Raw genomic sequence first — 115343 nt, forward strand, 5'->3', positions numbered from 1 at the left:
GTGTTTGTTTTGCTATGATGCGCCCTGCATAAAAAGCTGCCCCACGAGCATCAACATTCCGAAGTTCATCAAGCAGATTACGACCGACAACGTCAAGGGTTCAGCCTATACCATTCTGGATGCCAACATCATGGGGGGCGGCTGCTCGAAAGTGTGCCCGGTCGAGAAGTTGTGCGAAGGCTCGTGCGTGTATAATTTTCTGGAAGAACCGCCCATTCCTATTGCCAAACTACAACGCTATTCGACCGAAAAAGCGATTGAGCACAAATGGCCGCTGTTCCAGCGGAAACCCTCGACGGGCCGCAAAGTAGCCGTTGTGGGGGCGGGTCCGGCCGGATTAAGCTGCGCTCATGTGCTGAGTCGTGAGGGTGTCGACGTAACCATCTACGAGAAAGAAAGCAAGGGCGGTGGTCTGATGACCTACGGCATTGCGGCCTATAAAGTGACGCCCCAATTCTGCGAAGATGAAGTCAATTTTATCACGTCGCTGGGCGGTATCGACATTAAGTATGACCAGGAGTTGGGCCGGAATGTCTCGTTGGCAGAACTTCAGGCTAACTACGACGCGGTGTATATCGGCATCGGGGTTGGCGTAGCGAGGCAATTGGCCATTCCCGGCGAGCACCTCACCGGCGTTGAAGATGCCATTCGGTTCATTTACGACATTCGTGAGAAAGGGTATCCGTCTGTTCCCGTTGGTGACCGGGTGGCTGTGATTGGCCTCGGTATGACCGCTATTGACGCGGCCACGCAGGCCAAACGGCTGGGTGCCAAAGAGGTAACCATTGTTTACCGCCGAACGCAGGCCGAGATGCCAAGCACCGAAGTTGAGCTAAATCTGGCTAAATTAGATGGCTGCAACCTTATCTGGCTGGCATCTCCAAAGGAAATCCGGGGTGAAAACGGTCGGGTTACCCAACTAATTTGCAACGTCATGGCATTGGGCTTACCCGACACGAGCGGTCGTCGGTCGCCGGTCGAAACGGGCGAGACGTTTACGCTCAACGTGGACATGGTTATCAAAGCCGCCGGACAGGTGCCGTATGAAGAACTGGTTAGCCGCAACCAACTCAATCACTGGAGCGGCAAAGTGGCCATTAACGAACACTGCGCTACGAACATTCCAGGCGTGTTTGCCGGTGGCGACTGCGTAAACGGCGGCAAAGAAGTTGTCGATGCGGTGCAGGCGGGGAAGGATGGAGCAAGGGCGATCTTAACTTTTATTATAGAACGCGGATGACGCAGATGGTTATGATTTTCACTGATTTTGTTAATCATAACCATCTGCGTTATCCGCGTTCTATTAATTCTTTACTAAATGGCGGATTTACGCGCAGATTTCCTCGGTATCAAATCGCCGAACCCGTTCTGGCTGGCGAGTGCGCCCCCGACGGATAAACAGTACAACGTCCTGCGTGCTTTTGAAGCGGGCTGGGGTGGCGTCGTCTGGAAAACGCTGGGCAGCCAGGTCAAAAACGTATCGTCGCGATATTCGGCGGTCGATTTCAACGGCACCAAAATGATGGGGTTCAACAACATCGAACTCATCTCCGACCGGCCCCTCGACATCAACCTGCGCGAAATCGCCGAATGCGTGCGGCTGTTTCCCGACCGGGCGATGGTTGTTTCGCTCATGGCCGATAACTCTCGCGAGAACTGGCACGAACTCATCGCGCAGGTCGAAGATACCGGCGCACACGGGCTGGAACTCAACTTCGGCTGTCCGCACGGCATGACTGAGCGCGGCATGGGCGCGGCTGTGGGTCAGGACCCCGAAATCGCCAGAATGGTGGTCGAGTGGGTGATGGAACGGGCCACCATTCCGGTCATTACCAAGCTGACGCCCAATGTGCATTCGGTGGTGCCAACGGGCCGGGCATCGGTGGAGGGCGGCACAAACGCGCTCTCGCTCATCAACACGATTCAGTCGATAACGGGGGTAGATTTGGATACGTTTGTACCGAATCCATACGTGGCCGGTAAGTCAGTCTATGGCGGGTATTGTGGCCCGGCGGTGAAGCCCATCGCGCTGAAAATGCTGACCACCATTACGCAGGACCCGATTACGTCGCGTGTGCCGGTGTCGGGCATTGGGGGCGTAACGACCTGGAAAGATGCGGTCGAGTTTATGCTCCTCGGCGCGTCGAACGTGCAGGTTTGCACGGCTGTCATGAAGCACGGCTTCCGTATTATTGAGGATATGTGCGACGGCATGAACAACTGGATGGACGAAAAAGGCTTTAAAACCCTCGGCGACTTCATCGGCAAATCGGTGCCGACCATCACGCACTGGGAGGACTTGGACATCAACTACCACATCGTTGCCAACATCGACCAGAACAAGTGCATTCACTGTGGCCTGTGTTACATCGCCTGCGAAGACACGTCCCATCAGTCCATTAACCTGACGTATGGCAAGCCCTTCAACACCTATTCCATCAAAGAAGAGGAATGTGTTGGCTGTAACTTGTGTAAATTAGTCTGTCCGGTCGATAGCTGCATCACGATGGTGGAACAGCGCAAAGGCGACGAATACCTGAACTGGAAAGAATTTCAGCGCAGAGGGTTACCGCTGAATGACCATTGAAAAAGTTTAGATTTTTTGGGTGAGGGTTGACACTTTGACAAAGTTTAGAACTTTGTCAAAGTGTCAACCCTCACCCAAAAAAACCTAAACCAAAACCTAAATCCACGTGCTTACCTTCATCCTCAATAACAAACAAGTTCAGACCACCCTGCTTCCCGGCACGACGGTGCTCGATTTTGTGCGGTATCACCAGCATTTGACGGGCACCAAAATTGGTTGTCGCGAGGGCGATTGCGGAGCCTGCACGGTGATGGTGGGCGAGTTGAAAAACGGCGAACTCCGCTACCGCACGGCCACCTCCTGCCTGATGCCACTGGGCAATGCCCACGGCAAACACATCGTCACCATCGAAGGTGTCAATAGGGACGACCTCAACCCGATTCAGCAGGCCATGTCCGACGAATCGGCGACGCAATGCGGGTTTTGTACGCCGGGGTTTGTGGTGTCGATGGCCGGATTCTGTCTGAGTGAAAAAGAGCCAACATCTGAAAATGCTATTGCGGCCATCGACGGGAATATCTGCCGCTGCACGGGCTACAAATCCATTGAGCGGGCGGCTGGTCGGGTAGTGAATCGGTTGGCGGAACGGAGTGGCGAAGACCCGCTTCAGTTTGCCGTAAATCAGGAAATTTTACCCGCTTATTTCTCCACCATTCAGGAGCGGTTGCAAGCATTGGCGCTGCACCTGAATGGCGAGTTACAGACTGAAAATTCAACGGCGCAGCGGGTTGGTGGCGGAACAGATTTGTACGTGCAAAAGCACGACGAAATCAAGGATGCCGCTATACAATTTTTGTCCAATAACCTTGATTTAAAGGGAATTTCGCAGGCAGGCAATCAGTGTATGATTGGGCCGTCGGCAACGGTGACCGACCTGCTCGAATCGGCAGTGATGCAGTCGTATTTTGCAGATTTAAAGCAGATTACAAAGCTGGTCTCATCGACGCCCATCCGCAACATGGCAACTATCGGCGGCAACTTTATGAATGCCTCCCCCATCGGTGATTTCACGATTTTCTTTCTGGCGCTGGATGCGATTCTGACCTTGAGTAACGGCATTACTATGCGGGAAGTACCTCTCCGAAACCTCTATACAGGTTATAAAACACTCGACAAACAACCCGACGAATTTCTTGACAAAATCCGGTTTACCCTGCCTGACGCAACTACCCGGTTTAGCTTCGAGAAAGTCTGTAAACGAACCCACCTCGACATTGCGAGCGTCAATTCGGCTATGTATATAAGCGTTGACAATGAGGCAATTAAGGATATTAAAATCTCAGCCGGGGGCGTCGCGCCAATTCCCAAACGTTTACCGAAAACCGAAGCGTTTCTAAGGGGGAAGGTAATATTGGAAGCGATTGTTATTGACGCCATTGCCATCGCTCAAACCGAAATCTCGCCCATCAGCGACGTGCGCGGAACCGAAGTGTATAAACGTCTCCTGCTCAGTCAGTTGATTAAAGCACATTTTATCAAACTGTTTCCGGCGTTAGAAGTGGAACGGTTGCTGATTTAGAAGAATAGCACGCGGATGACGCAGATGTTGCGGATTTTCGCTGATTTGATTTTAATCTGTGTTAATCCGCAACATCTGCGTCATCCGCGTGCTATTCAGACATTAACCATGAAAAATATAGATTCCAGAACACACGTGCGGGGCGAATCGGTTTATCTGGACGATATTCCGACGATTCGCGGGACGTTGTTCGGCGCAGCTTTCGGTTCGCCCGTCGCACATGGCATCATCAAAAATCTGGATGTATCGGCGGCCGAAGCCATGCCCGGTGTAATCCGGATTTTGACGTACAAAGACGTTACGGGCGAAAATCAGATTGGCGGCATCATTCCCGACGAGCCGCTGCTGGCTGAACACCACGTCCATTTTTGCGGGATGCCCATTGCCTTTGTCGTCGCCGAAACCGACGACGATGCCCGCGCTGCTGTCAAAAAAATCACGGTCGAAATTGAGCCGCTGCCCATCATCACCGACCCCCGCGAGGCTCAGGCCAACGGCGAGTTGATTATTCCCCCCAAAGTCTTCCGACTCGGCAACACAACCACCGCCTGGTCGCACTGTACGCACGTTTTTGTTGGCCAGGCCGATACCGGCGGGCAGGAGCACCTGTACATCGAAACGCAGGGGGCTTATGCCATTCCGCAGGAAAACGACGGCATCAAACTGTACTCCTCCACACAGGGACCAACGGCGGTGCAGCGGGCCGTGAGCCGGTCGTCGGGTTTGCCGATGCACCAGATTGAGGTCGATGTGACGCGCTTAGGCGGGGGGTTTGGCGGCAAAGAAGACCAGGCCAATACGTGGGCTGCGTTGGTTGCTCTGGCCACGCACGTGCTGAAAAAACCGGTTAAATATGCCCTGAACCGCATGGAAGACATGGCCATGACCGGCAAGCGGCATCCCTACTCGTCGGATTTTAAAATCGGGCTGGACAACGACCTGCGGATTATTGCTTACGAAGCCACCTTCTACCAAAATGCGGGTGCCGCTGCCGATTTGTCGCCAGCCGTTTTGGAACGAACCCTATTCCATTGCACCAACAGCTATTTCGTTCCGAACGTGACCGCCACGGCCTACAGTTGCCGAACGAACTTACCGCCAAACACCGCCTTCCGGGGATTTGGTGGGCCACAGGGCATGTTTGTTATCGAAGCTGCCATTGCCAAAGCTGCTGACTCATTGGGCATTGATGCCTCAGTGATTCAGGCAAAAAACCTGCTGAAAACCGGCGATGAATTTCCCTTCGGGCAGATAGCGCAGAGTGAAGCCCCGGACTGCTGGCAGAAAGCGGAAGAGTTATATGCTGTTGAGCAAATCCGCACCGAAATAGCATCGTTCAATGACGCTAATGTGCTGTATAAGAGGGGGGTGGCACTTATGCCGGTTTGCTTCGGTATCTCGTTCACCAACACGCGCATGAATCAGGCACGGGCGCTGGTACACGTTTATACCGACGGGAGCGTGGGCGTCAGTACCGGGGCCGTGGAGATGGGGCAGGGCGTGAATACAAAAATGCTCCAGGTAGCAGCCCATGTATTTTCAATCAGTCCGGAGCGGGTCAAATTGTATACGACCAGCACCTACCGCATTGCCAGCACTTCACCCTCGGCTGCCAGCGCCACCGCCGACCTGAACGGAAAAGCCGTAAAACTGGCCTGCACCGAAATTGTGAACCGGCTGAAAACGGTAGCCGCTGACGAACTACAGACTGACATCGAGACGATTACGTTTGAGGAAGAGCAGGTCTTAATCGATGGAAAACCGACCGACTGGACCTGGGAACGGCTCGTGATGGCCGCTTTTTCCAAACGGGTCAGCCTGTCCGAACACGCCCACTACGCCACGCCGGACATTCATTTCGATTCGTCCATCGCCAAAGGGCATCCATTTGCGTACCATGTGTACGGCACGGCGATTGTGGAAGTAACGGTCGATTGTTTGCGGGGTATTTACGAAGTCGATGCGGTTAAAGTGGTGCATGATTTCGGGGCCAGCATGAACCCCGCCATCGACCGGGGCCAGATTGAAGGCGGCATCGTGCAGGGCATCGGCTGGATGACAATGGAAGAAGTTGTGTTCGATAAAGCGGGTCGGTTGCGGTCCAATGCCTTGTCTACCTACAAAGTGCCGGATATTTACTCCGTGCCAAACGAAATCCTGATTGATTTTCTGGAAACCCAAACCGACAATCTGGCCATTTTTCGCTCGAAAGCCGTTGGCGAACCGCCATTGATGTACGGCCTCGGCGCGTACTTTGCCCTGCGGAATGCGGTTCGAGCCTTCAACCCAACGGCCGCCATTCCGTTCGATGCGCCCATGACACCCGAAAAAGTGCTGATGGCCCTGTACGACGCTAACCCGGCTCCCGGCACCCGGCCCCTCGCTAATGACCAAACAGCTAACAGTCTGGCAGTTAATTTATAACAGTCTGCAACAGAACGTTCCGGTTATGTTGCTATATGTGCTGGAAAGCAACGGCAGCAGTCCCGGCAGGCAGGGTTTTCTGATGTCGGTCAATGCCGTTGGCGAGATAGAAGGGTCCATTGGCGGGGGTATTATGGAGCATAAGTTCGTTGAAATGGCAAAAGAAAGGTTACTCCATGCCCTGCCCGAACTGTCCATCCGAACACAGTATCACGACAAAAGTGCGGCCCACAACCAGAGTGGCATGATTTGTTCCGGCGACCAGACGATTCTGCTGTACCGGGTTCAGCCACAGGATATTAACACGATTCAGGCCATCATTACGTGCATGGAGCAGCACAAAAACGGGTTGCTCGAACTATCACCGGCTGGCATCTGGTTTTCTGCCGACGAGGTTCCCAACGTCGATTATCGGTTCACGAAGCAGTCAGAAAATGAGTGGGTATATCAGGAGAAAATTGGTCCCAAAAACAAGCTTTTCATTATCGGCGGGGGCCATTGCGCGCTGGCACTCTCGCAACTGATGCGCCAACTGGGTTTTTATATCCGGGTTTATGACGACCGTTCGGACCTGCACACGCTGCACCAGAACGACTACGCGCACGAAAAAATAATCGTGCAAGACTACAGTGAACTGACCGATTTGATTCCGTCGGGCCAATCCCATTATGTCGTCGTAATGACCGTCGGCTATCGCACTGACGACCTGGCTATCAGGGCCTTATTCGACAAAAGTTTCCGCTATTTTGGGGTACTGGGCAGCAAAACCAAAATTGAAAAACTGGTTGCTGAATATCGTGCAGAAGGTGTTCCGGCTGCAGTCTTAGAGCGGATTCAGGCACCCGCTGGCCTGGCCATCAACAGCCAGACACCGGAAGAAATTGCGGTAAGCATTGCCGGGGCCATTATCCGGGTGAAGAATGTGCCTGTAAATTAACGTAACTGCAGGTAGCTAAACTGTCACTAATTGCTCCCAAAAAAGGCCCCATGGACGACGATGGGGCCTTTTTTATGGGGGAATGATGCTCTCCGCTCGTGTTTTGTGAAGACTTCCCAAAAAAAGTTTGCCATCTGGTAAAGTAAAAGCATACGCCTAACCGTCATCTCTACCAAAGCCTTTAACCAGGCAGCGAGGCCACTGAAAAAAGGGTAAACATAAACCGCTTCTTCAGTCTCAACCGTCTTTTCGCCAACCGGGCTTTTAATCAATCATTTAACTGGTAAAGAACATGAACATCATTTGGAGAGTAGCCAGCGTAGCGCTGGCGGTTGCATTAGCCCTGTTTCTACTAACCCTCATTGTAAAAGTCCTGCTGGTAGGGGCGGGGCTGTTCCTGCTGGCCAGGGTAGTGGGGCCGCGTTTGGCTGGGCGGGCTTTTGGTCGGTTTGGCCGGGGTAGCTGGCAGTCCGCCGACATCATTTCCATCGACAACCCAGCCTACCGTTCGGGCGGTAACCAACGCAGTTTGGGCCGGATTATTTCCATCAGTTAAGCCAGAAATGGTCAACAAAACGTAAAACAACCACGTAAACACAAGACTAAAACACACACAAACATGTATTCAAAACAAGCATTCGAAGCGGGTAATAAAGGCGGTTGTGGCTCCATGGGCCGCGGTAAATTTGGCGGTCACTGGGCCGGTCCAGCGTTTGGGCGGGGTAAAGCCGGGGGGTTCTGGGGACGTCATGCGGGGGGCGTTCAGCAGGTGCCGGTCAATATTGAAGAGACTGACGCCGACTATATCATTTCATTATTTGCGGCTGATCTGGTCAAAGAGAACATTACCCTGGCCGTGAAAGACGATGTGCTAACGATTTCCTATCAGGGTACCGACCAGTCGGCTGACACCGAAGACGCCACGACTGGCAACTATACCTACAAAGAGCATGTCAATCGTTCGTTTGAGCGGTCGTTTCGGCTCAACGACAAGGTCCTCACGGAAAGCATCACGGCGAGTTACACTAATGGCGTTCTGAAAGTGACGTTGCCTAAGAATCCGGCGACCAATAAACCCGCCCAAACGATTACTGTGGCGTAAACGGGTTAGGTGTAAACAGCAAAAAGGCCAGTGCCGTACAAACGGACTGGCCTTTTTGCTGTTTACGTTATGCAGAATAAACAGATTACCTACTTTTTCTTGATATCCCCGCGAATCTCGCCACCTTTATAGACTGTCGTATGCAGGTTAGCGTAATAAAACCCATTTTTAAGACTATCCACCCGGTTTTGGTTCGCCAGTTGAAAGGTGCCGATAATAGGACTGGTCAGACTGGTAAAGGGTATTTCAACACCCCCTGTGCCATCGGCAGCCGTAATACGGTGTAAGTGCCCGGCTGTTACTGTGGAGGTGAAAGGGCCAGTGTACGTGACAGTATAACTTAGCACGCGCGTTGTTGCATCCACAACACCTGCAAACGTACCGGTTGCCGCTGAACTGGTCGAGGCTGGCTTTTCACTGGCCCCATTGAGCGTTGCCGTTAAGGTAGTCGATGTTGAGGTGACGGTTGGATTTTCATCGTTGCCACACGATGAAAAGGTTAACCCTAACGCCAGCAGAGCGGCAAGGTAAAGGAAACTTGTTGTCTTTTTCATAGTACTTCGTGTCAAGGGCACTGCCCGTTCGTATTGCTGAACTCCTCGCGTAATAGTATATATACGAGTTAAAGCTGCAAGATAGATTGATTCTGCGTTTTTGCCTAAAAAACAGAGCCAATGGTTTTGGAAGGGGTTCGTTCGGCCAGCAATTACCAGCCTTTTGACGTAATATTTCCAAAACGAATGAGAATCTTCTAATTTTGACCCGCAACCAGAACCCATTTTCTAAATTCGCTGGTTGTTTTACCAAGCAGGTCCTTTCAGTAACCCGTTATTCCTATTAGCTATGGCTTTTGATTTAGACATGATTCAGCGCGTGTACGCTAACCTCGGCGAGCGCGTCGAAGCCGCCCGGCAGGCCGTGGGCAAGCCGCTGACGTTGTCGGAGAAGATTTTGTACAGCCACCTCTTTGCCGGTTCTGGTGCGGCATCCCAGCCGATGCAGGCCTTCGAGCGGGGGAAAGCCTACGTGGACTTCGCGCCCGACCGCGTAGCCATGCAGGACGCCACCGCTCAAATGGCCCTGCTGCAGTTCATGCAGGCCGGTCGCCCGCAGGTGGCCGTGCCGTCGACGGTGCATTGCGACCACCTGATTCAGGCCGAAGTAGGCGCAGACAATGATTTGGCTATTGCCAAGAGTAAGAATAAAGAAGTATATGACTTCCTGGCGTCAATTTCCAACAAGTACGGCATTGGCTTCTGGAAACCGGGTGCGGGCATCATTCACCAGGTCGTACTCGAAAATTATGCGTTTCCGGGTGGTATGATGATTGGTACCGATTCGCACACGCCCAACGCGGGTGGTTTGGGCATGATTGCCATCGGTGTTGGCGGTGCCGATGCCTGCGACGTGATGGCAGGCCTGGCGTGGGAACTGAAAATGCCCAAACTCATCGGCATAAAACTGACCGGCAAACTCAGCGGCTGGGCATCGGCTAAAGATGTCATTCTGCGCGTGGCCGGTATCCTGACCGTGAAAGGCGGCACGGGCTGCATTGTCGAATACTTTGGCGAAGGTGCCGAAAGCCTCTCTGCAACGGGGAAAGGCACGATTTGCAACATGGGGGCCGAAATTGGCGCCACAACCTCCATCTTCGGCTACGATGAAAAAATGGCCGATTACCTGCGGGCAACCAGCCGCGCCGACATTGCCGACGCAGCCAACGCCGTGAGAGCTAACCTTCGCGCCGATGAGGAGGTCTACGCTGACCCTGCCGCCTATTACGACCAACTCATCGAAATCAACCTCTCCGAACTGGAGCCGCACATCAACGGCCCCTTCACACCCGACCTGGCCTGGCCCCTGTCGAATTTCGCCAAAGCGGTCAAAGAAAACAACTGGCCCCAGCGGCTTGACGTGGGCCTGATCGGTTCCTGCACCAACTCCTCCTACGAAGACCTGACCCGGTCGGCGTCGATAGCGGAGCAGGCATTGAGCAAAAATCTGAAAGTCCGTTCGGAGTTTACCGTAACGCCCGGTTCGGAGCTGGTGCGGTTCACCGCTGAGCGCGACGGGCTGCTGCAAACTTTCGAAAACATGGGTGGGGTGGTTCTGGCCAATGCCTGCGGCCCCTGCATTGGCCAGTGGGCGCGGCACATGGATGACCCAACCCGAAAAAACTCCATCATCACGTCGTTTAACCGGAACTTCGCCAAGCGCAACGACGGGAATGCCAGCACCCACGCCTTCGTGGCCTCGCCCGAAATCGTGACGGCCTTAGCCATCGCGGGTGATCTGACATTTAACCCCATGACCGACACCCTCACCAACGAAGCGGGTGAGCAGGTGAAACTCGATGAGCCGCAGGGCATCGAGCAGCCCGCCAAAGGCTATGCCGTTGACGATGCGGGCTATCAGGCTCCGGCGGCCGATGGGTCGGGTGTGCAGGTGCTCGTTTCGCCAACCTCAGACCGCCTGCAACTGCTGGCGCCGTTCCTGCCCTGGGAAGGTACTGACATTACGGGCCTCAAACTGCTCATTAAAGCCAAAGGCAAGTGTACAACCGACCACATCTCAATGGCCGGGCCGTGGCTCAAGTATCGTGGGCACTTAGATAACATCTCGAACAACATGCTGATTGGCGCGGTGAATTTCTATACCGAGAAAACCAATAGCGTGAAAAACCAGCTCACGGGCCATCCAGCCGGGGGCCATCCAGCCGGGGGCCATCCAGCCGGGGGCCATCCAGCCGGGGGCCATCCAGCCGGGGGCCATCCAGCCGGGGGCCATCCAGCCGGGGGCGAATATGGCGAAGTGCCTGCCGTTCAGCGGGCTTACAAAGCCGCTGGCATCGGCTCAATCGTGGTGGGTGACGAGAACTATGGCGAAGGCTCCTCGCGCGAACACGCGGCTATGGAACCCCGTTTCCTGGGCGTTCGGGCCATTCTGGTGCGGTCCTTCGCCCGGATTCACGAAACGAACCTGAAAAAGCAGGGAATGCTGGCCTTAACCTTTGCCAACCCGGCCGATTACGACAAGGTTCAGGAAGACGACACCATCGACATCGAGGGACTGACCGAGTTTGCGCCGGGCCGTCCGCTCGAAATCGTGCTGCACCATGCCGACGGGTCGACCGACGAGTTTTTAGTGAATCATACCTACAATGAAGGACAGATCGAGTGGTTCAAAGCGGGTGCCGCGCTGAACATCATTCGGATGAAGCAGAGCGCGTAGGCAGCCTTCAGCGTAACGCAGATTTTCAACCCGGCCAAACTGCCTGAACAGGTAGCGTTGGCCGGGTTTGACTTTACCCATAAAACCTTTCGTAAATCCGCTCCTGGATCAACTCGCTGAACCTGTCGAATTCTTCCCGCTGGCGAATGGCCGGAATCGATAGTAGTGTCATCGGAATCGCCGGATCCCCTCGCCGATAGGGCGGCTGGGCATACGGGAATGGGTTAATCGAAAACCCCTGCCGTTCATAAAACCGAATGCGTCGTTGGCTAATGGCATCCGTGGGGCATTCGGCTTCCAGCAAAATGTGAGCGAAATCGAGTGCCAACACGTGTCTGAGGGCCTGCTGTCCAAACCGTTGACCACGCAGGTCAGGGTCAACGGCGAGGTGTTCGATAAACAGCACACTGGTATCGGACCAGTGCCAGTAAATGATAAAGCCAACGGGCTGGTCCTCCGCAACAAGGGCGCAGAGGTGCGTGTCAGGGCAGGCGAGTAACTCGATTACCTGATCGAACGACCGGCGCTCGCTGGCCGGAAACGACGTTTCATACCAAACCTGAATACGCGCTAAGCAGGGGTGCGGTTGCGTAATCCTGAGCAGATGCATAGTAGCCCGTTACCCGTTACGGTAAGGCGTCCAGTGCTTTCTTCATGGCCGCAAACTGCCGCTTTTTTTGCAGGACAGTTGGCGCAGCAACCCGTTCGCGGCAGTCAAAAATGCCGCAGCGCTCGCAGGCTTCGTTCACGACCCGGAACGTCACTTCGCCGGCAGGCGTGTTGAGAAACGCCATCTTGCTCTTCAGCGTGTCGTTCACGGCAAAACACATCGACAGGCTCATGTTCTGCTGAAACTGCGGCTGAAACGGGTGTGCGACCGAAATAATAAGGTATTGCTGGCCCGAATCGGCATATTCGGAAAGTTGCGCCCGGCAAAGGGTACTGTCGAAGCCTTTGTTCTGCTGTAAAAACTGAAGCTCCTGGAGAATGGTCCAGGCAATCCACCGCCGACAGAAATGCTCATCGACAATGCCACGTGGCCCCTGTTGCCGCGACAGGTGCATCTCTTTGGTTAGCTTAAAGGTCGTTTGGCCGGGAACATGATTGAAGCGGTAGAAGAAGAGCTGGTCGATGCCAAACTGACTCGGCAACACGTTGCTCAGCCGGTAAAAAAAACGCTCGGGCGTGGCGTCAAAATCAACGATCAGTTGCAGAAAAGCCTCATTACTCCAGGTTGGCCGGGCAAATAAGTCGCTGAGCCGGGCAACCAGTTCATCCCGGCGAATAAGAATCGCGCCGGCAAAGTAGGAGGCTTTGTAATTGTTCAGGATTTGCTCGAACGACTCGGCTTCAACCCAGGAGTAGGTATAGGGGCGATTTTTGAGATGGACAAACTGAAACCCTGCTTCGCGGGCCAGAATAAACGACCGTTGCTCGGCCGACAGCCCGGCATTCAGGTACAGGGTGCGGTGTTCGGGCCGAAAAACCGACCGCAACCCAACCAGTTCGGGGTGCGTGAGCGGATCGAACGGTTCAAGCCGAACATCATAGCGGGTTTTTAACAGGTTGGTCAGCAGCGCTTCGGTAACCGGCTGGCCCGGCATGGGGGCAAATTCCGCCAGGAATCGGTCGGCATCAGCCTCGATATCCGGGAAATAATTGTCGTGCATTTCCTGATACGACCGCAGCATGGTCAGGTACAGCCGCTCCACACTCATGTTGTAACTCAGGGCAATGTCCATGAAGGTACGAATCATGGCGCTGACTTTGGCGGGGGCCTCGGCCAGCAGTTCGAGCAGGTCCGAGGGGTCGATGCCGAAGAGTTCGAGCGGAATTTCGGTCAGGAACTTCGAGCGCAGCAGGTCGGAAATGGGCTCGAGCTTCTTGCTCAGTTTCAGCGATACCAGCGTATCGTAGTCCACCTGCATGGCATTGGCTAAGGCCGAAATCTTGTCGGCTTTGGGGTATTTACGGCCCTTTTCGATTTCGGTAACATACGAAATCGACAAGCCCGACTGATGGGCCAGCTCGCTGACCGACAGGCCCCTGTCGATGCGTAGCTGGCGCAGTTTCAGGCCAAACAGCAGGCGGATATGATCGGCGGGCAGGTTCAAGAGAAACGGTTGGTTAGTGAGGAGTATCCATGGCAAGTGCGTCGAAGTTCCAGCCCTGGGCCGGGTCGTAATGGAGCCGGCCCTGCTCCACCACGAGCGGGCTATCGACATTGTTCCGGTACAACTGGCCGGTGCCCAGCCCCTGGGGCAGTAGCTGTTTAAACTGAGCCGTATACTGGGCAATGGCGTTGAGGCCGATATTCGACTCCAGGGCCGAGGTAATCCACCAGCCAATGTTGAGCCGCCCGGCCAGTTCGATCCACTCGTCGCAGTGGCGAATTCCTCCCAATAAGGTTGGCTTGAGCACAATATACTGGGGCTGAATTTTTTTCAACAGCCGGAACTTATGCACGTATTCCATTTGCCCGATGAGCTCCTCGTCCAGTGCAATGGGCAGGGGAGTATGCTGGCAAAGGTCGGCCAGCAGGTCGGGCTGCCCGGCCCGGATGGGTTGCTCAATCGAATGGAGGTTGTAGGTGGCCAGCCGTTCGAGTTTGGTCATAGCGTCGGCAGGCTGGAAAGCCCCGTTGGCATCGACGCGAACCGTGACGTCTTCGGCCGAATAGCGGTCCCGAATCATGGCCAGCAGGTCGCATTCCTGCTCAAAATCCAACGCCCCAATTTTTAGTTTCAGGGTAGTATAGCCTGCCTGGAGTTTTTCCTCAATTTGCTGGCGCATGAAGGCCGGGCTGCCCATCCAGATTAAGCCGTTGATCGGTAGTGAACGCTGCCCCGTCGTAAACTCAGACGGTTTAATCAGGCGCGTACCACCCGCCAGAAAATCGAGCATAGCGGTTTCAAAGCCAAACAAAATACTCGGAAACTGCGGACTGATAATCTGATTCAGGACAATAGGCACATTCCAGCTAAATAACTGAAGGTCTAACTCGTTGAATTCCTGACAGTAAGCGCCTAAACGCTCGGCAAAATCGGGCCGATCGTCATAACTCAATCCGGTCAATGGACCACATTCCCCGTACCCAGTCACCGCTGGCGTTTCCGCATCGAAAAGCCGGATAATGTACGACGTTTTCTCCGTGAGCGTGCCGCGCGACGTACCCGCTTCGAAGCGAAAGTGCAACGTGTATGTAAGGTAGTCGGCTTTTAAACTCATTGTACTGAACGGTGAGGACGGGCGTTCCCAGTCCTAAAAGTACTAATTTTGGCTACTCAAGCGGGCAATATTACGAAATTATTAATGAAACTGTTTACGATAAAATGGTTACTATTTCCAGCCAGTGGACTCTACGGACTACTAACGGAGATTCGTAATTGGCTCTTTGATAGCCAGTTATTAAACTCATTTGCCCCCCCGGTTTACACAATCAGTGTCGGTAATCTCACCGTCGGCGGTACGGGAAAAACGCCCATGATTGAGTTATTGATTAAACGGTATGCCCTTGGAGGACCGCATCCGGCAAACCAAACCGCAACCCTGAGCCGGGGCTACGGCCGGCAAACGACCGGTTTCCGAATCGCCACCGATGCTGACACCGCCCAAACGATTGGAGACGAACCGCAGCAGCTTCACCGTAAATTTGGGTCTCAGGTGCGGGTATGCGTGGGCGAACGACGGGCGGAAGCCATTCAAACCTTACTGCAAACGCATCCGGAAACAAACTGCATCCTGCTCGATGACGCCTTTCAGCACCGGGCGGTGCAGCCACACCTGAACATCCTGCTGATGGACTATAACCGCCCACTCTATGCCGATTATCCCTTCCCCGCCGGGCGGCTGCGCGAACGACGACACGGCGCCAAACGGGCCGATGCGATTGTGGTGACCAAGTGCCCGAACGATTTGTTTGCGACTGAGCAACAGCGGATGGTGGACAAAATTCGCCCCTATGCCCACCCCGAAACCCCCATCTTCTTTGCCGGGCTGCGCTACGGAAATCCGGTATCCTTTGCCACCCATCAGCCCAATGCCCGCCTGCGGAACGTGGCGCTGGTATCGGGCTTGGCCAACGCCAGCCCGCTGGAGCAGTACGTCCGGCAAACGTTTCAGCTACACCGGCATGAGCGGTTTGCCGACCATCATCCCTACCGCCGTTCGGAGGTCGATAACCTGCTCAAAAAGCTGCCAGCCGGAACGGCCCTGCTCACAACCGAAAAAGACTGGGTTAAAGTAGACGCCTTGCTGACAGCGGACGAACGGGCAGCGTTGCCATTGTTTTACCTGCCGGTAGCCGTGCAGTTTTTACCCGGTCATGAAATCCAATTTACGCAGTTTCTGGACCGGCACAGGCTTAAAAATCCTTAATGGAGCCGGCTCAACTTCGGCTATCGACTATTTTAACGTACTTTTGAGGGAATGAATCGGCGCCTTCTTACTTTACTTTTTTTGGTGAGTTCCTTCGCCCTGGTCCAGGCGCAGCAGTTTCCGGGGACAGGCCAGCAGCCCGGCGGCTTTCCGGGTGGGTTTGGCGGACGGCAGAGCCAGGCGGGTTCGGTTTCGGGCAGTACGGGCAGCAATGGCATCGACGATTCCACGAAAGTGATTTACGGACCGAAATCGACGCGCTACGTTCTGGAGGATGATCTGTTCGCCAATCGCCGGAAACTCTACACCGTCGATACGACGATGGACGATGTGCATCGGTTCACGTATGTGCAGCGGACGCAGAATCATTACCAGGATTTAGGCACCCTCGGCACGCCCATCCGGTCCGTGTTTTTGCCCGTGCCGCAGCAACTGGGGGCGCAATCGGGCTATTCTGTGTTCGACCCGTATGCCTACCAGACCATGCGGGTGAAGTATTTCGATACCAAGTCGCCGTTTTCGGATATGTACTTAGCCCTCGGCGGGCGTGACCAGAACATCCTGCGCTTCGACTTTACGCAAAACATCAATTCCCGCGTCAATGCCGGGTTCAATGTGCAGCGATTTACCTCTCAAAAGCAGTTTGGCACCAGTGGCACCAATGATCCCTTCAAACTGCTGGCTCAGAACTGGGGGTTTCTGCTGCACACCAACTACCGCTCGAAAGACGAGAAATACACGCTGCTGGCGCACTTTAACAACATGAACCACAGCCTCGATGAGCAGGGGGGCGTGTTGCCGGGTCAAACCGGTACCGGCGCCGAAATTATTTATAATTATACCGGCGACTCCCGGCTACGCAGCGGTAGTTCGAGCATGCAGGGGCCGCACGGCTGGGAAATCCGCAACGACTGGCACGCCTACCACCAGTATGTGCTGGCGAATGGGTTTCAACTCTACCACCGGTTCGACTACCAGGTCCGCAAGAATTTTTATCAGGACGATACCCTGCGGCTGAATCAGTCGGTTACGCCCATTACGGATACGACTCCCCTGCGGTTCTATCCGTCCATTCTGGGTGATAGCTCGCGCATTGAGCAGTTGGCGCGCTTCCGGCTGCTTGAAAATCAGGTTGGTCTGAAAGGCATTGCCCAGTACAAAGGGGCTTCGTTCAATTACCGCGCTTACCTGCGGATTCGTAACTACCGGCAGTCGACGCGGTACAACACCTCGCGAGGTACCTATAATGAATACGAAACCCCCCGCACCGAAACGTTAGTGGGCGGCTGGTTAGGCTATTATTTTCCCGATAGTCTCTCGCGGGTGACGGCCGAACTGGAGTATCAGGTGGGTGGGGGATTCCGGCTGCAGGGGCAGCTGGAGAGTAAATTCCTGACGGCGGGCTACACGTCCATGTTTGTCAATCCAACCCTGATCCAGGAGCGTTACCAGAGCCTGATTTTTTCCTGGCGCAACAACTTTAGCCTGCGCGGCTACAACCATGCCTACGGAAAACTGAACCTACGCTACAAACAACTCCGGCTCGAACCCGGCGTCGATTATTACCTGCTCAGTAATTACATCTATTTCGACGAGCAGGCCACTCCCCAGCAGGTCGACGGGTCGTTCAGCGTCTTGCGAACCGGGCTGGGGTATCAGCTGCAGGTGGGTAAATTTCTGCTGGGCGGGCAGGCGTATTATACCGTTCAGTCGCGGACGGATGTGCTGCGGACCCCGCCCTTCTTCGCCAATGCCCGGCTGCAGTACGAATTCCTGTATGCCAAAGTGCTGTACATTCAGGCTGGGGTCGATCTGCATTATAAATCGCCCTATTATGCCGACGCCTACATGCCCCTTACCCAGCAGTTTTACCGGCAAAACCGCCAGCCGGTGGAGGGCTATGTCCTGGCCGACCTCTACGCCAACTTACGCATTAACCGCACCCGGCTGTTTGTCAAACTCACCCACGCCAATCAGGGCGTATTTCAGCCCGGCTATTTTGTTGCGCCCGATTACCTGCAAATGCGCCGGGGATTTGCCTTCGGCGTAGACTGGTATTTGTTTGACTGAGCGGTTTGGTTTGTTTCAGGTTCAACGTTTCAGGGTCCAGGTTTTCTGACAAACGGGGAATCCGGCCCTGGAACGCTGAACCTGAACCGACAAACTTTACCCGCTGTCTAAGTAAACCCGTACTAGATACGCCTTTCCCAATAAAATCAATCTTAACGTTCTGCATGGACTTATTTCAGATTCCCAAACCTCAAACGACCTACGACGTAGCCATCGTTGGCTCCGGAGCCGGGGGGGGCATGGCCGCTTATACGCTGGCGAAAGCCGGGGCCAAAGTCGTACTGCTGGAAGCGGGCGGTTATTTCGACCCCGCCGACCCGAAGTACATTACCCAACTGAAATGGCCCTGGGAATCGCCCCGGCGCGGAGCCGCTACGACGCGGGCGTTCGGTGATTTCGATGCCGCCTGGGGGGGGTGGGACATTGAGGGCGAACCTTATACGAATGTACGGGGGTCTGATTTTCAGTGGTTCCGTTCGCGGATGCTGGGCGGGCGCACCAACCACTGGGGCCGCATTTCGCTCCGGTTTGCGCCCGACGATTTCCGGCGTAAAACCATGACCGGCGTGGGCGAGGACTGGCCCATCACCTACGACGACATTAAACCGTTTTACGACCGTGTTGATCGGCTCATCGGCGTGTTTGGCTCGGTCGAGGGTCTGCCCAACGAACCCGACGGCATCTTTCTGCCGCCACCCAAACCCCGTCTGCACGAACTGATGATTCGCAAAGGCGCCCGCAGCATCGGCATTCCGGTGATTCCATCGCGGCTGTCGATTCTGACAAAATCCATTAATGCCGAGCGGGGTGCCTGTTTTTATTGCAGCCAGTGCAACCGGGGGTGTCAGGCCTATGCCGATTTCTCCTCCTCGTCGGTGCTGGTGAAACCCGCCCTGAAAACGGGCAACGTCACTCTCATCAATGGGGCGATGGTCCGCGAGGTCATCACTGACCCGGCAACGGGTCTTTGCACAGGCGTCAGCTATGTCGATACGCAGACCCTGCAGGAGATTACGGTGAAGGCCAAATCAGTCGTACTGGCGGCCAGCACGGGTGAAACAGCCCGCTTACTGCTCAACTCCAAATCGAGTCGTTTTTCGGCGGGGTTGGCCAACAGCAGCGGGGTCGTTGGCAAATACATCAACGACTCGACCGGGGCCAGCCGGTCGGCGTTTATTCCGTCGCTGATGGACCGCAAACGCTACAACGAAGACGGCGTGGGCGGTTTGCACGTGTTTACCCCCTGGTGGCTCGATAACAAGAAGTTAGACTTCCCGCGTGGCTATCACATCGAATACTCTGGCGGGATGGGCATGCCCTCGTATGGGTTTGGCTGGAACATCGAAGCGATGAACGGCATGCTTCCCGCCCGCGATGGCAGCAAGAAGCCGGGCGGAGGGTATGGCGCGGGGCTGAAAGACGATTACCGCCGGTTCTACGGGGCCTATATCAGCATGGCCGGGCGGGGTGAACCCGTTCCGCTCGAAAGCAACTACTGCGAAATCGATCCGAATGTGGTGGATAAGTACGGGATTCCGGTCGTTCGGTTCAACTACAAATGGTCGGATTACGAAATCAAACAGGCCAAACACATGCAGGAGACCTTCGAGGAAATCATTCACTCGATGGGTGGTATTGCCCTGGGCGCCAAACCCGATGCGTCGACTAACTATGGCCTGGCGGCTCCGGGGCTGATTATTCACGAGGTGGGTACGGCCCGGATGGGCAACGACCCCAAAAATTCGGTCCTGAACAAATACCAGCAGGCGCACGACGTGAAAAATCTGTTCATTGTCGATGCCGCGCCGTTCCCTTCCCAGGGCGACAAAAACGTAACCTGGACGATTCTGGCCGCATCCATGCGGACCAGTGAGTATCTAATTGACCAAGTCAAACAAAAAAATATGTAAGCCCTATGAAACGCAGAGACTATCTGAAAGCCCTTTCGCTCACCGGCTTTGGCTTAGCGGTTAATCCCGTCGAAGCCGCCGTACCGGCACCCCCCGATACCAAACCCCTGAAAATACCGGGTGGCCGGCAGAAGTTTGAAGCCGAGCGCGATGCCCGGCTGAACGCCGAGAAATTCTTTACCCCCCACGAGTTGCAGACCGTCACGGTCTTGTCCGACATCATCATCCCCGCCGATGAGCGGTCGGGGAGTGCCTCGCAGGCGGGGGTGCCGGCCTTTATCGAGTTTATGATGAAAGACCAGCCCCGCAACCAGACGCCCATGCGCGGGGGCATCCGCTGGCTCGACAACACCTGCGTCAAACGCTATGGTAAACAGTTCGTGCAATGCACCAAAGCCCAGCAGATCGACATGGTCGAGCAGATTGCCTACCCCGCCAAAGCCAAATCCGATATGACGCAGGGCGCTTCGTTTTTCTCCATGATGCGAAACCTGACGGCCACCGGCTTTTTCACCAGCCAAATGGGGGTTAAAGACATCGGGTACGTGGGTAACGTGCCCAACCAGTGGGACGGCGTGCCCGAGGACGTGCTGAAACAATACGGCCTGGCCTACGAAGAGCGCGAACTGACGCAGGGGAAATAATCGTATTTACTGACCCGGAAAACGGCCTCATCTTTTCGACGAGGCCGTTTTTATATAGCCATAGCTGTACTCAGGTTGCGTTGCGACAGAGGCAGGCGCATCTGCAACGTGTTTGCTACTTGTATCCAGCCCATATACTTCAGAATTTCCGATCTTTTCCCGTACTCACCGAGGTTTATGCCTGCCTTCGGCACCAGCTAACAGGCGGTCATTCTGTAATTTAGGGAGGATTAAACGGGCTGCAACCGGCTCTTGATGCACCTCATCTCCGTGGTGGTTATAAAGGATAAACGTGCTCTGTTTGGCCCGTGGGATGATCAGGTAAAGCACAAAGACCTCCTGCCGTTCGTAGCGGGCCTGGTGTATTCCCCACCCCCCACGCGCTGGAATGATCGAACACTGGCTATCAATTGACTGAGCCAGCGCAATTGCTCGACCGGATTTTCACACCAGTGTGACGCGCTACGAACTGGCAACCTCTGGCACGTCAGCAAGTTCAGGGCCGTCAATCCAACGGTTTTTATCAACAAGCGCTTTAAGATGCCGTCAGCCATGTTTACAGAGAAGCTGTCAAAATTTGATGACCACCATCGCGGCCGTAAAAGCCGCAAACGTCGAGTAAGCCGCAGCCCGGTGGTACGGCTTTAGGGTAGGATTCGTATCTATTTTCTTCGCCAGAATATTGGTCGCGATCATTCCGGTAATGTGGAGGATGGCTAAATATTTATGAATTTTAATCGAGTTCAGCTTCCGCTCCCGTTTGCCAATTAACGGGGGCGGGGCCGTTAGCGACAGCAAGGCAGTCGTCGCATAGGAAATATTGACCAGCGTCCCCACCGTCTGGTGGGCATTGCGGAGCCGGGTATAGTCAGTGCCCTGGGCATTGTATAAATTAGCCCCCAGGATACCCTGTGCCAAAAAACCCGCCATCGTGACAAAGCCCATGATCTGATGACTCACCAGCATGGTGCGTCTGATTTTTAACTCTTTCTGACGGCTTTCGGTGTTGAGCGGTGCCAGACCCGTCAGGCGTAGTAATCCCTTCTGCCCCCAGAACGCCCGCTGGGTAAACACCATCCGCTCCGGCAGTAGCGGCTGTTCAGCCGAGCTACTGTCGAAGAGTTCAGTCAATAAACTATCAGCGGCCGACGGCTTCGGCACATTCGTAGTATCCTGCGCCTGAAGCGACAAACTCACCAGGAGCAGCGCAAACGCGAAAAACAGGTGTTTCATAAACGAAAGAGCGTACCACCCGTGCATGCACGGGTGGTACCTGAGAACATTAAAAATAGGTGGAAAAGCCGAACTGGAAACCGGCGGTTTTGGCTGGTGGGTTGCCCAGCAAATCGGTTTGCCAGTGGTAACGGTAGTTCGCCCGGATCACCGTTGCGGGTGAGGGGCGGAAACTCACGCCCGGCACGATGGCCCACAGGTCATCACGCAGCGGATCCCCGGTCTCGTCAAAATAGCCCACGTTATAGTCGACATTCTCCACCCGCAGGGCTGCGTTAACAACCGCTTTGTTCCAGCCCAGCATCCGTTTTCTAACCAGTGGGTGGACAATATCTAACCACCACCCCCGCTGTCTGCGGCCAAACTGCTGCGTGTAGGTGGCTGGGACATCGACCCGCGCCCAGACGACCTCGCCGTTGATAAAGGTGCCGACGGGTAGGGTCGTATTAACGTCTACGGCCATCACATCGACCCGCCGACGGACATCCAGTACCAGCCCGTCATCCTGGAATTTATTAAACACGCCCCCCATCCACGACAGCCCGATTTCGCCCACTTTGCGCCGTTTGATGGCCGTTTTAAGCGTTACTAAGGGTACGCCATTAAAGCTTTCCTCGAACCGATCCCGGTTGGCTTTGGTCGCGGGCAGAAACGTCCGGTTCTGGGTATTGGCGATAATCTGATCATCAAAGCCGTTACTCAAATACGCTTCGTAGGCCCACACCCAGTTGCGGGTGTATTTTTTGCCATAAATGCCAAAGCCGACGTTACTCCAGGTGGAGGGAATGATCGTCACGGCTGAAAAGGGGCGGTCGATGAATTCCCATTTGGGGCCATCATGGTTTTGATTGAACGAGCCAATGGGGTTCATAATGATGCCCCCCCGCAGGGTCAGCAACGGATGCAGTTCGATGTCCATTGCAGCGAACTCGATATTGATTTCCTTCGTACCGTCCTCAAACTCAATCTCGGAGAGGAATTTGATGCGCCGGTTGATGGTTGACGCCAGAAAAATCGTCATTCGGCGCATCTGAAACGATAAGCCTTCGGTAATACCCGCCGTTTGCATGTACTGCGTATTGGCTTCTAAGTAGCCCCCCACCGATACCGGCAGCTTATTGGCGGTCAGAAAAGGCCGGTCATACGTGGCATCCATGTTCAGTTTGAGTTGCTGGTCCCCCTTTCGCCGGGTCGTGTCGCGCCCGAAAAGCTGGTTGAACGCTGCGCTGGAATCGGTTTGGGCGTGAGCCGTTGTTTCCAGCAAGGTCCAGCCGATAAGCAGCAGGAGTAGTCTGTGTTTCATGGTCAGCCGATGTTAATAAATATGTTCTGCTCGTCGGTCGTCACGCGGTAGGTCGTCAGGTTTTTTTCGGCGGGGCCTTCGGTCACCTTCCCTTCGGCATCATACTCGCTGCCGTGTGCCGGACAGCTTAAGTAGCCATCATGGGCGTTGAGTTCGTTCCCCTGGTGGGTGCACTTCATCAGCACCGCCGTGTATTGCCCTTCGGCCCCCGACCGGCGCAGGTAGATCGGGTGGGTCTGCCCTTTCATCTCCACCAGAACGAAGGGCCGCAGGGTCACTGCCCCTTTCTTGTCGACAATCTCGAATTCTTTTTTGCTGACCTGAATGGCCTTGTCTTTCAGCACGGGCATTTGGGCGTAGTAAACACTTTTGCAACTACTCAGCAGGACGGGTAAGCTAAGGGTGCCGAGGCAAACAGCCCCACAGGTTTTCAGGAAGTTTGTGCGGGAAATGATCGTATTCTGTTCCATGGATTGCCAGAAAAAGAGGTTGGTTTAGAGTGATTCCAGAAAGGCGAGCAGTTGACCCCGCTCGTCGGTCGTGGATTTGGTGAATTTTTCGCGGCTGCGCTGGGCTTCTCCCCCGTGCAACTGGATGGCTTCTTCGATGGAGCGGGCGCGTCCGTCATGCAACAGGAGTACCTTACCCCCCTGTGAATTTTTCGACAGGCCTAAGCCCCAGAGCGGGGGCGTGCGCCACTCAGCGGTTTTGGCCGTTCCTTCGGTATACCCATCGTCCAGCCCCTTGCCCATGTCGTGTACTAATAAATCGGTATACGGCCGGAAGGTCTGGTTGGTCAGCACCGCTACGTCTGACTGGGTGGTTTTCCATTCAGGGATGTGGCACTTGCCGCAGTCCAGCTTCAGGAAGAGTTGCTGACCGGCTACCACAGACGGGTCGGTCGGTGTGCGTTGCACAGGCACTTTCAGGGTACGCAAATAAAAGACGACGGCATTGACTTTGGCCGACGACACTTCGGGGTCGTCCACCCCGTCTCCTGCCTGGGCTGACACGGCATAGTTGATGGGGTCTTCAGGGTCGAATTCGCTGGTGATGCCCATGTCCTGTTTGTAGGCGTTGACGGTCTGATGCAGCAGGTCGATGGCCGCGGCTTTCTTGCCGAATCGCCCAACATACCGCCCATTCTGCGGTTTATGGAACCACTGGGGTCTAAAAAAGCCCGGCGCATCGATCCAGTTGGCGACACCTGAAATGCCATCCCCGTCTTTATCCAATGGGTCAGCATTGGCCAGTAGCTGCTCGTCGGTCAGGGCGGCCAGCAGGCCCAGACCGGTGTTGGCCGGGGGCATAAATTTTGAGAAGGGAGCACCCGCCGGCAAGACTTCGGGCGTGCTGCCGTGAATAGCACGGTTTTGGAGTTGTGGCCCGCCCTGACCCAAAAATTGATTCCCAGTCTCGTCGTGCTGGCCAAACCGAATCAGCGTCGTAAAGGGTACGCCCTTGCCATCACCCGCATGGCAGCTCCCGCAGGAGGTAGCCACAAAAGTCGGCCCCAGGCCCGTAGCCGGGGTAAAGATGTCGTTGTTAAAGGCTACATCGCCCGCCAGAAACAGGGCATTTTGTTCGGGCGTCAAGTCGGCGATTGGCCCATCGAGCAGCGCGTCCTCTTCGACGGCATCGGGTAGCAGAGCCTCGCAGGCCACCGCTCCGAACAGGAGAGAAGCAAGAAATAGGTATAGTAAAGTTGTCTTCTTCATGAGATGAGAATGGTTTGAGAAAAAATCGTCAGGCTACACAGCGATCCAGCTATCGTTAACCGGCAGGCTAACCACAGACGGGCGTAATAGGGGCAACCGAAGGCTGTCAGATTAACAACGATGGCAGAGCAGGCGGGCCGCGTTGCAGAAACGAATAAAAGGGTAGGGGAACCGAGTGCTGGCGCGGCTGGTGAAAAGCAGTTGTTACCTGAGGTAGAGAAACGCCAAACGCAAAGTCAAATAGCGGTGCGTCGTCGTAGAGGAGGCTGGCTACAGCAGCCAGCCAATACAATTCGTTTGACGTATGGTCGTTCGGCTGACATGGCCCCTTGCAGAATGGGTTATAGGGGTGACAGTGAATGATGAGTACGCCGTTGGATAGCCGGTGCGCGTGCTGGAACACAACCGCCGAGCACTGCATGACCAGAAACAGGCCAAGCAGAAGCCGGGCTATTCGTCCCCGTCGTATCGGCAACCGGTTAATCATTTGCAGTCACTTATTGCCCAGTAAATAAACGTATCATCTTGTTTGTCAAAGGTATAAAACATTCAACAGGATCAATAGCCTTTCAATGCGATTCGGGCGATTTACCAATAGCTCGTCTACTCACACACCCGGCTGAGACTCAACTTGTTGCGCCGGATCCCAAACCGGTTACCGCCACCGGCCAACTTTTTTCCCGCCCGCTGCCCGCATTCCTCCCAAAACCTTCGTACCTTTATGCCCCGTAACGCTTCTAAACAGGCTTCTATCATGGCCGCTACGGGACCCAAATCCGCAAAGTATGTTTTTGTTACCGGCGGGGTAACCTCATCACTTGGCAAAGGCATTGTTGCCTCTTCATTGGCCAAACTGCTGCAATCGCGGGGCCTGTCGGTCACGATTCAGAAATTCGATCCCTACATCAACATCGACCCCGGTACGCTCAATCCGTATGAACACGGCGAGTGTTACGTGACCGACGACGGGGCCGAAACCGACCTCGACCTGGGCCACTACGAGCGGTTTCTGAACCGGCCCACCTCGCAGGCCAACAACATCACCACGGGCCGCATTTACAACAACGTCATCACCCGCGAACGCCGGGGCGATTTCCTGGGCAAAACGGTGCAGGTCGTACCCCACATTACCGACGAAATCAAACGAAACATCCGGCTGCTGGGCGACACCGGCGAGTACGACATCGTCATCACCGAAATTGGCGGCTGCGTGGGCGATATTGAGTCGCTGCCGTTTGTGGAGGCCGTGCGCCAGTTGAAATTTGAACTCGGCGAAAAAGACACCCTCGTCATTCACCTGACCTTAGTGCCGTATCTGCAGTCGGCGGGGGAGTTGAAAACCAAACCCACCCAGCACTCGGTCAGGATGCTGCTCGAAAACGGTGTGCAGCCCGACATCATCGTTTGCCGAACGGAATACCCGCTGCCGCAGGAGATTCGCCGAAAAATCGCCCAGTTCTGCAACGTGCAGGTTAGTTCGGTGATCGAAGCCATCGACGCCGAAACGATTTACGACGTGCCGCTTTTCATGCAGAAAGAGCGACTCGACCAGCGGGCCCTCTATGTGCTGGACATCTACAACGATAAAGACGCCGACCTGGATGCCTGGAAAGCGTTTCTGGGACGGCTCAAAAACCCCGGCGACGTGGTTCGGATTGGCTTAGTGGGCAAGTATGTGGAACTGCACGACGCCTACAAATCCATTGCCGAATCGTTCATTCATGCCGGAGCGACCAACGAATGCAAAGTGCAGTTGGAGTGGATTCAGTCCGAAACGCTGGCCGATGAACGCCACTGTGCCGACGTGCTGAGTCAGTTGGATGGCGTGCTGGTGGCGCCCGGCTTCGGCGAGCGGGGTATCGAAGGCAAAATCAACGCCGTGCGCTACGTGCGGGAGCAGAACATTCCGTTCCTGGGTATTTGCCTCGGTATGCAGATGGCCGTCATTGAATACGCCCGCAACGTGATGGGCATTGAGGATGCCCACTCGACCGAGATGGAGCCCCATACGCCCCACCCCGTCATCAGCATGATGGAGGAGCAGAAAAATGTGACCGATAAAGGCGGCACGATGCGGCTGGGCGCGTATGCCTGCAAACTCAAACGCGACTCACTGGCCCACCAGATTTACGGGAAAACCCAGATCAGTGAACGCCACCGCCACCGCTACGAGTTCAACAACGACTACCTCGACGCCTTCGACAAAGCCGGGCTGCGCCCAACGGGCATCAACCCCGAAACGGGTTTAGTCGAAATCGTCGAGCTGAACACCCATCCCTGGTTCGTGGGCGTGCAGTTTCACCCCGAACTGAAAAGTACCGTGATGAACCCTCATCCGCTGTTTGTTCAGTTCGTGCGGGCAGCGCTGACCTACAGCCAGCAAAAACGGTCGGCTCCGGCCACTACATCCGGCCTGTCAACCGTTCCTGTAGAAACCGCCGACGTGGTTGATTAACCGGGCAGATTGGCGTACTTTTGTAAAAAAGTCGAAAGTCATTCGTCAATACGGGGCCGCCCATGCGGTTGTCAGTGCTTTATTCCTGCGATTTCCTATCGACTCATGACTATCGACTGACGACTACTAACTAAATGGATCGTAATCAACTTATTGGCATTGTTCTGATTATGGCGATGCTGGTCGGCTACCAGTTACTGGTGCCCAAACCCGCGCCCGAAACGGAACCGGCTCAACAAACACAAACCACCAAACCGACAACCGCATCGGGAACTGCCGGAGCGATGAGTAAGGCCGGGTCAGGGTCGGCCGTGCAGCCCTCGCTCGATTCGGCAGCGGCTAAAGCCCGGTTCGGCGATTTCGCGGCCGTGGCAACGGGCGACAGCCGGGATCTTGTTATTGACAACAATGACATTAAAGTAACCTTCAGCACCCAGGGTGGCCGGGTCAAGGAAGTCGTACTAAAAAAGTACAAAACCCATGACCAGAAGCCCCTGGTACTCATTGACGACCAAAGCAGCCAGACAACGCTTGACCTACCCACCAACCGGGGCAAAGTCGATCTGCATAAACTCTATTACCAGACAACCGCCCAAAGCGGCCCTGTCAGCGGGCAACCCCGGCAGATCATATTCCGGGCCGAGATAGGCGCGGGGCAGTCGGTGGAGCAGGTGTACACGATACCCGCCGAGGGCTACGTGATCGACTATGACCTGAAACTGACTGGACTGGCGAATTCGATGGCTGCGGGAGACATCCGGTTTTTGTGGCAGGATAAAATGCGGCCCTATGAAAATGACCTGTCGAACAACCGCCGGGCCGCCACCATCAATTACCTTACTGCCGGCGAGAATTTTAACGGTCTGAGCGAAGGGGAAACCAGTCAGGAAGCCACCGTCGACGAACCGGTGCAGTGGTTTACCATCAAACACAAGTACTTCCTGTCGGGTTTTGTGGCCAAAAACAGTCCCCTGCAAAAAGCCAGTTTCAAAGCGTTGGTCGACCCCGCCGACAGCAGCGTCGTGAAAACGGCCCTCGCCGAGGTGATGCTGCCAATGGCCGACGTAAAAGCCGGTAAAGGGCAGTATAAACTGTATTTCGGCCCGAATGATTTTCAACTGCTGGGCAGCGTAGCCCCGGAGTTCGACCGGAACGTTTACTTAGGCTATTCGATTCTAAAGCCCATCAACAAGTACTTTTTTGTGCCGGTCTTCAACTTCTTAGAGAAGTTCATTACGAATTATGGGCTGCTGATTATTGCGCTGGTGGTGTTCGTGAAGCTAATTCTAACACCGTTAACCTATAAGTCCTACGTCAGCATGGCCAAAATGCGCGTGCTGCAGCCCGAATTGAACGAGATGAAAGAACGGGTGGGCGACGACATGACCAAGCAACAGGCCGAGCAAATGAAGCTGTATCAGGAAGTGGGCGTCAGTCCGCTGAGTGGCTGCGTGCCGGTGCTGGCGACCATGCCGATTCTGTTTGCCCTGTTTATGCTCTTCCCGAACCTGATTGAGTTGCGGCAGAAATCATTTTTGTGGGCCAATGACCTCTCGACCTACGATGCCTTCATTACCTTCCCCGCCATTCCGTTCGTGGGCAGCCACCTGAGTTTGTTCACCGTGTTGATGACGGCTTCGTCTATCGCCTACGCCTATTACAACAACCAGACGACCCCTACCCAGCCCGGTCCGGTCAACATGAAGGCGCTGAGTTACATCTTTCCGGTGATGTTCATGTTCGTGCTCAATTCCTACCCTGCCGGGCTGACCTTTTATTATTTTGTCTCCAACGTGGTCACCATTGCCCAGCAGCAACTCATTCGCCGGTTTGTCGATGAAGACAAAATCAAGGCGGTGCTGGACGAAAACCGCCGGAAAAACGCGGCTGGCTTAGGCAAGAAACCCGGTGGATTTCAGGCCCTCCTGCAAAAACAATTAGCTGCCGCCGACGAAGCCCGGAAGCAGGCCGACGAAGCTCAGCGCAAAGCAAAGGCGAAAAAGTAAGGCCATCGTCAGTCGTCGATCGTCGTAGTCAACGGTGTTTCAGTACTCACTATCGACGACTGACGATGGCCTGTTGACTACTAAAACAATGAACAGCAGGTTTGGTTGGTTTATCGGAATGCGGGTCTGTTTAGCCGGGCTGCTGAGTTGGCACACGGCCACCGCCCAGGTTTCACCCGATGTGCAGAAACGCTATGCGGCAGCGGTTAAACTGGTGCAGACCGGCGACTATGAGCGGGCCAAAGCCGACCTGAATCCACTGATTCAGCAGCGCGGCCCCTTAGCTCCGTATGCCAGCTACTACTACGCTCTGGCTGCGTTCCGGCAGAAGAATTTTAATCTGTCGCGGTTGATGCTCAGGCAGTTGATGGAAACCTTTCCCGATTGGCGGCAGATGGATGAAGCCAGTTATCTGCTGGCAGCCAACAGTCTGGAAATGGGCCAGTATGACGAAGCCCTGACGGCCCTGCAAAAAATTACCAGCCTCAAACTTCGCCCCGACGCAACCAAACTCGAACAGGCGTTCCTGCCCAAACTAACGGACCTGAATCGGCTGAAGCAACTCAACCGGGATTTTCCCGCCAATCGCAGCGTGGGGCTGGCCCTGATTGACCTGATTCAGCGCACATCCAGCGACAAAGATGACCTTGAGCTGTCGGATCGGTTGACGAACCGCTTTGGCGTGCCCGGCGTGGTAAGTCCGCAGCCTGCGGCTACATCGGCAGGCCCGGCCACCAATCGCCCGGCCACATCCACAACGGTGCCTGCCCGGAATGCCCGCCCGAAAGGGTATTACAATGTGGCGGTGATGTTTCCGTTCCGGCTCGATGAATTTGACGCCGAGAAGCGGCTCCGGTCTAACCAATACGTGTATGACCTGTATGATGGCATTAAACTGGCCAGGGCGAAACTGCAGGAAGAAGGCATTACCGTGAATCTGTTCGCCTACGACGTCGACAACGATGCCAACAAAACCCTCGAGTTGGTGAACAGCCCCGCGTTTGCCCAAACCGACCTGATTATTGGTCCGCTCTACGTGGAGCCAAACCGAATTGCGTCGGCTTATGCCAACCAGAGCAACATCCTGCTACTGAATCCGATTGCGACCAGCAGCGAACTGGTGGCCAATCAGCCAATGTCATTTCTGGCGCAGCCATCCATAGCTCAACAGGCCCTGAAAGTGGCGGAGCAGGCCCGCGGGCTGAACAGCACCCGCCGGGCTGCTATTTATTTCGGCACGGCCCGCAAGGACTCGCTGCTGGCCGTTGCGTATCAGCAGGAGCTAAAACGACAGAATTATCAGGTCGTGGACTTCCGGAAACTAAGCGGTACGGCCCAGGCAATGGCAACTGCCATGCAGTTTACCGGCGTGCCCGCCACCCCACCCACCGGAACGCCAGCCGCCAGTATCACGCTCGGCCATGTTTTCTTCGCCAGCAGCAACGATGACGATGGCCAGCGGCTGCTCGATGCCCTGAGTCGCCGGCGGGTGAGCGGCCCGTTGCTGGCCACCGCGTCGGCGTTCGATTTCTACCGAAACTCCGTGTCGACCTTCAGCCGCCGGGATTTGTATTTACTCTACCCCGATTTTATCGACGCATCGCGCGAGCCGGTCATCGAATTCCAGGAGCAGTACGTGGCCAAACGCAACACGATTCCGTCTGTTTTTGCCAGCGAAGGCTACGACATGATGCTATTTTTTGGGCGGCAGTTGGCCAAAAACGGACTGCCCCCGCGCAACCGCAGCAGCCTTCGCTCCGATACGGACGATTACCTGCTGTCGGGCTTCGATTACACCCAAACCAATGACAATCAGATCGTTCCCATCGTAAAATACGAAGACGGGCGGTTTGTGAAAATTAATTAGCGAATGAGTGACGGTCCGACGTTTCGGTGAGTGAATGAGTGAATAGCTGGCGCAAAACTGTACAGCCGGATGGTATTCACTCATTCGCTCACCGAAACGTCGGACCGTCGCTCATTCGCTCATTCACTATGACCACGAGCGAGCAACTGTTTGAGAAAGCCAAAACCCTGATTCCCGGCGGGGTGAACTCGCCGGTGCGGGCGTTTCGGGCGGTGGGTGGCACCCCCGTGTTTATTAAGTCGGCCAAAGGCCCGTTTTTGTATGATGAGGACGGGCGGCACTACATTGACCTCATCAATTCGTGGGGACCCATGATTCTGGGCCACGCGTTTGAACCCGTCGAAAAAGCCGTTCGTGAGGCCATTCAGCACTCGTTTTCCTTTGGGGCACCGACCCGGAAGGAAGTGGAGATGGCCGAATTGATTACCCACATGGTACCCTCCGTTGAACTGGTACGCATGGTCAATTCGGGTACCGAAGCCACCATGTCCGCTATTCGGGTGGCGCGGGGCTTCACCCGGCGCGACAAGCTGATTAAGTTTGAGGGGTGCTATCACGGGCATGGCGACTCGTTCCTGATTGCTGCCGGGAGTGGCGCCATGACGATGGGTGTGCCGGATAGTCCGGGCGTTACCAAAGCCACGGCCGCCGACACACTCACGGCCCCTTTTAATGACCTGGCGGCTGTTGAGCGGCTGATCGACAACAACCACAACCAGGTAGCGGCCATCATTCTGGAGCCGGTGGTGGGGAATATGGGTTGTGTACTGCCCGAACCCGGTTTTCTGGAGGGCATCCGGGCGCTGTGCGATACGCATGGCATTCTGCTGATTTTCGATGAAGTGATGACCGGTTTCCGATTGGCGAAGGGTGGCGCGCAGGAACGATTTGGCATCCGGCCCGACCTGACCACGATGGGAAAAATCATTGGGGGAGGAATGCCCGTTGGCGCTTACGGCGGCCGGGCCGAGATTATGACCTTCGTCGCGCCCGCCGGGCCGGTCTATCAGGCCGGTACCCTGTCGGGGAATCCGATTGCCATGTCGGCCGGGCTGGCCATGCTGCATTACCTCAATGAACACCCGGACGTGTACACCCGCCTGGACCAACTGGGGGATAAGCTCACGGCTGGTTTTCGGGCCGGTTTGCGGAAAGCGGGCCTGAACTACACCATCAATCACATCGGGTCGATGTTCACCCTGTTCATGACGGAGCAGCCCGTAACAAACTTTTCGTCGGCCAAATCCTGCGATGTACCCCAGTTTGGGCGGTATTTTCATGCCATGCTGAAGCGGGGGGTGTACCTGGCCCCCTCGCAGTTCGAGAGCCTGTTTCTGTCCGTAGCCCTGACCGACGAACTTATTGATCAGGTCATTCAGGCCAATGAGGAAAGTTTAGTCGAAGCCCTGGCAACGGCATGACAACGAAAGGGGTCATCTTCGATTTCGACGGGACGCTTGCCGATACGCTGCCCTTGTGCATCCGGGCGTTTCGCTCGTCTATTGAGCCACATCTGGACCGATGCGTCACCGACGCCGAAATTATAGCGACATTCGGCCCCGCTGAGGAGGGGACCATCAAGGCCCTGATACCCGACCAGTACGACGAAGGCGTAGCGGCTTACCGGCATCATTATGAGCAGTTTCACGCCGACTACCCCGATCTGTTTCCCGGAATACGAGCACTGCTCACCGAACTCCAGGCAAACGGCGTGCTGCTGGGCCTGGTAACGGGCAAAGGAAAGGTGAGTGCGACCGTGTCGTTAGCGTTTTATGGGCTGACATCCTACTTTAGCGTGTTCGGCTATGGCGACCTGGAAATGAACAGCAAAACGCGCAATATTAACCGGATCGTAGCCGACTGGAACCTGCCGCCCGCTGCCGTGTTGTACGTTGGTGATGCCCCCAGCGATATCCTGGCTTGCCGCAAAGCGGGTGTACCGATTGCTGCAGCGGCCTGGGCCAGCACCGCCGAGCCGTCGGCCCTGGCTGAACTACAGCCCGATGCGCTCTTTGCGACAGTAGACTCGTTTCGGAATTGGTTAGTTAATCGTTTGTCCTGATGTTCTTCTCCGTCATCATTCCTGTTTACAACCGCCCCGACGAACTGCGCGAGCTGCTGGCCAGCCTGACCCGGCAGACGTATCCGGATTTTGAGGTGCTGGTGATTGAGGATGGGTCGGCCAGCAAAGCCGACACGGTCGTCGCCGAGTTTGTCGGGCAGCTCGATGTACACTATTTTTTTAAAGAAAATTCAGGCCAGGGGTTCACCCGGAATTATGGGTTTGAGCGGGCTGAAGGCGACTACTTCATTATTTTCGACTCCGATGCGCTCATTCCCCCCCATTATTTCGCGGCTGTCAACGAACAGCTTACCAAAAAATGGCTCGATGCGTATGGCGGCCCCGATGCGGCCCATCCTGCGTTTACCCCCGTTCAGAAAGCCATCAGCTATTCCATGACCTCGCCCTTCACGACGGGCGGCATCCGGGGCAGTAAGAAAAATCTTGGCGGCACCTATCACCCGCGTAGTTTCAACATGGGGCTGTCGCGGCAGGTTTGGGAAACCACCCGTGGTTACAAACTCAGCCGACTGGGCGAAGATATTGAGTTCGCCATCCGAATCATCGAACAGGGGTTCACCACCGGCCTCATCCCTGCCGCTTTCATTTACCACAAACGCCGGACAAATTTTGGGCAGTTTTTTCGGCAACTCCGTTTCTTTGGCCGCGCCCGCATCAATATATCCCGCTATTATCCGGGTGAGTTAAAACTGGTTCACTGGTTTCCGGCCCTGTTCACGCTGTTTGTCGTGTCGGTGCCCGTTTTGGCCGTCATCAGTTCGTTGGTGTTCTGGATAGGTATTGATGTACTTGCCTTCTTTTCATTTCTTATTTTTCTGGATGCTACCCGCAAAGAAGATAACCTCAGCGTGGGGTTTCTAAGCGTTGTGGCCGCTTTCGTCCAACTGATTGGGTATGGCACCGGCTTCATGAGCGAAGGCTGGAAGCGGCTGCGGGAGCCAACCGGCTTTCGCGAAACCGGGTCGACCATCGAGTATCCATCGTAGCGGGTCCGGACGTGCGTCTAAGTGGGGGGTAGTTTGGTCAATGTTACCCAAATGTTACCTGAATATTAACGAAATTGACCGGAATTGCGTTTGGTAATTAAATCCCTCGCGTGATTCAACCGACATGGCAAAGCTTGCAAAACCACCCGGCCAACGCTTAGTGAAACGGATGAGTACCCGAACAAAGGGGCTAATCATTGCCCCTCTGGGCCTGTTGGTGTTTAGCGCCGGTCTGTGGCTACTGACCGAAGCCGTTCAGGCAAAGCACCTGGGCGCTCCGTTTCGGCAGTGGTTTTTGTGGGGCATCTATAGCCTGATTCTGACAAACGGCGGCCTGGTATTGTTTGGGCAGGCTGTGCGCTACCGGGCGCAGTTGGATTACCGCCGGTTTGTGCGTCGCGAATTAAAAAAGCGCGACCGGGAGTGGAGCCGCTTTCGGGCTAAACGAAAAACCCCGCCGGGTAAGGGCGAGGTTAAGGCTAAGTCCTGATGATTTTGTTACTAAGTTATTGATTCGTAAGGATCTGAAAATTAACTTACTACCAAATTAATTCATCCGTTTACGCTGCTTTCTTCTCGGCGAACGAGGCCTTGATGGCTTCTACATCCACATTCCTGATGGTTGGTTTCCGCAGCAGTTGTTTGATCGCGTTGACTTTGTTGGTGGCAATGGCCCGGTTCCGGCGTGCCTTCCGCTTTAATTCCGTTACTCCCATGATTATATCGTTTTAACGTGTCGGTTCAAAATGAAGGTGCAAAATTACGGTTTTTTTCGACAGGATTACAGGATTAAATGGATTTTTCGACAGGATTACAGGATTTTCATTTAAGCAAAAACCTGTACTCCTGTACTTCTGTCCAATAAACCTGTTAATCCTGTACTTCTGTCCCTTAATTTTGCACCATGCAAAAACCCACACTACCCAAAGGCACCCGCGATTTTGGGCCGGAGCAAATGCGGAAGCGGCTCTTTATTTTCGATACCATTCGCCAGACCTTCCAGCGCTTTGGCTTTCAGCCCCTCGAAACTCCTTCGATGGAAAACCTGTCGACGCTGACGGGCAAATACGGCGACGAAGGCGACCAACTCCTGTTTAAAATCCTGAACTCGGGCGATTTCTCGGCCACCCTGACTGACCTTGACCTGGCATCCGGGTCGAAGAAACTTACCCCAAAAATTGCCGAAAAAGGCCTCCGCTACGACCTCACCGTCCCGTTCGCCCGCTACGTGGTCATGAATCGCAACGCCCTAACCTTGCCTTTTAAGCGCTACCAGATGCAGCCCGTCTGGCGGGCCGACCGGCCGCAGAAAGGCCGTTACCGCGAGTTCTACCAGTGCGATGCGGATGTTGTCGGGACGGATTCGCTGTTCTGCGAAGCCGAAATTGTGCTGATGATTCATGAAATTTTTCGGAATCTGAACATTCATGATTTTACCCTGAAAATCAACAACCGGAAAATTCTGGCCGGTATTGCTGAAGTGATTGGCGCACCGGGGCAGGAGGGGGCGTTGAGCGTAGCGATTGATAAAATTGACAAAATTGGTAAAGACAAGGTGCTTGACGAACTGCGCGAACGAGGTTTTTCCGAGGATGCTATTACTAATTTAGAGCCATTATTCGACCTTAATACAGGACGATCTACATTAAACGAATGGCTTGATACATCGAAGACGGCTCGTCTGGGAATCGAAGAGTTGAAAGTAATGCTTAACCTTGCGACCCAATATGGACTTGCCGACCCTCGCGTACAATTTGATCCCACCCTGGCGCGGGGGCTGTCCTACTATACCGGGGCCATTTTTGAAGTGAAAGCCAATGGCGTTTCCATCGGCAGCGTCAGCGGGGGCGGACGGTACGACAACCTGACGGGCGCCTTCGGCATGCCGGGCCTGTCGGGGGTGGGCATCTCCTTTGGTGTCGACCGGATTTATGACGTCATGGACGAACTGAACCTGTTTCCGGCCGGGGCCGGGGCGGGCACGCGGGTGCTTCTCGTGCCATTCGATGAAGAGGCCCGCACGGTTGCCCTGCCGCTGCTTAGCCAACTACGGGAAGCAAACGTTGCCGCCGAAATGTACCCCGACCTCACCAAAGTGAAGAAGATGCTCGATTACGCGAATGCCAAAGCCATCCCCTTTGTGGTGCTGATTGGCTCGGAGGAAGTACAGACGGGTTTATTGTCGCTCAAAAACATGGTAACCGGCGAGCAGACAAAGGTGAGCGTGGCGGATGTTATCCGGGCGGTTAACGTAGCCCTATAAGGTTTTTGAAACCTTATAGGGCTGATCATGACTATTCGCAGGCGGCTTTGAGCTGGTCGAGGGATTTCTGCATGCCTTTGGCGAGCATTTTGTTGAACATTCCCCGAAGCAGCTTCGCCAGAAAACCGTCCAGACTTTCCTCAACCCGAACCTCCGTGGCCCCGTTTCGTTCCGTCAGTGTCCAGTTGTGAATTGCGAAGGTGCCGAGCGAGTTGCCAGTCCAGCCGAGTTGCCGAACGGGCGTAACGGTGTGCAACACCGAATGAACCTTCGCCCCGCCCGATTTCCAGTCGAAGGTAGTGTTGGGTTGCAGCGGGCCATTTAGCCGGGCCTGCTTGACGTCGGTTTGCCAGGTAGGCCAGGTATTGATGTTGCTCAGAACGGCCCAAACCGTTTCTGGGGTTGCGTGGATGAGTATGCTGTTGGTGCTTTGTACGGGTGCCTGGTTGTTGATTGGTTTCATGACGAGTTTGTTTTTTAGCTGAATTGTTGCGGTTGATAACCCAAAGGTCAGCTAAAAAACAAGGGTTGGTCTTGACAAAAATCAAGAAATCAGCCGATGGCTTTTCGTCGGAGCCGGCTGAAGGTTTCGGGCGTCATGCCCAGCATCGACGCTAAGTAGTGCAGCGGGACAAGGTTGAACAACTCCCGATTCCGGTCAAACAGGGCATTGTACCGTTCTTCGGCGGTCATCGACAGATGGGTAACAATGCGCTCTTCCAGCACGGTGAAGCATCTGGCCATGAAGAGTTTTTCGAGTTCGTGCCATTTGGGAATAAGCTGCCCCAGCCGCTCGTAGTCAGCCCGGTCGATAACGAACAGGTCGCAGTCAGTCAGGGCCTGAAGGGTCCAGCGGGCGGGCTGGTGAAACATGAAACTGGCCAGGTCTACCACAAAGTAGCCTTTGGTCGAAATCCACTTGGTCACTTCTTTATCGTTGACTTCCAGGTACTCCCGGATAATACCGGATTGCATAAAGCCCAGCCGCTCTGACTGACCGCCTGTTTTCAGGTAAAACCGCCCTTTGGGCAGGCTGACGGGCCTGAAAAACGAAACAATGGTTTGGAGGTCTTCGGTTGGCACCCCGAAATAGGAGTGGATATAGTATTCGAGTTCGTTCATCCTGTAATCCTGTCTATAAACAGCCAATAAACGAAAAAACCTGCGAAAGCCGCCAGCTATTGGGCGCTTCCCGCAGGTTTTTTTGGTAAAACCAACTACCGGTTATGGGTATCTTTCGTTACCGTTTTGCTACTTGCTGGCCCACAAGTTCGGCCATTGCCGACTGCTGCGTGGGCAGACCGGCTACGTCGCCCACTACAATAATGGCCGGGTTGTCCACCGGCGTACCGGACCGACCTGATTCCGCCACTTTTTCCACGATGTCGTGCACCCGGCCAATCACTACCTGCTCATCGGGCAGCGTGCCATTCTGAATAATGGCGACGGGCGTTTGGGCCTTGCCGGAAGCCGCAAAAACGGCCATAATGTCGGTTAATTTATGCATCCCCATCAGCACCACCACCGTGGCCGACGACTGAGCGGCCAACTGCAGGTCGGCGGAGAGTTGACCGGCTTTGGTGGTGCCCGTTACGACCCAGAAACTTTCCGACACGCCCCGCGTGGTGAGGGGAATTCCCGCCGAAGCCGGTACGGCGTAGCTGCTCGACAGACCGGGCACAACAACGGTGTCGATGCCGTGCTCGCGGGCGAATTCAATTTCTTCATAGCCCCGCCCAAACACGAACGAGTCGCCCCCCTTCAGCCGGACCACATGCCCGTATTGCCGGGCGTAATGAACGATGAGCGGGTTAATGTCTTCCTGAACGCAGGAGTAAGCCCCCCGGCGTTTGCCTACATACACCTTGAGGGCGTCGGAGCGGCAGTAATCGAGCAAGTCGGGATGCACGAGCGCGTCATACATGACCACGTCGGCCTGCTGCAGCGCCCGAATGCCTTTGACCGTGATCAGGTCCGGATCACCCGGCCCCGCCCCTACGAGCGTGAGTTTCATAGTATCAATGAGTGAATGAGTGAATTGTCAATGAGTGAATACCATCCGGTAGCATTCACTCATTGACAATTCACTCATTGAAAATTAACTATCCTGTGCCTGCGTTACTTCCTGGAGTTCCGGTGCGCCTTCGCGTTCGATCTGGATGTCGCGATAGGCCTGAATGGCCTGGAGGAAAGCCTCGGCCTGAGCGATGAACCGGCGGGCAAAGGCTTCCGAAGGTTCTTCTTTATTGATGCTGAAGACCAGGCGTTTAAAGTCGCCTTCTTCGGCGTGGAAATTCAGTTCGCCGTGCGACCGGTCCGCCGGTGCGGGACCGCCCGCGAACGTTTTATCGAAATCGCTCACGATGCCGTGCTGCGTGTTGGTGGGCACGTCCCGGCTCATCAGGGCCGCTCGTGCGCCGGTGATGAATACGTTGTAGGCGTGATAGAGCGCGTCGGCCCAGCGGCTTTCGGTGAGGCTCTCCTGGGCCCAGCCCAGCTTTTCCGTCGCTTCGGTCAGGGTGGTTGCTACTAAGTCGATCAGCACGCTGGCGCACTCGCCGATGCCCACTTCGGTCACATACTGTTCGGTGTGGTCCCAGTCGATGTAATCGCTGTCGACGAGGGTTTTCAGGTCGGCTAAGGGTTTTAGTAACTGATAAAAATAATTCTTCCCCTGTCGGGCATAATAATCGCTGTAGTACTCCCCGTCGAAGGCGTTGGCCTCAAAATCGCGGAGTAGGAACCGCAGGGAGTCGGGGCCGCGTTTGGCCGGCAGTTTAATCACTTTATCCGCAATCAGCCCTTCGCCTTTGCCGTTGAAGCCACCGCCCAGCAGCACCTGCAGGGCTGGTAAGACATACGCGCCGTTTTTCAGCGACGAGCCATGATAGCCAATGTTGGCCACTGAGTGTTGCCCGCAGCCGTTCATGCAGCCCGAAATCTTGATTTTGATGTCGTCGTTGAAGACCAGGTCCGGGAATTCATCGTGCATCATCTGCTCTAAGGCGCGTGTGATGCCGTAGCTGCTCGAAATGGCCAGGTTACAGGTATCGGTGCCGGGGCAGGTGGTGATGTCGGCGGTGGTGTCGAAACCGGGTTCGGCTAAGCCCAGCGCGTCGAGTCGCTCGAATACGGCGGGCAGGTCTTCCGGCTTGATGAACCGCAGCAAATACCCCTGATTCACCGTTACCCGAATGTCGTCGGCGGCATACTGCTTCACGAGTTGCGCCAGTGCCCGGGCCGTATCCGAGTGCATATCGCCCAGCAGCACCCGCAGTTGCACCGCATACCAACCCGCCTGTTTCTGCTCGAAAACGTTGGTGCGAAACCAGGTGTCGTAGGCGGGGGAAGCCGGGGGCACGGAGCCAGGCGCAGGGAATGTGGATTCGTCAGCAACTCCCCGCTCCCGGGGCCCCGCTCCCGACGCCTGCTCCCTGACGATAAACTCCTTAACCCGAAGGGCGGGCGTTTCCTGGGCTACCCGGCGCAGCAGTTCATCCAGCCCAATGTCGTTGAGCAGGTATTTCATACGGGCTTTGTGGCGTTTCTGGCGTTCGCCGTAGCGGTCGAATACCCGGATAACGCCCTCGATGAAAGGAATCACCCGCTCTTCGTCCAGAAACTCAAAGGCCGTCTGGGCCGAAAAAGGCTGCGCCCCCAAACCTCCGCCCAGCATCACCCTGAACCCCCGCTTACCGTCCTGAAGGCGGGCCACCAGCCCTACGTCGTGCATATACCCATAGGCCGAGTCCTTCTCGCTGGAGGACAGGGAAATTTTGAACTTACGGCCCATGTCCTGACAGATCGGATTCCGCAGGAAGTAGTCGAAAATGCTGTGGGCGTAAGGCGTAATGTCGAAGGGTTCGTCGGGGTCGATGCCCGCGCGGGCGGAACCCGTCACGTTCCGAACGGTGTTGCCACAGGCCTCCTTGAGGGTAATCCCGGCGTCTTCCAGGTCGGCCCAAAGCTGGGGTGAGTCGGCTAATTTGACAAAATGGAGCTGGATATCCTGCCGGGTGGTGGCGTGGAGGTTTCCCGTCGCGTATTTATCCGATACATCGGCGATGCGGATGAGCTGGTCAGCCGTGATGCGGCCGTGGGGCAATTTGATGCGAATCATCTGCACGCCCGGCTGCCGCTGGCCATACACCCCCCGCGTTAGCCGAAATTTGCGGAAGGCTTCATCGGCTATATCACCCTGCCGAAACGAACTGATCTTCTGCTCCAGGTCCAGAATATCGCGCCGGGCGGCTGTATGAACGGCATCTGTCAGTTGGATAGCCATAGGTAGATTGTCTATAGATTTTATCAACTATTAGTTGAAAACGAAACGCCGGGTCTGTCCGGCGTCTTATTTTTATACAATTTTAAGCAATTTCCGGCTCTATAAAGTTCACCTTATGCCCAACTTATGGTTATGGTCGATAAGAGAAGGTTATGCGCGATTCGTTCGTTTTCGGTCTTAGCTGCAAAACGGGGCTAAACTGAAAATAGCGGTATATTGACCGCTGCGTTGGCTTCGACCGACGGGTCGTTTTGGCTTGACAAGTTGATGGATAACCTGTTCCGATCGTACTTGTATACGCTCATTTGCCCAGCCACTCCCTAAAGTCAGCCACTCGTTCGCCACTCACCAGAACATCCTGTCGGGTTGTGGGCTGAAGGTCCACTTTGAGTTTACTGGCCGAATAAGTATGAAGCAGTTGAATGGCATTCAGGCTGACCAGAAACGCCCGGTTAACGCGAAAAAACTGCCGGGGGTCAAGCAGAGTTGCCAGCTTATCCAGACTGTATTCGATACTGATATGCTGCCCGTCGCGGGTCGTCAACCAGGTGGCTTTGTTTTCGTAACAAAAATAGGCAATCTCACTGATGGGCAGACTGCGGCTTTTGGTGCCGATGCTGACCATAAACCGGTCTTTGTAGAGGGACTGCATCAGCTTCAATGCCTGCATTAGCGTGGTCTGGCGGCTGGACCGATTAGGCCGCTCTCTAAAAGACCTCATTGACTGGGTCGCACACTTAGACAGCCAAGGTGTAGCTCTCAAGAGTTTGCACGAGTCGATTGATACGGCGACCTCGACGGGTAAGTTAGTGTTTCACCGCACCGGCGGCCCGGTTGTTTGGTGCGCTGGCGGAGTTTGAGCGCAATTTGATTCAGGAGCGAACAATGACAGGCTTATCGGCGGCCCGGGCGCGTGGCCGCTTGGGCGGGCGTCCCAAGTGGCTCAATACAGACAAACAGTAATTGGCTGTTCAGCTCTATGAAGCCAAGAAAACCTCCATCAAGAAAATCTGTGAACTGCTGGCCATCAGTAAACCAACTTTGTATGCCTATGTGCGGGCGAGCCAACAACCGGTAGGGGCAGTGGAAAAGACGAAGTAAGAAGCTCTATTTTCATTTTGGTTCGGCTGCATCGGCAGTCCGACTGATGGCCCGCACCGCAACGGCGGACCGTGGGCGGCCCCGCCGTTTGACAGCTAAGACCCTAATTCTGGGGAGCTGTCCAACTTCCGGGAAATATATAAGTATTCCGTAGAAATCTATAAGTCCAATTCTGTCTTTCATCCGACTTTTGTATAGAATTAATAATCATTTAAAATAAAAGATTGTGTCACTTAATTCATACATCACGCTTGGTAATTCAGGTCTTCGGGTTAGCCCTTTTTGCCTTGGCGGCATGACATTTGGAAATGATATGGGCTGGGGTTCCAGCGTTCCCGATTCCGAAGCCATCATTTCCCGCTTTCTGGAAGGTGGCGGTAACTTTATCGATACGGCTAATGCTTACAACTTAGGTCATTCTGAAAAAATCATCGGCGATTTCTTTCAGCAACGCAAAGGCAAGCGCGACCGGGTGGTTATCGCCACGAAATTTTTCAGTAACCTGTTCTCCGGCGACCCAAATGGTGGCGGTGGAAGCCGTAAAGCCATTGTAGCGCAATGCGATGAATCTCTCCGCAGGTTGCAGACGGATTACATTGACCTGTATTACCTGCATAACTGGGACAGGTTTACACCCGTGGAAGAAACCATGAGCGCATTGGATACGCTGGTACAATCCGGTAAGGTTCGCTACATCGGTTTTTCTGATGCCCCGGCATGGAAGGTGGCACAGGCACAGGTGATTGCACAGTTCAGGGGATGGGCACCATTGATCGCCCTGCAAATTGAGTATTCATTACTGGAACGTACAGTTGAAGGGGAACTGATACCAATGGCGGAGGAACTGGGGCTTGGCGTATTGCCCTGGAGCCCGTTGAAAATGGGCAAACTTTCGGGTAAGTACACCCGTGAGAACAAGGAACAGTTACAGGGCGTACGTGGTGCCATAGTCGGTCAGCTTTCCGATAAGGAGTATGCTATTGTTGATGAACTGCAAAAGGTAGCTGCTGAACATCAAACGGATGTAGCCTCCATTGCACTGGCATGGGTACAAAGCAAACCGGGTGTAAGTTCAACCATCATTGGGGCGCGTACAATAGAACACCTGGAATCGAACCTGAAAGCCTTGGATGTGAAATTAACACCAGAGCAGGTTGAGGCACTTGATGCCGTATCCAAACCGATACTGAACTTCCCGGCAGATTTCAATAGAGACCTATCGCCCAACTACGCCCATGCCGGCGCTACGGTTAACGGCGTGCCGAGCACAGATTTCTTTAATCTTCCTGCGGATGATTCAAAGCGCTGGTAAGGTGTTTTTCAAAAATCAACAAGTAAAAACAAAAAATTATGTGGACGACAAAAAATATTCCTGATCAAAAAGGAAAAACGGCGATTGTTACAGGGGCAAATACAGGACTTGGCTACGAAACCGCGTTGGCCTTATATAAGGCGGGAGCAACCGTACTAGTTGCCAGCCGGGATAAAGACAAAGCAGAGAAGGCCATTGCTAAAATGGAAACGGAGAAAGGGGCTGGTTCTTTAGAAATCGGTATTCTTGACCTGGCAAGTTTAGCTGCTGTAAAAGAGTTTGCCGAAACCTTTATTGCGCAGCATAAGCAGTTGCATGTGTTAATCAATAATGCAGGAGTTGGAATCCCGCCAGCTTCAAAAACAAGCGAAGGTTATGAATTGCAGTTTGGCGTAAACTATTTGGGACACTTTGCCCTCACCGGCCTGTTATATCCATTACTTGAGGCAACACCCGGTTCACGAGTAGTCACGGTGAGTAGCTTCGGTTATATAGGCTCAGCCATTGATTTCGATAATCTAAAATTAGAAGAAGAGTATAATGCTGTTCGTGAATACGGACAAAGCAAATTAGCGGACCTTGTCTTCTCCATTGAATTAGACAGAAGAAGTAAAGCTAAGGGACATCAGGTAGTATCTATAGCCGCCCAACCAGGAGCGAATGGCACCGATTTGTCCAGGCACATGCCTGACGAAGCCGTTGTCGCGATGCAGGAAAATTTCGGGGGGCTTATGGAACCCTGGCAGGGTGCTTTGCCAGCCTTGTACGCAGCCGTATCGAACGAAGCAACCGGCGGGAAGATGTACGAGCCGGACGAGAATGGATTCAAAGGTTATCCGACACTGGCTATTCTACAGGAAAATGCCCTGGATGAAACGGTTGCTAAAGAACTTTGGAGCGTATCCGAGAAAGCAACGGGAATAGTTTATCCATAGTACATTTCGTAGAGGCAAAAGAAAGAGCTACAGGAAAACAGTGTAGCTCTTTCTTTTGTGTTAAATAAAATAAATGGCAAAGAATAATTGGAAAGTAGATAATTTTACTTATGGGTTAAATAGAAAATTAAAAGCAAATAACTTAGATACAATTGCTACGGCAGTTCATCCGGGCTGGACGAAAACAAATCTTCAACGTATATCAGGCTTTTTCGTCAATTAAATCTAAAATAACCTGCTGGCAAAAAGTGCAGCGATGAGGACGCTGCCGATTTTAAAAGCAGCGAGAGAAGAAATTTTAACAGGTTCAGGATATTTCGATTCAACAAAAATGAACGAATTTCGTGGTTATCCCGAATTGGTGAAATCAAGTAAGAAGTCTCCTGACAAAGCGTTGGCGGAAAGGCTTTGGAACGTTTCAGAAGAACTCACGAATGTCCATTTTAACTTTAACAAAAATGACAATTGAGTTTTGTCAGTGCAGGCAATGAAAAATAAATTTGTGGAGCTACACTCAATAAGCGAAGCACATAAGGTGTTTGGGTACGATAAGCCCAGGCATCCGCTTGTTTCGTTGGTCGATTTTACTAAGGTAAAACCTAAAGTAACAGAATCAGAAGCCTTTTACCAAATGTCGTTTTATACCATTTCCTGTAAACACTTTAAAGGTGTTTTCAGGTATGGAAAATCATATTACGATTTTAATGAGGGTACATTAATATTTACTGCTCCTCATCAGGTTGTAAGTGCTAGCCACGATAGTGAACTGGAAGGAGGTTGGGGCTTATTTTTTCATCCCGATTTAATTAATGGCACATCGCTTGCTAAAAAAATAAACGGGTATTCATTTTTTGATTATGATGCTAACGAAGCTTTACATATTTCCGAAGATGAACAATTGATTTTGCAGGATTGTATTGAAAAAATAAAAAAAGAATATTCGCAAAATATAGACAAGCATACACAAGGTTTGATTGTAAATAATCTTGAATTATTGCTGAACTACTGTGATCGCTTTTACGACAGGCAATTTCTTACCAGGAGCAACGTAAACAAAGATATAGTTCAACGATTTGAACACTTATTGAACGATTATTTTGCACAGGAAACATTAATTGAGGCTGGATTACCCGACGTTAAGTTTTTTGCATCCCAATTAAATCTGTCACCTAACTATTTATCCGATTTGCTGAACAGGTTCACGGGTAAGACAACACAGGATCATATTCACCTCAAACTTGTTGACACGGCAAAATCACTTTTATGGAGCACCGAAAAATCAATCAGTGAAATTGCGTATGAACTTGGGTTTGACTATCCCTCTCATTTCACCAAGGTTTTTAAAACTAAAACGGGGTTGACACCACAACAATATAGAAATGCGAACTGAATCGATAGAGAACAGTATAGAGCAGGCGTTATGGCGGGGCGACGAATAAATCTCGTTTCCTTTACGGCTCACTTAATCAGCATATTAATAGCTAATTATTCCTATGAAATAATCTGCATAGAACATTTCGTACGAATGTTGGAGACTCCCCTATTTTCATTTTGGCCCCGTTTTGCACCGAAGACCGTTTTCTAAATGCGCATCCCCCTTTTGTGGGATTGTTTGGCCCTGCCCGACGGGCGACCTTTGGTGCGTAGCATCCACCTGATTAAACGGTTTTCTTTACTATCCACAATTAACCAATGACCATCATGACAACCAATCGCTTTTTTTCGTCCGTCAGCACCCTTCTGGTGCTGACCACCGGCCTGTTTGGCGGAGCCTCCCTGTCGGCACAGACCTACCAGGGGTCCACCAGCCTACTGGCTTCGCCCAGGAGTCTGGAAGCCTCGATTTACCCGGTAGCCAGTCGTCCGTCCATGATGCGGGTCAATTTCAATAACCCGACGGGTTCCCTGGTTCGGGTGCAGATTCGGGATGACCACGGCCTAAAGGTCTATGAGGAACTGAGCCGGCAGACGGCCTACCGGGCGCGATTCGACCTGGCCGCGATACCGGTGGGCAACTATACCGTCGACCTCAGCACAACCGACGACCGCATTACCCAATCGTTTACCATCGAAGCCCCCATACAGGGCCGACTAACGATGGGAAGCCGACCCGATCGCAAACTGCCCGATGTCAGGGATACGAAGGGGCTGATCGTTAGTTATTAACCCCGCCCGGTTCGCCTGCTCAGCCGCAGCGACCAATTTCCCGTGCACCAGGATGCTATCGGGAAGTTGGGGCTGCGGCATTTTTGTGCGTCGTGGTTCGTGACTGGTGGTCGACCGAATGACGCAATCACTACCGACTACCCACTCCGTTCAACCCACTTCATTCCGCTCACCGGTTGCCTGCCAGTCAGCATCCATCTCCCGAAACCGGCTGGCGACCCGGCTTAAAAACTCAGCATCGAGCATTGCGGGCACCGCATCGGGGGCCAATAGATCCAGTTCGCTGATTTTATAGGTCTGTTCATACGGCCCGGCTTCGATTTTGACAATATATTTGCCATTCCAGGCGTAAAGACCGATACGGAACTGCGGGTGCGGAATATCCTGTACGAAACGCATTTTTTAATGAATAATGGGTAATGTATACTGAATAATGGTTCTATGACGACCTATCATAACCAGTTTATAACAAAGGTAAGCAACACGACTCACCGGATGTTCTTCCAATCATTCTACATTCTACAGTCTACAGTCTTCATTCTCTGTTGCACCAACGACACTGACGAAGCGGCTCAGTTCTTTTTGCGGGGGAATGTTCAGCTACAAAAACGGGAATACCAGGCCGCTATCCGCTATTACTCAGAAGCCCTGGCCAAAAAGCCCGACTTTGCCGATGCCTACAACAACCGGGGCTTAGCCAAATTCAGAAACGACGATAGGGAAGGGGCTTTAGCCGATTATACCCGCGCCATCGAGGCCGACCCCGACTTTGGGGCGGCCTATGTCAACCGGGCGGAGGTGCGGCTGGAGACCGGGGATGCGGCCGGAAGTTTGGTGGATTTAACCCGTATTGGCAACCACTACCGCGATTCGACGTTTTACCAGACCCGGCTGGGCGATACGTATGTCCGGCTCAACAAACCCGCCGATGCCCAGGCAGCCTACGACCGCGCTCTGCAGCTTACGCCCGACAATGTGGAAGCCCTGACCAATCGGGGCGCGTTGTATTTCAGCCAGAAGGCCTACGAACCCGCCCAACAGGACATCCGGCGGGCGCTGGCCCTCGACCCAAACCAGGATGCGGCCCTGAATAACCAAAGCTTACTGCTGGCCCGCGCCGGAAACTACGCCGAAGCCCTGACTTATGTCGACCGGGCCTTACGGAGTCAACCCCGTCAGCCGTATTACCTTAATAATAAAGCGTACCTGCTGCTCAGGCTCAACCGCCCGGCCGACGCCCTGCCGCTGGTGCAGGAGTCGCTTCAGCGGGATAATCAGAATGCCTGGGCGCATCAAACCCTGGGACTCTACTGGCTGGGGCAACACCAGCCAGCCAGCGCGCTGGCCGAATTCCGGCGGGCCGAACAACTCGATGCCTCGGTCGATCAGCTCTATTTTTCGATTGGTACGGCCGAATGGGCATTGGGGCATAAACCGGAGGCCTGCGATGCCTGGCGACGGGGTGAATCTGCCGGGGATGAACAGGCCCGGCGCGAACGAACGGCGCGGTGCCGGTGAAAACCAGGCCGGAAGCGGTAAAAAGACGTATCTTGCCCAGGTCATCACCCGACCCCCGACCCGATGAACACCCAAACGCATTACCGCGCCTGTAACCTCTGCGAAGCCATTTGCGGACTCGAAATCACCTACCAGACCGAACCTGAGTCGGGCGGACCCAGGTTCGGCGTGGATTCGCCCAGCCCTAACCAGGTCATCAGCATCACGGGCGATAAAAACGACCCCTTTAGCCGGGGGCACATCTGCCCCAAGGCTGTCGCGCTCAAAGACATTTACGAAGACCCCAACCGGCTCAGGCGCCCGCTCAAACGAACGGCCACGGGCTGGGCCGAAATCGGCTGGGAGCAGGCGGTTGACGAAGTAGCCGCCCGCCTGCGGCAGATTCGGGCCGAACACGGGCCCCATGCCATCGGGGTCTACGCGGGCAACCCCTCGGTGCATAACTCCGGCACCCTGCTGACGCTGCCCGGTCTGGTCAAAGCCATCGGCACCCGAATGATGTTTTCGGCCTCGTCGGTCGATCAGTTCCCGCATCACTTTGCGGCCTGGCAACTCTTCGGCCATCCCATGCTGATGCCCGTTCCCGACCTTGACCGCACCGACTACTGGCTTATCATCGGCGGCAATCCCATTGCCTCCAACGGCAGCATCATGACCGCCCCCGACGTGGCCAACCGCCTGCGGGCCATTCAGCAGCGGGGCGGCAAGGTGGTTGTGATTGACCCGCGCCGAACCGAAACCGCCAAAAAAGCCGACGAGCATCACTTCATTCGCCCCGGTACGGATGTGTTTCTGCTGCTGGCGATGGTCCAGACGCTGTTTGCTGAGTCGCTGGTTCGGCTGGGGCGGTTAGCGGACTGCCTCGACGGGGTTGAACTCCTGCGGGCGGCCGTCGCCGACTTCACCCCTGAACGGGTAGCTCCCCTGACGGGATTGTCGGCCGACCGAATCCGCCAGCTTACCCGCCAACTCGCCACGACCGGCCGGGCGGTCTGTTACGGCCGGGTTGGGGTGTCGACGCAGGCCTTTGGGGGGCTATGCCTGTGGCTCATCAACGGCATCAACCTGCTCACCGGGCACCTCGACGAACCGGGCGGGATGATGTTTGCCACCCCGGCCGTGGACGTGCTGGGCGGGTTTGGGAGCAAACCGAAACCCTACCGCCGGTACGACCGGTTCCGGAGCCGGGTCAGCCACCGGCCGGAGTTCATGGGCGAACTGCCCGTTTCGTGCTTAGCCGAAGAGATAAGGAGTGAGGGCACCGGGGCGGCTGGCGAAACGGGCCGGATTCGGGCGATGGTAACGAGTTGCGGCAACCCGGTGTTGTCGACGCCCAATGGACGCCAGTTGGAGGAGGGCCTGGCGCAACTCGACGTTATGGTGTCGATTGATATTTTCCTCAACGAAACCACCCGCCACGCCCACTACATTCTTCCCCCCGCCACGGGTCTTGAAACGGCCCACTATGACCTGACCTTTCACGCCCTGGCCATCCGAAACACGGCCCGCTATTCGGAACCCCTGTTTGCCAAAGATGCCGGTGCCCGCTACGACTGGGAAATCCTTGAGGAGTTGCGCCTGCGGCTGGAAACGGACGACTATGATGCGGCCAACGGTGGCCAACCCCAGGACCCCGCTCAGAGACTTGACCGGGGACTGCGCTACGGACCCTACGGCCAACCCGGTCCGGCCCGCCCCGGCCTGTCGCTGGAAACCTTGCGGGCGCATCCGCACGGCATCGATCTGGGGCCACTGCAGTCGCAGCTGCCCGACCGACTCCTTACTGAAAATGGGCGCATCAACCTGGCAACCACTCCCTTTCTGGACGACCTCACCCGGGCCCAGGCGGTACTCAGGGCTACCCCATCCGTCCAAACGCAGGCGTCCGGGCCCGACGGGGGCGATTCGTTTCTGCTGATTAGCCGCCGGCACCTGCGCGACAACAATTCGTGGATGCACAACACCCGGCGATTGGTCAAAGGGCCTACTCGCTGTACCCTGCAAGTCAATGCGGCCGATGCCCGCCGGTTGGGCATCACCACCGGACAGCCGGTTCGGGTACGGTCGCGGGTTGGCGCGGTGGAACTGCCTGCCGAGGTGACGCCGGACCTGATGCCGGGGGTGGTGTGTATGCCCCACGGCTACGGGCACAACCGACCCGGTATTCGCTTAGACATCGCCAGGCAACATGCCGGCGTAAGCATCAATGACCTGACGGATGAAACCCTGGTGGATGAACTGACGGGGAACGCGGCCCTGTCGGGGGTGCCGGTCTGGCTTGAGGTTCGCTCAGTCCGCTAACGGTCCGCTGGATGGGGAAGTAGAACAGATGAACCCCAACCGACCGCAGGGGATAACTATAACTATCGTTTAGTACTAAGAAAATGGCCTCAGACTTGCCCGGTAGGTATCGAACTGGGTCTGGTTGGCGTACTTATCCGTCGACAGTTCAAGCAGTTTCGCCTGATGGCCGGGGCTGAAGAAGTCGGGGAGGAGCAACCTCAGGTGGTCGGCCGAAGCCGCTGCCTGGTAGCCAACCTGGGCATCGAGGGCCGTGTTTTTAGCCGTGTAGCCGTGGGGGGTTTCAAAATAGGTTTCCAGTTCGGGCTGGCGGCTGGGGCCGTCGATCAGCCGGAAAATATGCCCGCTATCGTTGTTCAGCAGCACAATGCGGAGGTTAGGCGGCACCGGCGCTGACCACAGGGCGTTTCGGTCATAGAAAAACGCGACATCACCGATGAGTACCGTCACCAGCTCGCTGGTCATCAGAGCGGCCCCTACGGCGGTGCTCAAACAGCCGTCGATGCCGCTCACCCCCCGGTTGGCCCAAACGCGGATGTGCTGGCGCTCCGACAAGCCGCAGAGATTGGCATACCGGACCGGCATGCTGTTGGCCAGGTGAAGATCCGAGTTTTCGGGCAGGTGTTCCAGCACCGTCTGAACCGCCCACCAGTCGGTGAGGGGCTGGTGGGGTTGGGTCAGGGTTTTGTCCACGAGTCGGGCGGCCCGTCGGTCAGCCGATTGCCAGCGGGTCAGGAAATCGTGGGCCTCATCGTCCTCCCCGCCCTGCAAAAAACGCCCGTAATCGAGATCAGCAAATAGTTTTTCCAGAAACGGCAGGGGTTGGGCAGGAATCAGGGTGGTCAGGCTCTGGAACGGATCGGTCAGGCGGTCAGCGCTGGGCTGAATATGCCAGTGGCGGTGTGGGGAGTAGGTCCGCAGAAAGGTTTTCAGGGTTCGGGTCAGGAACGAGTTGCCAACGGTAAGGAGTAAATCTGGGCGGAGTTCGCTGGCTGTATCGTCGGTCATGCCAGCCAGGAGCGTATCGGTATGGGTAATAAACAGGTCATTGACGGGCAGATTACTGATAATCTCGCCGATGACCGGAATGCCCAGCTCTTCACTTATTTTTTGCAGCACTGCCACCAGCGCCGGGTTGTGGGGGAGTTGCCCCACGGCAATCAGTATCCGTTCGCTGCGTTCCCATTCGCCCAGTAGGGTGTGCCAGGTGTCGGGTGCGAGCGCAGGCTGACTCGCCAGCACGTCAATCACCCGCACCGGACCATAGGCGAACGATTCTTCCGCCGTTGGGTAAAACGGTTCCCGGAGCGGCACATTCAGATGAACCGGCCCCGGCGGAGCTGCCTGACTCAACTGAACCGCTTCATTGACCGACCGCTGGATAAACCAGCGGGCATCGGCATGGGCGTAATCGGCGGGTAAATCGTAACTGCGTTTGACGTGCGGCCCGAAGACCCCCACCTGATTCATTGTCTGCCCATCCTGCTGATGCAGCCATTCGTGGGGGCGGTCGGCGGTCAACAGCAGGAGAGGGACCTGTTGAAAATACGCTTCGACCACGGCCGGGGCTAAGTTATAGACCGCGCTGCCGGAGGTACAGATAACCGCCACCGGTGTCTGGCTCTGCTGCGCCATTCCCAGCGCGACGAAGCCCGCCGAGCGTTCGTCGGCCAGCACCCGTACCCGCAGGTGCGGGTGCCGGGCAACGGCCAGGGTAAGCGGAGCCGAGCGCGAACCGGGACAAACGACCACATCGGTAATGCCTTTTTGGTACAGCAATTCGGCAAGGTTGACAATTGGCTGGAGAACGGGCATTTTACAACGAGTGAACGAGTGAACGAGCGCAACTGGAGCGGGGTACAAACATAAGCCCAATTTGACCGGGGCCGACGGTCGGATGAACAGGATTTTTCACTTATATCCTGTTCATCCGGTAATCCTGTCCAAAATCCGATACCTCTGTCTAACCAATTTTCTGTTACTTTACGTTATAGTAGCAAAAACAAGACCCTCCATGAACCGAATTACCTTCGACAACGAGGACGAAATCCGGATGAAATCCTTAGCCGGGGCCGTTCTCATCAACGGGCTGCTGCTGGCCATCCTGCTGTTGGTACACTTCACGCAAACCATGCCAAACCCCCCGCCCATTCAGTTTGTGGAGGTTAATTTTGGCACCGATACGCGGGGGAGTGGCCGGATTCAGACCTATAACAAAGCCTCAGATTCGCCCAGCCCGGAGGAGGTGAAAGCCGCCGACAAGCGACCCAACCGAACCGTCGGACCGCCAAAAACAACCACCACTCCCCGTCTCGAAAAGACCCGCGCGACGCCAAGCCCGAACGTTGAGGAGGCTAAACCCGCGAAAACCAACCCGGAAAAACCCATCATCACCAGCAAAGCCGAAAGCCCCGTTACCACCCCCGAACGGCCCGAACCCAAACGGGCTGAAACAAAGGCAACGGTCCCGGCGGAACGGCCGGCGCCCGTTGCGCCACCCAAAAAAGTGGAAACGGTGAACAATGACGCGCTCTTCAAGAAATCATCGGGGGGCGGTGGGGCCAACGGTACTGTTGGGAAAGCGGCTGGCACGGGCGAATCCACGCGGGGCGGCAACAACAACGGCGACGATGCCAGCGGGGTAGGCGACAAAGGAAATCCGAACGGTAAGATAAACGCCAAAGAGTTCTACGGTACCCCCGGCGGAGCGCCAACGGGGGTTGCCTTCGACGTCTCGGGCTGGTCGCTGGCCGGTAAACCCAGTGTCGATGACGACTCGGACGAAACGGGCAAGATTGTGTTCCAGATTAAAGTGGATGGGAGCGGAGACATCATCAATGTCCGTCAGCTACAAAGTACGGTTAGCCCGTCGGTGAGCGAGGTGTATCGGAAAGCCGTTCAGCGGCTGCGGCTGCGGCCCAAAGGAGGGGCAACGCCCCCCACCGCGACCGGCACGATTACGTTTATCCTAAAAGCAAAAGATTAATGCAGTACCCGGAAGCGCTCGACTACCTCTACAGTCGGCTCCCCGTTTTTCACCGGATTGGCCCCAAAGCCCTGAAACCCGGCTTAGGCAATACCCTCGCTTTGTGCGAAGCGCTGGGCAATCCCCACCGGCAGTTTCGCAGCATTCACGTGGCCGGCACGAATGGCAAGGGCAGCACCTCGCATATGCTGGCGGCCATCTACCAGTCGGCGGGGTACCGGGTGGGGCTGTATACCTCGCCCCATCTGAAATCCTTTACCGAGCGCATCCGGCTGAATGGACAGCCCATAGCCGAGGAGGACGTCGCCCGCTTTGTCGACCAGAATCAAACCCTCATTGAGACCATCGAGCCGTCTTTTTTCGAGGTTACCGTGGCGATGGCGTTTGCTTATTTCGCCCGGCAATCTGTCGACGTGGCCCTTATCGAAGTCGGGCTGGGGGGCCGATTAGACTCCACCAATGTCATTACCCCGGCCATCTCGGTCATTACCAACATCGGATACGACCATACCGATATCCTGGGGGATACACTGGCGCAGATTGCCACCGAGAAAGCGGGTATTATTAAAGCGGGGGTGCCGGTCATCATCAGCGAAACTCATTTTGAAACCGAGTTGGTCTTTCGCCAAACCGCCCACGCGCTAAACGCGCCCATTTTGTTTGCCGACACACACTACTCGGTTCAGGATAAGGGGGTCGTGGCGGGGAAGCGTCAGGTAGCGGTGGCGCCTGTTACCGTGGGAGCGGTGGCGGACGCAACCCCGGTCTATATCGAACTGGATTTACCCGGAACCTACCAACTCCAGAACCTGCCGGGTGTGCTGGCAACGGTGACGGAGTTACAGTCGGTATGGCCCGTTCCGCTGGAAGCAACCCAGCGTGGTTTAGCGAATGTTACGGCCCTGACGGGCCTAAAAGGGCGCTTTCAGACGTTGCGGGAACAGCCCGCCGTTATTGCTGATACGGCTCACAACCAGCCTGGTTTAGCCGCTCTGGTTGACTCCCTGCAAACCCTGTCGTACCAAACCTTACGAATTGTGCTGGGGTTAGTTGCCGATAAAGACCGCACGCGTGTGCTGGCTGTTCTACCCCAACATGCCCGGTATTATTTTTGCCAGGCCCAGACGCCCCGTTCCTTGCCAGCGCTTGACCTACAGGCCGAAGCGGCCCACACGGGCCGGGTGGGTGAGGTGTTCAGGGATGTGAACCAGGCTCTTGCTGCTGCACTGAAACAAGCTTCTCCCGACGATTTAGTACTCATCACCGGCAGCAATTACATCATTGCCGAACTAACCGATTTATAATTGTGACGCGTCGAAAAACACACCGCTTTCTGCAAAACGCCGAAAGCCAGAATGTCATTGAAGTGGGTAAACCCCTCTACAAACTCATTCGTGGGCAGTGGCGAAGGGACTATTTTGGGAACCAGAACCCCATCGTGCTCGAATTGGCCTGTGGGAAAGGCGAATATACCGTTGGCCTGGCTCAGGCATTTCCTGACACAAACTTCATTGGTATCGACATCAAAGGCGACCGGATTGCCCGTGGGTCGCAGGCGGCTCAAACGCTGGGGTTAACCAATGTCGCGTTTCTGCGAACGGATATTAATTTCCTGACCGAGTTTTTCGTAGCAGGCGAGGTGAATGAAATCTGGCTTACGTTTCCTGACCCGCAACCCCGCCCAAAGCAGGCGAAGCATCGCCTGACCCATCCCCGATTCCTGGCTATCTACGACCAGTTGCTTAGTTCCGGCGGCACCTTACACCTGAAGACCGACAGCCCTGACTTATTTGCGTATAGTTTGGCGCAGGTGCGGGCAGGTACGTACTACGATTTACAATTTACAAATGATCTGTATAACTCACCGCTGTCAACAAGCCACTTCGGTATTAAAACAAAATACGAACAATTATTTTTTGATAAAGGATTTACAATTAACTATTTACAATGCAAAACGGGTGCGATTTGATTTATCGCACCCGTTTACAATAATACACAAAAAATATATAATCAAATGTAAATTAACAATGTAATTAGATAATTTCCTTTGGAATTACATTGTTAAAAAAGCTTTGCAATCAGGTCAGCGACCCGGCTTGAATACCCATATTCATTATCGTACCAGCCAACAACTTTGGCCAGCGTACCATTAACGGCAGTCAATTGGGAGTCAAAAATGCAGGAGTGGGGATTACCCACGATGTCAATGGATACAATTGGGTCAACGCAATACTCCAACAAGCCCGCAAGAGTTGTTTCCGACGCCTGTTTCATGGCGTTATTAATTTCGTCAACCGTAGTTTCCCGCTTCAGGACAACCGTTAAATCGGTGAGTGACCCATCGGGCGTGGGTACACGGAGCGCATTGCCATCCAACTTTCCTTTCAACTGGGGGAGTACCAGACCAACGGCTTTAGCCGCCCCTGTTGAGGTGGGCACAATCGATAAGGCAGCCGCCCGCGCTCGGCGTAAATCGGAATGGGGCGCATCCTGAAGATTTTGATCGGCAGTGTAGGCGTGTATGGTTGTCATATAGCCTTTTTCGATACCAAACACATCGTCCAATACTTTGGCCATTGGAGCCAGGCAGTTGGTGGTGCAGGAAGCGTTTGAGATAATTGTTTCGCTGCCCGTCAGCGTGTCATCATTTACGCCCAGAACGACAGTCGGAATATTCCCTTTTGCCGGAGCCGAGATCACTACTTTTTTCGCCCCAGCCTGAAGGTGCATACCAGCACCAGCTTCATCAACAAACCGCCCGGTTGATTCCAGGACAACATCAACCTGTAACTGTTTCCAGGGAAGATTCTTAGGATCGCGCTCAGCGTAGGCATTTATCCGAATGCCGTTCACCGTCAGGCTTTCGTTATCAGCCATAACTTGGCCTGCGAATTTTCCATGAACGGAATCATATTTTAGCAGGTGCGCCAGCGTCGCATTGTCTGTTAAGTCGTTGATGGCGACTATTTCTATATTTTCTTTTTCAAGGAGTCGTCTGAACGATAACCGTCCAATACGACCAAACCCATTAATGGCAACGCGTATTTTTTCCATGTACAGAGAAAATTGATTTGTTTTCGGGGCCAAATATACTGATTAAATAAGCTATTTATAAGCACATTCCTTTTACTACTTACTACGAACCAGGACTTTAGTATTTAAGGTATGTAAAAAATTAGTAATTTGTAGCAATTGAATCAATATTTAGCAATTAAGGGCTATTTTGCTAAGTAATATTAGTATATTTAGCCTATTTTACTAATTTTTATAGCATTTTTCATACATATTACTACTAATTGCTACACTAAATCAGTAAAATACTAAAACCTTCCAGTCTGTTACTAATAGACTGGATAAGCAATAGGGTAGTGGTTCTAAGTAGTGATGGCTTTAACTTAAAAGGGAGTAGGAGAGTCATAAACCCATAGTTTAGCAATAAATAATACGTCTCGAACAATTGACGGCTTTACTCAAGATAGGGGCAGTGATACTATTTTTATACCTACGCTCTCAATTAGTCATTTACGTTTCATTACTGCTTAGGAACGTCAATAAACGTTGTTAAGGCCAGGGCGCAGTTAAAGATGATGCTCTTGCGCCACAGGGGCGGCAAAGTCTCTTAGTAGCTCCATACAGATAGACCCAGTTCCTATATTAGTGAGTACAGCGTCCTTCAAGACCTGCTTCCCATTTATAATTGGTTTATCCAGGTATAGTCACAAAGATTCCAGGAGGCAGAGCTAATCAACATTGGGCAGCGGGCTGCTTTTCTTTAGATAATTAAGGGCTATACAACCCATTCCTCATGCCTATCCTCATGCAATTGGATCAAGTACCTGCCAGGATCCCACCAGGAACACACATTCCAAATTGATTGCGATAAGCCTCCTCTAATGAATGGGTTTTCAGAGTTATAAGCTATGAAGCAACCTAAAGCCTTCTTACTCAGTTATAAAATAATTTGACCGCTTATATTTCAACTATACATGTCTTGTTAGTACCTTTGATAAGGCAAAAAACGTTGACACTATACTATTGATGTACAACAATATAATATTTTGTCTAAAAAATTAATTAACTGATTATCAAGAAATTACATCATTATCTATAAATCTTTACTTTATCTTTATGACCAACCAAATTGAGCTTATCTGGGCCAACCGTGACTTATTAGCCAATCCTGAATCCATCCAGTTGATTAAAGACGTAATTAATAAATTAGATAAGGGGGAACTGCGCGTGGCCACGCCCCCCACGTCTGATTCAGATGAATGGACGGTTAACGAGTGGGTCAAGAAAGCGATTCTGCTTTACTTCATCAGTCAGCAAATGAAGTCTGAGGAGGTAGGAATATTCTCCTTTAATGACAAGATCCCACTAAAAACAAATTTTGCCGAAGCTGGCGTGCGGGCCGTACCACCAGCCGTAGCACGGTTCGGTTCGTATCAGGCACCCGGTGTAATTCTGATGCCCTCCTACGTCAACATTGGTGCGTATGTGGATGAACGCACGATGGTCGATACCTGGGCGACGGTAGGGAGTTGTGCTCAGATTGGGAAAGATGTTCACCTCAGCGGGGGCGTTGGAATAGGCGGGGTGCTGGAACCGCCACAGGCGGCACCGGTCATTATCGAAGACGGCGCTTTCATTGGCTCACGCTGCATTGTCGTTGAAGGAGCACGTATTGGAAAACGAGCCGTGCTGGGCGCAGGGGTTACTATTACCGGCTCATCAAAGATTATCGACGTAACGGGTGCTAAACCCGTAGACTATAAGGGATTCGTTCCTGCTAATTCGGTCGTTATTCCAGGCAGTTATGCTAAACAGTTTCCGGCGGGCGAATACCATGTTCCCTGTGCGATTATTATCGGCCAGCGCAAATCATCAACTGATTTGAAAACCTCGCTAAACGAGGCACTACGCGAAAACAATGTTACAATATAAGTTTGTATAAAATCGATACATAAGTTAAGATTAAATTTACATAATCAAATGTTTACAATGTATTTATAAGTTAATAAACTGAAGGCATGTTAACCAACATACACACAACTGTGTATGTTGGTTTTTTTGTAAATTACTTAAAGTACGACCCTAATCAATACCATTTTACATCTATATTTGTAAATAATGTGCGTCTTAAGTCTTCAACAACGGTCTATACAGTATGACTATAAATGACAAAATTAAACAGATTCTGATCGACAAGAACCTGACTCCCTCGTATTTCGCCGATGAAATTGGTGTGCAGCGATCCAGTATTTCGCATATTCTATCCGGGCGGAATCGCCCAAGTTTCGATATTATCCAGAAAATAATTCGCCGTTTTCCAGAACTTGGCTATGAATGGATTATGGAAGAAGAGAATTCATCGAGCGGTCAATTTTTTTCGCCAGGCTATGCCAACCGGGGAGCCGGTCGCCCGGTAGCTGATCGGGGCGACCGCTCACTGCCTGGCCAGCCGTCGATACCTTATCCACCACAGCCAGCAACCATCCGCAGCCAGCGCCACGAGATTCCACCCACGGCGTTGTTACCCGCCAGTTCGGTTGATATGGGTGCACCGACGACTGAGTCAGCCTTGGGGTCAATAGCTGACAGGAGGGTTGAACGAATTCTGATTTTTTACTCCGACGGGTCATTTCGGGAATACACGCCAGCCACTTGACAACGAAATAAGGGGTAAACCCCTGGCGGGACCGGGCTGACAGCCGGAGGTGCACTGGCGCAATTAGCGTGCTATAAACCCGCTGCGTTGGCAGGCTTTCCTGGCCGTAACGTTGTTTCTCCCGTAGCCTTGTTATTCCAGGTTAGGTCGCCACTAATTGCCGTAAAAACCGCCTTCCGGTTGCCATTGAGGGCATTTCACCTTAAGTAGTGCTTAACTTCCTGTAAAGCAAGCCTTTAGTGTTCCACGTGGATACGTTATCTATACCCGCGTTGACAGCCTGCGGGTCACCCTGGAATTTTGTTGTATAATTTATATTATGTTAAGTAGAGGGTTCGTAAATAAGGCCGGCACCCGCAGGCACCGGCCCTGTCTATACTCTATTTGCTATCGACGCAAACGACTTTCTTCTCTTCATACTGCTTTAAAATATTTTGCAGATTCGTCAGGTTGTCATTGACGTCAGCCTCATCTTTTATCGACTTGGCTTTGGTGAAATACGGCAGCGCCTGCTTAAACTTACCACAGACTTTACCCTCAATCTCCTTGCCTTTCGCCTGGTATTCTTTCACGTCCATGTTGGACAACTGCTTATTCAACTCGGCACCTTCGTTGTAATAATACACGCCTAAGTTAAAGTTGACATCGTAATTGTTCGGATCCACCGCCAGCGCCTTGACATAATAATCCTTTGCCATGGTCATCTGCTCCATCTGCTTCTGCCGCAAATCAACCAGTTTCTTCTCGGCATCGGCTGCACCCGACGCATTCGAGGATGCTTCTTTCACCGAAGCATCCAGTTTGGCAATTTCAGCTTTCTGCTCAGTCGCTCGTTTCTGGACATCGGCTAACTGACGCTTTAAATCGGCATTTTTCGGTTGCTTCTTCATTGACGCACTCAGCCGGGAGGCTTCACCGGTATAGGTCTCCAGGAGCGCTTTGGCATCAGCCAGTTGTTTGGTTGCTGTTCCCCCTTTCCTGGCTTCAACTTCCAGTTTGCGAATTTCTTCTTTCATCTTGCTGGCCGTATTGTCATAAACAATGCCCAGATTGACGATGTTCTGGACATTACTCGGGTCTTTCTCAATCATCTGCTTCATGCTCGCAATGGCGTCATCCATCCGGTTGCTGGTGAGCATGATGTTGATTTTTTCGTTGGCTAAATCTTTATTCGCCGGGGCCAGGGCAATGCCTTTGTCTAAGGCAGCCAGGGCCTTATCGAGTTCGTTATCACTCCGATACAGCATGGCTAACGATCCATAAATGGCGGCATCTTTACCCCCACCGGCGATGTATTTCTCCAACTGGGTTTTAGCCGTTGCGTTATCTTTGATCTGCTGGGCAGCAATGGCCGTATACAACGGGGCCAGTGTGTCTTTTGGGTTGATATCACCCGCCATCGACATTGACTTGATGGCTTCAGCGTAATTTTTATTCTGAAACTTAGCGACCCCCTGCTGCATAAACGCACCATACATGGCCTGGCCTTTCAAAGCCTCCTCGGCTTCTTTCGCCAATTTGCCTGGACCGCCTTTTTTATCCTTGTCGAGTTCCATTACTTTTTTGAACGCGTCATACGCCGTTGTGGCTGCCGTTGAATCAACCCGAATGTACTGGGCGGCTATCGTTTGATACGTTTTAGCCCGCTCCAGCCAGGTACTGGCTTTGGCAGCCGCTTTCGCATCCGTAATATCCTTGTCGCTTTTCTCTTTGTCCTTCTTAGCGGCATCCATAGCGGCAGCATCTAATGTGGTAGCCGCTCCTCCCTGATTCTGGGCATGTACACCTACAGATAGACAACATGCCAGGAGAACTAAAAAAACTTGTTTCATGTGTAAAATGGGGTTGTGTTTATATTCAATAACGAAAGTACGGAATCTGTCGGTATAAGCATGACAGATGGTAAATTGTTTGAGCCGCCCGCGCTGATTGTTCATCAGCACAGACGGCTCAACCCGCCTTCTTTTTTCTAACTTATTCACCGACGACGTCCACCTCGACGGGGGTCCCCTCCTCCCCTTCTTCCTGCTTTATTTTCGTTACCGACGAGATTTCGTCACCATCGCGCAGGCTAATCAACCGAACGCCCTGCGTGTTGCGGCCAATGATGCTGATAGCATCCACCGGCGTTCGAATGGCAATTCCTGATTTATTGATAATCATCAAGTCATCGTTATCGGCCACGTCGAGCACCGCCACTAAGCGGCCTACTTTTTCCGTCACCTTCAGCGTACCAACGCCTTTCGCCCCCCGGTTTGTAATCCGGTAGCCGTCAATCTCCGAGCGTTTGCCGTAGCCATTGCGGGAAACGACCAATAGCTGGGTTTCCGGCGAGGCAATACACACCATGCCAACAACGTGATCGGTGGGGTCCTCGTCATCGAGCGAGATGCCCCGAACGCCACCCGCCGTGCGTCCCATTGGCCGCACGCGGCTTTCGTGGAAACGAACGGCTTTACCCGCACTCGAAGCAATGATGATTTCATTGTCGCCATTGGTCATGCAAACGCCAATGAGCTGGTCCTCCTCATCAATCGTGATGGCGATGATGCCGTTCTGACGCGGGCGCGAGTAGGCTTCCAGCATGGTCTTTTTAATGGTGCCCTTCCGCGTACACATCACAATGTAATTATTGTTGATGTAGTCCTCGTTTTTGAGATCACTCACATTAATCACCGCCCGAACCTTATCGTCCGATTCAATATTGATAAAGTTGGCCAATGGCCGCCCTTTCGAGGTACGGGAGCCTTCGGGCAGTTCATAGACCGGCAACCAGTAGAGCCGCCCCTTCTGGGTAAAGGCCAGCAGCATGTTGTGCATGGTGGCCGTGAACAGGTGCTCGGTAAAGTCTTCGTCCTTCGTTGCCACGGCCTTCGCCCCGACTCCCCCCCGGCTCTGCGAGCGGTACTCGGTGGTGGGGGTTCGTTTAATATAGCCTTCGTGCGAGATGGTAATGACCATGTCCTCATCGGCAATCAGCGACAGGTCGCTGATGTTTCCGTCACCCAGCGGGTTGATTTCCGTCCGGCGCGGGTCGCCGTAGCGGGCGCGAATGTCGGTCAGTTCTTCTTTAATAATCTGCCGTTTGCGTACTTCACTGGCCAGTATCTCTCGATAGTCCGTGATTTCGCGCATCAATTCGTCAAATTCCGCCTGGAGTTTATCCCGCTCCAGCCCCGTCAGGCGCTGCAGCCGCATCTCCAGAATGGCTTTTGCCTGAAGGTCGCTCAGGGAAAACTGCGCCATCAGGCCCGTGCGGGCAACTTCGGGGTCGCGCGAGGAACGAATCAGGTTAATAACCGCGTCGATGTTATCGAGGGCGATCAATAAGCCTTCTAAAATGTGCGCCCGTTTTTCGGCTTCGCGCAGTTCGTACTGCGTCCGGCGGGTCACTACCTCGAAGCGGTGCTCGACGTAGTACTTCATCATGTCTTTCAGATTCAGCACCATAGGCCGCCCCTTCACTAAGGCCACGTTGTTGATGCTGAACGACGACTGCAGGGCCGTGTGTTTATAAAGGTTATTGAGGACCACATTCGGGATGGCATCTCTCCGCAGGTCATACACCACCCGAAGCCCGTCGCGGTCGGATTCATCCCGGAAAGCCGAAATTCCCGACAGGGCATCAATCTTTTTCTCGTTGATGATCTCAGCCGTTTTTTCGAGCATCATCGCTTTATTGACCATGTACGGCACGTCCGTCACGATGATCTGGGTTTTGCCCTTGTTTTCTTCGATGGTGGCGTGTGCCCGCATCACCACCCGTCCGCGACCCGTCATGAAGGCCGACTTCACGCCCTCCATACCATAGATGGTAGCGCCCGTCGGAAAGTCAGGGGCTTTCACGTAGTGCATCAACTCCTCGATGGTGATGTCACTATTGTCTAAGTAGGCCATGATGCCATCTACCACTTCGGTCAGGTTATGGGGGGCCATGTTGGTGGCCATGCCCACCGCAATGCCCGATGAACCATTGAGCAGCAGGTTGGGCAGTTTACCCGGCATCACCGTAGGTTCCTGGAGCGAGTCATCGAAGTTGGGCTGAAAGTCAACCGTTTCTTTATAGATGTCATTGAGGAGTTCATCGGCAATGCGCTTCAGCCGTGCTTCGGTATAGCGCATGGCCGCGGGCGAATCCCCGTCGATGGAGCCGAAGTTCCCCTGGCCGTCGACGAGTGGATACCGCAGGGACCAGTCCTGGGCCATCCGCACCATGGTATCATAGACGGACGAGTCGCCGTGGGGGTGGTATTTACCCAGTACTTCCCCAACAATACGGGCTGATTTCTTATGGGGTTTGTTGTAACTGACACCCAGTTCAGCCATGCCAAACAAGACCCGCCGGTGAACCGGCTTGAGGCCGTCACGAACATCGGGCAGGGCGCGCGAGATGATGACCGACATTGAATAGTCAATGTAGGCGCCCCGCATTTCGTCCTCAATGTTGATGGGAATAATGTTACTGGGTGCTTCGAGGTCGGGATTTTCTTCCGCCATGTTATAAAAGGAGTTTCGCAGAAAATTACTATTCCGGTTCACACAATTGCTGTAAACCGCTCTATAGACAAATATACAAATTTTTCGGGACAAAACAGAACAATCCCGTAAAAACAGGTCAGAATGGCTGATATTGCGCTGAAACGCAGCCCGCCAAAACCTAAAAAAAACAGACGAAGCGCAATCGGTATCATCTACCTGAAATACAATTCTATTTCAAGTAAAACTTACTGATAAACGGGCGTGTACACGGCAACATCATCAATACCGCCCAATGTGTGGAGCAGGTTGAATGGAATCTGGTTTCCCAACCCGTAGGCGGGTTCATCCATCCATCGCCGGAAGGCGTCGGCAGCGCCAAACCCAGACTCGCCCGTTTGAAAGAGGGCGATTCAGTTACGTACTTTCTCGCTGTCCTGCGGGTTAAGTTTCCGTTGCTTCCGCTCGTACCGCTGCAATGTTTTTAGCGACCTGTCGAACACGCCGGCGAGTTGTTCGCGTTTGCACCCAGTCTGGTCGTCAATTTCGAAGAATCGGGTGGCCAAAATACCTTTCAGGGCCAAAAAAACAAGCGCTGTACGGTCTGATAAACGCATTGCTATAGACACGAATTTTGTCTGGTAAAAATAAAATTCCGTCCAACAAGTCCATAGACTAATTTCTGCTAACCAAATGGCTCTTATTCCGTTTACCACTTTGTTCACCAATTAACAACGATGTTATGAAAAAGCTAAGCCTTTTCGTCTTACTGACCATTGGCGCCCTGAGTTTTCAGGCCTGTGGCGATAAAAAGAAGGAAAATACGGACAGTGTTGAAAATGCCGAAGAAAGTAATGAGGCCAAAGAAGAGGCTGGCACGGGTCAGACGGAGGACACCAACGAGTTTGCGGTGAAAGCCGCTAACGGCGGCATGCTGGAGGTTGAATTAGGCCGGATGGCGCAGGAAAAAGCCGCCAGTAAGGATGTAAAGGAGTTTGGCGCCATGATGGTGATGGATCACACGAAGGCAAACGACGAAATGAAAGCCTTAGCCGTCAGTAAACACATTACCCTGCCAACCGCCCTGGGCGAGGAAGAGCAAAAACACGTTAACGATATGGCTAAGCTATCGGGGGCCGACTTTGATAAGAAATACGTCAGCATGATGGTCGATGACCACAAAAAGGACATTGATTTGTTTACCAAAGCCGCTGAAGATGCTAAAACGGACGCCGATGTAAAGGCCTTTGCCGTCAAAACGCTGCCAACCCTGCAAAAGCACATGGAACGCATCACTGCCATGGATGAAAAAATCAAGTAGACTCACCCCCCATTCACCAAGCCTAATCTCATGGCCGATACCCCCACTGGATTCCAGCCCGGCGACCAGGTTGCCCTGCTCGATGGCAGTTCGCCGATGACCGTAAAAGCCGTTAAAAACAACGGTTGGACTGTTACCTGTGTGAGCAGTAGTGAGGACAATCCCAGCGAGCAGGACTACGACGCGACCAAACTCACCAAACTGCACAGTGGCGAACAAACGGGCGCCAAAGCGCAGTAGCTATACCCACGCTATGCCCTTCCGAAGCAGGCGCAAGGTTTGCTCTTCAGGGCTGCCGGGCTGGGGCCGGAAATCGTAGGTCCAGTTGGCCTGGGGGGGCATACTCATCAGGATGGATTCGGTGCGGCCATTGGTTTCCAGCCCAAATTTGGTGCCCCGGTCCCACACTAAGTTGAACTCGACATACCGTCCCCGGCGCAGCAGTTGCCAGCTTTTTTCCCGCTCGCCAAACGGCAGGTCTCGGTTTTTGTGCATAAAGTGGGTGTAGATCGGCGCGAATGCGCTGCCTACCCCCTGCACAAACGCAAACAAGTCGGCTTTGCTGACCGCTCCGGCACCGGCGGGCCCGCCGGTGCCGGCATCCGTCGGTTTGAGGTAGTCGAAGAAAATACCCCCGATGCCCCGCGTTTCCTGCCGATGGGGAATAAAAAAATAATCGTCGGCCCAGGGCTTAAACCTCGGATAGTAGGTCGGATGGTGGCGGTCGCATACGGTTTTAAGGTGGTGATGAAACCAACGGGCGTCATCGTCGACCACATAATGGGGGGTTAAATCAATGCCGCCACCGAACCAGTTGTGGCCGGTACTCAGCTCGAAATACCGGACGTTCATGTGAATAATGGGCACCATGGGGTTGAGCGGATGCAGCACAATGGAAACCCCCGTGGCGTAAAAAGTTGGGGGGGAGCCAGCCTGCTGACCCGTCAGGTTTAACGAACGCAGGGTGGCGTCGGTGGCGTCGCCGTGTACCGCCGAGAAACCAACGCCCCCTTTTTCAATAACGGACCCGCCGGTGAGGGTGCGCGAGCGACCTCCGCCCCCACCCGGCCGCTCCCAGACATCTTCCCGAAACGAGGCAGCGCCATCGGCCTCTTCGAGCGACCGGCAGATTTGGTCCTGCAGTTGCCGGAAATACGCTGCGATACTTTCTTTGGTGATCACCTGGTCCGAACGTGTCATGCGGGCAAAGATACGACAGGATTATTCAGCCAGTTTAAGTGCATACCGCACGGGCCGGGGTTTATCAATCAGGACAAGCAGCCCCCGCCCGGCAAACTGGCGGAGAAGTTTGCCCGCCCGGTAGGCAGACATGTTACTGAGTTTGGCGAACTTATCGGCGGTGATGTCGTCGTTCTTCCGCAAATACTGAATCAGGGTTCGCGCCACCGGCGATTTGACTAACTCAGCATCAGCCATATCCGGCGTGCTGATGAGTTTATTTGTCGGCACCGACTTATCCTTCGCCCGCACGTAAATCGTGCGCTTACCGGCGTCATCGACCACATAATGGGGTTTCTCATCACTTTCCGGCACACTGACGACGAGCACCAGACGACCGTCGGGCGAGAGTGTTTCATAGCTGATGGTCAGGGTTGGCTGCAGGTACTGGTCGGTTGCTTCTTCAAGTTTACCCATCTCGCGAAACTCCGACGATACGCCCACAATCCGGCCATCGTCGGCAACGCCAATAAGCAGGGTTCCGCCCGAGGTATTGGCAAAAGCGGCCAGGGTTCGGGCGATGCGGTAAGCCACCGAAATCGATCGCTTAAACTCCAGCCGGGTATGTTCACCCTGTCGAATGAGGTCGTTAAGTTGGTCGCGGGTCATAGAAGAGACAACCGGGCGGGCGCATTCGTTTTTTCAAGACCAAAAACCGCATCCATCCGCAAGACGATACGACTAAATCAGTGACGCACACCTCCCCGTTAGAAAGCAGGTTCACCTTATATTGATCGAATTTAACGGCATGTATTTTAGTTGATAGCGAATAGCTTTACCGGTTGGTTCCGTAACGGTGGTCGCAGTATGGCTACCGAATACTAATAAAAATGATCGTACCCACTGCCAGTTAATACCGGATTGATTATAAAAAAAGCGGACTGTTTATCCGCTTTTTTTATCAGATCCTGTTGCTATACTATTGATCCTATACGGCGTACTTTCCAATTAATCTTCGGTCGATTTAGGCAATGGTTTACGGCCTCTTGGTTTTCCTGTATAGGCGGGTTTATCGCTTTGATCGCTAAGCTTTAGTTCATACCCTGTCACATTATCGCCATACTCAAACGATTTAACGGTAAAGCCATACTTGCCTTTTGCATAGTCGATGCCTCCTTTTTGCAAAATGTACGGCAACGAGATGCCGTAACTTTTAGCCGCTTTTACGAGTTCAAATGTCTCGTCCTGTTCGTCATTTCCCGGAATCAGATAAAGTGATTTAATTTTTCGCTTGCCTTCCTGAGTTCCGACCTTAAAGCGCTGGTTTTGCGGATCAACACCTATTTTGGCAATGGCTTTGTCAGGAAATACCAGTTTACCCGTTGATGAGATATAGCCGGTAGCCGGTGTCGACTTAACACTATTTTTTTTCTCTTTCTTTTTGGTTTCGCTATTTTCAGTAAGAGAAAAAAATCGTATCTGTTTAGCTTTCATTCGGTAGTTGATTTAATGGTAATTAGTAGTTAGCGTGCAAATATAAATAGTCTGCCTGCGAAAAAAGAAATTAAAGTTAATTAATATACTCCGGTTAAATCAGCCTTTCCCACATCGCCCATTGCGTTTGTCAGGTTAAGACCTTAGTTCGTTATCCCACTGCACAAGATTATACGAATTAGCGACGGGTTTGTTGTTGTTTATTTACGTTCACCACCGGCCATTTACCAGGAAGACGAAAAACAAAAAACGGTAGCCGATAAGCCTATACTCTAAAAAAAGGTTCTGCCCTATTGCAGCGGCTAACATCTACCCTTCACGGATAGTTTATCGAAACACCCGCTAAATTTCTGTTACGTTCGCAGCAGAAATTTAACGGGTGTTTCGGCTAAGACTGGTTTTTAATAAGCCAGCTAAGCGGCAAGGTCTTCTGTAAACGTCGGAACTTTCCTGGGCGGGGCCGGTGCTGGCTGGTTCTTTAGTTCGGGATTATACACCGCGCCTTTCTCTACTTGCTGGTTTATGAAGCGTTCCCACTTTTCGGCTTCAACTAATCGTTTCTTCGGGTCTTTACCGTGGTTGAACCTGGAAAAGAATCGACGCGCTTTCTTTTGGGTAGCTACATTCCACTGGTAGAACTCAAGTAGCCACGTTTTGGCGGGGTCATAGTCGTAGAGTTTACAAAGTCGGTACGGTGGATTGTGGTTGTGCCTTTTTCGGCAGGTTGCCTAGTGGATACTGTTAAGCGATTTGTTAAATTTAGTAGGCTATACATAGCAAAAGGCTGTTTATCGTTGATAAACAGCCTTTTAGCTGGTGTTAGTGGAGACGGAGGGATTTGAACCCTCGTCCAGTCAAGGAACCCGTCGTGCGTTCTACATGCTTAGGTATACTTGGGATTGTCGGGAATCGGCCTGGTGCATACCAAGCCTGGCCTCATCCTTAGGTGCTTGTGTCTTACTCAGCCGTTAACACCATAAACTGAGCCAGCGCTGCGAGTCGATGCCCCCTGATCCAGCCAGCAGCACGTAGGCCAGGGAGACAATGGCTAATGCTTAATCCTCCGGATTAGGCAGCCATGGCGTAGTTATATTCGCCACTTATTGGTTTGACGATTTGTTGGGGCGGGAAATTCCGTCAACTCCCGGCATGCTTACACGCGACCTCAGCAAGCTGTCAATTCCGGTCGTCCCCAAATTGATTGCCCGGTTGCAGGCGTGTAGCTGCTTAACTAAAGTTTATAGCCTTTAGTTCGGCGTTTAGCACGACAAGCCAGATTGAGCGCCTGGATGCGCGGATTTTTTTGCCGTATCGTGGCGGGAAATTCCTCGAAATTGACCAGGCTCGATTAGTTGCCAAAACTTATTTGCTCTAAACGGGTTATGCCGCTATCCAGCCGACTGTTTTTTGCTGGCATCGCGGCACGCTGATGACGCTCACTCCTTTTGAAACGAGCCTGTATCAACTCCTGACTCCCTTTTTTGAGAGCCATGCCTTTAGCTTGTTACCAGAAAAAAAACAGTATCGGCGACAAACCGACAGCGGCTTCCAGAATATTATGCTGTCGTCGGTGTTTTATAGCGTCGACACGGTGCTGGATGTAAATTTTGGCTGCCGAAATGAGCAGATAGAACAAATAGCCCAGCAGTTTCTGAACAATCTCCCCGATTTCCGGCTCGATGCCAATACGCTGATTGTCTCGGTCGGACGATTTAGTGGGTTTCACTATTTTCGCTACAAAATTCATTCAGCAGAAGAACTTGCCGATGTCTGCCTGCAGATTGAGCAGTTCTTTACCACGCAGGGGTTCAATTTTCTGGAAACGGCCTGCTCCCTGCCAACCCTGGACCGGCTGCTCAATGAACACCCCATCCAACCCTGCCAGTATGTCTATAATCAGACGCACCGCTGCTATAAAGGGCTGATTGCGGCCCGGCTGAACCATAATCCGCATTTCGACGAACTCATTGACAGCTATCGGCATCTGCTCATCCGTATGACGCAGAATCCGTATGAACAACTGCATTTCGAGCGACTCATTGCTTACCTGCAACACTACTCGGCAAACTAAGTGGCAGCCTGGTTTACAGGCCACCCATCCGTATTGTTTCGCACGGGGGTATCCTTCGGACTTTGCTGTATCTGTTTATGGAGTTACCTTTGCCGGACACGTAGTTTATCACGGCTCCGATTCCAGAGCCGTGATAAACCCACCCTGACGTGGGCATAGCCTGCCTGATACACTAATTAATCGTTGATTTTACCCATGAAGCCGCTTCATATTCGCTTAGCCACCCTAACGGTCATTGTGCTGACCACCGCCTTGTTTCGTATGTTGCCCCACTGGCCAAACTTCACGCCCGTGGCCGCCCTGGCCTTGTTTGGCGCGGCTACGTTTGAGCGAAAATGGCTGGGGTTGGTGGCGCCTTTAGCCGCCATGCTTGTGAGCGATGCGCTGATTGGGTTTCACAGCAGCATGGGCGCGGTATATGCCTGTTTTGGCCTGACGTGGCTGTTGGGCCTGTATGCGCTGCGTCGGCCCACCGCCACGCGCATTGCCGTCGCGTCGCTGCTGTCGTCGCTGGTATTCTTTCTGACGACCAACTTTGCCGTCTGGGAGGGCAGTACCTACTACCCCCAAACGCTGGCGGGCCTGATGGGTTGCTATGCCGCCGGGCTGGCGTTCTATAACGGCACGTCGTTCTTTCTGAATGGCCTGCTGGGCGACTTGTGCTTTAGCGCTGTGCTGTTTGGCGGGTATTACCTGCTGCAACAACGGTACACGGTGCTGCAGCCTGCACGATCTTAAGTAGCCAACTACCTGAGAGAAGCCTTCTGGACAATCCAGAAGGCTTCTCTCAGGCCAGTCAGGCACACAGCATGCGCTACTTCACTGCTTCAGCGTAGCCAATCCCTGCGCGGCCGACGTGTCGGTTGGCGTGTTCAGCAAGGCCCGGTTAAATAGGCCACGGGCTTCGTTGCCCTGCCCCAGCCTATATTTGGTCCAGCCGAGCATAAGCAAACTATCGTGATCGAACGGATAGAGTTTGAGAATTTTAGTAAAATACACGTCGGCATTTTTGTACTCTTTGCGGTAATAAAACAGAAGCCCCATCCGGTAATTGGTTACGGTATTGTTCGGGTCAAGCCGTAAAACAGCCTGGTACTGCTCCGTTACCTGATCCCAGTGGTTTAGTGTCGAAGCAGGCAGGACATAGCCTAAACGGGCTTCAATGGAGGTTGGTCGCTGGGTAATGGCTTTTTCGTAGTAATCAACCGATTCGGGCAATAAACCCGCCAGGTAATGCAGCCAGCCCTGCCGCAAATTGACTTCATACGAATCGTCGTTGGTTTTCTTCAACGCTGCGATGGCCTGTTTATAGTCCTTTTTGGCTTCCAGCGTATAACTTTCCCTAAAGGCCGTCAGCGTTTGAGCCTGTAGAGAAGCCCGTGAAATGAGGCTAAGAACAAGAATCAGGGCGATTTTTTGCGTGGTTTTCATCGTGATAAGGTGTTTTAACGAGCTTAAAAATGGATTGTGAAACCACCCGAAGCAGTCAGGTAGTGGTAATTTTGATTCATAATGGATGAACGCTTCTGTTCATACTGACCGAGCACATACAGCGAGGTTCGTTTGCCAACGCCCCAGTTAACCATCAGGGTCGATTTGTTGAGCGTCGGGTCGGGGGCGTTGTTGACAATGGACGTAGCCGATTCCAGAAAATTGGTCGTGTTGTATGACCCATAGCCAGCCCGAATGCTCAATGTCGGTGAGGCCGTAAACGTTGCGTTCAGGTTCCAGAGGGGGCTCCAGATGCTGGATAGGGCTTTTAGCTGTAGTTCATAACTCCCCTGAAACCGTACCCGATGCATGGCATACTCGCCCCCCAGCCCCAGTTGCCATTGACGTTCGGAACCGGGGTTTCCGCCGGTTGTTGACGGTTCGCCGGTTGAGGCAGCTTGCATCGAATTGCTGATTTGCGAATACGTCAGCAAGGGAAACAGTTTCCAGCCATTCCCGCTGCGGGTCACATCCAGGTGAACTACGGTTCCACGCTGGCGCAGGTCGGTGAGGGTGGTTCCGGTGCCCTTCACCGAGAACCAGTGCAGCGACGGCGAAATCAACCAATTGGGTGAAACACGCAGATCGGAACGGGCATAATACTGAATCTGATTGAGTTGGAGGTCATTCCCGAACAGTTGTGAAATCCTGCTCACCGATTGATACACATGAACCAACGGGCTAATCCGATGCGCCAGGCCAACCGTAACATACGCAGCATTGCCCACCTGATTGGGAACCGAACTGATTTTGATTCCACTTTCCACGGTCAGCGACGTAATGAACTGGCGGGGCCGAATGCCCAGCCGACGTTGTTGAGCACTCGGTAACTCATCGGCCTGGGCTGCCGCTTCGGCAGGTCGCCTGTCATACAACAGGTTGTAATACAGGTATTCCAGCGAAGTCGAATCGCGATGGTCGAACTGGCGGGCTATGGTCAGGTGCCGGGTACTTTGCCTGAAATCGCCCCGCCAAAAGCTGGCAATACCCGCCCGCTGTCGTAAACCCAGATAGTCGATTCGATTGTCGATAGCCAGCTTACTGATTTGCAGTACTTTGCGCCAATCCCGATGCCCGTAGGCTTCCTGCACCGAGGCTTCAATGCTGAGGTAATCGGGCTTTTCCTGGGCAACCCCCTCCTGAACCACACTCCCAACAAGGCAGGCAGTGGAAAGGACTATAAACGTTTTTTTCATACGAATTCCTCTTGTAAAACGGAGGTGATCGACGTTTCAGCTTCTTCCATAATCGGCGGGATCTGACGGGCGGTCAGGGTACGATTTTTGTGCCGGATGGTGAATTGGTTTACCCGGTTATGGTCGATCAATACCTCAAAATCATACAGTTCCCGCACTTTTCCGAGCACTTCCCGCTTCACCGATGATTGCATCTGCATGGTTTTCGGACGGAGGTAGTTGTCCATCTGACCGTAGGCGAGTCGGTAGTGATACTGCCGATAGATGGCAAACGGCGCCACAAAATCCTGCACCAGTCGACCCATACCTGTATCGATCTGATGAAGTGGAATCACATCGTCGATAGTCGTATGCCGGTAATAGCCCAGCATTACCTTATACGCAGCCAGATAGAAATAGTACAGAAGTGTGTACCGGGGGCCACTATACGATGAGAAATAAAACATCGTTCCATCGTTAACAAAGTACGCGGTTGAGTCGGTAGCGGCACAGTACAGATACGACTGGTTCAGGCTCGTGGTGCCTACCATCCATTCTTCCTCAACGCGTTCGGTGTCGGTTTCGGCCTGAAAGCGTAACACCTGACCCGGCCTGAATCCGAAGGCTTCGCGCAGGAGCGACGTAGTACGGATGTTGGCAATCGTTTGGTTTTCCTGGGGCACATCGTAGCTTTTTAAGCTGATCTCCTGGTTGTTTTTCAGCAGGAAATACGTAATCGGGTACTGAATCGTCGGCGCGCCTACGTCGGGGGTGGCCTGCACCTGAAAGTGGATGTGCGGCTCCGGCGACCGCCCCGAATTACCCAATGCGCCCACTACGTCGCCCTTGCGGACATAATCGCCCGGTTTGACCACGAAACTGTCTTTTTTCAGGTGAGCAATCTTGGAATACAGGTACTCGGCGTGTTTGATAACGATGGCGTTTCCCCAGTTTTCCCTGATGTTCATGTTGCCGATGGGGTTGTCTTCGATGCCGTCGACAAGGGTAACCACATAGCCCGAAGCGGGTGCTACCACCGGCATGTTGTAGCCGTAGTAGTCATCGGCGGTGATGCCACTGGTCCGGAAGGTTTTTCCACGGGCATCCCGAATCACAAAATCCCAGGCAAACCGATAGGCGTCCTTGTGGGTATAGTTGCCATTATAGCCCTGATAAACAGCCCATTCGCCAAAAAACGGCAACCCAATTTCTACGTAAGTCGATTTACCGAACCGTTGCTGGTGATTTCGGAACGAGTAGAGGTTTAGTTCGGGCGAATACTGCTGGTAGGTCACCTCATCAATGCCCGAAATCCGACCTCCCCTGCGGAGTACGTACAGCACCAGCGGAACCCCCGTCACGAATGGCAGCGACAGAATGGGGACACCCACGCTGGCGAACAGGTTTGTTCCCGCCACGGTCAGCAGCACCACCACCAGCATCAGGAGCACCGTAAGTAAGGGCGTAGGTGCGCCAGTTGGGGATGTACAGGAAACCGCCCAGGGCAATGGCCGTCAGGATAAAATTGAAGCCGATAAAGTGGTCGCTGATGTGAATAGGATTACCACCCAGGGCACTAAAGAAGCCATAGCCTGCCAGAAACCCCAGCACCGATACCGTAAAGCTGATGCGGGAGGCCCATACAAGACCCGCCACAATCAACAACCCGGCCACTACGTTGCCCTGAAACAAAATCCCCCCAAGCGATTGCAGGTAGTACCGCACCCAATCGGGCAGGGGCCACTGCTGCCCAACATCATACCAGTGCGCCGGCATTTCGGAGGAAATTGGCTGGGAATGAAGTTCCGAAAAACCCGCTACCGCCATCATAACCACCCAATAGGCGCCCAGAAAAGCCAGGCTCAGCGAAGGCAGATTGGCGCGTCCCATCTGATGAAAAAAGGCAATGGACAACCATACCGTTAGCACACAGGCTACCCCAAACAGGCCGAAAAATGCGCCATTAACCTGTAGTGCCGATGCCATCCCAAGCGAAACCAGCACCCCATTGTAGCCAACCATACCCTGTTTCAGCAAATCCCGATTGGTTCTGAGCAACAGCCCCAATACATTACAAACCAGGGCTCCTGTTAACCCCCACAGGCCCACCTGTGGATTTGTGAAGGAAGCGGCCAGCACGAACAAGCCCGTTACGTTACTCTGCGTGAAAAATAATTGTGCATAGCTGTGCAGTACCCCTTCAAGGAGGGTTTTGACGGTATCTTTCATGAACGAAGGGAGTAAGATGACTTATAAATCGAACGATTCCAGATGAACTGGGGTCGATTCCAACTGAGTGAGATCGGCAACGGTTTCGTGCTTGCGAATGAGGTGCGGCTCCCCCTCCATATCAATCAGCACAATGTTGGGGCGAAGCGAAATAAACTGCATCCATTGGGTCATATTGTAGGCCCCCACCCGATGGACAACCATCTGATCGCCTTTGTTGAGGGGTGGCAGTTTCACGTTTTCGCGCACTACGTCGATGTTCATGCAGAGGGGGCCATACAGAATCGCGTCTTCGGCATACTGGCTGCAATCCTGCGCGGGCGATACCGCGTGTTCATACCAGAACGACGTAAAGAGCAGGTTAACCCCAAAATCCATGATGGTGGCCCGTCGCCCATCAGCTAACCGCTTGTTAGCCAGTACGGTACCGAGCAGATACCCCGCATCGTCAATTAACGCCCGACCCGTTTCCAGAATCAGCAGCGGCAACTCCTCCGACCGAAATCCGGCTTCAACCAGCGTCGTGCAGATTTGTTCGGCATACTCATGGAACGAGGGGGTAATGTCGGTGCCACTCAGATAAGCCCCTTTCAGCGTGTTTTTTGAGGCAAATCCACCACCCATGTCCAGATACTGGATGTCTAACCCAAACTGCCGTTTGATGTTCAGGGCGAGGTCGGCCATTTTCGAGGCCGCCACCCCATAGGCGCTGGTGGTAAGCATGAACGTTCCGATGTGACAGTGCAGCCCAACCAGATCCATCTTGTCGGTCTGGATAATTTTGGTGATGGCATCCCACGCCTGCCCGTTTTCGTAATTGAAACCAAAGCGATCCCACATGGGTTGCACGCCCGTATCCATGTTTACCCGGATGGCCACTTTGGGGCGTTTGCCAAGTTTGGTACTGACCTCAATCAATCCATATAATTCGTCGAAATGGTCGATGTGAATGGGCGAGTTGTTCAGAATGGCCACGCGGTGGTCGTCGGCGGTTTTGTCGGGGCCGTTAAAAATAATTTTGTCGCCCGGTACGCCGTTTGCCAGGGCTTTTTCATACTCAAACCGCGACACCACTTCGGCCCAGGAACCCTCCTGATGAAACACCCGGCAAACGGCATTCATGTAGTTAGTCTTGTACGACCACGCAAACTGCACGTTCGGATACCGATTGGCAAAGGCGTTGTAGGCCGACTGATACGTCTGACGGATAGTCCGCTCCGAAATCACGAACAGGGGCGAGCCGAATTTAGCGGTCAGGTCTTTGACGGACACGCCGTCGATGTGGGTATGGGGAATGAAGCCCGTTTGCGCCCCAAATTTGCTGGTGACACCCGCATTAAGCTGCTTAATGACCGGGCGTTCGTAGTTGATTCGTTCTAAGGTCAACATGTTTAAAGAGTGAATGAGTGAAAGTGTGAATGGCTACACCAGTTCCAGGGGGCGGATGGCGACTTCGCCGGTGGTAGCGATTTCCTGAAAACGGCTCATGTCGCAGATCATATCCCAGGAGTAGCGAACGAACATTTTGCCTACTTCATAGTCCTCCTGTGGGTCTACATCGTCGCCGATGGCCAGCCGCACCAGCATTTCGGGGTGATTTTGGCCGCAGGCAGCCGCCAGGTAGACCCAGGCCGGGAAACGGGGATTTATTTCGATCAGGTAGACATCGCCCGTGCTGTCCTCCTTTATCAGTTCGAGTTCTAATCCACCGCCCCAACGGGTTTGCGTAACCACCTCACGAGCCATATCGAGCAACTCGTCGTCGTCAATCGACACGCCCGCCCAACCTTTACCGTTCGATGTAATGTAGGTTTTCCGCATCGGCACGGCCCCAATCAGTCGTCCTTTGCCATCGCCGAGGGCTGTAACATTATATTCCTGCCCTTTAATAAATTGCTGAAGAATAACTGGCGTTCCCCATTTGGCGGCCAGTTTATAAAAGTAGCCGTGTGCCTGTTCGGCGGTATTTGCCATGTAAGCTTCGTAAAACTTACCCTTCACCACCACCGGATAGCTGAATTCGCCCAGAGCCTGTGTCAGTTCGTCGGCATTGAAAACGGTGAGACTTTTGGGTACACTGATGTTGAAGCGTTCGCCAAATTCAACCAGTTTGCCTTTCAGCCGGGCATCGAACTGCTCCTGCGTTGGCAACAGTGTCCGAATGCCCATCTGATCCAGAACGTCGCTGATTTTGATAAAACTAAACAGTTCGGCATCGAAATTGGGAATAATCACATCGAGGTCTTCCTGTTCGTGAATGTAGGCCAGGCGCGACAGCAGCGTTTCGTGGCCCAGCGACGGGTACGGAATGGAATAGACCATATCGACCATCTCATCCATATAAATGCCGGGTTCGAGGTTTTCGTAAGACAGCCCAATAATCCGAACGTCGAGGTGTCGGCTTTCGCGCAGGCTACGGATAACGGGAATGCCGGGGCCGGGATTATCGGAATTGTTGAGACCCGTGACAGCGATGGTTACTGGTATCTTTCTCATACGTTCAGGCTTCGACCAGGTTTTGTTGTTTCAGCATGTTAATGAAATCATACAGATCTTTCTCGCAGGTGGCTTCGTCGATTTCGTATTTTTCCAGCAGCAGGCCCATCATGTCTTTATCGGTTTTTCCGTCCCGCAGCCAGTCCAGAATCTGGGTTCCGGCGGGGTTGGTGGAGAACGAATCGCCCCGCGATGCGTTGAAAACAAAGCCATTTTCGCTGATGGCCACGCTTTTTTTGAGTTTCATAAAGTAAGTTGGTTTTTAAGTGACTTGCTGCCGTAGGATTTACAGTAAAGACGACGTCTAAGAGAAAAACCCGTTGAACGATTCAACCAACGCACCGAATCGTTCAGTAAACAGACCCAATCGTTCAGCCAACGGAACATGACGACCGACACCCTGGAATCGCTCAATTGTTTGATTTATGAAGAGACCTACGACTCGGGCCGATGGCTCAAACGAGGGTTGCATAGCGTAGCCTCCGGGCAGGTAATCCGCGTTGTGAATGAAGTGAAGCAGTTTGAACAGCGGCTGCGCGAGGAGGATTACAACCTGGCCTTTCTGGTTGTTAATCAATTGGCTGTCAAAGACTTTCTATTTCTTCAGCAGATGGATTTCTGCCCCCCTTTTCTGGTATGCAGCACCAATCGGGCCGTAGCCGCCGATGCGTTTGGGCTGGGCGCTTCGGGCTTTCTATCCGACGAGGTTCAGCCCATGCACCTGAGCCGGCAACTTGGGGAAGTGCTGGCAAAAAACACGATGAGCCTGGGCATGAACTCAATTCAGCGAGCGCCACAGATGCCGTTTTTCTTTGTCAAATCAGATTATAAAGTTATCCGGCTCAATTTCGATGATATTCTGTTTGTGGAGGGGTTGGGCGAATATCTGCGGATTTATACCGAAACCGCCAAACACATTGTGCTACAGTCGTTTTCGCGGCTGATGGAGGTACTTCCCTCCCGGCAGTTTCTGCGGATTCATCGGTCGTACCTGGTTAACCTGCACAAGATCAACTTCATACAGAACAACGTAGTGTCTATCGGGAACCACCAGTTACCCATCAGCATAAGTCAGAAAAAGCCTTTTCTGGAGTTGATTGAGCAGGTTGGGGTGTTGTAATGGTAAACCTGCTGCGCCCTGTTCCTGGATTGGGTATGGCGACAACATCGTTAAAAACTAACTTATTTCGGGCTTGCATACTTCCGGTTTATCAACTCCGCCACTAAGCCCGTCCAGCCGGTTTGGTGGCTGGCTCCTATCCCCCGGCCGGTGTCGCCGTCGAAATATTCATAGAACAACACATAATCGCGGAAGTGCGGGTCCTGGTATTTAGGATGCTGACCGAAGGCGGGGCGTTTGCCGGTGTCGTCCAGGGTAAACAGCCGGATGAGTCGGTCGGATAGTTTGCCCGCAACGGCGTTGAGGGTCACCTGCCTGCCCGACCCGATGGGATACTCAACGGTGAAGTCATCGCCGAAATAATCGTAAAATCGCTCCAGGCTCTCAATCAGGAGGAAGTTCACCGGCATCCAGACTGGCCCGCGCCAGTTGCTGTTGCCCCCAAACATCCCGCTATCACTCTCGGCGGGGGTATAGCTTAAGTGGAAGGTCATATCGTCTAACCTAAATGTGTATGGCTCAGCCTGGTACACTTTGGAGACACTCCGGATGCCGTGCGGACTCAGGAACTCACGCTCGTCGAGTAGTTTGTTCAGCAGCGATTTCAGCCTGAAACCACGCAGCAGACTCAGCAGTCGCTTCTCCCCTACGCCTTTCTCCGTATAGCGCGACACCTGATGGTATAAATCGGGGCGGTGGCCCTGAAACCAGGTCATCCGGTGCCCAAAGGCCGGGTTTGCCTTCAGCAGTTGGTCGTCTAAAATCTCGACGGCAAACATTGGAATCAGGCCCACCAGCGTTCGGACGCGCATCCGATGCACGCTCCCGTCGCTCAGGCGAAGCTGGTCATAGAAAAACGCATCGTCTTCATCCCACAGCCCGATCCCCTGGTTGCCCATACTGGTGATAGCCCCGGCGATGTAGAGAAAATGGTCGAAGAATTTGGTGGCCAGTTCATCATACACCGAGTCGTGGCGAGCCAGTTCGAGGGCAATACGCATCATATTCAGCGCATACATGGCCATCCAGCTTGTTCCATCGGCCTGTTCCAGATGACTGCCATCCGGGAAAACCGTGTTCCGGTCAAACACGCCGATGTTGTCTAAACCCAGAAAGCCACCCTCGAAGATATTGTTGCCTGCTTCGTCTTTCCGGTTCACCCACCAGGTGAAGTTGAGCATCAGTTTGTGAAAAATTCCGCGCAAAAACGTCAGATTTTCATCGCCGGGGGGGTTGCGGTCGCAGTCCATCTGATACATACGCCAGGCAGCCCAGGCCTGTACCGGCGGGTTCACGTCCGAGAAGTTCCACTCGTAGGCGGGCAACTGCCCGTTGGGGTGCATGAACCACTCGTTGGTCAGCAGCATCAGTTGCTGCCTGGCAAAGCCGGGGTCAATCACCGACAGCGTGACGCAGTGAAACGCCCAGTCCCAGGCGGCATACCAGGGGTATTCCCATTTGTCGGGCATGGAAATAACCCCCGCGTTGATGAGTTGCAGCCAGGTGTGGTTGCGCCCTTTTCCCCGCTCCGGTGGGGGCGGGTGGTTCTGGTCACCGGCCAGCCACCGCGACACGTCATAATAATAGTATTGCTTGTTCCAGAGCATCCCGGCAAAGGCCTGCCGCTGCACGCGTTTCTCGTCGGGGGTGGCCTGAGCGGGCTGCATGTGGGCGTAGAATTCGTCGGCGTCGGCTTTCCGCTCCGCCACTAACGCATCGAAATCAGCAAAGGGCGCGGTTAAGCCCGTCGTTGACGCGCCGTGGGCTCCGAGCCGCAGCCGAATGGTAGCCGATGCCCCCGCCCCAATCGTTAAGGCGTAATGGGCGGCTGCTTTGGTCCCCGTTTGCGACGGATTAATGGTATCGCCCCCGTGCAGCAGATAGTCATTGATGGCATCTTTTGGGTGGGCAGCCCCCGTATGAATCGAATAAAGCCGTGCCCGGTTCGACTCGTTTTCGCAAAACAACCAGGTTGGTTCTCCTTCGGCATGAAGCACGTAGCGCCCCAGGGCCGAATCCTCCACCGATACGGTTCCGTCGGGTTGCCCCACCAGCACGGGGCGGTAGTTGGGCACGCCGTCGGTATCGTCGCCAAAGGCCCACGTATTCCGAAACCAGAGGGTTGGCAGCACGTGCAAAGCAGCGGTTTCGGGGCCGCGATTATGCACCGTAATGCACATCAGTATATCCTGCGGACCCGCTTTGGCGTAGTCCACGAACACGTCGAAATAACGGTCCTCATCAAAGAGGCCGGTATCGAGCAGTTCAAATTCGGGGTCTACCCGACTGCGCCGGCGATTTTCTTCCAGCAGCCACTCATACGGATAAGCGGCCTGCGGGTATTTGTAGAGCATTCGCTGGTAGGAATGCGTGGGGGTGTTGTCGAGGTAATAATAAAGTTCTTTGACATCTTCCCCGTGATTACCCTCGGCGTTGGTCAGGCCAAAAAACCGTTCTTTCAAAATCGGGTCGTTGCCATTCCAGAGAGCCAGGGCTAAGCAGAGCTGCTGTTTATCGTCGCAGAAGCCCGCAATGCCCTCTTCGCCCCAGCGGTAGGTATAGCTGCGGGCCATGTCGTGGGTCGTAAAGTTCCAGGCATCGCCGTTGGCGCTATAATCTTCGCGCACGGTTCCCCACTGGCGATCAGCCACATAGGGCCCCCATTGCCGCCAGGCGGATTTTTCTAAACGGTGCTGTTCGGTGGTCATATTTTTAAAATGAACAATGCATAATGAATAATGAGCACTCATTCATTGTTCATTGTTCATTGTTCATTGTTCATTACTTACCCGCCCGTGGCGAACCCTTCAAATACGGTCATGCCGCCATCGATGAAGATGCTGGCCCCGGTGATGTAGTCGGACTGATCGGAGCATAAAAACACGGCGAGGTTGCCAATGTCCTGCGGCTGGCCGATGCGGTTGTAGGGAATCAGCGTCAGCAGGCTGTTCAGGGCCTGGGGCGTTTCCCAGGCCGCCCGGTTGATGGGGGTTTGAATGGCGCCGGGGCAAATGCTGTTGACCCGAATCTTGCGGTCGCCATACTCCTGAGCCAGCGACTGCATCAGCATTTTTATGCCCCCTTTTGAAGTGGCGTAATTAACGTGCCCCGCCCAGGGAATGAGTTCATGAACGGAACTCATGCAGATAATTTTCCCGGTGGCCACCGACACGGCCGGGCGCGGTCCCCGGCGCAGGAATTCACGGATGGCCTCGCGGGCGCACAAAAACTGACCCGTCAGGTTGACGCCGATGACGGAATTCCACTGCTCGAGGGTCATCTCGTCGAACTTCGCGTCGCGCTGCAATCCCGCGTTGTTAATCAGTATATCGACCGTGCCGTACTGGGCCACCACCTCCGCGAAGAGTTTACTGACCTGGTCTTCTTTACTAACGTCGCACTGGGCCACCCTGCCCGCACCACCCGCATCGGTGATTTCGTTCAGGACGGCCTCAGCCGCCGGTTTAGAGGTCTCAACCGGGTAGTTGATAACCACGGTCGCTCCGGCAGCCGCCAGCGATTTTGCCACCCCCGCGCCAATGCCGCTGCTGGCCCCGGTGATAACGGCAATTTGTCCTTTTAATACCTGCTCCATGACTAATAAGGCTGCGTTTGTTTACGTAAAAGCTGCGCCAGATACAGTTGATACAAAACATATCCTGTATAGTAACGCTGAATCGCTTCATTTAGGCTACCAGCGGCAAACTACGAATGATTTGGGGATTGCTTTCCGAAGTTGTTCGATTAACGGCAATTTAATCGGGTGAGGGGTGGTTTAAACTGCCCGCAGGCTATCGGGACTGAGTTCGGCCAGGCTTTTGTAGCCCGACAGCCCCAGGGTCAGTTCCATCTCGGCCAGCAGGTTACGAATTACCGTTTCGACACCGGCCTGCCCGCCCAGCGCCAGCCCATAAACGTAAGGCCGGCCCAGGCAAACGGCGTTGGCGCCCAAAGCAATGGCCTTGATGACGTCGGCCCCACTCCGAATGCCGCTGTCGAGCAGCACCGGTAGTTGGCCGTTGACAGCCGCCACAACGCCCGGAAGCGCTTCGATGGTGCTGATGGCTCCGTCGACCTGCCGCCCGCCATGATTGGAAACAATCAGGCCATCCATGCCGGAATCAACCGCTTTCCGGGCATCGTCGGGGTGCAAAATACCTTTGAGCAGAATCGGCAGGCGGGTTTGTTCGCGCAGGAAAGCCAGGTCATCCCAGGTAATGGTTGGGTTGGTATACAGACCCGAAAATAGAGAAACTGCCCCCAACGCTCGTCCTGACCGCAGTTTTTGCAGAAACGTTCCCGCTGGATACCGCCGAACCGTGCCCACCACCCGCCGTAAGGTCGTGGCCGTGATGGGGTGGCGGGTGGCGGGTGGGTGTTGCAGAAAATCGTCCAGTAGCTGCTGGAAAATGGGGTCGGAGGTGTACTGAGCGAGGCCCTGCCCGTGTAGGAACGGCAGATGCCCCAGCCCCAAATCCTGCGTTCGCCAGCCCAGCATGGTCGTATCGAGGGTGAGTACAATGGCCCGGCAGCCACAGGCTTCGGCCCGGCTAACGAAGCTGGTCACTAACGCGGGGGAGCGGCTCCAGTAGAGTTGAAACAGGCGCATCGTGTCGCCCATCACCGCCGAGCAGGCTTCCATGGGTACGGATGCCTGGTTCGAGAAAATGTAGGGCACTCCGGTCGCTGCGGCCGCCCGCGCCACGGCTAAATCGGCCTCGGAATGCGCCATTTCGAGGACGCCAATGGGCGCCAGCAAGAGTGGTGCGGCTAAGTTTTGCCCCAATAATTCCGTGCTCAGGTCAGGGTTTTCGACGTTGCGGAGCATTCGCGGAACAAGCTGCCAGCGGCCAAACCCCTGCCGGTTCGCCAGCAGGGTGTGTTCCTGACCGGCACCGCCCTGGATGTAGGCGGCTGCCGCCGGTGTCAGTTGCCGGATAGCTGCCTGTTCTAATTGAGTCACATTGGGTGGAATCGCCGGAGGCTTCCCCGCAAAACCATCTAAATAGATTTTCCGCTGCCAGTCTAAAGCCCGCATCCGATTGTGACTTGATTGAACCGTAAATATCGCTTATTTCGGCCACTGTCCGTCCCATGGATTTTCAACTGTAGGACAGGTTCGTTTTTCGACAGGATTACAGGATTAACCGGTTTTCTTTATCCTGTTAATCCTGTCGAAAAAAAAATAAACTTGTCTTACCTACCCAACACTTCAATTTTCTGTGTGTTTTCGGAAATTAACCCATTATTTTATGCTTTCTCCTCACAGACGCTCGATCCAATCTCCTCATGTTCACGACTAAACGCGTTCCGTTTCGCATTGTTTTTCCGTTCGCCTGGCGTTCCGTTTTGCTCTTCTTCGGGTATTCAACGCTGATTTGTGTGCTCTATACGGTCGCTGACTGGAAATTCCTCACGATTCCGTTCGTGCCCATTGCCACCATCGGAACGGCCGTTGCGTTCTACGTTGGCTTCAAAAATAACTCCTCCTACGACCGGCTCTGGGAGGCCCGACGGATTTGGGGCAGCATCACCAACGCCAGCCGGTCGTGGGCCATCATGGTGCTCGATTATGTTACCGAAACGTCAGCGTCGCATCCCCTGCCAGCCAGCGATATACAGCGGATTCAGCAGCAGCTATTCTATCGGCACTTAGCCTACATAACCGCTTTGCGGGTGCAGCTACGGCAAAAACCCGTCTGGGAGCTTCATTTCAATCCGGCACACGAGGTTATTGAGCGCATCGAAGCGTTTCGGCAGTGCAGTCTGGATAAAGAGTTGAGCCGGTTTCTGCCCGACAACGAAATTGAGAGCCTTCTGAAGCATCCGAACCCGGCTACGTATCTGCTCCGACAACAGTCGGCCCAACTGCGGCAACTGCGCGATAGTGGGCACCTGACCGATTACTACCACGTTGAGCTGGAGCGCATGCTGGCTGAATTTTATAACCAGCAGGGGGCCTGCGAGCGCATCAAATCGTTCCCGTTTCCGCGCCAGTACGCCTTTTTCAGTTATGTGTTTACCTGGCTGTTTATTGCGGTACTTCCCTATGGCCTGCTCACCGAAATGGCCCGTGTCAGCGGCTGGCATGTCTGGCTGACGGTGCCGTTCTATACCGTGATTGCCTGGATTTTCAACACGATGGAAGTGGTGGGCGACACCAGCGAAAACCCGTTCGAGAACAGCATCAACGACGTACCGATGACGGCCATCTGCCGCAACATCGAAATCGACCTGCGCGATATGCTGGGCGAAACCGACCTGCCCAAACGCGCGCAGGCCGTGAATAATATTCTGATGTGATGAGGACGTATGCCCAAAAAGTCCATTCCGATCATTGACCCGGCCCGATTCGTCCGGGAGTTTATCCGCCCCGAAGCCGTACCGGAACCTACGTATCCGGCTGCCGAAGGTCAGGCCGGGCCGGGATTAGCCGGGCTGCCTAATTTCTTTGCCATCTGGCGGCTCGAAGCGTATGTGCAGCACATCCGGTTTCCGATTCCGGTAGCCCGCAATTTTCACTACGATTTCTTTCTGATTACAAAGGGGTCCGTGCTGTGTACGGATGGGTTGCAGACCTACCGGGCCGATGCGACGAGTTTGATTTTGCGGGCAGCGGGTGCCATTACGGGCGTAGATGAGTGCGCCCCGGATACGGAAGGCTTTTATGGCCTGTTCGATGCCGACTATGCTCTGTATAATCTGAAGAATCAGAATTCGCTGGATAACCTGCCGTTTTTCGGGCCTGATGCGGTCCCGGTGATCAGTCTTCCGGCGGAGTCGGCCGAAGATGTGCGTCGGCAACTGACGAAAATCGAAGCTGCCCAGTTAAGCAGTCAGGCTGATAAACAAGCCTATATCAGTGCGTTGCTTTATAGTTTTCTGCTGGATGCTGCCCGCCTTTACGGGGAACCGGATAGCCTGACCAGCCTGTCGGTGTCGGCAGCCGGACTGACTATGCGTTTCAAAAATCTACTCAAACAGCACCGTCTGACCAAACGCACCGTTCGCGACTACGCCGATCTGCTCAGTGTAACGCCCAATCACCTGAACCGGTGTGTGAAGGAGGTGACGGGCAAACCGGTTAGTAGCTGGATTACCGACGCACTCCTGCTCGAAGCCAAAGTGCTCCTGCGCCAGACCGACCTGCCGGTTGCCGATATTGCGTTTCAGCTACGCATCGACGACGTATCGTATTTTGCCCGGCTGTTCAAAAAGCAGACGGGCCTATCCCCAACGGAATACCGGGCGAACGCCTGATTTGTGCGCCTATTCCCTGCAAATGTCCTATTGCTGCCAGTGAACCGGGTCGTAATTTTGCCCCGGTTCACTGGTAAACTAACGTAGCATGCAGGCAAAACTAATTCATCGGCTCCTCAATTTCGCCCTTTTCGGGCTATCACTCTGGTTTTTCGGTAATCTGTACGAAGAGATTATTCTGATGCCCAACTGGCTGGCGGCCCCCCTCGATGTGCTCAAAGCCTACAACCGCTATTACTCGGTTGTGATTCAGTATCATTACTACGTGCCCATTACTCAATTGGCGGTATCGGTACTCACCCTGCTTGCGTTCCGGTCTGACCCGATTCTGCACGTATCAAAACCGGCCCTTCGCCGGGCGGTTGTCTGGGGCTGGTTAGGCATCGCACTGACTGCCTGGATTGTGCTGACACTCAACTTAGACTTGTTTATTGGTCAACTGACCCTAACCGAAACCGAAGCTCACCGGAAAGGGCTGGTCTGGATGATAGGCAACGCCGTTCGGCTGGGCTGCGTTGGCATGGCGCTGATTCATACAATCCGGGTACGCGACCAGGTGCTGAGCGCCAATGCAGTGTCAGTTGCATAGGGCGAATTAACAGTCGGATGTAAACAAATTGCACTTTACGCATGAAAATTAGGTGTGCAAACGCATCGAGTCCAACTAATTAAGAATATTAGAAAAATACAATTCATACGTTATTAGTAGGGACTTGTTGTACTTTTCCAATAAACGACCTACTTTGCGTAGAATGAATATAATTATAGAATGAATATTCCGTAAAAGGCTGGTTTTCAGTAGTGCCCCTATTGCGCTTAATCGAATTTCCCACCCACCTTTGTCCCGGTAAAAACAATAAAATATCCAACAAAATGAAACAGTTCCGTTTATCAATCGCCGTACTGCTGTCAGTATGGAGTCTGGCCGGCATGGGAGGTGCCAAAGCCGACAATGGTTCAGGAGCGAATGGGGTGAAAGTTGAGAAGTCCGAACAAAAGAAAGTACGTGTATATACAAAACCGGGTAAGCCCGTTGACGTGGCCATCATCGATGCCGACGGCAATGTGCTCTACAAGGGAGCGATTAAACATTCGACAAAAGGCGCCACTTCGTTCAACCTCAACGGCTTGCCCGATGGTCAGTATTACCTGACGGCCGGCAACAACTCGTGGTGGATGTCGCAGGGGCTGACCATTAAAGGCAATGCGCTGAATGTGGATGCGCGGAACCTGCAGGAAGTTACCCAGCCGACGCTGACCGCCTACGAAAAAAACAAAATCGAAGTGCTGCTGCCAACCACCAATATCGGCCAGGCGAATGTAGCGATTTACGATGCACAAAACGTACTGGTTCAGACCGATACGTTTAAAGGAGCCGTTCGCCGGTTCGATTTGTCGGCCCTGCCCGATGGCGCCTACACCTTTGTGGTTGGCCCGGAACAAAAGCAGTTCACGGCCCGCGTCGACATTCGGCATTAAGTTATTGGCTATTGGGGTAGTCAGTGGCTACCCTAAGGGCCACTAATCCTGTTGTTCACTACACATTCTCAACGAACGTGGCCGGACTCTTCGGACAGCCCGGCCGCCCCATCAATCCCAGCCCGCTGCGTTCACCCGAATGCAGTGGGCTTTTTGTATGGGTGGGGATAATCGGGTTGAGGATTAATTGATAAACACCTCATCGACAAGCAGTAAGGCAGGTTTGCCTTTGTTGGCGTGCCAGACAGGAAGCTCTTTGACCGGCCTGGCAATGATTTTCAGGCAGGAAATCAGGTACGGCTTCATCGTACACGTGACAGCCTTAAGCACAGGGGGGCTTTTTTTGATGGGCTGGTCGGGAATTAAGGTGGCCAGTAATTTCATCTGGTCGCGACGGGCACCTCCCCACACTTCGACAATGCCGGGCGGAAAAATGCCGGTTTCCTCCTCAACCATGATGCGAACGGCAACGGAGGTCACCCTAACCGGCTTGTTAAACTCGGATACCAGAACCATGTCATTCTTCTTAAATCCCGCCCAGTTGTTGGCCCAGGCCGGGCTGTTGGCGTTGAACGTACCGAGTTTACCATCGAAAAATGTGTGCGCCCCATCGGCCTGGTGAACCGGGCTAAGCGGCAGCAGTACCGTTACGCTATCCGGCTTGTGGGTGCTCCTGTAAAAATCGAAGCGGGCAACCGGGCTGCCAAACCAACCCGGCTTATAGGCCCTGGCTTTAACCAGCGTACTGCGGTCGATGATGGTGTGATTCGTAAATACCGGCGAATGCAGGCTATCCGGTTCGGTACCGTCGGTGGTGTAGCGGATTTGAACGCCTTTGATGGGGTGTTTGAGTTGCAGGGTGAGCGGCTGACTGAAAATAGTCGAGCTGTTTTTCACCTGCGGGGGATTGAGCGTAATGGGCAAACTGCCCGCCCCATCGAATCCGGCAAGGAACTGAATTTTTTTGTTGGCTTTTCGCAGTTGCTCAAGTTGCGAAGTCGTCAGGCCTGTATTCCAGACGGTCACTGTTTTCAGGTTTTTGAACGCGCCAATTTGCTTTCGCAAGTCGTCGTAATGCACGTTCGTCCCCGACAGCGACAGCGTTCTTAGCTGGGTTAACGCTGTTAGATCAGCGAATCCATTGCCCGTAATGTCGGTGAAATTCAGGTTTAATCGCTGCAGGTTTTCAAACTGGCTGATGGGTTTCAGGTCGGCATCGGTCACGGGCATCTTGTTCAGATTCAGCGAAACGATTTGCTGCCTGATGGGTTTCAGGTCGGCTAATTTGTCGGATGTGAAGGCCGATTTGTTATACAGATTAACCGCCAGCGCGGGCGATTCTTTGGCTACCGGGGCAATGGTGCAATACTCCGTATTCAATTTTTTAATCGTCTCTTCATCAGCCGGCTCGAACGTAAATTCATCAACGGGTTCAACCGGTTTAAACAACCTGGACGCTATCAGTCGCAATGAATCGGCGGGCGGCAGGTCAATTACCTTTCGATTAGGTCCGGCATTGCTTTTTACCCACAGCGACAACAGCGTCATTTCCTGCGGACTAAGCTGGACTTGGCCCGACGGGGGCATGTGTTTTTTTTCGTCCATGGGGAGGTGAATCCGCTGGACCAGCAGGCTGCTCTCGGGTCGCCCGGCCACGAATAGTTTACCGGTTTTGCCGCCCTGCCGAATCGATTCGGCACTTGTCAGGTTCAGTTCGCCTTTTCGTTTGTCGGGGTTGTGACAACGGCTGCACTTCTGCTCAAAAATGGGCTGAATGACGTGGGCAACTACCAGGGCCCGGTCGAGTGGAACGGGATCCGGTTTGCGTTGATTGCTGATGGGTTCGAACAGGAAATTGTCGCCGTGGGTTAATGTGGCGCCGTAGTGCCCCGCACCAATGAGCAGAACGACCGTTGCCAGTGCGCCTGCCTGCGCGATGCGGGCGGTGTACCAGGGCCTGGTTCGGCCCCAGTAGACAAGCGCCGAACCAAAAAAAATACCCACGCCCGACCATTTGTGCCACTGTAGGGTCTGCCCGCTGTAGCCTGCCTCTTTGGCCAGAAACAGGCCCATGATGACCGTAACACCGGCCAGCAAGGCCCCCACGAGCAATAAATTAGTTAGAAAGGCCCCGTAAAGCTCACTGGACGCCCTGGTAACCCGAAAGCGAAAGGCTTCCATGCCCATGGCCAGCAGCAGCACCACGATGGGAAAGTGAAGCAGCAGCGGATGCATACGTCCCAGCGGTTGCAGCCAGACGGGCACAACGATTTTATCGGCAAACAGCAGTAAAAACAGGATAAAAACCCCCAAAGCAATGAACGCCTGCTCCGCCCAGCCAATCAGCCTTTTCGTCATGATAACTACGTTCGAATCGCCCAGACAGGTTTTTCCGACAGGATTACAGGATTTAAATTGAGAAGTGCAAATCCTGTAATCCTGTCGGAAAAACCTGTCTGGGCCTTAAATCAGGCAATGATGTCATGCACTACCTTGCCCGACACGTCTGTTAGTCGATACCGGCGGCCCAGGTGTTTAAAAATCAGTTTCTCATGATTAAGCCCTAACTGGTTCAGTACCGTTGCCTGAAAATCATGCACATGCACCGGGTTCTGGCTGATGTTGTACCCCATCTCGTCGGTTTCCCCATACACGATTCCGGGTTTAATGCCCCCGCCCGCCATCCAGATGGTGAAGCAGCGGGGATGGTGGTCGCGGCCATAATTGTCTTTGGTGAGTTTACCCTGCGTGTAGCTGGTACGCCCAAACTCACCACCCCAGATCACCAGCGTTTCGTCCAGCAGGCCGCGCTGCTTCAGGTCAGTAACCAAAGCTGCCGAGGCCTGATCGACGTCTTTCGCCTGCTTCGCTATCTCGAAGGGGAGGTTGCCGTGCTGATCCCAGCCCTGGTGATACAACTGCACAAAGCGAACGCCGTTTTCGGATAACTTGCGGGCCAGCAGGCAGTTGGCGGCAAAGGTGCCCGGCACTAAACAGTCAGGTCCGTAGAGTTTTACAATGTCGTCGGGTTCTTTCGAGAGGTCCATCACTTCCGGCACGGCGGTTTGCATCCGGTAGGCCATTTCGTACTGCTTCACTTTGGCCGTTATCTCCGGGTCGCCAAATTCCTGATACGACAACTCGTTGAGCTGCGCCAGGTTATCGAGCATATCCCGGCGGTCCTGCCGGTCCATGCCGTCGGGGTCGCGCAGGTACAGCACGGGGTCTTCGCCCTTGCTGAACTGAACGCCCTGGTGAATGGAATCCAGGAAACCGTTCGACCACAGTTTGGAATAAACGCCCTGCCCGTTGCCAATGCCCCGCGAGAGCAGCACCGTGAAGTTAGGCAGGTTTTTGTTTTCGTTGCCCAGCCCGTAACTCAGCCACGAACCCATGCTGGGCCGGTTGCCCTGCTGCGAACCCGTCTGCAAAAATGTAAGGGCCGGGTCGTGGTTGATGGCCTCGGTAAACATCGACTTCACGATGCAGAGATCGTCCACGATGCCAGCCGTGTAGGGAAACAGATCGCTTACCCACGCCCGCGACTGGCCATATTGCTTGAAATCGACGAACGACCCAACCAGCGGAAACTGTTTCTGATTGGCGGTCATGCCCGTCAGCCGCTGCGTGCCCCGCACGGAGGGCGGCAATTCCTGCCCCATCAGCTCCCGCAGTTTGGGCTTGTAATCAAACAGTTCCTGCTGCGAGGGAGCGCCGTTCTGAAATAAATAAATGACCCGTTTTGCCTTCGGCGCAAAGTGGGGGATGCCCGGCGTCAGGCCGTCTTCGTCCGTTCCGTTTCCGCTGAACAGATCGGGGATGAGCAATGAGCCTAAGGCCGCACTGCCCAAACCCAGACTCAGCCGGGTCAGGAAGCGACGCCGGTTAAAATTCAGGCCATGTTCGAGGATTTCGCGTTCCATAAAGTAAAAAACTATTTGACAGGATTACAGGATAAAACAGAATTAATGGACAGAAAAAAAATCCTGTTTTATCCTGTAATCCTGTCAGAAAATAATCACTTCACGTCTTTGTGATGGTTTCTTCCAGGTTATAAATCGTTGTTACGACCCGCATCAGGGCGGCTAATTTTGTCCGGTCGATGCGGGCCGGAATGGGGTATTCGCCAACGGACAGGGTTTTATCAACACTGGTTTTCGTGAGTTTTTTCACTTCCTTATCGTAATACGCGCTCAGGATGGCCGTTTCTTTTTCGCTGGGTTTTCGGCTCACGATCAACCGGAAGGCCTTGCTGATTTTCTCGTTTACAGCGCTGCGCTCCTGCAACAACCGGGCAGCCAGCACGCGCGACGCTTCCAGTACCGTTGGGTCGTTGAGCATCACCAGCGCCTGCAGGGGCGTATTGGTTTTCAGCCGTTTCACTTCACACAGGTCGCGGTTGCTGGCGTCGAAAATCGCCATCGACGGCGGGGGAACGGTGCGCTTAATGAGGGTGTACATACCCCGGCGGTAGAGCTTCGCGCCATGATCCTGGTTGTAGACCGACAGCAGCCCCCGCCCGGACGTAGCGCCCTCCCACAAACCCGCTGGCTGATAGGGCTTTACGCTCGGACCGCCAATGGCTGGGTTCAATAAGCCGCTGCTGCTCAGCACGACGTCTTTGATGAATTCGGCCTGAATGCGGTAGCGGGGCCCTCGTGCCAGCAGGAGGTTATCCGGATCAGCGGCCAGTTTTTCGGGGGTAATCACCGCCGACTGCCGGTAGGTAGCCGACGTAACCATCTGTTTAACCAGCCGCCTGATGTCCCAGCCGTGCTCCCTGAAATCAACGGCTAACCAGTCGAGCAGGGCGGGGTGCGAGGGCAGGTCGCCCTGCATCCCGAAATCGCCGGGCGTTTTCACAATGCCTTTGCCGAAAAACTCCTGCCACAGCAGGTTGACGTAGACCCGTGCCGTAAGCGGATTCTTTTTATCGAACAGCCACTTCGCCAGCCCCAGCCGATTTTTTGGGTACTGGTCGCTAAAGGGCAGGATGGCGGCAGGGGTGCCGGGCTGTACTTCCTCGCCGGGGGCATCATACACGCCCCGCTTCAGGATAAACGTTTTCCGGGTTGTGTCTACGTCACCCATGACCGACACGATCAGCCGGTTGGTATCCTGCTTGTTGACGAACGTCAGGATGTGTTTTACGTCCTCGTCACTGATTTCCATCAGCGGTTTTTTGGCGTAGGTATCGGGGCCGCCAATGACCGATTCCATACCTACTTCCTTCACGTTATTGAAAAAGGCGAAAAGCTGGTAGTATTCTTTGTGGGAAAACGGGTCGTATTTATGATCGTGGCAATGGGCGCATTCAATGGTTACGCCGAGCAGGCCTTTCCCGAACAGATCGTTCCGGTCGGTGACGTACATGGTTCGGTATTCTTCCTGAATAACGCCCCCTTCTTCGGTGATTTTATGGTTTCGGTTGAAGCCCGTTGCCAGCAGTTGTTCTTTTGTTGACGCGGGCATCAGGTCGCCCGCCAGTTGCCAGGTCACAAAGTCGTTGTACCGTATGTTTTTAGTGAAGGCATGAATGACCCAGTCGCGCCAGGGCCACTGGGTTCGGTAGCCATCGTCCTGATACCCGTGCGAATCGGCATACCGGGCCAGGTCCAGCCAGTGGAGGGCCATTTTTTCGCCATAGGCCGGACTGCGGAGTAACTGATCGACCACCCGCTCGTAGGCATCGGGGCGGGTGTCGGCCAGAAACCCATCCATTTGTGGCAGGCTGGGCGGTAAGCCCGTCAGATCGAGACTTAACCGCTTCAGCAACCGCTCTTTATCCGCTTCTTCGTTCGGCGTCAGGCCCGCCTGCTCCTGCTTCTGTAAAATGAAATAATCGATCGCATTTTTTGGCCAGTCGGTCAGGGTCACCAACGGCAGCGCCGGTTTTTTGGGCGGCACAAACGCCCAGTGTTTTTCGTAGACCGCGCCCTGTTTAATCCACGTTTCAATCAGCTTTATTTCACGGGCCGTGAGTTTCAGATTTGACGCGGGCGGGGGCATCCGGACGGACGTATCGGACGAGGTAATCCGCAAAAACACCTGCGACAAGTCGGGGTTGCCAGGCACGAGCGCGTGGGCCGACGGGTGCTCTTTTAAGGTCTTGTAGGCGCTTTCGGCCCGGTCGAGCCGCAGGCCGGCTTCCCGCTTGCTGGCATCCGGGCCGTGGCAGGCTAAGCACTTGTCCGACAGAATAGGCCGGATGTCGAAATTATAGCTGATCCGGTCCGGCATGTGCTCCGATCCACCGGGGCCGGCCGTCTGGGTAGCCGAACGGGTCGTGCAGGCCTGGCCGTACCACACAAGCCCAATAAGCGCACCCAGCAATGAGACGAGACCTTTATGCATACCGACAGTTGTTTCATTCAGGCTACGGGCACTATCCCCCGGCCGATGGGCCGGGCCTGCAGGCCCGAAAAAACGCACCTGAACATCAGTAGACTATAAGGAATAAACCGCCTTAATTTACTGTTACTGCGTTTATGGAAATAAGGAGAAGGCTGCCAGGAAATTCAGTGAAGGGAACTCAATCCAGGCAGGGGTTCGATTAGAGCAGATACGCCGACTGCCCATACAACTGCCGGACCTTATCGCGCGACCGTTTCAGCCGCATCTTCACGGCGCTGTCTTTTATATTGAGCCGCTCCGCAATCTGGCCGATATCCAGGCCCTCCTGGTACTTCAGGCGCAGGATCGCAGCCTCTTCCGGCGAAATCGCTTTCATCACGTTTGCCAGCAGTTGCAGGCTCTGTTCGCTCTCCTCACCTTCGTCGGAGGTGACATACGGGTGCTGCAGTTCCTGGCCTGCTTCCCCTTCCAGCGGGGTCGTTGTCAGCCGGTTACCGATTCGAATCTGATCTAAGCAGTAGTTATGGGAAATCGAATAAAGCCAGGTCGAGAAGGACGAGCGCTCCTCGAAGCGATCCAGTCGGGCGAACATACGGATGAAAATATCATGGGTAAAATCGTGTGCCTGCTCCGCGTCTTTGGTCAGGGACAGACACCGGCTATAAACTTTACGGACGTAGCGATTATAGAGCGTTTCAAAACAATCATTCGGGTTAGTGGTCAGGTACTGACGAATCACTTCTTCGTCTTTTAAGTTGGGGTTCATTCGATGAATTCAAAAATGGGTTAGTTAATTGGCTGATGAGTGCTAAATCAATTGTATCCAGATAATACAAATTTACGCTATTGACTATAATACAGTTTTCAGAATTCGATGAAGTGTATCTTTTGCCTGTTTTTTGGCGCAAAAAGAATGGTATTGGTTTTATTACATACCTAATTATAGCAGGAGTAAAATCTATTGTTACTAAAATTCGTACATACGTATAAGTTAAGAATTATGCGGACGGAACTGCCCGTGCTGACCCCACGGGCGGCCTTGCCCAACCCCTATTGGTATGAAAGGAATTGTGTTTACGGAGTTCCTTGACATGATCGAGGCTAAATTCGGCTATGCCTTAGTCGATCAGTTACTCACCGAAAGCCACCTGCCTTCGGGCGGTTCATACACCTCGATTGGCACCTACGACCCGGCCGAAATGAGTACGCTGGTTCATAAACTAAGTCAGCACATCAACCAGCCCGTACCCGATTTACTCCGCGCCTATGGCTGCCACCTGTTTGGTACCTTTACAAGAAGCTACCGGCCCCTCGTCGACCAGGCAGACTCCGCATTCGGTCTGTTTCATTCCATACAGCACCATATCCATGTAGAAGTCAGGAAACTCTACCCGGATGCCGAGTTGCCCCATTTCACCGTTGAACAGGTAACGCCAACGCACCTTCGTATGCAGTATGAGTCGGAGCGAAAATTAGCCGATTTCGCTCATGGCCTGATTGATGGGTGTTTAGCCCACTTTGGCGAAGCGGCTACCGTTGTCAAAACGAATCTCGCGGGTGATGGAAGCCGGGTGATCTTCGATATCATAAAAGCGTAGCGGCACCAGACCAATGGAAGACATCGCCCTGTTGACAAGACGGCTGAAACGCGAAAAAGAAGCCCGCCGGCAAGCGGAGACAATTCTGGAGAAAAAAGCCCTGGAATTGTACAATACCAATGAGCAGCTCCAGCACCTGAACGAAAACCTGGAGCGGCAAATCCGCGACAAACTGGCCGAACTTCGCCAAAGCGACCAGCGCTATCGGCAGCTCATCGAGTCGGTTCAGGACATTATTTATAAAATTTCACCAGCGGGAATTTTCTCGTTCGTCAGCCCCGTCGTTGAAAAACTACTGGGGTATACCGAAGCCGAATTTGTTGGTCAGCATTTCCTCAGGTTTGTCCAGGCGGAGTATCGGCAGCAACTCATCCATTTCTACCGCGACATGCTGGTGACGCGAACCGACAGCACCTACGTGGAGTTTCCGGCCGTTGCCAAAGACGGGCGCGCGGTCTGGATTGGGCAAACGGTCCGGCTCATTGAGACCAACGATCAGGTGAGTGAATTCGTCGCCGTTGCGCGGGACATCTCGGCCCGTAAGCGGGCTGAAATGGCGTTAGAGACCACCCAAACCCGGCTTTCCACGCTCATTACCAACCTCCAGTCGGGGGTGATGGTCGAAGACGAACATGGGCGGGTCATTCTGGCCAACCAACTCTTCTGCGACATTTTTTCCATTCCACTCCGCCCCGATGCGCTCGTTGGCTCCGATTGCAGCGAGGCCCGGCAGCAGGTCAAAGGCCTGTTTGCCCAACCCGATGCGTTTATTGAGCGGATGAATACCCTGTTAGCCAATCGGGAGCCCTGCGTTTGCGAAGAAATCAGCCTGGCCAGCGGGGTTATTCTGGAACTCGATTACATTCCTATTTTCCTGGACGACCGGCAGTACATGGGGCACCTGTGGAAATATACGGATGTTACCGAAAAATACGTCGCCCGTCAGTTCATTCGCCGGAGTGAGGAAAAATACCGGGGCATCATGAACAACATGGAACTGGGCCTGCTTGAAGTCGATAACGACCAGACTATTGTTCGGGCCTACGAGCGCTTCTGCAACATGCTGGGCTATAGCGAAGCGGAGTTGATCGGCAAAAACGCCCAGGATTTGCTGGTTGCTCCCGAATTTCTGGAAGTGCTGGGTCGCCAGCAGCAGGCCCGGCAACAAGGCCATGCCAGCTCCTATGAGTTGCAGTTGATTAAAAAAGAGGGCTCCCGAATCTGGGTACTGATGAGTGGGGTTCCCATTCAGGACGAACACGGTGAACTGACAGGCTCGATGGGTATTCATTACGACCTCACCCAGCGCAAACAACTCGAGCAGGAACTGGCGAGGGCTAAACACATTGCCGACGAGGCCCGCTTAGCTGAAAAACAATTTCTGGCCAACATGAGCCACGAAATCAGAACTCCCCTCAACGCCATTATCGGGATGTCGCACCTGCTCTTCGACACCCAGCCAACCCCCAGGCAACGCGAGTACATCGACATTCTGAAAACATCCGCCGACTTTCTGCACAATCTAATCTCCAATTTGCTGGATATGACCAAAATCGAAGCCGGGCGCATTGACGTTCACGCCCGCCCATTCGACCTGATTGGTTTGTTGCGGGCTACCCAGAAAGTTTTCGAGATGAAACTGCACGACCGCCCGATTTCCCTCGATTTGATGCTGGACGCCCGCATTACCGGTGATTTCGTCGGCGACGATACCATGCTGAATCAGATTCTGATGAATTTGGTGGGCAATGCCGAAAAATTTACCGAAGCGGGCAGCATCGAGATCAAAGCCAAAATAAAACAGGAAACCAGCCCCACCTGCTGGATTGAATTTTCGGTGACCGACACGGGCATCGGTATTCCCGAAGAAAAGCTGGGGGTCGTGTTCCAAAAATTCAGGCAGGTAAATCCGCAGGGGCACAAATACAAGGGCACCGGACTGGGCTTAGCCATTACGAAAGAGTTAATCGAACTTCAGAAAGGGAGCATCTCCGTGAGCAGCCAGATTGGTCAGGGAAGTGTGTTCACCTTTAGCTTACCCTTTAGCCGCCCCCCCCTGCCCCCCCCCCTGGTGGGCGCTAACCCGCCACTGCGGAGCGAGCTAACCTTACGGCATGTGCTGGTGGTGGAGGATAACCTTATGAACCAGACCTATATAGGCAGCCTGCTGACCAAATGGACCATTCCGTATACGCTGGCTGCAGATGGCAAAGAAGCCGTTGAACTTGCCAAAACGAAGCGGTTCGACCTAATCCTGATGGATGTACAAATGCCCATCATGGACGGTTACGAAGCAACGGTAGCAATTCGAAATACGCACTGCCCGAATCAGCACGTACCCATTATCGCCCTGACGGCTTCGGCCATGCTCACCCACAAAAGTACCGCCCTCGAGGCTGGCATGACCGATTTCCTGACCAAGCCGTTCGAACCGAATCAACTCCTGGCCACACTCCGGCAGTATGCTCCCCCCGACCCCGATGGCATTTTCTTCGCTACGACGCTGGATCAGGAACGCCTGACCGAACTCTATGGAACCGACAGGGCGCATGTAGCCCAGATGTTCGCCACGTTTTTATCCGATGTAGCGCCCCAAATACCTACCCTAACCGAGCTTTGCCGAAAACAGGACTGGCCCGCCCTGGCCCGTATGGCGCATAAACTGAAGCCAACGCTGGGCATGGTTGGCCTCACTGAACTTGAAGAGAAACTGGGGCATCTGGAAGAAAGTGCAAAAAAAAACACCGAAAAAGAGATTTTGGAAATACAATGTATAAATATTACCGAAAGTATTAACGAAATTCTGCCACTTTTGACGGAAGAACTCCAAAAGATTTCTCAGGGATAAACTATGCGGTTAAGCTGTATTATCGTTGACGACGAGCTTATGTCCCGCAAGTCGCTGCAACGGCTCTGCACGCAACATGGTTCATTAGAGCTGCGGGCTATGTTTGACAATGCAACCAGTGCGCTGGATTTTCTGACCGGGCAGCCCGTGGATTTACTGTGGCTCGATGTCGAAATGCCGGGATTGTCGGGGTTTGGCCTGCTGGAAAAACTGCCGGAGGTTCCCTTCGTTGTACTGACAAGCAGTAAAACGGATTATGCCTTCGATGCCTTTCACTATCAGGTAACCGATTACCTGCAGAAACCCATTGCCCAAACCCGGTTTAACCGGGCGGTGAGCAGAGTACTGGAAATGAGCGCCCAGGCGAAACCGAATGCTGCGCCCGCTCCCCTGCCCAACCGCCAGGAGATATACATCAAAGCCGACGGACGCTACATCCGACTGCCGTTTGAGACCATCGCCTACATCGAAAACATGGGCGATTACGTGAAGATTTTCACCACCACCCAAACCCACATTGTGTATACGACCATGAAGTACCTCGAAGAAAAATTAGGCGCTCAATTTCTTCGGGTCCACCGCTCCTACATCGTTCACCTCGACAAAATCGTCGATATTGAAGAAAATACCTTAGTTATCACCAATAAAGTGATCCCCATTAGCCGCAGCAACAAAGCCGAGCTGATGAACCGGTTAAACCTGTTATAACGCAGTATCTGGCTTTGCCATTAATTTTAGCACGGCAGGCGGTATCACCGGCTCCTCACCCCGCAGCCGCAGCACGGCCAGTTCCTTCATCTTACACTCGAAAACAATATCGACGGCCTTGCCGTAGGTATTTGCCGGCGAGTAGAGCCAGTCGGCATGGGCTTCGCGCCTTGCTTTGGGGTCTTTGTGCTCCTGCCGCGAATCGGAATAGTGGAACACCGGACGGACATCCCAGGTGCTGTAAGCCGTCAAAAAAGCGGCTTCCTGGGTTTGGTCGCCGGGGTTGAGCGAATGGTGGAAATAATCGAAAACGACGGGCGTTCCAATGGTTTCGTAGAGTCCCGCCAGGTCGGACACGGTGTATAGGCTTGGCCGGTCGTCGTTCTCAACGGTGAGCCGGGCACGCAGATTTTCGGAGAGCAGGCTGAAGTTTTTGGCAAACCGGGCCAGGGTCGCCGTTTTATCGCCATAGCTGCCCCCCGCATGGATGTTGATTTTATTCCAGTGCGAGGGCTTCTGCCCCATCAGGTCAAACAATTCGGACTGATATTCGAGGTCGACAATGGTAGCATCGAGCACCTTACCCTGACCGGCGAGGTGGTTGAACGGGCCGGGGTGCGTGGTCAGCCGAATGGGTCGGCGACCTATTTCTTCGAGCGTAGCCCGGATGTCCGGGAAGTCGGGCAGTTGGGCGATGCGGTATTCCGACGCCCAGGGAAACAAATCTGACGAGATACGAAATAAATGAAACCCGTGTTCGAGGTTCCAGTCAACGATTTTCAGCAAATCCTGCACATTTTTCAGGGCCAGTTCCGAGGCATAGGCAAGGCCCCGCTCGGTGAATGTCTTTTTAATCATGCCCCGGTTGGTAGTAATCTTATCGGCCTGAAGGCTGAGATTGATACAGGCGTATCCGATGGTGTACGGCGTAGACTTCATACCTACCTAACACAAGCAACTGGCCTGGGGTTTTAGAACGTTGACCGTTCGGTCAAAAGTCAGCCGATCATGTTCTCCAGTTGTCTATCTTCCTGCGCTGTATGTGTGCCTTCGTATGAAAAGCAGTACCTGCTATGAATCAACTACGGCCAAAAATGCATCGCTCACGACGGCACTACCTTCGGGCGATTATCTGGAGCAACCTACCGCTGCTTATGGAAGACTTTACCGCTGAACAAATTAGTGGCATCACATCCGGCTATTACCACATGGCTCGTGCCTTGAATGAATTTCAGGTACGGCATTGGCCAGCACTTACCCACGAGCAGCATTTGGATTTGAATGCGTATCAGAACAGTTTGCTTAGCCGCGCTGATGACCTTCAAACATGCATCGTCAGGCCAGCTTTTACCAACGCTGCCGACGTGTCTGCCACCATTCAGCAGGCGACCGAAGCAGCAAAAACCAGTTTAACGTACATCACCAGCCCCCCCCTTGCGCTCAATGTTGGTGCGATTACAGTTGCCTTAGCTTCTTATGTTGCCCGCGCTAATCTACGGGGCATTGAAATCGCCCTGCGTGAATTGAACGAGTTAATGGCTATGAACGAGTAAACGAAAAAAAGGAGACGAAAGGCGACGGGAGGTTGTTGATACTCTTCCCCTTTCGTCGCCTTCCTCTCCCTCCCCTTTTTTCCTTCTTCTTAAAGAATCAACCCCGATGGCGACTTCACACCTACGAGTTCAACGTCAAAAGTCAACTCCTGACCGGCCAGGGGGTGGTTGGCGTCGAGGGTGACGTTGGTGTCGGTCAGGTCCCGAACAATGACCGGAATGGGCCGGGGATTGCCGTCTTCGTGCATATTGAGGGTCATGCCCATTTCCAGCGGAATGTCGTCGGGAATATCCGACCGATTCAAGGTAAAAATCATCTCTTCATTGGCCGGACCGTAGGCATCTTCCACCGGAATCGTGATGGTTTTCTTTTCACCCTGGTTCATACCGGCCACGCCATCATCGAAGCCTTTAATAACCTGACCACTCCCTACCGTGAATTCCAAGGGGGTACGGCCCGCTGAGGAGTCAAATACGGTTCCATCGGTAAGGGTTCCTGTGTAGTGAACCTGAACGGTATCACCCGGTTTTGCTTGTGCCATAATACAAGTGGTTTGTTGTAAACGCTGCCGTAAAAATACCGGAACTTCCGATACGAGTTTACGTACACGCTAACTTTTGACCAACCCGCAAAAAAGGTCAAAAGTTTAATTGGTTACAGGTTTCAGGGTCAACGTTCCTGTTACATGCTGAACCTGGAATGTTGACCCTGAAACCAAGTTAATACGCTCTGGCAAACACAACGCGGCCCGTCGACGGTTTTCCCGAATAGATGCAAACCCCTTCTTCGGCTTCCCGGTCGAAGGGGATGCAGCGAATGGTGGCTTTGGTGGCTTCTTTGATGGCCTCTTCGGTTTCGGAGGTGCCATCCCAATGCGCCAGCAGGAAACCGCCTTTTTCAAGCTGCGCCTGAAACTGCTCAAAGGTGTCTACGTGAAAGGTATTCGCCTGCCGGAACGCATAGGCTTTTTCGTAAATCGTCCGTTGAATATCGTCAAGCAAGGCTTTAATACGCTCCGTCAGCCCATCGAACGGAACGGTTTCTTTGGTTTTCAGGTCGCGCCGGGCAATCTCAACGGTGCCGTTTTCCAGGTCGCGCCCGCCCATCGCCAGCCGAACCGGAACGCCCCGCAGTTCGTACTCGGCGAATTTCCAGCCGGGTTTGTTAGCGTCGGAGTCGTCGTACTTCACCGAGATACCGGCCTTCTTCAATTCCTGAACCAGGGGTTTAATTTTGGCGGAAAGCTGCTCCAACTGCTCATCGGTGCGATAAATGGGCACGATAACCACCTGGATGGGCGCCAGTTTTGGCGGCAACACCAGGCCATCATCGTCGGAGTGGGCCATGATCAGGGCACCCATCAGCCGGGTCGACACGCCCCACGAGGTTCCCCAAACGTAGTCTAACTGGTTTTGTTTAGTCAGAAACTGCACGTCGAAGGCTTTGGCGAAATTCTGCCCCAGGAAGTGCGACGTACCAGCCTGTAATGCCTTGCCATCCTGCATCATGGCTTCGATGCAAAGCGTGTCATCGGCACCAGCGAACCGTTCGTTGGCTGTTTTTGCCCCTTTGATTACCGGCATGGCCATCCATTCTTCGGCAAAGGTCGCATACACGTCCAGCATCTGGCGGGTTTCGGCCTGGGCTTCGTCGGCGGTGGCGTGGGCAGTATGCCCCTCCTGCCACAGGAATTCGGCAGTACGCAGGAAAATCCGGGTCCGCATTTCCCAGCGCACCACGTTGGCCCACTGGTTAATGAGCAGCGGCAAATCGCGGTAGGATTGAATCCAGTTTTTGTAGGTACTCCAGATAACCGTTTCCGAGGTTGGGCGAACAATAAGTTCCTCTTCGAGTTTGGCGTCGGGGTCAACAATAATGCCTGAGCCATCTTCGGCATTTTTGAGCCGGTAGTGCGTCACTACGGCGCATTCTTTGGCAAACCCGGCTACGTGTGACGCTTCTTTGCTCAGAAACGATTTCGGAATGAACAGCGGGAAATAGGCGTTGCTGTGGCCCGTCTCTTTGAACATATCGTCCAGGGCGCGCTGCATTTTTTCCCAGATTGAGAACCCATAGGGCTTAATAACCATACAGCCCCGAACGGCTGAATTTTCGGCCAGATCGGCCCGTTTAATTAACTCATTGTACCACTCGGAGTAGTTTTCACTACGGGACGGAATTGCTTTTGCCATACATTAATTTAGTCAGGCGTGGTCCGGTTTTGTCAAGTATGGTTAGAAGTTTAGCAGACACCCGACCTCTGACTACTCTTAACAAAACCGGACCACGCCTGACTTTTTTTAAAATCGGATTAAACCTTTTTGATTAGAATGGAATCTAACGGCTGATAACTTGCAAAGATAGGTTTTTACTCTATTTTTGTAATCAAACCGGGTAAACCCGTGTTATAGATAAAACGAGTAATTAACCGTCGTCTTTGCTCAAATTAAATCCTTTGCCAAATGAACACTCAAAGCCTATATCGCTTCTTCACACTGGCCGCTCTGCTGGGCATCTGGAGCTGTACATCCAGCCGTCAGACTGCCCAGAACGCGGGTGAAGTGGATGATTTGTATGGCAACTCCGGCAATGCCGCCGTGTATGCCAGCAATTCATCCGATGCATCGTCGGTTGCCCAGCGCCCCACGCGCCAGCAACAACGCTACGAACGACAACAACAGCAGTCACTCCGCAACGCCAACCCCGACTATACCGACGACCAGCAGGGGTACAATGCCAACACCGATGAGTATTACACGGAGTTGAGCGCCCGTAAACTGAACCGGGGTCTCTCGCCCGATCCGGGCTGGAACGATACCGGCAACGCCTATAATTCAGGCTTCGTCAATGGCTACAATGCCGCCCAGACGTCGGCCTATAGCTGGAACCGCTGGGGCTATAACAACACCGGCTTTTTCAATGGCATTACCATTGGCTTAGGCGTGGGTTCGTTTGGGTATTCGCCCTGGGGCTACAACCGGTTTGGTGGTGGTTTCTACGATCCCTTCTGGGGAAATTCACTGGCCTACTCGCCGTATGGGTTCGGAAACTCGTTCTATTCGCCCTATGGGTATGGAAATGGTTTTTATGATTCCTACTACGGCAACTCGTATGGGTATTCGCCCTATGGCAATAGCTATTACAATGGAGGCTGGGGCCGTCCGGTCTACGTAAACAATGTGTACGTATCCGGCGCTAATCCATACGCCAATCGGACCTACAACCGAACCAATGATCGCTCATCGGGTCGCTATAGCACTGACTTCGACAATTCAGCCCGTACCTACAATCCGAATGGCGGCCGCACCAGTTCGTCTACGGGTACAACCAGCCGCGACGGGTACTATGCCCGCCCTGGCAACAGCAGCCGGGGTTCGTACTACTACGACAACAGTTCGGGGAGCAGTGGCCGGACGAGCGGCAACCCAACTACGGCTCCGTCGTATAACAGCAACTCAGGTAGCAGCAATTCAGGCAGTGAGTACTATGCCCGCCCGCGCCAGAACAGCCGGGGCAGCTATACCCCCTCTGACAATGGCAGTGGTGGCCGAAGCAGCTACCAGCCGTCGCAGCCCAGCTACCAGCAAGCACAGCCCTCGCAAAGCCGGGGCAGCTATCAGCAGCAATCCCAGCCGAGCTATCAGCAGTCGCAACCCAGTTACAGTGCGCCAAGCCGTAGCACTTACAGCGCCCCCAGCTATAGTGCACCCAGTTCGGGCGGAGGTGGCAGTAGTTCAGGCGGCAGCAGTTCGGGGGGCAGTTCGCGCGGCCCACGCTAAACGCTAACTTTCTTCTAAAAAATCCCCGCCAGTTAGGACAATTGACGGGGATTTTTGTTTGTTAGTTACTGAACAAACGCTACTATTTATGACCAGGCCGTTAAACGTTCAGCCGTTTATCGTTTCTAAGGGGCAAACGTACAAGTTTGCTCCACCTCATCGCTTAATAACCATGACTAAACAGTTTTTTTTATCAATGTCTCTGGTCGTCGTCACTCACGTTGCCTTCGGTCAGGGAGCGGCTTTCGACTACGCTGACGATGCGTTTCGCTACTCTGATTTTACGCAGAGCGGTACGGCCCGTTTCCGGGGGCTGGGTGGCAATCACGCGGCCCTCGGGGGCGATGCCAGTAACTTATTCGGCAATGCAGCCGGCCTGGCCTTCTACAATCGATCGGAACTGAGCGTCAGCCCAACCTTCACCTCAATCAATAACCAGAACACGTTTTTGGGGACGCGGTCGACCGGCAGCGATGGGAAGGTCAGCGTTGGGCAGTTTGGGCTGGTGCTGGCCGGGAACAACTCGAACAGCAGCCGGTGGAAACGTACTGCGTTCGGCGTCACGTATTCGCAGTCGGCTAATTTCTTCGATTATGTGGATGCCCGCGGGACAAACATCAACCCCAACTCATCCATTGCCCAAACCTACATCAACGCTGCCAATTCGGCTAAATACAGTGAAGCCCAGCTTAGCGATGCGTTTCTGCCCGAATCCCGCCAGGCCGACTTTAAAGAAGCAGCCGCCTATGGCTTGTTCCTGATAAATCCTACTGATTTGGGTACGAACGGATCGGGGCCACCCTATACTCGCTTTGACGCAACCACGCAGAAAGATCAGCGATCGACCATCACTCGCTCGGGCGCTCAGTCGCAATGGACACTGGCCTACGCTGGTAACTTAGACGACAAACTGTATATCGGCGGTTCCATTGCCCTCACCCGGCTCAAATACTCATCGGAAGTTGTTTTTCTGGAAACACCCATCAATGGCCGCACCTTTACCAACTATGGCCAGACCAACCGGCTCAACGTAACGGGTAGTGGCATCAACGCCAGTCTGGGGTTGATGTATCGGGTTGCTCCGGCCCTACAGATTGGCGCTACGGTTACGTCGCCGACCTTCAGCAGTGCCGCCGAAGTGTTTGGCCAAACGCTGACGGCGGTAGCCAAAGATCCCACCCTCCGGTTGAAAACTAACTTTGTCGATGTAGTTGACCCATCGAACAACTTCGATTATTCGCTGCAAACACCCCTGCGGGCATCAGGCGGAGCAACTTATTTCATCGGCGCGGGTAAAATCGGGTTCATCACGGCCACTGCCGAATATGTGGGCTACCAGGGGATGCGGGTGCGAACCTCGGCCTTCAATAACCAGCAGGACAATACCGACTTCCGAAACGACGTGAAACGGTTCGTGCAGGAAAGTTATCAGAACGTGGTGAATCTGCGGGCGGGCGCCGAAGTGCGGGCGGGTCTGCTGCGGGTGCGGGCGGGTGTCGGGTACTTGCCCAGCGCCTACAAGTTCGACCTGGACCGGGTAGCCAAAGCCGACCGGGCTAAACTCCTGCTGTCGGCGGGGTTAGGCGTGCGAAACGACCGTTTCTTTGCCGATTTGGCCGGTTCCTACCTGACCTATAAATCGGGTTATTCGCCCTTCCAGTTGCCCAACGATGTGGATACACCCACGGTGACCACCAGCAACCGAAGCGCCAATCTGATGGTGTCGCTGGGCGTATTTTTCTAAGAAGAACGGGAGAAAAGGGCAAAAGGAATAGAAGTGTATCAATTCCTTTTGCCCTTTTCTCCCGTTCTTCTTTCTTTTATAACCACTCGCCTACCAATCGCAGCACCATGTCTGCGCTGGTTTCCCCAGAAACATGAACATTCGCCTGTCTGTAAAAAGGCAGTCGAGCCGTATACCGTTGTTGCAGGCTACTCCGCAGTTCAGGATTAGCGGGACTATAAAGCGGGCGGTCTTCCTGCGCGTGGGCCAGCATGCGCTGTACCAGCGTTTCTACCGGTACATCTAAAAACACGGATACGCCCGTTGCGTTGATGTAGGCCATATTGTCATTAAAGCAGGGCATCCCGCCACCCGTCGACACGACCAGGCTGGCACCGGGCCGGATGGTTCGCAACACCCGCCGTTCGGCCTCGCGAAAATAGTCCTCCCCCGATTGCGCGAACAGATCGGCAATGGAGCGTCCCTCCTCCCGAACAATGAGTTTATCGGTATCAACGAACCGGTAATGCAGCGCGTCGGCTATGCGCTTCCCCAGCGTACTCTTGCCCGATGAGGGCATCCCAATCAGAAAGATGTTTTTCATTCGCAATGAGCGAACCGGAACGCCGGACCGGATTGAGTGATTGAATGATTGAATAGCTGACGCGAGCAACTATTCAATCATTCAATCACTCAATCATTCACAATTGTTTTAACCTCACCCGCGTCCGGCGTGGCGTTGTAATGCCATTTGCCCCGCACAACACCGTTGCTCAGGAGCCAGGTGCCTGGGTTTGAGCGCATGATGGTTTTCAGGACCGTGGCATCGGCTTTATAATACGGTATGTTTTCCAACTGAAATTCCTTGCGGAATGCCTTGATCTCGTCGTCGCTGGTCGAGGTCAGGATGTATGGCGATACGGTTGAGCCTTGTAGCCCTTCGACCAGCGACCGGATGGCGGGCAGGTTTCCGGCGTCGATGTCTTTGGTGTTCTTGACGATGATGAAAAGTTTGCTGCCTTCGAAGGTTTGCTGCGTAAAATCGGCTTCGTCGTTCCAGATGCGGTAGTCCGTGATTTTGGGCTTCGCACGCTCATTTAGCAGCACCATCTCTTTGAATTTGTAATGCGGGTCGGTTGGGTATTGCTCAAACTCCTCGGTTTTGCCTCCCTTCTCCATGATGTACTTGTAACGCAGGGGTTCTGACGGTTTCATCTGCGTCGGAATGCTCTTGCCAACGGCATAGGGCAGCATATCAATTGGGGGCAGAAACTGAACGGCATACATACCCAGGGCAAGCGTCAATACGGTGGTTAGCCCTACCAACCAGCCCGTATTGCGGGAGCGCAGTCGGTTGCGGTGACCAATAATGTACAAAATCAATATACCCAGCACAATGTCCTTGCCGAACGATGTCCAGGGCTTGAGCTTGATGGCATCACCAAAGCAGCCGCAGTCGGTAACCCGGTCAAAATAAGCCGAGTAGAAGGTCAGGAAGGTGAAAAACGTGATCAGGAAAAACAATAACCAGACGGTGACTTTGGGTTTGTAGGAAGCCAGTAAGGCCACGCCCAGAATCACCTCGGCCGCACAAAACAGCACCGACATGGCCAGCGTAAACGGCACTAAAGCCATAAAGAAATTGTGCAGAAACGGCAGATCCTGGGCGAAGACCTCAAAATATTCCTCGAACTTAATCTGGGTGCCAACGGGGTCGTTTAGTTTGATCAGCCCCGAAAAAATAAAAACAATCCCGACCAGAATTCGGGCAACACGGGCCGCGATCAGCATCGGTGGCGTACCGGTTTTAACGGTGGGTTGAGTGGTTGTTGGGTTCATATATTTTTTTGACAGGATTACAGGATTAACAGGATTTTATTGGCTGTCATCCTGTAATCCTGTCTAATTACTTTTCAGTTTAAGCAAACAAAAAACGGCGTAGTTAATCATGTCCATATAATTGGCCTCAACGCCTTCCGACACGAGTGTATTGCCCCGGTTGTCCTCAATCTGCTTGGTGCGGAGCAATTTCATCAGAATAATGTCGGTCATCGAACTCACCCGCATCGACCGCCAGGCTTCGCCATAATCGTGGTTTTTGGCAAAAAGCAATTCAATAACCCGGCCAATTTCTGCGTCGTACAGATTTTCGAGTTCATCCGTCGGAATGTCCGTGCGCTGGTCAGCCGTTAACTGCAGTTGAATCAGGGCCATCACGCAGTAATTGATGATACCGACAAATTCAGGTTCGATGCCCTCTCCCACGCGGCTCACGCCCGTTTCCTGTAGGGTACGAATGCGCTGGGCTTTAATAAAAATCTGGTCGGTGATGCTCGGCAGGCGCAGAATTCGCCAGGCCGTGCCGTAATCTTTATTCTTTTTCAGGAACAGATCTTTGCAGCGTTGGATAACCTGCCGATAGTCGGATTCTGTATCTTGCATAGTCGTCAGTCGATAGTACACCACAGGAACCAACCACTAACCGCAACGGCGGACCGTGACTATTGACTGGCGACTATCGACTATTTTTTATGCCCAAAGTTACAAAAAAAACGCTGAACTGCCGGGGACGGCTCGTGGATTTAGAAACGCCCGCCGTCATGGGAATTCTGAACGTAACGCCCGATTCGTTCTTTGCCGACAGCCGCGTTCGTCTTGAGCAAACCATCGACGTTGCCCGGATAATGCTGGCCGAAGGAGCCACCTTTTTAGATGTTGGCGGCTACTCGACCCGACCCGGCGCTGCTGTCGTTAGTCCCGACGAAGAAGCTGACCGGGTGTTGCCCGTGATCGAAGCCATTTTAGCGAATTTCCCGGATGCACTTCTTTCGATAGATACCTTTCGGGCAGCCGTTGCCCGGCAGGCCGTGGCGTCGGGGGCAGCACTCATTAACGATGTATCGGGTGGTACGCTCGACCCCGTTATGTTCGGGACGGTTGCCGACCTGAGCCAGTCGATGGACATTCCGTATATCCTGATGCACCTGCGCGGCACGCCCCAGACCATGCAGGCGCTGGCGACGTATACGAACGTGACGACCGAAGTAATTGACGAATTAGCCATTCGGTTAGCCAAATTGCGGGCGCTGGGCGCTAAAGATGTCATTCTGGACCCCGGATTTGGCTTCGCGAAAACACCGGCGCAAAATTTTGAGTTACTCCATCATTTAAGCGATTTTCATGTGTTCGATGAGCCGGTGCTGGTCGGTCTTTCGCGCAAGGCAACCATCTGGAAAACCCTGAACATCAGGGTTGATGAAGCCCTCAATGGCACCACTGTTCTGAATACGATAGCCCTGCAGCAAGGAGCCTCCATCCTGCGCGTTCACGATGTTCGGGAGGCTGTGGAAGCCATTAAACTGACCCGGCAGTTAACTTTTTTTTAAGCCGGGCTTGCGTTTAGAAAAGCAAACCCCTACTTTTGCATTCCCAAACGACAACGACCTGTTTTGGCGAATGGGACAACCGATCTGGTAGCTCAGCTGGTAGAGCAATACACTTTTAATGTATGGGTCCTGGGTTCGAATCCCAGCCGGATCACTTCTAAGTACTTACTTCCCTTAAGAATCCCCTGCCGCGACGCCCGACAGGGGTTTTTTTATGCCCCCGCTGCCCCCACCCCTTGCGTTTATTCCGGCAGGCTTAGTTTGCGTTTGACGTCTTCATAATTTGTCCAGTCAACAGCGCCTAACCGTCCCCCCGGATTAGGCGGAATGATTATCCAGCGAACGTCAATGTCAAAATCAATTGGTACGTTGCGGGGTAAAAAATAAGAAAGGTCAAAATTCATCACGCCCTTCCCCTGATTCACCAGAAAAAAATACCCAATGCTTAGTTTTTCGGTAACCGAAGGCAATGACAGCACCACCGATTTTTGACCAGGACTTCGATAATAAGCCATCACTAAACCCTTATCGAGAACGGCCTGCGTCAGGTTATTGTCTTCGAAGCTGGTGTAGAAATAGAGCGGGTCATTGTCGGATTTCCAGTCGGCAGCGGCAATCATCTTCCAGGGCGAAACAAGCATATTGGCTGCCCCCTGAACGCCCTGAACGCCTTGAGGTCCTGCCGGACCAATTGCCCCCTGAGGACCAACATCACCCTGAGGACCTTTGCAGGCCCAGAGACCGCCCAACAGAATCAACAGCAGGCCGTATTTTAGTTGATGTAATGTCACCTTTTCCATGAGTTCATGCGGTTTAAGTAGTAGTGAACACCTTTTATTCCAGCCAATTACAATTTCACGATTTTATAGCGCGTGCGGGTATCGGCTCCCTGACTGGTAAGAATATAGATGCCAGCCGGCAGTGAAGAAACATCCAGGTGATCGATAGTGCCGGGTTGCGACAGGTACCGGTACGTTTTTCCCTGCAAATCCGTAAGGCGGAGCGTCTGGTAGTTCAGCGCCGGGCTGAAAAATACGCTGCCCTTCTCGACCGGATTCGGGTAAAGCAGTATCAGAGAAGGATCATCCGCGTTGACCGGCGCAGCTTCCCGAAGCCCAACGGGTGTTGTGGCCGCGTCGGGCGACCCGATCAGTTCTATATTAAAATGCATATCGGGACTGCTCTGCGACGATTGGTGGACTTCGGCCGCAATCACGCCACCAGCACTGAAGGTAGTGGCCGGAATAATCACGGTTCGCCATTCCTGTTCGTTCGTATTTAGCGCAGCCAGGGTTGCTGGGGTAATAACAATGGGCGGAGCGGGCATATTCGGATCGCGGGGCAGCACCTCCTGCCCATTGAGGTAAATGATGACCCCATCGTTACGCCGGTAATTCAGAATATAGGATTGAAAGTACCCCCCACTCCCGGTAGACGGGCCGCTCCCATAGCTCTTCAAATAAGTCGTGATGTTTTTAGATTGACAATCGGGATTAAAGTCGTTCGGCGTTGGGCAGCCATTTGGCACCCGGGTTACCTCACCATCTTCACCCCGGGGCGAATACCCAATTGGCACGTAGATTCCCGTATCCCGGCTGGCCGTCCAGCCAGTTAGGTCATACGAACGTTGCCAATCGGGTGGTGGCGTGTTCGTAACGAGATAAAACCAGAGTTGCGGAGCCCGATCCACCTGACCAGTGGGATTGCTCAGAAAGTTGGAAGGCGCCCCGATTCCGCCACCGCCCTTGAGCCGTCCCACCACGTAATCGCCATAATAGTTCCCCTTGCCCATGTCTCCGCCCAGCCAGTAGTGTGTGGTAGGGTATTTGCCCCGCGTTCCATGTACACGCGCATCATATACCCAGGCTCCCGGCCGGTTATAGGCGGGTGCCTGGGGAATGGTCGTGTGTCTGACGGCCGGATCGAGGTTGTAAGCTGTGGTGCCATCGTTTACCTTGTACAGCTTCAAATTGCCATGCGTCATCGGATCATCGGCATACGGAACATTCAGGGCTGTCAGGTCAGCTTCTTTGTAATACTGGCGGACAATTACCTGATTGTTGCCGCTCAGTTCCGTACCGGGGGTGAGGGTCCAGTAGCGGTTGAAGATGATCCAGGGCGCTGTCACATTCCGGTAGCCATAGGAGGCCAGCCGGACGTAATTGGTGGGTGAGTAGGCATCAATCCGTGTCACACCGGCATTGCCCTTCAGTTGGAGGTCGAAGGGAGCCACCCCAACGGTACCGATGTTGTAGCCTTGTTTTTTGATGGACAACAGCAGATTCCCTGACTTATCGGCATAATGCGTAAATCCTTTGGCCGTATCCGTGCATTCACAAACGGCCAATCGCGACGCACCATCGGTCGGCGGGACGGCAAAGCCATCGCTGTCTTTGATGATGGTGAATTTATCCTTCACCGTGCCGGTGCCGGCAATGAACTTTGCATCTAATCGTTTGCCCGTGATTTCTACATACATAGAGCCGCCTTCATTGACCGAATGCTGCATGGCTTTATGAAACCCGGCACCGAAAGCCTGTGCCCCAGCCCGGCCCCCGGCCCCATTGACCACATAAATAATCCCTTCGTTCTTCGTTGACGCTGAACTTTTATAATAAAAACAGGAGTTGGCCGACTCATCGTATTTGCCCGACGACTGGGCGTTACCGGCTAAAAAGGGATTATGCACATTAATTTTGAAGGTGTCCGTTGGGGCCTCAACCGAAGGGCCGTAATTCCCTTTCATTAGCCTCGACCGCTCATACACGTGGCTATGCCCGGTCATGACGAGGTCTACCTTATACTGCTCGAGTATGGGCAGGAAATTATTTCGGATGTTCATGAGTTCGGGTTCGGTGTCTGAGTTGTACGAACCCCGGGTATATGGCGCGTGGTGCCAGTACACAATAATCCAGTTGATAGCCGGATTTACCTGCGCGGCTGCCAGGTCCTGCTTCAGCCAGGTCACCTGTGGGCCATTTGCCGCAAAAATCTGGGTTCCCTGTCCACTCTCGAAACCATACGAATCCAGACTGACAATGTGAATGTTGTTGTAATTAAACGAGTAATACTCTTCCCGGTGCGATGGCACACCGCCCCCACCATCCGGGGCTTCCGTGAAATTATTGACGATGTCGTAGTAGTGAATCGGGTGTGGTTCGTAGCGCAGGCCACCGCCGAGGACGTTATTCTGATAATCGTGGTTGCCGGGCGCGGCATAAAAAGGTGTCTGGCGGAACATCCAGTCGTAGCGGCCATCGATGCCATTCAGCGTTTTTTTGAATACATTATCCCGATACTGCTCGTCGAGACCCCAGTCATAGGCATTGTCGCCCATCCAGAGCCACAAGTCAACGTAATCAATGGCTTGCTGCTGTTTATAGGCTTTAAATGAAGCAATGACACTATCCTGCCGGGAATTATTCGTGCCAAAATCACCTAAGGCCCAGATACGGGTCTTCTTCGCTGTGCCGGGCAGCGGAGCCGTATAAAAATAATGGAGTGAAGCGGCCGTTGCCGACCCTTCCAGTTGCATCACAGGTGGACCGGCCACCTCAACGACGTAATAATACTTTTTGTTGGGAACCAGGTTTGTCAGCATAACCTGATGATCCGAGACTAAGGCCGGTTCGGTAGCAAGTTGAGCCTGTGGGTTGTTTACGGTCAGGTTAGTCGCTATCGTATCGTAGCGTATTTGCCCCTTCGATAGGGCTTCGGTACTCCACCGAATCGTCATTCGGCTGGTGGTACCCATCTGCAGATACGGCCCCCGCAAAATTTTGTGCTGGGGGGCAGCGGCCAACACCCCCTCCAGTTTGAGGTCGAAACGCAGGTCGGTGCTGTTGGTGGTGGGGCTGCCGGTGTTGGTCTGATGTACCTCAGCCGCAATCACATTCACACCCGTATGCAGAAACATACGCGGGGTTACGTTGTGGGTGCTAACATCAGAGCTGATGAGTTGCCAGGTATCTTCTTCGGTATCGTTCGGTGGACCGGCAGTGGCCGACGTGGCGTGAGTGATTACGCCATCGGGCATAAACTCGCGTCTTACTTCGGCCCCATTCACGTAGATCACGATGCCATCGTCACGTTTGTACTGAATGATGAATTTCTGGTAGTCGTTGATATTGGCAATGGTGAAGGTTTTGCGGAAACAAATAGTGGGGAATTTCTCCGGGCAGTTGAAGGCAGTTCCACAGCCCGTCGGTACTATCGTGGCAGCGCCATCCGCCGTACTATTGGGGGCATACCCCAGCGGAGACGCCCCACTGGGCCAGGCCGAATCATCGAAAGTTCCGCCCCCTTTCCAGTTGCTGGACGAGGGTGCCGTTGGGGCTGCCCAGTATTTCCAGGCAGACCCCGAACCAAACGTACCGCTCGCTGGGGATGTCGCTACGGGCAGCACGCCCTCCAGTTTGAGGTCGAAGCGCAGGTCGGTGCTGTTGGTGGTGGGGCTGCCAGTATTGGTCTGGTGTACCTCGGCGGCTATGACATTCACGCCTGTACGCAGATACAGGTGCAGGGGTACATTGTGCGTGGCAACATCGGGGTCAATTGGTTGCCAGGCTTCCTCTTCAGCGGTCGAGGCTGGGCCTGCGGTGGCCGACGTGGCGTGGGCGATTACACCACTGGGCATGAACTCACGTCTCACCTCAACGCCATTCACATACACCACAATGCCGTCGTCGCGTCTGTACTGAAGAATGAGTTTCCGGTAGTCGTTGATATTGGCAATGGTGAAGGTTTTGCGGAAACAAATGGCGGGGAATTTCACGTTGTTATTGGTGCCATCACAATTGAATACATTTGGCCCACAGCCCGTCGGCACTATCGTTACTTCCCCGTCAACCCGACCGGGTGAGTACCCCAGCGGAGATGCCCCACTGGGCCAGGCCGAATCATCGAAAGCTCCGGCCCCTTTCCAGTTTTCGGATGAAGGCGCGACCGTTGATGCCCAGTATTTCCAGGGATCACCCGAGTTCAGAATCGGTTGGGGAGTTTGGGCTAACAGCCTTGCGTTTGTGCCCAGAACTAGCATGATGCAGGATAAATATATACTATTTTTCATGATTGGTGGTATATTAGGACCATTAAATTTAAATTAAATCTCCAATAAATCCAACTGCTTTATAGCTATAAACTACTATTTGCACGTAGTAGCAGCTATAGTGGTGTATCGGAGTAGCCTTGATTAGGTCAGTAGAATTTGACGAAATAATTGATACTGAGATTCACCGTTTGTATCCAAACGCACTAAAACCAGTACAATAGGCCGGGAGATGAACTATCTGGAGGAGTTGTATAGTCACTTTTCAAGAAGAATTATAATCAAATTCACAATTCGTACCGTGAGGTATTAAATTCTGGCAAATGCTGTTTTTACCAAATTTTTTTGGTAGTATATTGCGTGACTTTGTCACAAACGCCCGTCAGCCCGACGACCTGCTACTGATTTAATTTCCCCGTCGGGCTACTCATTAATTTAGATTTTCTTAACAATCGCCCCTGTTTTTTGTGATTCTTTCAATTAGAATCCTGAATCGGAGGCTTATCCAACGCTGTTACGACCATGTCTGATCAGGTTGACCACTTGGCGGGCCTTTATCGCCCCGAGTTTGAACACGACAACTGTGGCATCGGCTTTGTGGCCCATATCAAAGGCCGTAAGTCGCACCAAATCGTATCGGATGCTCTCCAGATGCTCCGGCGGATGGAACACCGGGGCGCGGTAGGTTCCGAACCCAACTCCGGCGATGGCGCAGGGCTGCTCATCCAGATTCCGCACGAGTTTTTTGTGGACGAAACCCGTAAGCTGGGCGTCCACCTGCCCCCCGCCCTCGAATACGGCGTGGGCATGGTGTATTTTCCCAAAGATGTATGGCTGCGCGAAGAATGCCGGGCCGTGCTGAACCGGAAGATGAAAATGCTGGGGGTTGAACTCCTCTGCTATCGGGTAGTGCCGGTCAATAACAGTGACCTCGGCAATGGCTCGCGCTCGTGCGAACCGCAAATGGAACAGGTGTTTATCAAACGCCCCGCCGACATCACCAATGCCGAAGACTTTGAGCGGAAACTTTATATTCTCCGTAATTACAGCACCCGCATCATCAACGAAACCATTGCGGGCGTTGATACCTTCTATTTCTCGTCGCTCTCCTGCCGAACCATTACCTATAAAGGGCAACTGACGACGCTCCAGCTTGAGCCGTATTTCCCCGACCTACAGAACGAAGAGGTCGTCTCGGCACTGGGCGTGGTGCATTCGCGCTTTTCCACCAATACGTTCCCGTCGTGGAAACTGGCCCAGCCGTTCCGCTACATTGCCCACAACGGCGAAATCAACACCGTGCGCGGCAACGTGAACTGGATGAAAGCCGCCGAAGGGCTGCTCGAATCGGCCAAATTTACTAAAGACGAAATGGACATGCTACTGCCCATCTGCGACCAGCGGCAGTCCGATTCGGCCAACCTCGACAATGCCATTGAACTGCTGGTGATGAGCGGACGGTCGCTGCCGCACGTGATGATGATGCTCATTCCCGAAGCCTGGGATGGTAATCAGCACATGGACCCCGTCAGGAAGGCGTTCTACGAGTACCATGCCGCCCTGATTGA

Annotated in this window: 100 protein-coding genes, 1 tRNA gene and 1 other RNA gene (2 of these 102 cut by a window edge); 54 read left to right on the top strand and 48 right to left on the bottom strand. The window is 53.6% G+C overall.

Annotated features, from left to right (window positions below):
* The 7 genes from ACYVI1_RS08990 to ACYVI1_RS09020 all read left to right on the top strand — a co-directional run.
* A protein-coding gene (locus ACYVI1_RS08990; protein WP_460909036.1) for an NAD(P)-dependent oxidoreductase crosses the window boundary here: on the top strand, window positions 1-1240 show its 3' portion. Its footprint begins 104 nt before the window's first position; 1240 of the gene's 1344 nt are visible here — the last part of the coding sequence; its start codon lies beyond the left edge, outside the window; it ends in the stop codon at window positions 1238-1240.
* 78 nt (window positions 1241-1318) lie between these two features.
* The gene (gene preA, locus ACYVI1_RS08995) at window positions 1319-2587 is read left to right on the top strand and encodes an NAD-dependent dihydropyrimidine dehydrogenase subunit PreA (RefSeq protein WP_460909038.1); all 1269 of its coding nucleotides are present in this window, start codon (window positions 1319-1321) and stop codon (window positions 2585-2587) included.
* 106 nt (window positions 2588-2693) lie between these two features.
* Complete coding sequence (locus ACYVI1_RS09000) at window positions 2694-4106, top strand: FAD binding domain-containing protein (RefSeq protein WP_460909040.1); 1413 nt, start codon at window positions 2694-2696, stop codon at window positions 4104-4106.
* A 108-nt stretch (window positions 4107-4214) separates the two neighbouring features.
* Window positions 4215-6530, top strand: a complete 2316-nt coding sequence (locus ACYVI1_RS09005; protein ID WP_460909042.1) for a xanthine dehydrogenase molybdopterin binding subunit — start codon at window positions 4215-4217, stop codon at window positions 6528-6530.
* Window positions 6493-7467, top strand: a complete 975-nt coding sequence (locus tag ACYVI1_RS09010) for an XdhC family protein (protein ID WP_460909044.1) — start codon at window positions 6493-6495, stop codon at window positions 7465-7467. The genes ACYVI1_RS09005 and ACYVI1_RS09010 overlap by 38 nt, the downstream gene beginning before the upstream one ends.
* Window positions 7468-7759: 292 nt before the next feature.
* Window positions 7760-8023 (top strand): hypothetical protein, encoded by a 264-nt coding sequence (locus ACYVI1_RS09015; RefSeq protein ID WP_460909046.1) that lies wholly within the window; start codon window positions 7760-7762, stop codon window positions 8021-8023.
* Window positions 8024-8086: 63 nt separating this feature from the next.
* A complete protein-coding gene (locus tag ACYVI1_RS09020; RefSeq protein ID WP_460909048.1) occupies window positions 8087-8569 on the top strand; it encodes an Hsp20/alpha crystallin family protein in 483 nt (160 codons plus the stop codon).
* An 89-nt stretch (window positions 8570-8658) separates the two neighbouring features.
* Here the strand turns inward: ACYVI1_RS09020 and ACYVI1_RS09025 are convergent, their stop codons facing one another.
* Window positions 8659-9123 (bottom strand): CHRD domain-containing protein, encoded by a 465-nt coding sequence (locus ACYVI1_RS09025; RefSeq protein WP_460909050.1) that lies wholly within the window; start codon window positions 9121-9123, stop codon window positions 8659-8661.
* Window positions 9124-9412: 289 nt separating this feature from the next.
* Between ACYVI1_RS09025 and ACYVI1_RS09030 the strand changes: the two genes are divergently transcribed.
* Window positions 9413-11800 carry an aconitate hydratase gene (locus ACYVI1_RS09030; protein ID WP_460909052.1) on the top strand — a complete coding sequence of 796 codons (2388 nt, stop codon included), beginning with the start codon at window positions 9413-9415 and terminating at the stop codon, window positions 11798-11800.
* Window positions 11801-11873: 73 nt separating this feature from the next.
* Here ACYVI1_RS09030 and ACYVI1_RS09035 read toward each other — a convergent pair whose 3' ends face one another.
* The 3 genes from ACYVI1_RS09035 to ACYVI1_RS09045 are packed head-to-tail and all read right to left on the bottom strand — an operon-like array spanning window position 11874 to window position 15028.
* Window positions 11874-12410 carry a GNAT family N-acetyltransferase gene (locus ACYVI1_RS09035; protein WP_460909054.1) on the bottom strand — a complete coding sequence of 179 codons (537 nt, stop codon included), beginning with the start codon at window positions 12408-12410 and terminating at the stop codon, window positions 11874-11876.
* Window positions 12411-12426: 16 nt separating this feature from the next.
* Window positions 12427-13914: a helix-turn-helix domain-containing protein gene (locus tag ACYVI1_RS09040; protein WP_460909056.1), complete on the bottom strand. Its 1488-nt coding sequence runs from the start codon at window positions 13912-13914 to the stop codon at window positions 12427-12429.
* A 13-nt stretch (window positions 13915-13927) separates the two neighbouring features.
* Complete coding sequence (locus ACYVI1_RS09045) at window positions 13928-15028, bottom strand: o-succinylbenzoate synthase (protein WP_460909058.1); 1101 nt, start codon at window positions 15026-15028, stop codon at window positions 13928-13930.
* A gap of 84 nt (window positions 15029-15112) precedes the next feature.
* On the opposite strand from ACYVI1_RS09045, the gene lpxK reads away from it, so the two are divergent.
* From lpxK to ACYVI1_RS09070, 5 genes are all read left to right on the top strand, one after another.
* Window positions 15113-16177 carry a tetraacyldisaccharide 4'-kinase gene (gene lpxK, locus ACYVI1_RS09050; protein WP_460909060.1) on the top strand — a complete coding sequence of 355 codons (1065 nt, stop codon included), beginning with the start codon at window positions 15113-15115 and terminating at the stop codon, window positions 16175-16177.
* 51 nt (window positions 16178-16228) lie between these two features.
* Window positions 16229-18247: a putative porin gene (locus tag ACYVI1_RS09055; RefSeq protein ID WP_460909062.1), complete on the top strand. Its 2019-nt coding sequence runs from the start codon at window positions 16229-16231 to the stop codon at window positions 18245-18247.
* A gap of 164 nt (window positions 18248-18411) precedes the next feature.
* Window positions 18412-20157: a GMC family oxidoreductase gene (locus tag ACYVI1_RS09060; RefSeq protein WP_460909064.1), complete on the top strand. Its 1746-nt coding sequence runs from the start codon at window positions 18412-18414 to the stop codon at window positions 20155-20157.
* A 5-nt stretch (window positions 20158-20162) separates the two neighbouring features.
* A complete protein-coding gene (locus ACYVI1_RS09065; protein WP_460909066.1) occupies window positions 20163-20801 on the top strand; it encodes a gluconate 2-dehydrogenase subunit 3 family protein in 639 nt (212 codons plus the stop codon).
* Window positions 20802-21056: 255 nt separating this feature from the next.
* Window positions 21057-21215 (top strand): hypothetical protein, encoded by a 159-nt coding sequence (locus ACYVI1_RS09070; RefSeq protein WP_460909068.1) that lies wholly within the window; start codon window positions 21057-21059, stop codon window positions 21213-21215.
* Between the two features lie 156 nt (window positions 21216-21371).
* Here the strand turns inward: ACYVI1_RS09070 and ACYVI1_RS09075 are convergent, their stop codons facing one another.
* The 5 genes from ACYVI1_RS09075 to ACYVI1_RS09095 all read right to left on the bottom strand — a co-directional run bounded on the left by ACYVI1_RS09075 (window position 21372) and on the right by ACYVI1_RS09095 (window position 25542).
* Window positions 21372-22034 (bottom strand): hypothetical protein, encoded by a 663-nt coding sequence (locus ACYVI1_RS09075; RefSeq protein WP_460909070.1) that lies wholly within the window; start codon window positions 22032-22034, stop codon window positions 21372-21374.
* 49 nt (window positions 22035-22083) lie between these two features.
* Window positions 22084-23337, bottom strand: a complete 1254-nt coding sequence (locus tag ACYVI1_RS09080) for a hypothetical protein (RefSeq protein WP_460909072.1) — start codon at window positions 23335-23337, stop codon at window positions 22084-22086.
* Window positions 23338-23339: 2 nt separating this feature from the next.
* The gene (locus tag ACYVI1_RS09085; protein ID WP_460909074.1) at window positions 23340-23807 is read right to left on the bottom strand and encodes a QcrA and Rieske domain-containing protein; all 468 of its coding nucleotides are present in this window, start codon (window positions 23805-23807) and stop codon (window positions 23340-23342) included.
* A gap of 24 nt (window positions 23808-23831) precedes the next feature.
* The gene (locus tag ACYVI1_RS09090; protein WP_460909076.1) at window positions 23832-25055 is read right to left on the bottom strand and encodes a di-heme oxidoredictase family protein; all 1224 of its coding nucleotides are present in this window, start codon (window positions 25053-25055) and stop codon (window positions 23832-23834) included.
* Between the two features lie 106 nt (window positions 25056-25161).
* Window positions 25162-25542, bottom strand: coding sequence for a hypothetical protein (locus ACYVI1_RS09095; protein ID WP_460909078.1), 381 nt, complete (start codon window positions 25540-25542; stop codon window positions 25162-25164).
* A 267-nt stretch (window positions 25543-25809) separates the two neighbouring features.
* Between ACYVI1_RS09095 and ACYVI1_RS09100 the strand changes: the two genes are divergently transcribed.
* The 7 genes from ACYVI1_RS09100 to ACYVI1_RS09130 all read left to right on the top strand — a co-directional run bounded on the left by ACYVI1_RS09100 (window position 25810) and on the right by ACYVI1_RS09130 (window position 34942).
* Window positions 25810-27510, top strand: coding sequence for a CTP synthase (locus ACYVI1_RS09100; protein ID WP_460909488.1), 1701 nt, complete (start codon window positions 25810-25812; stop codon window positions 27508-27510).
* Between the two features lie 134 nt (window positions 27511-27644).
* Window positions 27645-29516 carry a membrane protein insertase YidC gene (yidC, locus tag ACYVI1_RS09105; RefSeq protein WP_460909080.1) on the top strand — a complete coding sequence of 624 codons (1872 nt, stop codon included), beginning with the start codon at window positions 27645-27647 and terminating at the stop codon, window positions 29514-29516.
* 88 nt (window positions 29517-29604) lie between these two features.
* Window positions 29605-31383 carry an amino acid ABC transporter substrate-binding protein gene (locus ACYVI1_RS09110; RefSeq protein WP_460909083.1) on the top strand — a complete coding sequence of 593 codons (1779 nt, stop codon included), beginning with the start codon at window positions 29605-29607 and terminating at the stop codon, window positions 31381-31383.
* 128 nt (window positions 31384-31511) lie between these two features.
* Entirely contained in the window at window positions 31512-32804 is a 1293-nt protein-coding gene (hemL, locus tag ACYVI1_RS09115) for a glutamate-1-semialdehyde 2,1-aminomutase (RefSeq protein WP_460909085.1), read from the top strand.
* On the top strand, window positions 32801-33445 hold the full coding sequence (locus tag ACYVI1_RS09120; RefSeq protein ID WP_460909087.1) for an HAD family hydrolase: 645 nt from the start codon (window positions 32801-32803) through the stop codon (window positions 33443-33445). Before hemL ends, ACYVI1_RS09120 begins: the two co-directional genes overlap by 4 nt.
* Window positions 33445-34452, top strand: coding sequence for a glycosyltransferase family 2 protein (locus ACYVI1_RS09125; RefSeq protein ID WP_460909089.1), 1008 nt, complete (start codon window positions 33445-33447; stop codon window positions 34450-34452). The genes ACYVI1_RS09120 and ACYVI1_RS09125 overlap by 1 nt, the downstream gene beginning before the upstream one ends.
* Window positions 34453-34576: 124 nt before the next feature.
* On the top strand, window positions 34577-34942 hold the full coding sequence (locus tag ACYVI1_RS09130) for a hypothetical protein (protein ID WP_460909091.1): 366 nt from the start codon (window positions 34577-34579) through the stop codon (window positions 34940-34942).
* Window positions 34943-35012: 70 nt separating this feature from the next.
* Here ACYVI1_RS09130 and ACYVI1_RS09135 read toward each other — a convergent pair whose 3' ends face one another.
* Complete coding sequence (locus tag ACYVI1_RS09135; protein WP_460909093.1) at window positions 35013-35168, bottom strand: hypothetical protein; 156 nt, start codon at window positions 35166-35168, stop codon at window positions 35013-35015.
* A 188-nt stretch (window positions 35169-35356) separates the two neighbouring features.
* On the opposite strand from ACYVI1_RS09135, the gene hisS reads away from it, so the two are divergent.
* Complete coding sequence (gene hisS, locus ACYVI1_RS09140; RefSeq protein ID WP_460909095.1) at window positions 35357-36715, top strand: histidine--tRNA ligase; 1359 nt, start codon at window positions 35357-35359, stop codon at window positions 36713-36715.
* 31 nt (window positions 36716-36746) lie between these two features.
* Here the strand turns inward: hisS and ACYVI1_RS09145 are convergent, their stop codons facing one another.
* From ACYVI1_RS09145 to ACYVI1_RS09165, 5 genes are all read right to left on the bottom strand, one after another.
* Window positions 36747-37178: an SRPBCC family protein gene (locus tag ACYVI1_RS09145; protein WP_460909097.1), complete on the bottom strand. Its 432-nt coding sequence runs from the start codon at window positions 37176-37178 to the stop codon at window positions 36747-36749.
* Window positions 37179-37267: 89 nt separating this feature from the next.
* On the bottom strand, window positions 37268-37837 hold the full coding sequence (locus ACYVI1_RS09150; protein WP_460909099.1) for a Crp/Fnr family transcriptional regulator: 570 nt from the start codon (window positions 37835-37837) through the stop codon (window positions 37268-37270).
* A 118-nt stretch (window positions 37838-37955) separates the two neighbouring features.
* Entirely contained in the window at window positions 37956-38729 is a 774-nt protein-coding gene (gene cobA, locus ACYVI1_RS09155) for a uroporphyrinogen-III C-methyltransferase (protein WP_460909101.1), read from the bottom strand.
* 84 nt (window positions 38730-38813) lie between these two features.
* Window positions 38814-41000, bottom strand: coding sequence for a nitrite reductase (locus tag ACYVI1_RS09160; RefSeq protein ID WP_460909102.1), 2187 nt, complete (start codon window positions 40998-41000; stop codon window positions 38814-38816).
* A 301-nt stretch (window positions 41001-41301) separates the two neighbouring features.
* A complete protein-coding gene (locus ACYVI1_RS09165; RefSeq protein WP_460909104.1) occupies window positions 41302-41721 on the bottom strand; it encodes a LytR/AlgR family response regulator transcription factor in 420 nt (139 codons plus the stop codon).
* On the opposite strand from ACYVI1_RS09165, the gene ACYVI1_RS09170 reads away from it, so the two are divergent.
* From ACYVI1_RS09170 to ACYVI1_RS09205, 8 genes are all read left to right on the top strand, one after another.
* Entirely contained in the window at window positions 41675-41860 is a 186-nt protein-coding gene (locus tag ACYVI1_RS09170; RefSeq protein ID WP_460909106.1) for a recombinase family protein, read from the top strand. The genes ACYVI1_RS09165 and ACYVI1_RS09170 overlap by 47 nt on opposite strands.
* Before the next feature lie 7 nt (window positions 41861-41867).
* Complete coding sequence (locus ACYVI1_RS09175) at window positions 41868-41963, top strand: hypothetical protein (protein WP_460909490.1); 96 nt, start codon at window positions 41868-41870, stop codon at window positions 41961-41963.
* Entirely contained in the window at window positions 41964-42101 is a 138-nt protein-coding gene (locus ACYVI1_RS09180; protein ID WP_460909107.1) for a helix-turn-helix domain-containing protein, read from the top strand. It begins immediately after the preceding gene.
* Between the two features lie 295 nt (window positions 42102-42396).
* On the top strand, window positions 42397-43413 hold the full coding sequence (locus ACYVI1_RS09185) for an aldo/keto reductase (RefSeq protein WP_460909109.1): 1017 nt from the start codon (window positions 42397-42399) through the stop codon (window positions 43411-43413).
* 38 nt (window positions 43414-43451) lie between these two features.
* Window positions 43452-44348, top strand: coding sequence for an oxidoreductase (locus tag ACYVI1_RS09190; RefSeq protein ID WP_460909111.1), 897 nt, complete (start codon window positions 43452-43454; stop codon window positions 44346-44348).
* Window positions 44349-44604: 256 nt separating this feature from the next.
* Window positions 44605-44817 (top strand): hypothetical protein, encoded by a 213-nt coding sequence (locus ACYVI1_RS09195; RefSeq protein WP_460909113.1) that lies wholly within the window; start codon window positions 44605-44607, stop codon window positions 44815-44817.
* An 18-nt stretch (window positions 44818-44835) separates the two neighbouring features.
* Window positions 44836-45738, top strand: coding sequence for a helix-turn-helix domain-containing protein (locus ACYVI1_RS09200; protein ID WP_460909115.1), 903 nt, complete (start codon window positions 44836-44838; stop codon window positions 45736-45738).
* Between the two features lie 311 nt (window positions 45739-46049).
* The gene (locus tag ACYVI1_RS09205) at window positions 46050-46514 is read left to right on the top strand and encodes a hypothetical protein (protein ID WP_460909117.1); all 465 of its coding nucleotides are present in this window, start codon (window positions 46050-46052) and stop codon (window positions 46512-46514) included.
* A 150-nt stretch (window positions 46515-46664) separates the two neighbouring features.
* Here ACYVI1_RS09205 and ACYVI1_RS09210 read toward each other — a convergent pair whose 3' ends face one another.
* A complete protein-coding gene (locus ACYVI1_RS09210; protein WP_460909119.1) occupies window positions 46665-46913 on the bottom strand; it encodes a hypothetical protein in 249 nt (82 codons plus the stop codon).
* Window positions 46914-46955: 42 nt separating this feature from the next.
* On the opposite strand from ACYVI1_RS09210, the gene ACYVI1_RS09215 reads away from it, so the two are divergent.
* Window positions 46956-48032, top strand: coding sequence for a tetratricopeptide repeat protein (locus ACYVI1_RS09215; protein WP_460909122.1), 1077 nt, complete (start codon window positions 46956-46958; stop codon window positions 48030-48032).
* A gap of 63 nt (window positions 48033-48095) precedes the next feature.
* A complete protein-coding gene (locus ACYVI1_RS09220; protein ID WP_460909124.1) occupies window positions 48096-50333 on the top strand; it encodes a molybdopterin-dependent oxidoreductase in 2238 nt (745 codons plus the stop codon).
* Between the two features lie 75 nt (window positions 50334-50408).
* Here the strand turns inward: ACYVI1_RS09220 and menD are convergent, their stop codons facing one another.
* Window positions 50409-52148, bottom strand: a complete 1740-nt coding sequence (gene menD / locus ACYVI1_RS09225) for a 2-succinyl-5-enolpyruvyl-6-hydroxy-3-cyclohexene-1-carboxylic-acid synthase (protein ID WP_460909126.1) — start codon at window positions 52146-52148, stop codon at window positions 50409-50411.
* A gap of 199 nt (window positions 52149-52347) precedes the next feature.
* Between menD and ACYVI1_RS09230 the strand changes: the two genes are divergently transcribed.
* Genes ACYVI1_RS09230 through trmB form a run of 3 tightly spaced genes read left to right on the top strand, consistent with a single transcriptional unit; the run spans window position 52348 to window position 55288 of the window.
* Window positions 52348-53319 carry a hypothetical protein gene (locus ACYVI1_RS09230; RefSeq protein ID WP_460909129.1) on the top strand — a complete coding sequence of 324 codons (972 nt, stop codon included), beginning with the start codon at window positions 52348-52350 and terminating at the stop codon, window positions 53317-53319.
* Window positions 53319-54623 (top strand): bifunctional folylpolyglutamate synthase/dihydrofolate synthase, encoded by a 1305-nt coding sequence (locus tag ACYVI1_RS09235; RefSeq protein WP_460909131.1) that lies wholly within the window; start codon window positions 53319-53321, stop codon window positions 54621-54623. Before ACYVI1_RS09230 ends, ACYVI1_RS09235 begins: the two co-directional genes overlap by 1 nt.
* Window positions 54624-54625: 2 nt before the next feature.
* Window positions 54626-55288, top strand: a complete 663-nt coding sequence (gene trmB / locus ACYVI1_RS09240; protein ID WP_460909133.1) for a tRNA (guanosine(46)-N7)-methyltransferase TrmB — start codon at window positions 54626-54628, stop codon at window positions 55286-55288.
* A gap of 92 nt (window positions 55289-55380) precedes the next feature.
* On the opposite strand, the gene gap is transcribed toward trmB, so the two are convergent.
* Window positions 55381-56373 carry a type I glyceraldehyde-3-phosphate dehydrogenase gene (gene gap, locus ACYVI1_RS09245; protein WP_460909134.1) on the bottom strand — a complete coding sequence of 331 codons (993 nt, stop codon included), beginning with the start codon at window positions 56371-56373 and terminating at the stop codon, window positions 55381-55383.
* A gap of 1074 nt (window positions 56374-57447) precedes the next feature.
* On the opposite strand from gap, the gene ACYVI1_RS09250 reads away from it, so the two are divergent.
* On the top strand, window positions 57448-58263 hold the full coding sequence (locus ACYVI1_RS09250; RefSeq protein WP_460909137.1) for a 2,3,4,5-tetrahydropyridine-2,6-dicarboxylate N-succinyltransferase: 816 nt from the start codon (window positions 57448-57450) through the stop codon (window positions 58261-58263).
* Window positions 58264-58486: 223 nt separating this feature from the next.
* Entirely contained in the window at window positions 58487-58987 is a 501-nt protein-coding gene (locus ACYVI1_RS09255) for a helix-turn-helix transcriptional regulator (RefSeq protein ID WP_460909138.1), read from the top strand.
* 380 nt (window positions 58988-59367) lie between these two features.
* Here the strand turns inward: ACYVI1_RS09255 and ACYVI1_RS09260 are convergent, their stop codons facing one another.
* From ACYVI1_RS09260 to ACYVI1_RS09275, 4 genes are all read right to left on the bottom strand, one after another.
* Window positions 59368-60819, bottom strand: a complete 1452-nt coding sequence (locus tag ACYVI1_RS09260) for a tetratricopeptide repeat protein (protein WP_460909140.1) — start codon at window positions 60817-60819, stop codon at window positions 59368-59370.
* Between the two features lie 142 nt (window positions 60820-60961).
* Entirely contained in the window at window positions 60962-63484 is a 2523-nt protein-coding gene (gene gyrA / locus ACYVI1_RS09265; protein WP_460909142.1) for a DNA gyrase subunit A, read from the bottom strand.
* Window positions 63485-63711: 227 nt separating this feature from the next.
* Window positions 63712-63876 carry an antitoxin Xre/MbcA/ParS toxin-binding domain-containing protein gene (locus tag ACYVI1_RS09270; protein ID WP_460909491.1) on the bottom strand — a complete coding sequence of 55 codons (165 nt, stop codon included), beginning with the start codon at window positions 63874-63876 and terminating at the stop codon, window positions 63712-63714.
* Window positions 63877-64080, bottom strand: coding sequence for an antitoxin Xre-like helix-turn-helix domain-containing protein (locus ACYVI1_RS09275; protein WP_460909143.1), 204 nt, complete (start codon window positions 64078-64080; stop codon window positions 63877-63879). It lies immediately after the preceding gene.
* A 125-nt stretch (window positions 64081-64205) separates the two neighbouring features.
* On the opposite strand from ACYVI1_RS09275, the gene ACYVI1_RS09280 reads away from it, so the two are divergent.
* Window positions 64206-64784 (top strand): DUF4142 domain-containing protein, encoded by a 579-nt coding sequence (locus ACYVI1_RS09280; protein ID WP_460909145.1) that lies wholly within the window; start codon window positions 64206-64208, stop codon window positions 64782-64784.
* 30 nt (window positions 64785-64814) lie between these two features.
* Window positions 64815-65024: a hypothetical protein gene (locus ACYVI1_RS09285; protein WP_460909147.1), complete on the top strand. Its 210-nt coding sequence runs from the start codon at window positions 64815-64817 to the stop codon at window positions 65022-65024.
* Here ACYVI1_RS09285 and hemF read toward each other — a convergent pair whose 3' ends face one another.
* From hemF to ssrA, 4 genes are all read right to left on the bottom strand, one after another.
* Window positions 65025-65984 (bottom strand): oxygen-dependent coproporphyrinogen oxidase, encoded by a 960-nt coding sequence (gene hemF / locus ACYVI1_RS09290; RefSeq protein WP_460909150.1) that lies wholly within the window; start codon window positions 65982-65984, stop codon window positions 65025-65027.
* A 21-nt stretch (window positions 65985-66005) separates the two neighbouring features.
* Window positions 66006-66632: an AlbA family DNA-binding domain-containing protein gene (locus ACYVI1_RS09295; protein WP_460909153.1), complete on the bottom strand. Its 627-nt coding sequence runs from the start codon at window positions 66630-66632 to the stop codon at window positions 66006-66008.
* A gap of 339 nt (window positions 66633-66971) precedes the next feature.
* The gene (locus tag ACYVI1_RS09300) at window positions 66972-67457 is read right to left on the bottom strand and encodes a hypothetical protein (protein WP_460909155.1); all 486 of its coding nucleotides are present in this window, start codon (window positions 67455-67457) and stop codon (window positions 66972-66974) included.
* Between the two features lie 820 nt (window positions 67458-68277).
* Window positions 68278-68651: a transfer-messenger RNA gene (gene ssrA / locus ACYVI1_RS09305) on the bottom strand.
* Window positions 68652-68886: 235 nt separating this feature from the next.
* Here ssrA and ACYVI1_RS09310 point away from each other — a divergent pair.
* Together ACYVI1_RS09310 and ACYVI1_RS09315 are read left to right on the top strand one after the other, a co-directional pair.
* Entirely contained in the window at window positions 68887-69528 is a 642-nt protein-coding gene (locus tag ACYVI1_RS09310) for a hypothetical protein (RefSeq protein WP_460909158.1), read from the top strand.
* 195 nt (window positions 69529-69723) lie between these two features.
* On the top strand, window positions 69724-70266 hold the full coding sequence (locus tag ACYVI1_RS09315; RefSeq protein WP_460909160.1) for a DUF6580 family putative transport protein: 543 nt from the start codon (window positions 69724-69726) through the stop codon (window positions 70264-70266).
* 81 nt (window positions 70267-70347) lie between these two features.
* Here ACYVI1_RS09315 and ACYVI1_RS09320 read toward each other — a convergent pair whose 3' ends face one another.
* The 7 genes from ACYVI1_RS09320 to ACYVI1_RS09350 all read right to left on the bottom strand — a co-directional run bounded on the left by ACYVI1_RS09320 (window position 70348) and on the right by ACYVI1_RS09350 (window position 77166).
* Window positions 70348-70959, bottom strand: a complete 612-nt coding sequence (locus ACYVI1_RS09320; protein WP_460909162.1) for a tetratricopeptide repeat protein — start codon at window positions 70957-70959, stop codon at window positions 70348-70350.
* 23 nt (window positions 70960-70982) lie between these two features.
* Window positions 70983-72215 carry a porin family protein gene (locus ACYVI1_RS09325; RefSeq protein ID WP_460909164.1) on the bottom strand — a complete coding sequence of 411 codons (1233 nt, stop codon included), beginning with the start codon at window positions 72213-72215 and terminating at the stop codon, window positions 70983-70985.
* Window positions 72212-73237 carry a M23 family metallopeptidase gene (locus ACYVI1_RS09330; protein ID WP_460909493.1) on the bottom strand — a complete coding sequence of 342 codons (1026 nt, stop codon included), beginning with the start codon at window positions 73235-73237 and terminating at the stop codon, window positions 72212-72214. The genes ACYVI1_RS09325 and ACYVI1_RS09330 overlap by 4 nt, the downstream gene beginning before the upstream one ends.
* Before the next feature lie 256 nt (window positions 73238-73493).
* Window positions 73494-74423: an urea transporter gene (locus ACYVI1_RS09335; protein WP_460909166.1), complete on the bottom strand. Its 930-nt coding sequence runs from the start codon at window positions 74421-74423 to the stop codon at window positions 73494-73496.
* A gap of 21 nt (window positions 74424-74444) precedes the next feature.
* A complete protein-coding gene (locus tag ACYVI1_RS09340) occupies window positions 74445-75812 on the bottom strand; it encodes a diaminopimelate decarboxylase (RefSeq protein WP_460909168.1) in 1368 nt (455 codons plus the stop codon).
* A gap of 33 nt (window positions 75813-75845) precedes the next feature.
* Window positions 75846-76919, bottom strand: coding sequence for an ATP-grasp domain-containing protein (locus tag ACYVI1_RS09345; RefSeq protein WP_460909170.1), 1074 nt, complete (start codon window positions 76917-76919; stop codon window positions 75846-75848).
* A 4-nt stretch (window positions 76920-76923) separates the two neighbouring features.
* Complete coding sequence (locus tag ACYVI1_RS09350; protein WP_460909172.1) at window positions 76924-77166, bottom strand: PqqD family protein; 243 nt, start codon at window positions 77164-77166, stop codon at window positions 76924-76926.
* 138 nt (window positions 77167-77304) lie between these two features.
* Here ACYVI1_RS09350 and ACYVI1_RS09355 point away from each other — a divergent pair, with 138 nt between their 5' ends.
* Window positions 77305-78039, top strand: coding sequence for a LytR/AlgR family response regulator transcription factor (locus ACYVI1_RS09355; RefSeq protein WP_460909174.1), 735 nt, complete (start codon window positions 77305-77307; stop codon window positions 78037-78039).
* Window positions 78040-78101: 62 nt separating this feature from the next.
* Here the strand turns inward: ACYVI1_RS09355 and ACYVI1_RS09360 are convergent, their stop codons facing one another.
* The 3 genes from ACYVI1_RS09360 to ACYVI1_RS09370 form a co-directional block, all read right to left on the bottom strand.
* Entirely contained in the window at window positions 78102-80747 is a 2646-nt protein-coding gene (locus tag ACYVI1_RS09360; RefSeq protein ID WP_460909176.1) for an MGH1-like glycoside hydrolase domain-containing protein, read from the bottom strand.
* 77 nt (window positions 80748-80824) lie between these two features.
* On the bottom strand, window positions 80825-81634 hold the full coding sequence (locus ACYVI1_RS09365) for a glucose 1-dehydrogenase (RefSeq protein WP_460909178.1): 810 nt from the start codon (window positions 81632-81634) through the stop codon (window positions 80825-80827).
* A 180-nt stretch (window positions 81635-81814) separates the two neighbouring features.
* Window positions 81815-83077, bottom strand: a complete 1263-nt coding sequence (locus ACYVI1_RS09370) for an alpha-hydroxy-acid oxidizing protein (protein WP_460909180.1) — start codon at window positions 83075-83077, stop codon at window positions 81815-81817.
* Between the two features lie 251 nt (window positions 83078-83328).
* Between ACYVI1_RS09370 and ACYVI1_RS09375 the strand changes: the two genes are divergently transcribed.
* From ACYVI1_RS09375 to ACYVI1_RS09390, 4 genes are all read left to right on the top strand, one after another.
* Entirely contained in the window at window positions 83329-84342 is a 1014-nt protein-coding gene (locus ACYVI1_RS09375; protein WP_460909182.1) for a bestrophin family protein, read from the top strand.
* A 9-nt stretch (window positions 84343-84351) separates the two neighbouring features.
* Window positions 84352-85299, top strand: a complete 948-nt coding sequence (locus tag ACYVI1_RS09380; protein ID WP_460909185.1) for a helix-turn-helix domain-containing protein — start codon at window positions 84352-84354, stop codon at window positions 85297-85299.
* Window positions 85300-85387: 88 nt separating this feature from the next.
* A complete protein-coding gene (locus tag ACYVI1_RS09385) occupies window positions 85388-85888 on the top strand; it encodes a hypothetical protein (RefSeq protein WP_460909187.1) in 501 nt (166 codons plus the stop codon).
* Window positions 85889-86172: 284 nt separating this feature from the next.
* Window positions 86173-86778 carry a T9SS C-terminal target domain-containing protein gene (locus ACYVI1_RS09390; protein ID WP_460909189.1) on the top strand — a complete coding sequence of 202 codons (606 nt, stop codon included), beginning with the start codon at window positions 86173-86175 and terminating at the stop codon, window positions 86776-86778.
* A 183-nt stretch (window positions 86779-86961) separates the two neighbouring features.
* Here the strand turns inward: ACYVI1_RS09390 and ACYVI1_RS09395 are convergent, their stop codons facing one another.
* The 4 genes from ACYVI1_RS09395 to ACYVI1_RS09410 form a co-directional block, all read right to left on the bottom strand.
* On the bottom strand, window positions 86962-89136 hold the full coding sequence (locus ACYVI1_RS09395; protein ID WP_460909191.1) for a c-type cytochrome domain-containing protein: 2175 nt from the start codon (window positions 89134-89136) through the stop codon (window positions 86962-86964).
* 110 nt (window positions 89137-89246) lie between these two features.
* Window positions 89247-90701 (bottom strand): DUF1501 domain-containing protein, encoded by a 1455-nt coding sequence (locus ACYVI1_RS09400; RefSeq protein ID WP_460909192.1) that lies wholly within the window; start codon window positions 90699-90701, stop codon window positions 89247-89249.
* Window positions 90702-90801: 100 nt separating this feature from the next.
* Window positions 90802-93132 (bottom strand): PSD1 and planctomycete cytochrome C domain-containing protein, encoded by a 2331-nt coding sequence (locus ACYVI1_RS09405; RefSeq protein ID WP_460909194.1) that lies wholly within the window; start codon window positions 93130-93132, stop codon window positions 90802-90804.
* Window positions 93133-93331: 199 nt separating this feature from the next.
* On the bottom strand, window positions 93332-93898 hold the full coding sequence (locus tag ACYVI1_RS09410; protein ID WP_460909196.1) for an RNA polymerase sigma factor: 567 nt from the start codon (window positions 93896-93898) through the stop codon (window positions 93332-93334).
* Between the two features lie 292 nt (window positions 93899-94190).
* On the opposite strand from ACYVI1_RS09410, the gene ACYVI1_RS09415 reads away from it, so the two are divergent.
* Genes ACYVI1_RS09415 through ACYVI1_RS09425 form a run of 3 tightly spaced genes read left to right on the top strand, consistent with a single transcriptional unit; the run spans window position 94191 to window position 98286 of the window.
* Entirely contained in the window at window positions 94191-94730 is a 540-nt protein-coding gene (locus ACYVI1_RS09415; protein WP_460909198.1) for a heme NO-binding domain-containing protein, read from the top strand.
* A 13-nt stretch (window positions 94731-94743) separates the two neighbouring features.
* On the top strand, window positions 94744-97578 hold the full coding sequence (locus ACYVI1_RS09420) for a PAS domain-containing hybrid sensor histidine kinase/response regulator (RefSeq protein WP_460909200.1): 2835 nt from the start codon (window positions 94744-94746) through the stop codon (window positions 97576-97578).
* Between the two features lie 3 nt (window positions 97579-97581).
* Complete coding sequence (locus ACYVI1_RS09425) at window positions 97582-98286, top strand: LytR/AlgR family response regulator transcription factor (RefSeq protein ID WP_460909202.1); 705 nt, start codon at window positions 97582-97584, stop codon at window positions 98284-98286.
* Here the strand turns inward: ACYVI1_RS09425 and uvsE are convergent.
* Window positions 98281-99225, bottom strand: a complete 945-nt coding sequence (gene uvsE, locus ACYVI1_RS09430; protein ID WP_460909204.1) for a UV DNA damage repair endonuclease UvsE — start codon at window positions 99223-99225, stop codon at window positions 98281-98283. The genes ACYVI1_RS09425 and uvsE overlap by 6 nt on opposite strands.
* A 155-nt stretch (window positions 99226-99380) precedes the next feature.
* Here uvsE and ACYVI1_RS09435 point away from each other — a divergent pair, with 155 nt between their 5' ends.
* Window positions 99381-99839 carry a hypothetical protein gene (locus ACYVI1_RS09435; RefSeq protein ID WP_460909206.1) on the top strand — a complete coding sequence of 153 codons (459 nt, stop codon included), beginning with the start codon at window positions 99381-99383 and terminating at the stop codon, window positions 99837-99839.
* 89 nt (window positions 99840-99928) lie between these two features.
* On the opposite strand, the gene ACYVI1_RS09440 is transcribed toward ACYVI1_RS09435, so the two are convergent.
* Together ACYVI1_RS09440 and proS are read right to left on the bottom strand one after the other, a co-directional pair.
* On the bottom strand, window positions 99929-100381 hold the full coding sequence (locus tag ACYVI1_RS09440; RefSeq protein WP_460909208.1) for an FKBP-type peptidyl-prolyl cis-trans isomerase: 453 nt from the start codon (window positions 100379-100381) through the stop codon (window positions 99929-99931).
* Window positions 100382-100559: 178 nt separating this feature from the next.
* Window positions 100560-102032: a proline--tRNA ligase gene (gene proS / locus ACYVI1_RS09445; RefSeq protein ID WP_460909211.1), complete on the bottom strand. Its 1473-nt coding sequence runs from the start codon at window positions 102030-102032 to the stop codon at window positions 100560-100562.
* A gap of 270 nt (window positions 102033-102302) precedes the next feature.
* Between proS and ACYVI1_RS09450 the strand changes: the two genes are divergently transcribed.
* Both ACYVI1_RS09450 and ACYVI1_RS09455 read left to right on the top strand, forming a co-directional pair.
* Window positions 102303-103619: a hypothetical protein gene (locus tag ACYVI1_RS09450; protein WP_460909213.1), complete on the top strand. Its 1317-nt coding sequence runs from the start codon at window positions 102303-102305 to the stop codon at window positions 103617-103619.
* 172 nt (window positions 103620-103791) lie between these two features.
* On the top strand, window positions 103792-105363 hold the full coding sequence (locus ACYVI1_RS09455) for a hypothetical protein (protein WP_460909215.1): 1572 nt from the start codon (window positions 103792-103794) through the stop codon (window positions 105361-105363).
* 76 nt (window positions 105364-105439) lie between these two features.
* On the opposite strand, the gene ACYVI1_RS09460 is transcribed toward ACYVI1_RS09455, so the two are convergent.
* From ACYVI1_RS09460 to ACYVI1_RS09470, 3 genes are all read right to left on the bottom strand, one after another.
* Window positions 105440-105946: a shikimate kinase gene (locus ACYVI1_RS09460; RefSeq protein WP_460909217.1), complete on the bottom strand. Its 507-nt coding sequence runs from the start codon at window positions 105944-105946 to the stop codon at window positions 105440-105442.
* An 89-nt stretch (window positions 105947-106035) separates the two neighbouring features.
* The gene (locus ACYVI1_RS09465) at window positions 106036-107181 is read right to left on the bottom strand and encodes a BT_3928 family protein (protein WP_460909219.1); all 1146 of its coding nucleotides are present in this window, start codon (window positions 107179-107181) and stop codon (window positions 106036-106038) included.
* A gap of 63 nt (window positions 107182-107244) precedes the next feature.
* Window positions 107245-107784, bottom strand: a complete 540-nt coding sequence (locus ACYVI1_RS09470; RefSeq protein ID WP_460909221.1) for a DUF1599 domain-containing protein — start codon at window positions 107782-107784, stop codon at window positions 107245-107247.
* 89 nt (window positions 107785-107873) lie between these two features.
* Between ACYVI1_RS09470 and folP the strand changes: the two genes are divergently transcribed.
* A complete protein-coding gene (gene folP, locus ACYVI1_RS09475) occupies window positions 107874-108728 on the top strand; it encodes a dihydropteroate synthase (protein WP_460909223.1) in 855 nt (284 codons plus the stop codon).
* 81 nt (window positions 108729-108809) lie between these two features.
* Window positions 108810-108882: transfer RNA gene (locus ACYVI1_RS09480), tRNA-Lys, on the top strand.
* A gap of 88 nt (window positions 108883-108970) precedes the next feature.
* Here the strand turns inward: ACYVI1_RS09480 and ACYVI1_RS09485 are convergent.
* Together ACYVI1_RS09485 and ACYVI1_RS09490 are read right to left on the bottom strand one after the other, a co-directional pair.
* Window positions 108971-109528, bottom strand: coding sequence for a hypothetical protein (locus ACYVI1_RS09485; RefSeq protein WP_460909225.1), 558 nt, complete (start codon window positions 109526-109528; stop codon window positions 108971-108973).
* A 47-nt stretch (window positions 109529-109575) separates the two neighbouring features.
* A complete protein-coding gene (locus ACYVI1_RS09490; RefSeq protein ID WP_460909227.1) occupies window positions 109576-113796 on the bottom strand; it encodes a metallophosphoesterase in 4221 nt (1406 codons plus the stop codon).
* A gap of 501 nt (window positions 113797-114297) precedes the next feature.
* Here ACYVI1_RS09490 and gltB point away from each other — a divergent pair.
* On the top strand, window positions 114298-115343 hold the beginning of the coding sequence (gene gltB / locus ACYVI1_RS09495; protein ID WP_460909229.1) for a glutamate synthase large subunit. 3529 nt of this gene lie beyond the right edge of the window; 1046 of the gene's 4575 nt are visible here — the first part of the coding sequence; its start codon is at window positions 114298-114300; its stop codon lies beyond the right edge, outside the window.

Source organism: Spirosoma areae (genome assembly GCF_054781775.1).

Excerpts from the sequence above, each read along its gene's own strand:
- preA (WP_460909038.1), top strand. The coding sequence starts at position 1,319 with ATGGCGGATTTACGCGCAGATTTCCTCGGTATCAAATCGCCGAACCCG.
- ACYVI1_RS09005 (WP_460909042.1), top strand. The coding sequence starts at position 4,215 with ATGAAAAATATAGATTCCAGAACACACGTGCGGGGCGAATCGGTTTAT.
- ACYVI1_RS09010 (WP_460909044.1), top strand. The coding sequence starts at position 6,493 with ATGACCAAACAGCTAACAGTCTGGCAGTTAATTTATAACAGTCTGCAA.
- ACYVI1_RS09015 (WP_460909046.1), top strand. The coding sequence starts at position 7,760 with ATGAACATCATTTGGAGAGTAGCCAGCGTAGCGCTGGCGGTTGCATTA.
- ACYVI1_RS09020 (WP_460909048.1), top strand. The coding sequence starts at position 8,087 with ATGTATTCAAAACAAGCATTCGAAGCGGGTAATAAAGGCGGTTGTGGC.
- ACYVI1_RS09025 (WP_460909050.1), bottom strand. The coding sequence starts at position 9,123 with ATGAAAAAGACAACAAGTTTCCTTTACCTTGCCGCTCTGCTGGCGTTA.
- ACYVI1_RS09030 (WP_460909052.1), top strand. The coding sequence starts at position 9,413 with ATGGCTTTTGATTTAGACATGATTCAGCGCGTGTACGCTAACCTCGGC.
- ACYVI1_RS09035 (WP_460909054.1), bottom strand. The coding sequence starts at position 12,410 with ATGCATCTGCTCAGGATTACGCAACCGCACCCCTGCTTAGCGCGTATT.
- ACYVI1_RS09045 (WP_460909058.1), bottom strand. The coding sequence starts at position 15,028 with ATGAGTTTAAAAGCCGACTACCTTACATACACGTTGCACTTTCGCTTC.
- lpxK (WP_460909060.1), top strand. The coding sequence starts at position 15,113 with ATGAAACTGTTTACGATAAAATGGTTACTATTTCCAGCCAGTGGACTC.
- ACYVI1_RS09055 (WP_460909062.1), top strand. The coding sequence starts at position 16,229 with ATGAATCGGCGCCTTCTTACTTTACTTTTTTTGGTGAGTTCCTTCGCC.
- ACYVI1_RS09060 (WP_460909064.1), top strand. The coding sequence starts at position 18,412 with ATGGACTTATTTCAGATTCCCAAACCTCAAACGACCTACGACGTAGCC.
- ACYVI1_RS09065 (WP_460909066.1), top strand. The coding sequence starts at position 20,163 with ATGAAACGCAGAGACTATCTGAAAGCCCTTTCGCTCACCGGCTTTGGC.
- ACYVI1_RS09070 (WP_460909068.1), top strand. The coding sequence starts at position 21,057 with ATGCACCTCATCTCCGTGGTGGTTATAAAGGATAAACGTGCTCTGTTT.
- ACYVI1_RS09075 (WP_460909070.1), bottom strand. The coding sequence starts at position 22,034 with ATGAAACACCTGTTTTTCGCGTTTGCGCTGCTCCTGGTGAGTTTGTCG.
- ACYVI1_RS09080 (WP_460909072.1), bottom strand. The coding sequence starts at position 23,337 with ATGAAACACAGACTACTCCTGCTGCTTATCGGCTGGACCTTGCTGGAA.
- ACYVI1_RS09085 (WP_460909074.1), bottom strand. The coding sequence starts at position 23,807 with ATGGAACAGAATACGATCATTTCCCGCACAAACTTCCTGAAAACCTGT.
- ACYVI1_RS09090 (WP_460909076.1), bottom strand. The coding sequence starts at position 25,055 with ATGAAGAAGACAACTTTACTATACCTATTTCTTGCTTCTCTCCTGTTC.
- ACYVI1_RS09095 (WP_460909078.1), bottom strand. The coding sequence starts at position 25,542 with ATGATTAACCGGTTGCCGATACGACGGGGACGAATAGCCCGGCTTCTG.
- ACYVI1_RS09100 (WP_460909488.1), top strand. The coding sequence starts at position 25,810 with ATGGCCGCTACGGGACCCAAATCCGCAAAGTATGTTTTTGTTACCGGC.
- yidC (WP_460909080.1), top strand. The coding sequence starts at position 27,645 with ATGGATCGTAATCAACTTATTGGCATTGTTCTGATTATGGCGATGCTG.
- ACYVI1_RS09110 (WP_460909083.1), top strand. The coding sequence starts at position 29,605 with ATGAACAGCAGGTTTGGTTGGTTTATCGGAATGCGGGTCTGTTTAGCC.
- hemL (WP_460909085.1), top strand. The coding sequence starts at position 31,512 with ATGACCACGAGCGAGCAACTGTTTGAGAAAGCCAAAACCCTGATTCCC.
- ACYVI1_RS09120 (WP_460909087.1), top strand. The coding sequence starts at position 32,801 with ATGACAACGAAAGGGGTCATCTTCGATTTCGACGGGACGCTTGCCGAT.
- ACYVI1_RS09125 (WP_460909089.1), top strand. The coding sequence starts at position 33,445 with ATGTTCTTCTCCGTCATCATTCCTGTTTACAACCGCCCCGACGAACTG.
- ACYVI1_RS09130 (WP_460909091.1), top strand. The coding sequence starts at position 34,577 with ATGGCAAAGCTTGCAAAACCACCCGGCCAACGCTTAGTGAAACGGATG.
- ACYVI1_RS09135 (WP_460909093.1), bottom strand. The coding sequence starts at position 35,168 with ATGGGAGTAACGGAATTAAAGCGGAAGGCACGCCGGAACCGGGCCATT.
- hisS (WP_460909095.1), top strand. The coding sequence starts at position 35,357 with ATGCAAAAACCCACACTACCCAAAGGCACCCGCGATTTTGGGCCGGAG.
- ACYVI1_RS09145 (WP_460909097.1), bottom strand. The coding sequence starts at position 37,178 with ATGAAACCAATCAACAACCAGGCACCCGTACAAAGCACCAACAGCATA.
- ACYVI1_RS09150 (WP_460909099.1), bottom strand. The coding sequence starts at position 37,837 with ATGAACGAACTCGAATACTATATCCACTCCTATTTCGGGGTGCCAACC.
- cobA (WP_460909101.1), bottom strand. The coding sequence starts at position 38,729 with ATGAAACTCACGCTCGTAGGGGCGGGGCCGGGTGATCCGGACCTGATC.
- ACYVI1_RS09160 (WP_460909102.1), bottom strand. The coding sequence starts at position 41,000 with ATGGCTATCCAACTGACAGATGCCGTTCATACAGCCGCCCGGCGCGAT.
- ACYVI1_RS09165 (WP_460909104.1), bottom strand. The coding sequence starts at position 41,721 with ATGAGGTCTTTTAGAGAGCGGCCTAATCGGTCCAGCCGCCAGACCACG.
- ACYVI1_RS09185 (WP_460909109.1), top strand. The coding sequence starts at position 42,397 with ATGACATTTGGAAATGATATGGGCTGGGGTTCCAGCGTTCCCGATTCC.
- ACYVI1_RS09190 (WP_460909111.1), top strand. The coding sequence starts at position 43,452 with ATGTGGACGACAAAAAATATTCCTGATCAAAAAGGAAAAACGGCGATT.
- ACYVI1_RS09195 (WP_460909113.1), top strand. The coding sequence starts at position 44,605 with ATGAGGACGCTGCCGATTTTAAAAGCAGCGAGAGAAGAAATTTTAACA.
- ACYVI1_RS09200 (WP_460909115.1), top strand. The coding sequence starts at position 44,836 with ATGAAAAATAAATTTGTGGAGCTACACTCAATAAGCGAAGCACATAAG.
- ACYVI1_RS09205 (WP_460909117.1), top strand. The coding sequence starts at position 46,050 with ATGACAACCAATCGCTTTTTTTCGTCCGTCAGCACCCTTCTGGTGCTG.
- ACYVI1_RS09210 (WP_460909119.1), bottom strand. The coding sequence starts at position 46,913 with ATGCGTTTCGTACAGGATATTCCGCACCCGCAGTTCCGTATCGGTCTT.
- ACYVI1_RS09215 (WP_460909122.1), top strand. The coding sequence starts at position 46,956 with ATGACGACCTATCATAACCAGTTTATAACAAAGGTAAGCAACACGACT.
- ACYVI1_RS09220 (WP_460909124.1), top strand. The coding sequence starts at position 48,096 with ATGAACACCCAAACGCATTACCGCGCCTGTAACCTCTGCGAAGCCATT.
- menD (WP_460909126.1), bottom strand. The coding sequence starts at position 52,148 with ATGCCCGTTCTCCAGCCAATTGTCAACCTTGCCGAATTGCTGTACCAA.
- ACYVI1_RS09230 (WP_460909129.1), top strand. The coding sequence starts at position 52,348 with ATGAACCGAATTACCTTCGACAACGAGGACGAAATCCGGATGAAATCC.
- ACYVI1_RS09235 (WP_460909131.1), top strand. The coding sequence starts at position 53,319 with ATGCAGTACCCGGAAGCGCTCGACTACCTCTACAGTCGGCTCCCCGTT.
- gap (WP_460909134.1), bottom strand. The coding sequence starts at position 56,373 with ATGGAAAAAATACGCGTTGCCATTAATGGGTTTGGTCGTATTGGACGG.
- ACYVI1_RS09250 (WP_460909137.1), top strand. The coding sequence starts at position 57,448 with ATGACCAACCAAATTGAGCTTATCTGGGCCAACCGTGACTTATTAGCC.
- ACYVI1_RS09255 (WP_460909138.1), top strand. The coding sequence starts at position 58,487 with ATGACTATAAATGACAAAATTAAACAGATTCTGATCGACAAGAACCTG.
- ACYVI1_RS09260 (WP_460909140.1), bottom strand. The coding sequence starts at position 60,819 with ATGAAACAAGTTTTTTTAGTTCTCCTGGCATGTTGTCTATCTGTAGGT.
- gyrA (WP_460909142.1), bottom strand. The coding sequence starts at position 63,484 with ATGGCGGAAGAAAATCCCGACCTCGAAGCACCCAGTAACATTATTCCC.
- ACYVI1_RS09275 (WP_460909143.1), bottom strand. The coding sequence starts at position 64,080 with ATGCGTTTATCAGACCGTACAGCGCTTGTTTTTTTGGCCCTGAAAGGT.
- ACYVI1_RS09280 (WP_460909145.1), top strand. The coding sequence starts at position 64,206 with ATGAAAAAGCTAAGCCTTTTCGTCTTACTGACCATTGGCGCCCTGAGT.
- ACYVI1_RS09285 (WP_460909147.1), top strand. The coding sequence starts at position 64,815 with ATGGCCGATACCCCCACTGGATTCCAGCCCGGCGACCAGGTTGCCCTG.
- hemF (WP_460909150.1), bottom strand. The coding sequence starts at position 65,984 with ATGACACGTTCGGACCAGGTGATCACCAAAGAAAGTATCGCAGCGTAT.
- ACYVI1_RS09295 (WP_460909153.1), bottom strand. The coding sequence starts at position 66,632 with ATGACCCGCGACCAACTTAACGACCTCATTCGACAGGGTGAACATACC.
- ACYVI1_RS09300 (WP_460909155.1), bottom strand. The coding sequence starts at position 67,457 with ATGAAAGCTAAACAGATACGATTTTTTTCTCTTACTGAAAATAGCGAA.
- ACYVI1_RS09310 (WP_460909158.1), top strand. The coding sequence starts at position 68,887 with ATGACGCTCACTCCTTTTGAAACGAGCCTGTATCAACTCCTGACTCCC.
- ACYVI1_RS09315 (WP_460909160.1), top strand. The coding sequence starts at position 69,724 with ATGAAGCCGCTTCATATTCGCTTAGCCACCCTAACGGTCATTGTGCTG.
- ACYVI1_RS09320 (WP_460909162.1), bottom strand. The coding sequence starts at position 70,959 with ATGAAAACCACGCAAAAAATCGCCCTGATTCTTGTTCTTAGCCTCATT.
- ACYVI1_RS09325 (WP_460909164.1), bottom strand. The coding sequence starts at position 72,215 with ATGAAAAAAACGTTTATAGTCCTTTCCACTGCCTGCCTTGTTGGGAGT.
- ACYVI1_RS09330 (WP_460909493.1), bottom strand. The coding sequence starts at position 73,237 with ATGCCGGTGGTAGCACCCGCTTCGGGCTATGTGGTTACCCTTGTCGAC.
- ACYVI1_RS09335 (WP_460909166.1), bottom strand. The coding sequence starts at position 74,423 with ATGAAAGATACCGTCAAAACCCTCCTTGAAGGGGTACTGCACAGCTAT.
- ACYVI1_RS09340 (WP_460909168.1), bottom strand. The coding sequence starts at position 75,812 with ATGTTGACCTTAGAACGAATCAACTACGAACGCCCGGTCATTAAGCAG.
- ACYVI1_RS09345 (WP_460909170.1), bottom strand. The coding sequence starts at position 76,919 with ATGAGAAAGATACCAGTAACCATCGCTGTCACGGGTCTCAACAATTCC.
- ACYVI1_RS09350 (WP_460909172.1), bottom strand. The coding sequence starts at position 77,166 with ATGAAACTCAAAAAAAGCGTGGCCATCAGCGAAAATGGCTTTGTTTTC.
- ACYVI1_RS09355 (WP_460909174.1), top strand. The coding sequence starts at position 77,305 with ATGACGACCGACACCCTGGAATCGCTCAATTGTTTGATTTATGAAGAG.
- ACYVI1_RS09360 (WP_460909176.1), bottom strand. The coding sequence starts at position 80,747 with ATGACCACCGAACAGCACCGTTTAGAAAAATCCGCCTGGCGGCAATGG.
- ACYVI1_RS09365 (WP_460909178.1), bottom strand. The coding sequence starts at position 81,634 with ATGGAGCAGGTATTAAAAGGACAAATTGCCGTTATCACCGGGGCCAGC.
- ACYVI1_RS09370 (WP_460909180.1), bottom strand. The coding sequence starts at position 83,077 with ATGCGGGCTTTAGACTGGCAGCGGAAAATCTATTTAGATGGTTTTGCG.
- ACYVI1_RS09375 (WP_460909182.1), top strand. The coding sequence starts at position 83,329 with ATGTTCACGACTAAACGCGTTCCGTTTCGCATTGTTTTTCCGTTCGCC.
- ACYVI1_RS09380 (WP_460909185.1), top strand. The coding sequence starts at position 84,352 with ATGCCCAAAAAGTCCATTCCGATCATTGACCCGGCCCGATTCGTCCGG.
- ACYVI1_RS09385 (WP_460909187.1), top strand. The coding sequence starts at position 85,388 with ATGCAGGCAAAACTAATTCATCGGCTCCTCAATTTCGCCCTTTTCGGG.
- ACYVI1_RS09390 (WP_460909189.1), top strand. The coding sequence starts at position 86,173 with ATGAAACAGTTCCGTTTATCAATCGCCGTACTGCTGTCAGTATGGAGT.
- ACYVI1_RS09395 (WP_460909191.1), bottom strand. The coding sequence starts at position 89,136 with ATGACGAAAAGGCTGATTGGCTGGGCGGAGCAGGCGTTCATTGCTTTG.
- ACYVI1_RS09400 (WP_460909192.1), bottom strand. The coding sequence starts at position 90,701 with ATGGAACGCGAAATCCTCGAACATGGCCTGAATTTTAACCGGCGTCGC.
- ACYVI1_RS09405 (WP_460909194.1), bottom strand. The coding sequence starts at position 93,132 with ATGCATAAAGGTCTCGTCTCATTGCTGGGTGCGCTTATTGGGCTTGTG.
- ACYVI1_RS09410 (WP_460909196.1), bottom strand. The coding sequence starts at position 93,898 with ATGAACCCCAACTTAAAAGACGAAGAAGTGATTCGTCAGTACCTGACC.
- ACYVI1_RS09415 (WP_460909198.1), top strand. The coding sequence starts at position 94,191 with ATGAAAGGAATTGTGTTTACGGAGTTCCTTGACATGATCGAGGCTAAA.
- ACYVI1_RS09420 (WP_460909200.1), top strand. The coding sequence starts at position 94,744 with ATGGAAGACATCGCCCTGTTGACAAGACGGCTGAAACGCGAAAAAGAA.
- ACYVI1_RS09425 (WP_460909202.1), top strand. The coding sequence starts at position 97,582 with ATGCGGTTAAGCTGTATTATCGTTGACGACGAGCTTATGTCCCGCAAG.
- uvsE (WP_460909204.1), bottom strand. The coding sequence starts at position 99,225 with ATGAAGTCTACGCCGTACACCATCGGATACGCCTGTATCAATCTCAGC.
- ACYVI1_RS09435 (WP_460909206.1), top strand. The coding sequence starts at position 99,381 with ATGCATCGCTCACGACGGCACTACCTTCGGGCGATTATCTGGAGCAAC.
- ACYVI1_RS09440 (WP_460909208.1), bottom strand. The coding sequence starts at position 100,381 with ATGGCACAAGCAAAACCGGGTGATACCGTTCAGGTTCACTACACAGGA.
- proS (WP_460909211.1), bottom strand. The coding sequence starts at position 102,032 with ATGGCAAAAGCAATTCCGTCCCGTAGTGAAAACTACTCCGAGTGGTAC.
- ACYVI1_RS09450 (WP_460909213.1), top strand. The coding sequence starts at position 102,303 with ATGAACACTCAAAGCCTATATCGCTTCTTCACACTGGCCGCTCTGCTG.
- ACYVI1_RS09455 (WP_460909215.1), top strand. The coding sequence starts at position 103,792 with ATGACTAAACAGTTTTTTTTATCAATGTCTCTGGTCGTCGTCACTCAC.
- ACYVI1_RS09460 (WP_460909217.1), bottom strand. The coding sequence starts at position 105,946 with ATGAAAAACATCTTTCTGATTGGGATGCCCTCATCGGGCAAGAGTACG.
- ACYVI1_RS09465 (WP_460909219.1), bottom strand. The coding sequence starts at position 107,181 with ATGAACCCAACAACCACTCAACCCACCGTTAAAACCGGTACGCCACCG.
- ACYVI1_RS09470 (WP_460909221.1), bottom strand. The coding sequence starts at position 107,784 with ATGCAAGATACAGAATCCGACTATCGGCAGGTTATCCAACGCTGCAAA.
- folP (WP_460909223.1), top strand. The coding sequence starts at position 107,874 with ATGCCCAAAGTTACAAAAAAAACGCTGAACTGCCGGGGACGGCTCGTG.
- ACYVI1_RS09485 (WP_460909225.1), bottom strand. The coding sequence starts at position 109,528 with ATGGAAAAGGTGACATTACATCAACTAAAATACGGCCTGCTGTTGATT.
- ACYVI1_RS09490 (WP_460909227.1), bottom strand. The coding sequence starts at position 113,796 with ATGAAAAATAGTATATATTTATCCTGCATCATGCTAGTTCTGGGCACA.